The sequence below is a fragment of the Chthonomonas calidirosea T49 genome, from assembly GCF_000427095.1.
Classification (GTDB): domain Bacteria; phylum Armatimonadota; class Chthonomonadetes; order Chthonomonadales; family Chthonomonadaceae; genus Chthonomonas; species Chthonomonas calidirosea.
The window spans coordinates 1689630-1799116 of record NC_021487.1 but is presented as its reverse complement, the minus strand read 5'-3'; the positions used below and the strand labels follow the sequence as shown (position 1 = coordinate 1799116).

The 109487-nt window shown below is 56.1% G+C and carries 95 protein-coding genes and 1 pseudogene; 49 read left to right on the top strand and 47 right to left on the bottom strand.

Translation table 11 applies throughout. From position 1 onward, the window contains the following. Nucleotides 1-1044 precede the first annotated feature (1044 nt). From CCALI_RS15110 to CCALI_RS07485, 7 genes and pseudogenes are all read left to right on the top strand, one after another. Complete coding sequence (locus tag CCALI_RS15110; protein ID WP_231730025.1) at nt 1045-2349, top strand: TlpA disulfide reductase family protein; 1305 nt, start codon at nt 1045-1047, stop codon at nt 2347-2349. 450 nt (nt 2350-2799) lie between these two features. Next, a complete protein-coding gene (locus CCALI_RS16350) occupies nt 2800-3105 on the top strand; it encodes a hypothetical protein (protein WP_016482878.1) in 306 nt (101 codons plus the stop codon). Between the two features lie 94 nt (nt 3106-3199). Then, nucleotides 3200-3724 (top strand): annotated as a pseudogene (locus tag CCALI_RS16935) (ankyrin repeat domain-containing protein). A gap of 81 nt (nt 3725-3805) precedes the next feature. After that, the gene (locus tag CCALI_RS07505) at nt 3806-4258 is read left to right on the top strand and encodes a DUF6968 family protein (RefSeq protein ID WP_016482876.1); all 453 of its coding nucleotides are present in this window, start codon (nt 3806-3808) and stop codon (nt 4256-4258) included. Nucleotides 4259-4887: 629 nt separating this feature from the next. Further along, nucleotides 4888-6183 (top strand): choice-of-anchor tandem repeat GloVer-containing protein, encoded by a 1296-nt coding sequence (locus tag CCALI_RS07500; RefSeq protein WP_016482875.1) that lies wholly within the window; start codon nt 4888-4890, stop codon nt 6181-6183. Between the two features lie 644 nt (nt 6184-6827). After that, nucleotides 6828-6968 carry a hypothetical protein gene (locus tag CCALI_RS16080; RefSeq protein WP_016482874.1) on the top strand — a complete coding sequence of 47 codons (141 nt, stop codon included), beginning with the start codon at nt 6828-6830 and terminating at the stop codon, nt 6966-6968. A 532-nt stretch (nt 6969-7500) separates the two neighbouring features. Further along, a complete protein-coding gene (locus CCALI_RS07485) occupies nt 7501-8121 on the top strand; it encodes a superoxide dismutase (RefSeq protein ID WP_016482872.1) in 621 nt (206 codons plus the stop codon). Between the two features lie 58 nt (nt 8122-8179). On the opposite strand, the gene CCALI_RS07480 is transcribed toward CCALI_RS07485, so the two are convergent. Both CCALI_RS07480 and CCALI_RS07475 read right to left on the bottom strand, forming a co-directional pair. Next, nucleotides 8180-8782, bottom strand: a complete 603-nt coding sequence (locus CCALI_RS07480; protein ID WP_016482871.1) for a peptidylprolyl isomerase — start codon at nt 8780-8782, stop codon at nt 8180-8182. A gap of 19 nt (nt 8783-8801) precedes the next feature. Next, nucleotides 8802-9503 (bottom strand): peptidylprolyl isomerase, encoded by a 702-nt coding sequence (locus CCALI_RS07475; RefSeq protein ID WP_016482870.1) that lies wholly within the window; start codon nt 9501-9503, stop codon nt 8802-8804. 136 nt (nt 9504-9639) lie between these two features. Here CCALI_RS07475 and CCALI_RS07470 point away from each other — a divergent pair, with 136 nt between their 5' ends. From CCALI_RS07470 to CCALI_RS16075, 3 genes are all read left to right on the top strand, one after another. Further along, nucleotides 9640-10521 (top strand): PHP domain-containing protein, encoded by an 882-nt coding sequence (locus CCALI_RS07470; protein ID WP_172636639.1) that lies wholly within the window; start codon nt 9640-9642, stop codon nt 10519-10521. An 888-nt stretch (nt 10522-11409) separates the two neighbouring features. Next, nucleotides 11410-12042 carry a hypothetical protein gene (locus CCALI_RS07460; RefSeq protein ID WP_016482867.1) on the top strand — a complete coding sequence of 211 codons (633 nt, stop codon included), beginning with the start codon at nt 11410-11412 and terminating at the stop codon, nt 12040-12042. Between the two features lie 463 nt (nt 12043-12505). After that, on the top strand, nt 12506-12688 hold the full coding sequence (locus CCALI_RS16075; protein ID WP_155850505.1) for a hypothetical protein: 183 nt from the start codon (nt 12506-12508) through the stop codon (nt 12686-12688). Nucleotides 12689-13212: 524 nt separating this feature from the next. Here CCALI_RS16075 and CCALI_RS07455 read toward each other — a convergent pair. After that, nucleotides 13213-14253: a nucleotidyltransferase family protein gene (locus tag CCALI_RS07455; RefSeq protein WP_016482865.1), complete on the bottom strand. Its 1041-nt coding sequence runs from the start codon at nt 14251-14253 to the stop codon at nt 13213-13215. Nucleotides 14254-14426: 173 nt separating this feature from the next. Here CCALI_RS07455 and CCALI_RS07450 point away from each other — a divergent pair, with 173 nt between their 5' ends. From CCALI_RS07450 to CCALI_RS16070, 3 genes are all read left to right on the top strand, one after another. Then, nucleotides 14427-15479 carry an NAD(P)/FAD-dependent oxidoreductase gene (locus CCALI_RS07450; protein ID WP_016482864.1) on the top strand — a complete coding sequence of 351 codons (1053 nt, stop codon included), beginning with the start codon at nt 14427-14429 and terminating at the stop codon, nt 15477-15479. 6 nt (nt 15480-15485) lie between these two features. Then, nucleotides 15486-15956, top strand: a complete 471-nt coding sequence (gene dtd, locus CCALI_RS07445) for a D-aminoacyl-tRNA deacylase (protein ID WP_016482863.1) — start codon at nt 15486-15488, stop codon at nt 15954-15956. Nucleotides 15957-16071: 115 nt separating this feature from the next. Further along, nucleotides 16072-16227 (top strand): hypothetical protein, encoded by a 156-nt coding sequence (locus CCALI_RS16070; protein ID WP_155850504.1) that lies wholly within the window; start codon nt 16072-16074, stop codon nt 16225-16227. 4 nt (nt 16228-16231) lie between these two features. Here CCALI_RS16070 and CCALI_RS07440 read toward each other — a convergent pair whose 3' ends face one another. The 5 genes from CCALI_RS07440 to CCALI_RS07420 form a co-directional block, all read right to left on the bottom strand. Further along, a complete protein-coding gene (locus CCALI_RS07440; protein WP_016482862.1) occupies nt 16232-17419 on the bottom strand; it encodes a phosphoglycerate kinase in 1188 nt (395 codons plus the stop codon). Between the two features lie 8 nt (nt 17420-17427). Further along, nucleotides 17428-18441 carry a type I glyceraldehyde-3-phosphate dehydrogenase gene (gap, locus tag CCALI_RS07435; RefSeq protein ID WP_016482861.1) on the bottom strand — a complete coding sequence of 338 codons (1014 nt, stop codon included), beginning with the start codon at nt 18439-18441 and terminating at the stop codon, nt 17428-17430. Nucleotides 18442-18672: 231 nt separating this feature from the next. Next, nucleotides 18673-19911: an ABC transporter permease gene (locus tag CCALI_RS07430; RefSeq protein ID WP_016482860.1), complete on the bottom strand. Its 1239-nt coding sequence runs from the start codon at nt 19909-19911 to the stop codon at nt 18673-18675. Between the two features lie 26 nt (nt 19912-19937). Beyond that, a complete protein-coding gene (locus tag CCALI_RS07425; RefSeq protein WP_016482859.1) occupies nt 19938-21665 on the bottom strand; it encodes an efflux RND transporter periplasmic adaptor subunit in 1728 nt (575 codons plus the stop codon). A gap of 12 nt (nt 21666-21677) precedes the next feature. Beyond that, a complete protein-coding gene (locus CCALI_RS07420) occupies nt 21678-24965 on the bottom strand; it encodes a glycoside hydrolase 5 family protein (RefSeq protein WP_016482858.1) in 3288 nt (1095 codons plus the stop codon). Nucleotides 24966-25163: 198 nt separating this feature from the next. On the opposite strand from CCALI_RS07420, the gene CCALI_RS07415 reads away from it, so the two are divergent. Then, the gene (locus tag CCALI_RS07415; RefSeq protein ID WP_081648320.1) at nt 25164-27320 is read left to right on the top strand and encodes a methyl-accepting chemotaxis protein; all 2157 of its coding nucleotides are present in this window, start codon (nt 25164-25166) and stop codon (nt 27318-27320) included. 326 nt (nt 27321-27646) lie between these two features. Next, nucleotides 27647-28471: an MBL fold metallo-hydrolase gene (locus CCALI_RS07410; protein WP_016482856.1), complete on the top strand. Its 825-nt coding sequence runs from the start codon at nt 27647-27649 to the stop codon at nt 28469-28471. Here CCALI_RS07410 and CCALI_RS07405 read toward each other — a convergent pair. From CCALI_RS07405 to CCALI_RS07380, 6 genes are all read right to left on the bottom strand, one after another. Next, nucleotides 28455-29270: an MraY family glycosyltransferase gene (locus tag CCALI_RS07405; protein WP_016482855.1), complete on the bottom strand. Its 816-nt coding sequence runs from the start codon at nt 29268-29270 to the stop codon at nt 28455-28457. The two genes, CCALI_RS07410 and CCALI_RS07405, sit on opposite strands and share 17 nt — an antisense overlap. 1 nt (nt 29271) lies before the next feature. Next, nucleotides 29272-29979, bottom strand: a complete 708-nt coding sequence (locus tag CCALI_RS07400) for a glycosyltransferase family 2 protein (protein ID WP_016482854.1) — start codon at nt 29977-29979, stop codon at nt 29272-29274. A 1-nt stretch (nt 29980) separates the two neighbouring features. Next, nucleotides 29981-30850 carry a copper transporter gene (locus CCALI_RS07395; protein ID WP_016482853.1) on the bottom strand — a complete coding sequence of 290 codons (870 nt, stop codon included), beginning with the start codon at nt 30848-30850 and terminating at the stop codon, nt 29981-29983. Nucleotides 30851-30864: 14 nt separating this feature from the next. Further along, nucleotides 30865-32064, bottom strand: coding sequence for a putative cytokinetic ring protein SteA (gene steA / locus CCALI_RS07390; RefSeq protein ID WP_016482852.1), 1200 nt, complete (start codon nt 32062-32064; stop codon nt 30865-30867). Nucleotides 32065-32177: 113 nt separating this feature from the next. Beyond that, nucleotides 32178-34061: an excinuclease ABC subunit UvrC gene (gene uvrC / locus CCALI_RS07385; protein WP_016482851.1), complete on the bottom strand. Its 1884-nt coding sequence runs from the start codon at nt 34059-34061 to the stop codon at nt 32178-32180. Nucleotides 34062-34160: 99 nt separating this feature from the next. Further along, nucleotides 34161-35333 (bottom strand): citrate/2-methylcitrate synthase, encoded by a 1173-nt coding sequence (locus CCALI_RS07380; RefSeq protein ID WP_016482850.1) that lies wholly within the window; start codon nt 35331-35333, stop codon nt 34161-34163. Nucleotides 35334-35579: 246 nt separating this feature from the next. Between CCALI_RS07380 and cdaA the strand changes: the two genes are divergently transcribed. The 11 genes from cdaA to CCALI_RS07320 all read left to right on the top strand — a co-directional run bounded on the left by cdaA (nt 35580) and on the right by CCALI_RS07320 (nt 52744). Next, entirely contained in the window at nt 35580-36395 is an 816-nt protein-coding gene (gene cdaA / locus CCALI_RS07375; RefSeq protein ID WP_016482849.1) for a diadenylate cyclase CdaA, read from the top strand. Further along, nucleotides 36392-37477 carry a CdaR family protein gene (locus tag CCALI_RS07370; RefSeq protein WP_016482848.1) on the top strand — a complete coding sequence of 362 codons (1086 nt, stop codon included), beginning with the start codon at nt 36392-36394 and terminating at the stop codon, nt 37475-37477. The genes cdaA and CCALI_RS07370 overlap by 4 nt, the downstream gene beginning before the upstream one ends. A gap of 129 nt (nt 37478-37606) precedes the next feature. Continuing rightward, nucleotides 37607-38560, top strand: a complete 954-nt coding sequence (locus CCALI_RS07365) for a hypothetical protein (RefSeq protein WP_016482847.1) — start codon at nt 37607-37609, stop codon at nt 38558-38560. Next, complete coding sequence (locus tag CCALI_RS07360) at nt 38557-39390, top strand: DUF4129 domain-containing protein (RefSeq protein ID WP_016482846.1); 834 nt, start codon at nt 38557-38559, stop codon at nt 39388-39390. Before CCALI_RS07365 ends, CCALI_RS07360 begins: the two co-directional genes overlap by 4 nt. Further along, complete coding sequence (locus CCALI_RS07355) at nt 39383-40603, top strand: DUF4350 domain-containing protein (protein WP_044948995.1); 1221 nt, start codon at nt 39383-39385, stop codon at nt 40601-40603. The genes CCALI_RS07360 and CCALI_RS07355 overlap by 8 nt, the downstream gene beginning before the upstream one ends. A gap of 31 nt (nt 40604-40634) precedes the next feature. Next, nucleotides 40635-41627, top strand: a complete 993-nt coding sequence (locus CCALI_RS07350) for an AAA family ATPase (protein WP_044950036.1) — start codon at nt 40635-40637, stop codon at nt 41625-41627. A gap of 11 nt (nt 41628-41638) precedes the next feature. Beyond that, nucleotides 41639-42739, top strand: coding sequence for a glycosyltransferase family 4 protein (locus tag CCALI_RS07345; RefSeq protein WP_016482843.1), 1101 nt, complete (start codon nt 41639-41641; stop codon nt 42737-42739). Between the two features lie 130 nt (nt 42740-42869). Beyond that, complete coding sequence (locus CCALI_RS07340; protein ID WP_016482842.1) at nt 42870-44051, top strand: CsgG/HfaB family protein; 1182 nt, start codon at nt 42870-42872, stop codon at nt 44049-44051. Between the two features lie 26 nt (nt 44052-44077). Then, nucleotides 44078-47278, top strand: coding sequence for a hypothetical protein (locus tag CCALI_RS07335; protein WP_016482841.1), 3201 nt, complete (start codon nt 44078-44080; stop codon nt 47276-47278). A gap of 39 nt (nt 47279-47317) precedes the next feature. After that, nucleotides 47318-50839, top strand: coding sequence for a fibronectin type III domain-containing protein (locus tag CCALI_RS07330; RefSeq protein WP_016482840.1), 3522 nt, complete (start codon nt 47318-47320; stop codon nt 50837-50839). Nucleotides 50840-51001: 162 nt separating this feature from the next. Further along, on the top strand, nt 51002-52744 hold the full coding sequence (locus CCALI_RS07320) for a WD40 repeat domain-containing protein (protein ID WP_016482839.1): 1743 nt from the start codon (nt 51002-51004) through the stop codon (nt 52742-52744). A 56-nt stretch (nt 52745-52800) separates the two neighbouring features. Here the strand turns inward: CCALI_RS07320 and CCALI_RS07315 are convergent, their stop codons facing one another. The 5 genes from CCALI_RS07315 to CCALI_RS07295 all read right to left on the bottom strand — a co-directional run bounded on the left by CCALI_RS07315 (nt 52801) and on the right by CCALI_RS07295 (nt 57507). Further along, the gene (locus tag CCALI_RS07315; protein ID WP_016482838.1) at nt 52801-53307 is read right to left on the bottom strand and encodes a hypothetical protein; all 507 of its coding nucleotides are present in this window, start codon (nt 53305-53307) and stop codon (nt 52801-52803) included. Nucleotides 53308-53392: 85 nt separating this feature from the next. Next, nucleotides 53393-54547 (bottom strand): hypothetical protein, encoded by a 1155-nt coding sequence (locus tag CCALI_RS07310; RefSeq protein WP_016482837.1) that lies wholly within the window; start codon nt 54545-54547, stop codon nt 53393-53395. A 14-nt stretch (nt 54548-54561) separates the two neighbouring features. Continuing rightward, complete coding sequence (locus tag CCALI_RS07305) at nt 54562-55224, bottom strand: hypothetical protein (protein WP_016482836.1); 663 nt, start codon at nt 55222-55224, stop codon at nt 54562-54564. Then, on the bottom strand, nt 55221-57080 hold the full coding sequence (locus CCALI_RS07300; RefSeq protein ID WP_016482835.1) for a glutamate mutase L: 1860 nt from the start codon (nt 57078-57080) through the stop codon (nt 55221-55223). The genes CCALI_RS07305 and CCALI_RS07300 overlap by 4 nt, the downstream gene beginning before the upstream one ends. Before the next feature lie 25 nt (nt 57081-57105). Continuing rightward, the gene (locus CCALI_RS07295; RefSeq protein ID WP_016482834.1) at nt 57106-57507 is read right to left on the bottom strand and encodes a response regulator; all 402 of its coding nucleotides are present in this window, start codon (nt 57505-57507) and stop codon (nt 57106-57108) included. Between the two features lie 331 nt (nt 57508-57838). Between CCALI_RS07295 and CCALI_RS15730 the strand changes: the two genes are divergently transcribed. Continuing rightward, on the top strand, nt 57839-58378 hold the full coding sequence (locus tag CCALI_RS15730; RefSeq protein ID WP_016482833.1) for a GerMN domain-containing protein: 540 nt from the start codon (nt 57839-57841) through the stop codon (nt 58376-58378). After that, on the top strand, nt 58375-59205 hold the full coding sequence (murI, locus tag CCALI_RS07285) for a glutamate racemase (RefSeq protein WP_016482832.1): 831 nt from the start codon (nt 58375-58377) through the stop codon (nt 59203-59205). The genes CCALI_RS15730 and murI overlap by 4 nt, the downstream gene beginning before the upstream one ends. 19 nt (nt 59206-59224) lie before the next feature. Here the strand turns inward: murI and CCALI_RS15105 are convergent, their stop codons facing one another. From CCALI_RS15105 to mfd, 3 genes are all read right to left on the bottom strand, one after another. Next, nucleotides 59225-61327, bottom strand: a complete 2103-nt coding sequence (locus CCALI_RS15105; RefSeq protein WP_016482831.1) for an AAA family ATPase — start codon at nt 61325-61327, stop codon at nt 59225-59227. Between the two features lie 92 nt (nt 61328-61419). Beyond that, nucleotides 61420-61776: a TRCF domain-containing protein gene (locus CCALI_RS16930; RefSeq protein WP_425481271.1), complete on the bottom strand. Its 357-nt coding sequence runs from the start codon at nt 61774-61776 to the stop codon at nt 61420-61422. Continuing rightward, nucleotides 61752-64982 (bottom strand): transcription-repair coupling factor, encoded by a 3231-nt coding sequence (gene mfd / locus CCALI_RS07275; protein WP_052572356.1) that lies wholly within the window; start codon nt 64980-64982, stop codon nt 61752-61754. Before mfd ends, CCALI_RS16930 begins: the two co-directional genes overlap by 25 nt. Before the next feature lie 10 nt (nt 64983-64992). Here mfd and CCALI_RS16065 point away from each other — a divergent pair, with 10 nt between their 5' ends. The 3 genes from CCALI_RS16065 (at nt 64993) to CCALI_RS07265 (ending at nt 67451) form a co-directional block, all read left to right on the top strand. Further along, complete coding sequence (locus CCALI_RS16065; protein WP_155850503.1) at nt 64993-65208, top strand: hypothetical protein; 216 nt, start codon at nt 64993-64995, stop codon at nt 65206-65208. A 734-nt stretch (nt 65209-65942) separates the two neighbouring features. Then, entirely contained in the window at nt 65943-66437 is a 495-nt protein-coding gene (locus CCALI_RS07270; protein WP_044948987.1) for a hypothetical protein, read from the top strand. Between the two features lie 108 nt (nt 66438-66545). Further along, nucleotides 66546-67451 (top strand): phytanoyl-CoA dioxygenase family protein, encoded by a 906-nt coding sequence (locus tag CCALI_RS07265; RefSeq protein ID WP_016482826.1) that lies wholly within the window; start codon nt 66546-66548, stop codon nt 67449-67451. Nucleotides 67452-67522: 71 nt separating this feature from the next. On the opposite strand, the gene CCALI_RS07260 is transcribed toward CCALI_RS07265, so the two are convergent. The 9 genes from CCALI_RS07260 to CCALI_RS07230 form a co-directional block, all read right to left on the bottom strand. Next, nucleotides 67523-67789: a hypothetical protein gene (locus CCALI_RS07260; protein WP_016482825.1), complete on the bottom strand. Its 267-nt coding sequence runs from the start codon at nt 67787-67789 to the stop codon at nt 67523-67525. A 69-nt stretch (nt 67790-67858) separates the two neighbouring features. Then, complete coding sequence (locus CCALI_RS16060; RefSeq protein ID WP_016482824.1) at nt 67859-68029, bottom strand: hypothetical protein; 171 nt, start codon at nt 68027-68029, stop codon at nt 67859-67861. Continuing rightward, nucleotides 68026-68850, bottom strand: coding sequence for a rod shape-determining protein MreC (gene mreC, locus CCALI_RS07255; protein ID WP_016482823.1), 825 nt, complete (start codon nt 68848-68850; stop codon nt 68026-68028). The genes CCALI_RS16060 and mreC overlap by 4 nt, the downstream gene beginning before the upstream one ends. Nucleotides 68851-68880: 30 nt before the next feature. Further along, nucleotides 68881-69927, bottom strand: a complete 1047-nt coding sequence (locus tag CCALI_RS07250) for a rod shape-determining protein (RefSeq protein ID WP_016482822.1) — start codon at nt 69925-69927, stop codon at nt 68881-68883. 113 nt (nt 69928-70040) lie between these two features. After that, complete coding sequence (locus CCALI_RS07245; protein ID WP_172636638.1) at nt 70041-70913, bottom strand: DUF58 domain-containing protein; 873 nt, start codon at nt 70911-70913, stop codon at nt 70041-70043. After that, nucleotides 70882-71433 (bottom strand): hypothetical protein, encoded by a 552-nt coding sequence (locus CCALI_RS16340; RefSeq protein ID WP_172636637.1) that lies wholly within the window; start codon nt 71431-71433, stop codon nt 70882-70884. Before CCALI_RS16340 ends, CCALI_RS07245 begins: the two co-directional genes overlap by 32 nt. 240 nt (nt 71434-71673) lie before the next feature. Further along, nucleotides 71674-71901: a S4 domain-containing protein YaaA gene (yaaA, locus tag CCALI_RS07240; protein ID WP_016482820.1), complete on the bottom strand. Its 228-nt coding sequence runs from the start codon at nt 71899-71901 to the stop codon at nt 71674-71676. Beyond that, entirely contained in the window at nt 71898-72737 is an 840-nt protein-coding gene (locus CCALI_RS07235) for a glycoside hydrolase family 16 protein (protein WP_016482819.1), read from the bottom strand. The genes yaaA and CCALI_RS07235 overlap by 4 nt, the downstream gene beginning before the upstream one ends. Before the next feature lie 116 nt (nt 72738-72853). Next, on the bottom strand, nt 72854-74176 hold the full coding sequence (locus CCALI_RS07230) for a glycoside hydrolase family 27 protein (protein WP_016482818.1): 1323 nt from the start codon (nt 74174-74176) through the stop codon (nt 72854-72856). 232 nt (nt 74177-74408) lie between these two features. On the opposite strand from CCALI_RS07230, the gene CCALI_RS07225 reads away from it, so the two are divergent. Continuing rightward, complete coding sequence (locus tag CCALI_RS07225) at nt 74409-74747, top strand: hypothetical protein (RefSeq protein ID WP_156412979.1); 339 nt, start codon at nt 74409-74411, stop codon at nt 74745-74747. Between the two features lie 25 nt (nt 74748-74772). After that, nucleotides 74773-75267: a phosphohistidine phosphatase SixA gene (sixA, locus tag CCALI_RS07220; RefSeq protein ID WP_016482816.1), complete on the top strand. Its 495-nt coding sequence runs from the start codon at nt 74773-74775 to the stop codon at nt 75265-75267. Between the two features lie 9 nt (nt 75268-75276). Here sixA and CCALI_RS07215 read toward each other — a convergent pair whose 3' ends face one another. From CCALI_RS07215 to CCALI_RS07185, 7 genes are all read right to left on the bottom strand, one after another. Beyond that, nucleotides 75277-76044: an ABC transporter ATP-binding protein gene (locus CCALI_RS07215; RefSeq protein WP_016482815.1), complete on the bottom strand. Its 768-nt coding sequence runs from the start codon at nt 76042-76044 to the stop codon at nt 75277-75279. Between the two features lie 15 nt (nt 76045-76059). After that, nucleotides 76060-76656: a hypothetical protein gene (locus tag CCALI_RS16055; protein ID WP_016482814.1), complete on the bottom strand. Its 597-nt coding sequence runs from the start codon at nt 76654-76656 to the stop codon at nt 76060-76062. A 27-nt stretch (nt 76657-76683) separates the two neighbouring features. Further along, entirely contained in the window at nt 76684-77904 is a 1221-nt protein-coding gene (locus tag CCALI_RS07205) for an ABC transporter permease (RefSeq protein WP_016482813.1), read from the bottom strand. A gap of 27 nt (nt 77905-77931) precedes the next feature. Further along, nucleotides 77932-79695, bottom strand: a complete 1764-nt coding sequence (locus tag CCALI_RS07200) for an efflux RND transporter periplasmic adaptor subunit (RefSeq protein ID WP_016482812.1) — start codon at nt 79693-79695, stop codon at nt 77932-77934. Between the two features lie 2 nt (nt 79696-79697). Continuing rightward, nucleotides 79698-81344 carry a TolC family protein gene (locus tag CCALI_RS07195; protein WP_044948985.1) on the bottom strand — a complete coding sequence of 549 codons (1647 nt, stop codon included), beginning with the start codon at nt 81342-81344 and terminating at the stop codon, nt 79698-79700. 6 nt (nt 81345-81350) lie between these two features. Beyond that, nucleotides 81351-81947 (bottom strand): MarR family winged helix-turn-helix transcriptional regulator, encoded by a 597-nt coding sequence (locus tag CCALI_RS07190; RefSeq protein WP_016482810.1) that lies wholly within the window; start codon nt 81945-81947, stop codon nt 81351-81353. 204 nt (nt 81948-82151) lie between these two features. After that, a complete protein-coding gene (locus CCALI_RS07185; RefSeq protein WP_016482809.1) occupies nt 82152-83753 on the bottom strand; it encodes a YifB family Mg chelatase-like AAA ATPase in 1602 nt (533 codons plus the stop codon). Between the two features lie 124 nt (nt 83754-83877). On the opposite strand from CCALI_RS07185, the gene CCALI_RS15095 reads away from it, so the two are divergent. From CCALI_RS15095 to CCALI_RS07150, 6 genes are all read left to right on the top strand, one after another. Then, entirely contained in the window at nt 83878-84570 is a 693-nt protein-coding gene (locus CCALI_RS15095; RefSeq protein ID WP_016482808.1) for a glycerophosphodiester phosphodiesterase, read from the top strand. Between the two features lie 401 nt (nt 84571-84971). Beyond that, complete coding sequence (locus tag CCALI_RS15090; protein ID WP_016482807.1) at nt 84972-85826, top strand: DUF1559 family PulG-like putative transporter; 855 nt, start codon at nt 84972-84974, stop codon at nt 85824-85826. Between the two features lie 125 nt (nt 85827-85951). After that, complete coding sequence (locus tag CCALI_RS07165) at nt 85952-86164, top strand: hypothetical protein (RefSeq protein ID WP_016482806.1); 213 nt, start codon at nt 85952-85954, stop codon at nt 86162-86164. Between the two features lie 48 nt (nt 86165-86212). Continuing rightward, a complete protein-coding gene (locus CCALI_RS07160; protein WP_016482805.1) occupies nt 86213-87529 on the top strand; it encodes a tetratricopeptide repeat protein in 1317 nt (438 codons plus the stop codon). Between the two features lie 4 nt (nt 87530-87533). Then, entirely contained in the window at nt 87534-88850 is a 1317-nt protein-coding gene (locus CCALI_RS07155) for a tetratricopeptide repeat protein (RefSeq protein ID WP_016482804.1), read from the top strand. A gap of 105 nt (nt 88851-88955) precedes the next feature. Then, nucleotides 88956-90242: a tetratricopeptide repeat protein gene (locus tag CCALI_RS07150; protein WP_016482803.1), complete on the top strand. Its 1287-nt coding sequence runs from the start codon at nt 88956-88958 to the stop codon at nt 90240-90242. Between the two features lie 63 nt (nt 90243-90305). Here the strand turns inward: CCALI_RS07150 and CCALI_RS07145 are convergent, their stop codons facing one another. The 4 genes from CCALI_RS07145 to CCALI_RS16335 all read right to left on the bottom strand — a co-directional run bounded on the left by CCALI_RS07145 (nt 90306) and on the right by CCALI_RS16335 (nt 94604). Further along, nucleotides 90306-91130 carry a type II secretion system protein gene (locus CCALI_RS07145; RefSeq protein ID WP_016482802.1) on the bottom strand — a complete coding sequence of 275 codons (825 nt, stop codon included), beginning with the start codon at nt 91128-91130 and terminating at the stop codon, nt 90306-90308. A 70-nt stretch (nt 91131-91200) separates the two neighbouring features. Beyond that, nucleotides 91201-91437 carry an archaellin/type IV pilin N-terminal domain-containing protein gene (locus CCALI_RS07140; protein ID WP_016482801.1) on the bottom strand — a complete coding sequence of 79 codons (237 nt, stop codon included), beginning with the start codon at nt 91435-91437 and terminating at the stop codon, nt 91201-91203. 216 nt (nt 91438-91653) lie between these two features. Continuing rightward, nucleotides 91654-94119 (bottom strand): transglycosylase domain-containing protein, encoded by a 2466-nt coding sequence (locus CCALI_RS07135; RefSeq protein ID WP_155850499.1) that lies wholly within the window; start codon nt 94117-94119, stop codon nt 91654-91656. A gap of 89 nt (nt 94120-94208) precedes the next feature. Further along, the gene (locus CCALI_RS16335) at nt 94209-94604 is read right to left on the bottom strand and encodes a response regulator (RefSeq protein ID WP_044948979.1); all 396 of its coding nucleotides are present in this window, start codon (nt 94602-94604) and stop codon (nt 94209-94211) included. A gap of 543 nt (nt 94605-95147) precedes the next feature. Between CCALI_RS16335 and CCALI_RS07125 the strand changes: the two genes are divergently transcribed. Genes CCALI_RS07125 through CCALI_RS07115 form a run of 3 tightly spaced genes read left to right on the top strand, consistent with a single transcriptional unit; the run spans nt 95148 to nt 98732 of the window. Then, entirely contained in the window at nt 95148-96569 is a 1422-nt protein-coding gene (locus tag CCALI_RS07125) for a CsgG/HfaB family protein (RefSeq protein WP_016482799.1), read from the top strand. Nucleotides 96570-96577: 8 nt separating this feature from the next. Next, nucleotides 96578-97882 (top strand): hypothetical protein, encoded by a 1305-nt coding sequence (locus CCALI_RS07120; protein WP_016482798.1) that lies wholly within the window; start codon nt 96578-96580, stop codon nt 97880-97882. After that, entirely contained in the window at nt 97791-98732 is a 942-nt protein-coding gene (locus CCALI_RS07115; protein WP_044948976.1) for a hypothetical protein, read from the top strand. Before CCALI_RS07120 ends, CCALI_RS07115 begins: the two co-directional genes overlap by 92 nt. A 151-nt stretch (nt 98733-98883) precedes the next feature. Here the strand turns inward: CCALI_RS07115 and CCALI_RS07110 are convergent, their stop codons facing one another. Then, complete coding sequence (locus CCALI_RS07110; protein WP_016482796.1) at nt 98884-99921, bottom strand: zinc-dependent alcohol dehydrogenase; 1038 nt, start codon at nt 99919-99921, stop codon at nt 98884-98886. 2 nt (nt 99922-99923) lie between these two features. Next, nucleotides 99924-100685, bottom strand: coding sequence for an RNA polymerase sigma factor (locus tag CCALI_RS07105; RefSeq protein ID WP_016482795.1), 762 nt, complete (start codon nt 100683-100685; stop codon nt 99924-99926). Between the two features lie 183 nt (nt 100686-100868). Here CCALI_RS07105 and CCALI_RS07100 point away from each other — a divergent pair, with 183 nt between their 5' ends. From CCALI_RS07100 to CCALI_RS07085, 5 genes are all read left to right on the top strand, one after another. Further along, nucleotides 100869-101654, top strand: coding sequence for an enoyl-CoA hydratase-related protein (locus tag CCALI_RS07100; protein WP_172636636.1), 786 nt, complete (start codon nt 100869-100871; stop codon nt 101652-101654). Next, nucleotides 101651-103156: an acetyl-CoA carboxylase biotin carboxylase subunit gene (locus CCALI_RS07095; protein ID WP_052572354.1), complete on the top strand. Its 1506-nt coding sequence runs from the start codon at nt 101651-101653 to the stop codon at nt 103154-103156. The genes CCALI_RS07100 and CCALI_RS07095 overlap by 4 nt, the downstream gene beginning before the upstream one ends. 9 nt (nt 103157-103165) lie before the next feature. Further along, nucleotides 103166-103750: an acyl-CoA carboxylase biotin carboxyl carrier protein subunit gene (locus tag CCALI_RS16465; RefSeq protein WP_052572353.1), complete on the top strand. Its 585-nt coding sequence runs from the start codon at nt 103166-103168 to the stop codon at nt 103748-103750. Continuing rightward, on the top strand, nt 103747-104226 hold the full coding sequence (locus CCALI_RS07090) for a hypothetical protein (RefSeq protein ID WP_016482793.1): 480 nt from the start codon (nt 103747-103749) through the stop codon (nt 104224-104226). The genes CCALI_RS16465 and CCALI_RS07090 overlap by 4 nt, the downstream gene beginning before the upstream one ends. Nucleotides 104227-104317: 91 nt before the next feature. Then, complete coding sequence (locus CCALI_RS07085; RefSeq protein WP_016482792.1) at nt 104318-105265, top strand: hydroxymethylglutaryl-CoA lyase; 948 nt, start codon at nt 104318-104320, stop codon at nt 105263-105265. Nucleotides 105266-105344: 79 nt separating this feature from the next. On the opposite strand, the gene CCALI_RS07080 is transcribed toward CCALI_RS07085, so the two are convergent. Both CCALI_RS07080 and ychF read right to left on the bottom strand, forming a co-directional pair. Continuing rightward, nucleotides 105345-105953, bottom strand: coding sequence for an ANTAR domain-containing response regulator (locus tag CCALI_RS07080; RefSeq protein WP_016482791.1), 609 nt, complete (start codon nt 105951-105953; stop codon nt 105345-105347). Between the two features lie 78 nt (nt 105954-106031). Next, nucleotides 106032-107126 carry a redox-regulated ATPase YchF gene (ychF, locus tag CCALI_RS07075; RefSeq protein ID WP_016482790.1) on the bottom strand — a complete coding sequence of 365 codons (1095 nt, stop codon included), beginning with the start codon at nt 107124-107126 and terminating at the stop codon, nt 106032-106034. Nucleotides 107127-107431: 305 nt separating this feature from the next. Here ychF and CCALI_RS07070 point away from each other — a divergent pair, with 305 nt between their 5' ends. Together CCALI_RS07070 and CCALI_RS07065 are read left to right on the top strand one after the other, a co-directional pair. Then, complete coding sequence (locus CCALI_RS07070; RefSeq protein ID WP_016482789.1) at nt 107432-108217, top strand: hypothetical protein; 786 nt, start codon at nt 107432-107434, stop codon at nt 108215-108217. A 79-nt stretch (nt 108218-108296) separates the two neighbouring features. Further along, a complete protein-coding gene (locus tag CCALI_RS07065; RefSeq protein ID WP_016482788.1) occupies nt 108297-108584 on the top strand; it encodes a glutaredoxin family protein in 288 nt (95 codons plus the stop codon). A gap of 41 nt (nt 108585-108625) precedes the next feature. Here the strand turns inward: CCALI_RS07065 and CCALI_RS07060 are convergent, their stop codons facing one another. Then, nucleotides 108626-108901 (bottom strand): large ribosomal subunit protein bL28, encoded by a 276-nt coding sequence (locus CCALI_RS07060; protein ID WP_016482787.1) that lies wholly within the window; start codon nt 108899-108901, stop codon nt 108626-108628. Between the last annotated feature and the right edge of the window lie 586 nt (nt 108902-109487).

The following is a 109487-nucleotide window of genomic DNA, read 5'->3' as shown; positions in this document are numbered from 1 at the left end:
AGATCAGACAGGAAGGACGCCGTTAGAGGCAGCGGAGGCAATGCATGATCCAGAGATATTGTCGGCCTTAAGGTCAAAAGGAAAGGTAAAAAAAGAAGCGAAAAGAGGTACAAATAAAGGAAGGGACAGGAAAAGTCAGTAACTCTTTTTTCCTACAGCCAGGGAAGCCTTTCCTATATCCCCTATTTAGGCAAGACTGCTGCAGGGTTGGAGGAGGTGATCCGCCTTCTCCAACCTTGCCAATTCTCACGAACACCATGGAGAGAAAACGTGACCGAGGAAACAACCCCTGAGAAGATCGCCTCAATGGACTTCGTTCTTCGCGCGAAGAGGGGACGCGAAAAGATCCCCGTGACGTTGTGTTTAGGAAAGCCCTATAAAGATGAAAAGTCGGGCTGGTGGGAATGCCCGTGTTGGATAGAGCCAGTATGGCCACCGCGCCAAACTCGAGTGAGAATGGGAGAAAATGCTATCGAAGCAGTTCAGGATGCACTTAAACTTCTAGGTGTACTGATATGCTCTAGCTGCCGGCTTTACAAAGTAAAGCTAACGAAGTCGGACGCCGCTACGCTCTATTATCAGTATCCAAATCCACCATCAGGAGGGGGTAACAACGGCAGCGGTGGTAGTGGGGGTTGCCCACCGGGTACTTGTGCTTTCAAATGCCCAGGGGCAACAAGCTCCGGCTGTGCTACAAGTGGTTCAACTGTTACATGTCCGGATGGCACAAAAATTACTGTTGTTTGTTCCTAGCTAGGCAAAGATAAAGGGAGAAGGCTCTATCTCAGCATAGGGCCTTCTGCCTCCTTTTATTTTATTCAAAGTTTATTGAAATGGAGGAAAGAGATGAACACTTTATGGCTACGTATGTGGAAGCCGATACTTCTGGTATCGTTAGGGCTTGTGTGGGTATCGGATATGAGGATTCCTTCCTCTGGGGGATGTCCTGCGGGTACCTGTCCCTACAGATGTCCTGGAGCCAAGCAATACGGTTGTGCCACCCCTAACTCCGTCGTTTCCTGTCCCGATGGTACCCAAATTGTGATGCCTTCTAACTGTTGTTCTCAACAAATAACTAACGCTGCAAGGACAAACAAAGCCGTTTCTACGCTTTCTGCAGAAGCAATGAATGTATTGAAAGACCTCCAAGCAACCTATCAAAAGGTGATGGCACTGAAAGTGTTCGAAAAAGTTCAGGGGACTTATCAGGAAGTATTCACAACAAGTAAGATAGAGTTGCTCTATCGCACCCCTGTCTATTTTGTGATAAAACAGGAGGTGACTAGCGCAGGATTATCTGAGCTTCCGTATCCTAAGAGATTGTTATGGGTTTGTGATGGAACGAGCCTTTATGCCACTCGTTCTGATTACCCGAAGGTTTACTTGGAAAAGCCATTATCAAAAGATGAAAAAACGCGCTTTGCTTTGACAGACATCATGGATTCTGAAGACCTATTAGTAGAGCTATTAGCCGGCAAATTGACTTCTGAACAAAATATTCAAAAGGTTCTAGTTGCCATGGGAGAATGGGAACAAGGGGCAGCTCCTAATCCATCCGCGTGGCGTGTCTCGTCCCTCCAAGTAAAACCACAGTCGAACACCCATCTTCTTACCATCGAAGCTCAGATCAGTGGGTCTCCCTCCTACGGTACCTCCACACTAAGTATTTGGGTTAAACAGCTAGGGCAGGGCTTGTATCAGCTGATGGGGTATAGAGTGCGTGTGTGGAATGGCAGTCTAGTACGGACGGTGAACTATGAGAGCACACTTTATTGGCAAGCTTCAAGTTTACCCTTATCCCTCTTTCATTATGCTATTCCTCAGGGGGCCATCAGGAAAGTGCTGCCAGCGGAGGCGAGTGGAGGAGATGTAAGTACCGTACTAGTTTATACACTACCGCAACTTATGTTGTTGCACGTAGGTCAAAGACCCTTACCTCTAGCCGCATCTCAATATCCTAGCGGGACGGCTTTAAGCTGGGAGAAGTTTCAAGGCAAGGTGGTTTTGCTCGATTTCTGGGCGCCATGGTGTGCCCCGTGCGTTGCCGAGTTGCCTCACTTACGGGCTCTGTATACGAAATACCGACGTCAGGGTTTTGTCATCATTGGGGACTGTCTTTTAGGAGGCGTCACAGAAACCGAGTTAAAAAGTTTTCTACAGAAGTATGGGGTGAGCTGGCCTATCAGCTTGGATAAGGGCACAGCGGGAGGACTAGCGGCGCGGTTTCATGTAGAAGCCATTCCCTCTAATGTGCTCGTTGGGCGAGATGGTCGTGTTCTCGCGGTAAATGTTCATGGTACAGCGTTGGATAAAGCCTTAAGTTCCGCCTTGTCAGATGGGCGGGGATGATCAGAGCCGGGGTGCAGCTCCCTCTTCGCCGTCATCCTACAGCCTATCGCGAGGAGAAACTTCCTTATAAGGGGAGAATGCGGCCATGAGGCTGCAAGCAGTGAGAGACCAGCGAGCGCTACCAACTACAGAAAGCTTTTACAAACATGCCTCGGAAGTCCCGACGATTGGCGGTTCTCTTAGGTGCCCGCCTCTGCAGCTGGGCTCTTGTGGGGGCAGGAAATCTTCCACGTTGGTGGCCGGCAAGCGCTTCTAATCTAGCAATGCAGACGGCAGGAATCTCTCGGTCTGTAGCAGGGAATCCCGCTAGAGCCCAAGAGGTGGCACAGCTTATCCAGCACGTATTAATCGCCACATGGGGGAGAGGTGGGGGAAGAGCCTGGTTTTTCAGCCACGGTCACCGAGCAGGATAGACGTGCTGACAGAGCGGGTAAAGTCTACGGAGCGTTCATGAAGCTTTTGCCTCTAGGTTTACCTGCACTCTTCCTGATCCACCGTGGGAGTGAGGAGGGCGACACACCGAACCTGACTGAGATCGGCTTTGGTTGGGACGCAAAAAGCGGGAAGGTTCATCCTGGATTGCTGTTTCTGGAAGGTCAGAACGAGGGAGGGTATAGCCTAGAGGTAGGAGGTGGGAAAATGCATGGGGTCAGGTTGCCGTCTTCGAGGTCATTGCCTTTAGGAGCAGTCGAGGCGATGAGAGAGGAGCTGCCGAAGCAGTTGTTGGCAACACGTGGAGAGGACGAACCGAAATAGACCCAGCGGGCGGATGAGTAGGGAGGAGAGAAGAGTTATCGGCCTTGAGTGGGTATAGCTTCGGGGTGAGCATGTATACGAGCGGTAGCTTTTTTTGGAAGGTCAGAACGAGGGAGGGCTGCGTACTGTAGAGCTGTTATTAAAGTACGGAGCGGATGTAAACCAAAGTGATAACACAGAAAGCATAATATTATTTAATCCTTCGGGAAAGGTGTTAGTGAAGGCGCAGGACACGCGGGGAGGGAATACACTCTACTCACCAGTACAATATGATAATGTGCCTTTGTGTTGTTTGCTGTTAGGGGCGGGAGATGATCCGATCCTTGAGAGGGGACCATTTGGAGAGTGTCCACTAACCATAGCGGTGGGTACACCCTCTGCTCCCCTATGTCGTCTGTTGGTTCANNCGGGAGCCGACCCAAATCNTAGAGATCAGACANGAANGACNCCGTTAGAGGCAGCGGAGGCANNGCANGATCCAGAGATNTNGTCAGCNNTAAGGTCGAAAGGAAAGGTAAAAAAAGAAGNGAAAAGAGGTACAAATAAANGAAGGNNCNGAAANNGNCANNAACTCTTTTTTCCTACAGACAGGGAAGCCTTTCCTATATCCCTTATTTAGGCAAGCCTAGTGCAGGGTTGGAGGAGGTTCTCCTCCTTCTCCAACCTTGCCAATTCCACATGAACACCATGGAGAGAAAACGTGACCGAGGAGACAACTCCTGAGAAGATCGCCTCAATGGACTTCGTTCTTCGAGCAAAGAGGGGACGCGAAAAGATCCCCGTGACGTTGTGTTTAGGAAAGCCTTATAAAGATGAAAAGTCGGGCTGGTGGGAATGCCCGTATTGGATAGAGCCAGTATGGCCACCGCGCCAAACTCGAGTGGGAATAGGAGAAAATGCTATCGAGGCAATTCAGCATGCACTTTACCCTCTAGGTCTACTGATATGCTCTAGCTGCCGGCTTTACAAAGTAAAGCTAACGAAGTCGGATGCCGCTACGCTCTATTATCAGTTTCCTGAGGCATTCGAGAGCATATTTCCTGAGGAAGCTGCCGAGATAAAGGAGCGTCAAGCAGAGATAGAGAGAAAGAGTGAAGAGCGGGAGCGGCACAAAGCGATGAGGCGGGGTTCTCTTTCAGAGCCACTCTGTTGAGCGGTGGGTTCTCGAGGCCGTGTGCCATAGGTTTGCGGGGCTGTTATGGTGGGGGTAGAGGATAAAGGATATCCTCAGGTAGGGGTTGATAGGCGACAGCGGGGATGATGCCTCCTGCTCGTTGGGGGAGAGCGGTGCCTACCTTCTCTGTGTGGGGTAGCCCTTGTTGTGGGATGCAGGGTGCCCTTTGGCCTGCCCGCTGTATGCCAACCAGGCGCTGCCTCTGTCGGAAGGACAGTGTGTAGGAGGATCGCCGCCTAAACAACCGGCACCCCCTTTAGTGTGCCAAATAATTCAGTTAGGTAACTGCCAGTTAACAGGTTGGAAACCAGGAATTCCACTAGTGAAGGATAAATGTCAAAAGTTAGCAAGTAGCTTGAGTAGGGTTACGTTGGATGGGTGTGCCGGCTGTCAAAAAACCTACTGTGTTACCTACACACTTGCTAAGTATACATTTACAGTTTCGGTAGCGCATCCGATTCAGGCAAGTTGCACAATAACTTGTGCTCCTGCGACGATAACACAATGTAGCTGCGCTCAATCAGGGGGGGAAGAAGAAGGGGATATCTTAGGAATAAGATATCCCCCCTCCTAAATGCTTAACTACTCTAGAGAGGAGGTAAACCAAAGTGCTATCAAAGATCGTTAAAGTGTTGGGTCTTCTCTCACTAACCAGTATTATCTGTCTCTTATGCGGATGTGAAGTAACCCTTTACAAAGACAGTAAGGGCATCTACGGCGTTGACCCAATGACCATGACGCTTTTTGAGATAGATGCAAAGAACCAATTTCGCGTAGTGCATCAGTTTACCCAAGGCGAAGGCAAACCTCTTGCCGTGCTTAGGACTGACACCTCAACGTTTTATGGGATATGTCAGCACCAAAAGAGATTTATCTTGTTTCGATATCGTCAGGGAAAGCTGTCCTATCTTCAAAGCTTCCCCAGTATGTCTTCAGAAGGGTTTTACCCATTTAAACTAGTCCTAACACCTGACCATCGAATTTTATACATTATCGTGCCGCAGCGAGGAGCCCATAATACGTTTGTGCTTGACGCATGTACCATACGAGGGCAATGTAGAGTTTTGCACCATTTTGGACGGGTTCAACCTTCTGATCTGCTATTAGGCCACGATGGTAGCCTGTATGGCACGGCCTATGACGTATCCCAAACGCAAGAACCAGCTGGTGGGCTTCTATTCCAGTATAACCAAAACACAGGGTTTCGGATACTCCACCGATTTAAGGCGGTAGAGGGTTGGGGACCTGGTAATTTAATCCTCGGAGCAGACGGTTCTATCTACGGTGTTACAGATCAAAAGGGGAGATATGGAGATGGAACGTTATTTAGGTATGACCCTCGGTCAAGACGTTTTAGAGTGTTGTATGCGTTCTTGAAAGATGATGGAGCGGTTTTTCTGTATGCTGCTAGTAGATACAGCCTTTATGGCGGAAGTATGGGAGGGGTTCAAGGGAACGGCTACTTATTTAGTTATGATCTCAAACAAGACAAAATGCGCATTTTGCACCGCTTTACTTCTGGCGAGGGTGGGATAGATACCGTAGTGCTTGGTGGTGATGGTAATTTATATGGGACAACCGATTATGGAGGGAAGTATAAAGAAGGTGTTCTTTTTCAATTCAATGTAGCCCGCCACCGTTATCGTGTGTTGCATGTTTTTAATCCATCCGAGGGAAAGGGCATAAAAGACACGCTGATCTGGTCAAACGCTAGACTTTATGGTACTGTCGATAACTCGGAAGAAGGGGATGAATGGTTGTACACCTTGGATATAAGGCCACGTGTGATACGTTTTCTACACCATTTTTCGACGAACTCAGGGAATACAGCAAGCAAGGATATAACGGTCGGAAGGGCTTTCGAACAGGTTCTGCTGCCTTGCAGGAACACCATACCTGCCTAGCAAATAAAAAATAAAGACTGGGACTATAGGTTGGGCCTATGCATAGATTTTGCAGCCTCAAGCTATGCCCTATGCAAACAAGACTGCAAAGATATATACTATCCTGCTTCAGCTCCACTGCCAGTTCCGCGTCCACAACCGGTACCCGTACCGCCTGGCCGCTACGCTTAGTTCCGCTCCTCAACAGAGCACTGAGATGGTAAAGTACAGGAGGAGACGAACTCCTCTTGTACTTTAAGGAAGATAGCCGATGAGAATGAACCGCAAACTTTTATGAGATGGCATTATTTGGGTTGCTGCCTGCAACGGCGAAGAATGTGAAGGAAAAGCTTCTTCGGAAACCACTGCTTCTTGTTCGAAGAGCGAGCCGATGGGAAGTGGGCTAGCTTTATCCTTGCCGAGGATGGCTATAAAGGAGAGTGCAAGTTGGGAAGGTTTCATTCCCTAAAAGAAGCCGTCTCCGAGTGCATGAACGGGAGCTCCCTTCTTGCGACCAGTCGCAAGCTCACAACGATAGAGTCTGTTTCCGACATCCTGAGGCGCTCAGCGAGGAGTTGGGGCCGCCCTTGCTCACTCCAGCAGACGAAGAGGAACTGGAAAAAGCGATTGCTCAGCGCGAAAAAGACAAGAGAGGAGAATGAAAAGTGGACCCCAAAAGAAAAAACGTTCGCGTAGAGGCTGGCCTAGATTTTTTGGACTTCGATTTCGTGCAGAGAGATGGAAAATGGAAAATCCTTGCAAACGGATTGAACGTCTCTAACGGGTTCGAGACCTTCAAAGACTAAGAAGAGAGGTAGGGAGATGCTCTTCAAGAGGCTTAACTACTTCTTAAGACTACTATTGTTCAGTTTATTGATTGGCCTACATGGTAGTAGTCTCTTCCGTCTTGTAAAACGCACCTGGGGCGGCCACACACTACCTAAAAAGCTGGTGAAGATGTGGTACCGCAACATCAGGGGGTCTGTGTTCTGCAGCTCACTGGTCGCGTTGTGTATGGATGGTATGTTCTGCTCTTTCTGCTATCTGGGTTATTAGCAACCGTTTTTGTAGTGCGAGATCATCTGCGAAAATGAGGGGGCGGCAGCAGCGGGTTGGTTGCAGTTGATGGCGTTGAGGTCGGTTGCCGTGAGCTAAGGAAAGCTGTCCTGCCGATCGGCTTACGCCATCGGCGAAATCGGTTGCAGCCCACTTGTCTAGGACATGCCTGCGTCAGACCGCCGAAGGCGCAACGGCACCGCAACTATTTTTTCCATCATACAGTAAACTTAATAGGGGTGCACAACCACGCCCACAATCCACAGAAAGGAGCAGAAGGCCATGCCTGAATTTACCCTGCCACCTCTTCCCTATCCCTACAACGCGCTAGAGCCCTACATTGACGCCCAAACGATGCAGATACACTATGAGAAGCATCATGGAGGCTATGTGGCCAATCTCAACGCGGCTTTGAAGGACTATCCGAGTTTTTTCGAGAAGACCCCTGAAGAGATCATCTCCAATCTCGACGCGGTGCCCGAAGCGGTACGCACGGCCGTGCGCAACAACGGCGGCGGGCATGTGAACCACACGATGTTTTGGGAGATCATGAAGCCGGGCGGCAGCAAGGAGCCAACGGGGGCACTCGCCGAGGCCATTCGCTCGACTTTTGGCAGCTTCGATGCCCTAAAGCAACAGATCAACGATGCCGGCTTAAAACGCTTCGGCAGCGGCTGGGCCTGGTTGGTCCTCGACTCGTCCGGTAAGCTCTCCGTGATCTCCACACCCAACCAGGACAATCCCCTGATGGAGGGCAAAAAGCCTATTCTCGGCGTGGACGTTTGGGAGCACGCCTACTATCTGAAGTACCAAAACCGACGCGCCGACTATCTCAACGCCTGGTGGAACGTTGTGAACTGGGACGAGGTGGCCAAACGCTACGAGGCGGCTTTGAAAGGCTAGCCTTGCCTAATCTATCGGCAAACGCAGGGCGTCGCGTAGACGCCCTGCATCTTTTTGGCTACTTCTTATTCGGCAGGCGCGTTTTCGGCTTGGTTTTATGCGGCTTCTCCTGAGGCAAAATCTCCGCGGAGAGAAGCGTATCCCCTATCTGCAGGTGCTCCACCACGTTCATACCGCGCACCACTTTGCCGAACACACAGTACTTGCCGTCGAGGAAGTTGTTGTTGCTGAGATTGAAGTAGAACTGGCTATCGCCGCTGTTGGGGTCTTGTGTGCGGGCAAGCCCAACGGTGCCTTTATTGTTGGGCAAGCCGGCCTCGAGAGGAACGGTGGTGCCAGAGCCATGGGTACCTATGGCATGGGTGGCAAACTGGCTAGGAGGCAGCCCTTTGGTTTCCGGATCGCCCAACTGCACCACAAAGCCCGGCTCGACGCGGTGGACTTTGATGCCGTTGTAAAACTTTTTGCGCACCAGCTCCAAAATATGGGCGACCGTTTTCGGTGCCTGTTTCGGAAAAAGCTCAATGACCACGGTGCCTTTGTTCGCAAAATGCAAGGCCACTTCGGGGTCGGCCGCAAAGGCTGGCGTGGGGCATCGAAAACTTAGGGCTAAGAACAGGGTCGCGGCTCCTATGGCCTTTTGGACAAGCAAGCGGTTCACCAGAAAACCTCCTATAAAATTAGTGGATGACGATGCTTTGGATGCGGTCGCCCTGCTGGATTTTCTTCACCTGATCCATTCCCTGAACGACCCGCCCAAACACGCAGTAGTCGCCGTCCAACTGTTTATTATCCACGAGATTGATGAAAAACTGGCTGTCGCCCGTATCGGTGCGAGGGGCGCTTAACGCCAAGGCTATAGTACCGGGTAGATTTGTCAGATCGTTCCCCTCAAAGGGGACCGTCTGCCCCGATCCACCGGCGCCTAAGAGATACTTCATAGCCACCTGTTGATCGGTTAGGCCGCGCAGTTTTCTGCCGTCAATCTTTTTGGAGGCCGGATCGCCCGCCTGAGCCACAAAGTTGGGGATGACTCGATGAAAGAGGATTCCGTTGTAGAACCCCTCCTTGCAGAGCTTTACGAAATGGGCCACGGTTTTGGGAGCTGCTTTCGGATAAAGCTCTATCTCGATAGGCGCCAGGCCTTCTACCTGCAGCGTGGCGTGAATGGCGGTGGGCTCGTATTTGCTAAAGAGCTGCTCCTGCTGCGCAATGGGCAACTTGGAGCTTTGTGCCGAGGGGGCGGGAGGCGTTAGTTGGGTAGTATCGGGCTGGTCTTCGGGTGGCAGGTCGCCTCCTGGGTGCACTCGCGAGCTATAGGCGGCCAGGCCTAAGGCAAACACTACTAGCAGAATCAGCACAAGGATCGGTCGGTTGCGCATAGAGCGATCTCCTTCAAAAATTCTGTTGAATAAGGGCTTTGTTCAGGAGATGGCTTTGCTAAGCCATAATGTATACGGAGAATGGATCGGCTCTAAGTGCCCGATGCAACGCGATAGAGAGAGGAACGAGAAACAGGTGAGAGAGAGGCGCTTTCAAGGCGGGATCGATCTGCATGCCCATACAACGGCTTCCGACGGCGATCGGTCGCCAACGGAGCTGGTTCAATTGGCCAAAGAGTTGGGTTTGGCGGCCGTCGCGGTGACCGATCACGACACGGTAGAGGGAGTGGAAGAGGCGCTGGAGGCAGGCCAAAGATATGGTATTGAGGTTATCCCCGGCATTGAGATAAGTGCTGTGATAGATAAAGGGCAGTGCCACCTGCTAGGCTATTTTATAGACCCCGCCAGTGCCCAACTGCGAGAGCGACTGGGCGTGCTGCGAGCTGCGCGCGATGCCCGTAACCGCGCGCTTGTGGAGCGGTTGAACCAGATGGGCATTCCCATTACGCTGCAGGCTGTGGCTCAGGAAGCCCAGGGCGAGCTGTTGGCGCGTCCTCACTTCGCGAAGGTCATGGTAAAACTTGGGGTGGTGTCCAGCGTACAAGAGGCCTTTGATCGCTATTTGGCCGATGGGGTGTTGCCGGGCATCTCCAAAGAGAAGCTTCCTCCTGAAGAGGCCATCGCCCTCATTCACCAGGCTGGAGGGGTGGCCGTGCTGGCGCATCCCAACCATTTGAGGCGCAGCCCCGAAGCCATAGAAGCGCAGATCCGATGTTATCAGGCGATGGGTTTAGACGGAATCGAGGCGCGTTATAGCGCCCACACACCGGAAGATACGGCGCGCTATTTGGCGCTTGCCGAGCGGTTAGGGTTGCTCACCACGGGCGGCTCGGATTTTCACGGGTACTCGGTGAAGCCGCAGGTTCATCTCGGCCATGTGGAGGGCGATCGCCCTGCCCCCTATGCCCTGCTGGAGCCTCTTCGTCTTTGCGCAGAGCAGCACCAGACCGCGTGCTAGCAGGTTTTCCTATCGCTCGGCCTATCATGGGTAACGACGGGCGTGCCCCACTAACTTGTGCTCCTGCATCCGTAAATCGGTTCTAGAACCGATTCCCTGTCTATCTGTCGTCGCTACAGCCTCTCACCCCTCCCCCTCCGGGCGGAGGGAAGAGCGATAAGTTTATTGGCGGTTTCCTTTGTTTAGCTTCCTGCGGAAACGAAACGCAATAGCCCCCTTTCTCCCGAATCGGGAGAGAGGACAAACAAGGGTACCGTACCATTGGCTCGGTGGATCAATAGCGGGGGTCTCCACCATCTGATCTCGTCTTCCACTCACGTCATTTAAAAAATCTCTGACAAAAAATCTTTTCTATTTTGCCCAAAAAAACCCTTGACAACTTCGCATCCTGTGTGTTATACTTACTTTGTAAGTGAGCTGCTTCTATATCACTCACTTCCCTTACAAACCTATAACGCTTTCCCTGTGGCCATTCTGAGGCTCCTGAGAAGACCCCTCTGACCTCTAGCCCCTTTTGAGAGGCCTCCCCAGCCCTCTTGGCATAGACCCTTTCAAGGCTTCCTGAAAAAGGAGAGCTCAAACAATGGCTAACCACAACAAACGCAACAAGAAGCTGCAACAGGGAGAAGGGAGTGTCCCCCCCCCGTAGGTGGTAACCCACCGCAACCTTCTGCTCGTTTGCGCGGCATCGCACGCCGCCAGTTCCTCACCTCCGCCCTCGCTAGCCTCGCTGTGATGCGGATGGAACCCCAGACCTGTGTAAGACCCCTCTGTCTCCTTCACCACCACGCAAATTATTAGATAGGCAGGCAATGTGCTCTCAATGGAGAGGGGGATTTGCACCTCTCTCCTGAATTATCAAAAGAACCTGAAAGGAGAAAACAAAAAATGATACGCTTGCAAAGAATAGGCAGCCGGTTTGGCGTGCTTGGCTTTTTCCTACGACGTACTGGGTTGCTATTGGGAATGGGGATAGGGGGGCTGCTCGGTGGTCTCATCCCCTTCACGTTCACGGCGCACGGCGCCCCCATTGATACCGCAGAAACCGCCCCTCATCTGAAAGTGCGTTCGTTGGAAGTCGTAGATAATCAGGGCAGACCGGTGGCGTACCTGACATCGATGGGGGGTGCAGTAGGGTCGTTTCCGATCTTTACATTGTCGAGTTGGAAAGGTAAAAACCAGGCTCAGGTGAGTTTTGGGTTTATGTCCCAGTGGCCCATACCGCCCTCTTTGGAAGACAAGAAGCTTCCGCCAATTGGTCCTGCCCTCGTACTTTTCCAACATGGAAGTGGCGCAGGCGACAAACCAAGTGCAATTGCGCTCGGCTTTGGACCGTACTCCAAAACCGGTAAGGTCCATCCTCTATTGGTATTTCTGGACGGACAGAGTGGGAAAAGTTACCGCCTAGGGATAGAAAATGGGAGAGTGCATGTGGTAACGTCATCGTCTTTTTTATCCCCTGAAGGTCTCGGGGTTATTGATAGTTTTATGCAGGAGATAGGAGGAGAGGACCCTAAGTAGGCCAAGCAGGAGGTTGGGTAGGAATGAGGAGAAGGGCGCCCAGCCCCCAGAAAATCGCAAGATTTTCTGGGGGCTCCGGTATCGGCCTTGAGAGGGAGGGCGTTGGCCTTGAGAGGGGTTTGGATTTCGGGGGCCTCCGGTAGCCTGCCCTGTGTATGCCAACAGGGCACTATGGCTTTCGACGCCTTGCGGAGGAGAACTACCGCGAAAACAGTCGTCCAAACCGCCTCGGAAGCCAAAACCTCATCCACTAAATACAGTTCCAGTGTATCCCGGATATCCTTGTACATGGTCTCAAAGGTTGGGCTGCATATGGGCTTGTTTGAGAGTACTATGTCTGTATGCTGGGTGTTACTACCGACTTTCTGACAACAAAGTGGAATGTGTCTGTTGGTGTTTGTGGTGGTGGTAGAAATAATTGGAGGAAACTAACCATGTCGCGCGTATCTAAAAAACGTGTAATATGCGACTTTTGTGGGGCAACATCGCCTGGCTTGGCAAAGTTTTTCGTAGGCCTGTCCAAAATCTTGTGGAGGCTGCTTACGTCGCATGGCCGGTGGCAGCAGGCGGTGTCTGCCAATGGTGGCTTCTTGCGGATAGTCGTTATACTTTCCCGCGCACCCCTTCCTGCCGTGCATATTTGTGAAACTTGCCTGAGCTCCTTTCACACCAGCCCAGAAGGCCAAGCACCTTCCCTAACCCCGTTTACCTGCAGCGTTTGCCATCGGCAGCGGGAGGGGGTCGGCTTTGCGGGTTTGCATGGGACGGTCATTTGTTGGGAGTGTGTGGAGAGGTTGGCAAGCAACCTTTTCAAGGAATAGACCTTAGAAACGAGGCGCTTGACTGCGCGGTATCTGTGGCATCATATGAGGTTGAAAGCTCAAACAACTCGACCTCATAGTGCCGATCTGGACAATGGGTCACATTACCAACGAGCAGTTACAGGGCGTTTGTGAGGCTGTGCGGAGCGGTGTAGGCCTCGGTAGGTGTCGTAGTGGCAAGTAGGGGCTGGGGAAGACGCTGCCCGAGAAGCTGACAAAGAAGGGCTTTAGCCCGCGGCAAGTCAGGGCGTAAGCACCTATGGAGGCCAGGCCGCGCCGCTTTTACGTAAAAGCGGCGCGGCTGGAAATGAGCGTTGTCTTACAACAAGTTAGAGCACTTCAAAGGCACTTACAGGTGAAGACGGGTTCCTCGCCCTAACACCGATTCGGAGGCGATGACGGGTGTGGGACCTCCTGCCCGCCCTTCTAGAACCACCTCTTCTTGAAGCGTTGTACCCTCGTCTACAATAACGTTGCTAAGGCGCACATGCTCGCCCACGGTCACGTTATCCATGAGGATGCAGTTTTCCAGGCGTGTCTGGCCTGCGATACGGCAATTTCGCCCGATGGCCGTCATGCCGTTGATCCAGCTGCTTGGCGCTATGGTGGTGCCTTCGCCCACGGCGAGACCGGGAACGGCAGTTTTTACCTGGCCTGAAAGAATCGCTTGGGTTGCCATAAGAAGCTGTTCCGCTCGCCCTACGTCGAGCCAGAACCCCCCAGGGGCGATCCCGTAGATAGGGGCTTCCTCCGCGAGGAGACGTGGGAAGATATCGCGTTCGATGGAGCAGGGCTTGCCCAACTCGATTCGCGCTAAAAACTCCGGTTCGAGGATGTAGAATCCGGCATTGATGAGGTCTTTACCGGAAGGGGTTAGGTCGGGGTCGAGGGTTACAGCGCGTTTGGCCTCCTCGCTGGGCTCGCGCCACTCCAGCACACGGCCCTTCTCGTCTAAAAGGAGCACGCCAAAGGGGTGGGGGCTGGGCACCTCGTGAAGGGTGATGGTTGCGATGGCCTGTCGCTGCTGATGGAACGCGATGATCTTACTGAGGTCGAAATCGGTGAGCACATCTCCGTTAAACACCACAACCGTCTCGTTTGGAAAGAACTGCGCGGCATTACGGATGGCGCCGCCGGTTCCCAAGGGAACCTCTTCGACCGCGTAGCGCATGCGGACTCCAAAACGGGAACCATCGCCAAAGTGCGCCTCGATCTGGTCGGCCATATAGTTGGTGGCGAACACAATGTCTTCAATGCCGTGTTGTCGCAGAAGCGCCACTTGATACTCTAGAAAGGGCCTGTTCGCCACCGGGGTAAGCGGTTTGGGGCGGCGATAGGTTAACGGGCGCAGGCGGGTGCCAAGTCCTCCTGCAATGATGATGCCTTTCAACGGTTTCTCCTCCTCGAACGTAGTAGGTAGTGTGCTCGCGAAGCACGTGCAGCTATTTTACTCAAAGATAGGCCAAACCTGCTCGGAAATATGATACAATAACTGGGTGCATCGTATGCAATTAGAAGCAACCGACTTCGTGCGAGGGATACTTAAAGGAGAAATTGTAGAAATTGACCGCAGTGAGTGAGCCTAAAATCGCACCGCTAGAGGACGCGGTAGAGAGAGACCTTTACGATGTGACGATCATCGGCGGCGGCCCCGTCGGGCTGTTTGGGGCTTTTTACGCGGGTATGCGCCAGATGCGCACCAAGATCATTGATAGCCTTCCGGAGTTGGGAGGGCAGCTCATGGCGCTCTATCCGGAAAAGTACGTCTACGACATGCCGGGCTTTCCGAAGGTGTTGGCGCGCGATTTGGCGCTGAACATGATCGAGCAGGGGCTACGCTTTAACCCCACCGTCTGCCTCTCAGAGATGGCGCTTAAGATGGAGCATGCGCCCGACGGCACCATCGTGATTACCACGCAGAAAGCCACCCACCACACGCGAACGCTTATCATTGCTACCGGCGCGGGCGCCTTCTCCCCCAAAAAGCTCGATGCACCTGGCGTCGCCGAGTTCGAGGGGCGCGGTGTGTTCTACTTTGTGCGTAACAAAGCGCAGTTTGCGGGCAAGCGCATTCTCATCGTCGGCGGGGGCGATTCGGCACTTGACTGGGCGATGAACTTAGAGCCTATCGCCGAGAGCATCACATTGATTCATCGGCGTGATAAGTTCCGCTGCCATGAGGAGAGCCTCGACTGGTTGATGAACCGCTCTCAGGTAACGACCTATCTCTGGCATGAGTTGGGGCGTGTGGAGGGGAACGGCTGTGTCGAGCGCGCCGTCATCTTCGACAACCGCACCAAGGAAGAGAAGGTGCTGGAAGTGGACGCGATTCTCCTCAACATAGGCTTCTCCGCCGATCTAGGGCCTATTAAGGAGTGGGGCGTGCGACTCGAAGGCAATAGCATACCCGTAAACCGGTTGATGCAGGCGGAAGACAGGAACGGCAACATCATGCAGGGCGTCTATGCGGCCGGAGATATCTCCACCTATGAGGGCAAGATCAAGCTCATCGCGACCGGCGTAGGGGAGATATGTACGGCCGTCTGCCATGCCAAAACGCAGATAGACCCCACCGCGAAGCTGTTCCCCGGCCATAGCAGCAACCTTTCGCTTTAGGCGTCCATGCGGGCTGTGGTTCAACGGGTCTCTCAGGCCTGTGTGCGTGTTGTAGAGGAGGGGCAGGGGGCGCGAGAGGTGGCGAGCATCGGGCGTGGCTTTCTCGTGCTTTTGGGCGTTCACAGCGCGGATACAGAGAGAGAGGCTCGAGTGTTGGCAGAGAAGATCGCTGGGCTGCGCGTTATGGAGGACGCCGACGGCAAGATGAACCTCGCTTTGGCCGATGTGGGGGGCAGTGTGCTGCTCATTTCCAATTTTACCCTCTACGGGGACTGCCGAAAGGGACGACGCCCCAGTTTTTCTGCAGCTGCCCCGCCCATACAGGCCGAGCGGCTTTATCGGCTTTTTGGAGAGGCTTTGGCCGCGCAAAATATCCCCGTTGCATGGGGGATATTCGGTGCCCACATGGAGGTGGAGCTGGTAAATGACGGGCCGGTGACTTTCGTGGTGGAAGCGCTGAATGGAGACATCGTTTAACGTCCTCTCCCTGCTCGCCAATTCGCGATAGCTCTCTCGACTTTATGAGGGCGAGGCGCGCCACCAGCTTTCGCATCCCCGCAGACCGGAAAGATGCCTGTACAGGAGGGGGTAGGTGGCAGAGGCGCTTATTCGGCCGGATGGCAGAGAGGGGCTTGTGTCGCAAATTTTCGAGAGAAAAGACCTGAAAACGAATCGTAGGGCCAACTCGCTTGGTCGGCCCTACGGGTTTGGGATGCGAGCTCTCTTTCTTCTCCTCGATGGGTGGTAGCTCCCTATTTATCCTGAAGCGCCACCACGCCGGGCAGTGGGCGCCCTTCGAGGAACTCGAGAGAGGCGCCTCCGCCGGTGGAGATATGGGTCATTTTGTCGGCGAAGCCGAGCTGTTGCACGGCCGCTGCCGAGTCACCTCCGCCGATGATGGTCGTGGCACCGGACTCGGCGAGCGCTTTGGCCACGGCGCGTGTTCCCTCGGCAAACTTCGCGAACTCAAAAATGCCCATGGGGCCGTTCCAAAAAACGGTGCCGGCGCCCTGTACCGCGTTTGAGAAGACCTCGATGGTTTTTGGGCCTATGTCGGCCCCCTCCCAATCGGAAGGGATGTGCTCGACATCCACAACCTGCGTTTGGCAGGCCTCCTCTCCGGTTTCAAAAGGGTTGGCGTTGGTTACAACCACATCCACCGGCAAAAGCAGTTTCGAGCCGGCCTTCTCTAAAACCTCTTGGCAGAAGGCGAGGTTCTGTTCATCGAGGAGCGAACGTCCCACCTCCAGCCCTTTGGCCTTGAGGAAGGTGTAGGCCATTCCTCCTCCGATGATCAGGGTATCCACCTTGTCGAGCAGGGAGCGGATGACTCCGATCTTGTCTTTCACCTTCGCTCCACCCAGAATGGCCACAAAGGGACGCTTGGGGTTGGCGAGCGCGTCGCCGAGATAGTCCAGCTCTTTTTCCATCAGGAAACCGGCCACTGCCGGCAGGTACTGCGCCACCCCTGCCGTAGAGGCGTGAGCGCGATGCGCGGTGCCGAAGGCGTCGTTGACGTAGAGATCGGCCAACTGCGCCAGTTGCTTGGCAAATTCTGGGTCGTTGGCCTCTTCCTCTGGGTGAAAGCGGACGTTTTCTAACAGCACCACATCGCCGGGTTGCATGGCGTTGACGTGGGCTTCTATCTCCGGACCGACGCAATCCGGTAGAAGGGGCACCTTGTGCCCCAGCAGCTCGGAGAGACGTTGAGCTACCGGGGCGAGGGTGTATTTGGGGGTAACGCCTTTGGGTCTGCCCAGGTGGGAAACCAGGATCACTTTCGCACCGGCATCTTTCAGATAACGAATCGTGGGCAGCGCTGCGATGATACGTGTGTCGTCGGTAATAGCGCCTGTCTCATCTTGCGGCACATTAAAATCAACGCGTGTGAGGACGCGCTTACCATTTACATCCACATCACGAATCGTCTTCTTGTTCATCGTCGTGTTTAAAGCCCTCGCTGTGCTAGGTAGTGAACGAGGTCGCCGACGCGACAGGAGTATCCCCACTCGTTATCGTACCAGGCGAGCACCTTCACCATGTTGCCGCCCACCACAATGGTGTCTAAGGCGGAGTAGATGGAGGAGTGCGGATTGCCTTTGAGGTCGGAGGAGACGAGCGGCTCTTCGGTGTACTGCAAGATGCCTTTCATGGGGCCTTCGGCATACTCTTTGGCGACGGCGTTGACCTCCTCTTTGGTCACATCCCGCCCGAGAAGGGCGGTGAAGTCCACGATGGAGACGGTTGCCGTGGGCACACGGAAGGCCATGCCATGGAAGCGGCCTTTCAGCTCCGGAATGACCAGGCCCACCGCGCGCGCCGCGCCGGTTTCAGAGGGCACAATGTTTTCTGCCGCGGCCCGAGCGTCTCGCAGGTCTTTCGCCGCGGTGTCTTGCAAGCGCTGTGAGTTGGTGTAGGAGTGAACGGTGGTCAATAATCCTTTCTCGATGCCGAAGCGATCGTAGAGAAACTTCGCCACAGGGGCGAGGCCGTTGGTGGTACAAGAGGCGTTGGAGATGACGTGATGGCGTGCCGGGTCGTACATCGTTTCGTTGACGCCTAAGACAATCGTTAGGTCTTCATTTTTAGCGGGCGCGGAGATCACCACCTTTTTGACCCCATGTTCCCGATGGGCTACCGCCTTGGTCGCATCGGTAAACAGCCCAGTGGATTCGATGACGATCTCCGCGCCGACCTCATCCCAACGGATATCGGCGGGGTTGCGTTCGGCAAACACGCGAATCTTTTTACCGTTCACGATGAAAGCATCCTCTTTTGCTTCCACGTGACCTTTAAAAACCCCATAGTTGGTGTCGTACTTAAACAGGTGCGCGTTCGTTGCGGTGTCGGTGAGGTCGTTTACAGCAACGACCTCAATGGTGTCGGGATGGCGTTCGAGAATGGTACGGAGTGTGATGCGCCCGATGCGGCCGAAACCGTTGATGCCTACGCGTACTGGCATGATGGTATCCTCCTAAAAATCAGCTTTCAAAATTCCCACGGTGCACGCGGTACCTCTTTTAATACTACCCGAAAAGTGGTCACGGTTGCTTGTGTTGGGAATAGAAGCAAAATTTGCGAATGCAGTGCATATATAGTGAGGGATTGGAGGGGTTGCTCTGTGCCGATATGGTGGCCCTATGTTTGTCGCGGGCATGGCCGCGGAGGGAAAGGTTTTGGGCGACTGTTGAGGCTACTCGTAGCGCAGCGCTTGGATGGGATCGAGCTTTGAGGCGCGTATGGCGGGATAGAGACCGAAAAACACCCCCACTCCCGCGGAGAAGACAAAGGCGCCGACTACCGCCCAGAGCGGTACGTAGATCGCCAAGCCCTTGTGGCCGTTGTTGTTCAGCGCCTTGATGAAGGTGGAGATGTAGCCGATCGCATAGGAGAGCGCCGAGCCGATGCCGACGCCGGTAAGCCCTCCGATGCCCGATAGGGTGGCCGATTCGATGAGAAATTGAATGAGGATATCCTTTTGTTTCGCTCCGACCGCCTTGCGGAGGCCGATCTCACGTGTTCTTTCTGTCACCGAAACGAGCATGATGTTCATGATGCCGATGCCCCCTACAAGCAGTGCAAGGGCTGCGATAGAGCCGAGCACGAGGGTGAAGGCGGCAAAGACGGTGGTAATGCTCTGCAGAACCGAGTCTAAGCTATCCACCTTAATGCCAGGGACGTCGGCATAGCGGCGCATAAGGCAGCGCCAAATCTGGTCTTTCGCCGGCTCCATCTTCTGGAGGCTTACCGGTTGGGCGTAGATAATCCCAACGAGATCGGTGCCTACCATGCGCTGCTGTACGGTTGAAAGGGGCGCATAGACGAGGGTGTCCTGATCGCCCATAAAGGAGCGACCCTTGGGTTTCGCCACTCCCACCACGGTAAATGGGATGTTGTTGAGGTCTATTTCGGCTCCGATAGGGTTTTGTTTGCCGAAAAGCTCTGTGGCCACCTTCGAACCGATGACACAGACTTTGGCCCACTGTTGCAGATCAAGCTCGGTAATGAAGCGACCCGAGGCGAGGGGAACGTCGAGAAGGGCGGAATAGTCTGGCATAACCCCATAGATCTGCACGTCGAGATGCTTTCCGTTGTGCACCGCGGTGCTGTTGGGCAGAGGCAGTTGGGGCGATACGCGTGTGATGAGGTTACAGCGTTGAAGGATGTCCTCCACATCGCGCATTTTGAAGCCATCAATATGGCGGACGGCTCGATTATGCGTTTTGTTATCGGGCTCGTAGATCACCATGATTAAGTTGGAGCCCATCTTCTCAAACTCGGCGGCAACGCGGCGCGACATGCCTTGGAGGATGGCCACCATCATGATCACGGCGCTGACGCCGATGATGATGCCTAGCATGGTAAGCCCTGAGCGCAGTTTATTCATGCGCAGGTTGTTAAGGGCGGTGATAAGGCAGTGCCAAAAGGTCATAGGCGCGATGAACTCTCCAACGTGCTTTACTCCTCATGTATGTCGAATTTCTGACGTGGCGGGCCGGTATAGGGAGCAGGCATAAGCACCTCACCCTCCTTTAGGCCGGAGAGCACCTCGGCGTAGTTATCGTCTTGAATGCCGATCTGGATGGTGCGCATCTGGGTTACCGGTTTTGGATGATCGGCCGAGGCGGGTACGAGCACCACCTTTACCTGGGGATGCGAGCCGGTTCCGTAGAGGCAGTCTACCGGTACCCTCAGCACGTTATGCCGTGCGGCCACGATGATGGTGCAGTGGGCACTCATGCCGGGGCGAAGGCGCGGGTCGGCATGGTCAATGCGTATCTCCACGGGGAACCGGATCACGGTATTTTGAGGTGTTGCGGTTCCGTTGGAGGCGGCCGCCGCGGTGTAGGAGGAGGCGGCGGGGGCGACTTTGCTGACGCGCCCCCAAAACACCACGCCGGGAGAGGCGCTTGTGGTGACTTGAGTTGGCATGCCCACGCGAATCTTGTTGATATCTACCTCATTCACCTCGATCTTTACCAACATGGTGCCGAGGTCGGCCACCTGATAGATGGGAGAGCCAGAGGTGAAGGAGCTGATAGCGGAGGTGATGAGGTCGCCGGGCTCGACATAGCGCTTGGTGATCACGCCGGTCATGGGAGAGTAGATCGTGGTGTCGTGGAGCTGCACGAGGGCCGCGTTCAGCTGGTTGCGAATCTGTTGGGCATCGGCGGCGGCTGCGAGCACGTCGTCACGGCGCATTTTATTTTGGATGAGGTTGCTACGCGCTTGTGCTAGTTGGGCAAGAGCCTGCTGATAGGCCGCTTTGGCGCTCGCCAGTTCGTCTTGCGAGGCGATGGGCTGCGGGTTCAGTTGGGCCTGGCGCAAAGCAGCTTCTGCTTGGGCGACTTGAGCTTGGGCGGCGGCCACTTGGCTTCGTGCGCTCTGTTCCTCGATGGCATTGGCCTCCTCAATGCGGTCGAGTTTCTCCTTCGCCTCCTGCTCTTGCGCTTTGGCGACGAGGTAGGTCTCGTCCGCCGCATCCACAGCGGACTGCGATACAAAGCCTTTTTGGAGCAGCTGTTTTTGCCGTTGCAGGTTTAAAGCCGCGTTCTGCTCCTGCGCGAGCGCTTGCTGATAGGCCGAGCGTGCGGAGGCAACCGCGTTGGGGTGGGTTGTTTTGACCATCAGCTCTAGGGCTTGCTGCTGCGCTTTTAGGTTGGCTTTTGCGGCTTCCAATGCGGCTTTCGCGTTTTGAATAGCCTGTATGTTCAGCTGGGGCTGGGCGGTGGCCTGCAGCTCGGCCTCATCGAGGCGCGCTTTGGCTTGGGCAAGGTTCTGTTGGTACTGTGCGATGGTGGCGCTCGTCTGTTGGTCTTGAAGCAACGCGGCTTTACGTGCCGACGCCAGGCGGGCCTCCGCCGCGTCGAGCTGCGCCTCCAACGCTTTTACCTGGTTGATCACGTCTATGGGGTCTATGGTGGCAAGAATCTGACCCTGATGTACGGTCTGCCCTTCATGGACGTAGAGTCGAAGAATACGACCGGCCACTTTCGACTTGACGTCTACTTTGCTCAGCGGCTCGATGGTGCCATCTTCTATCACTTTGACAACCACATCGCCGCGCGTCACCTTTTCCGTTTCGTCGGATTTTTGAGCGGGTTTGGCGAGGATATGGGCGACCCACATGCCCATAACCGCGGCGCAGAGCAGAAGGAACGAGCAACCGATAGCGAGTTTTTTCATAGGCTTTCCAACTTATGATGATGCGTTACCGATGGTCAGCGTAATGGCCTGGCCAAAGGGAATGCGATTGGGCGCATCGGAGCGGTCTTGTAACACGAGACGAAGCGTGATGGATGCCGGCGGGTGAGGAGAGAGGAGAGGCTCTATCTGCTTGGCATCTATCTGCAGTTGGCCGTAGCGTGGCACGTCTTCTGTAAGGGGGAGAATGCCGAGCAAGCGACCTTGGCTCATGACCATCAGTCCAACGCGGCCCGCTCCGGCGGCCAACCACTTTGCCTCACCGGTGTTGGTGAGAAGAAACCGTTGCGGGAATCCTTTGGCATCGGTGCCGATAGGCAGTATCTCCCCATTGACAAACTGCAGCGGCTCCATCCCTTTGAGAGGCAGATCGCCGACAGCGGTTAACGGCACGGTTGCGGTGGTGGTGTTGGTGCCGCGCGTGCGCACGCCCGGCATCTCTCCCTGCTCACGCAGTTGGGCATAGAGAGGAAGGAAATGGGCATAAAGCCCGGCGTAGCCCTGAGCATCCTTATCGCGGTCAATCTCCAACCACGTTGTGGGCTTGGGGTCTATTACGGCTTTCGGTAGCTCCGCTATGGCGAGTTGGGAGAGCCTTAAGGCAGCGGGGCGCGGGGTTCCATCGGGCGAGATGATCCCGAAGTCGCTATTTTCGTCAATACGCAGCCCGCCGGGGAACCACCAGGCGGCGGTCCCGTTGGAGCCGGTATCGAGGATGAGGCGACACATCTTATCGTAATAGCTCCTCTGCTCTTCAAGGTGTTGTGGATTGGCTGGGAGCACGGAGCGACCGAATTCCGCCCAGAACACCGGCTTCCCGTTTCCCGCCCAACGCGCGTAGGCAGCGGTAAAGCCGCCTCCACGGAAGGTGGGCCAATCCCCATCAAGGGCATATCCCTCCGGTGAAATGAAATCGAGATGCGCAGCCCCAGAGACGAGGTCAAACGGCGCGACCCCGGCCACGTAGGGGCTGCCGTTGCCGCCATACCCGCTCCGTGCACCGATAAGCGGGCCGTAAGGCCTTAAAAACTGCACCACTTTTGCGTAGCCTCGACTGATAAGATCGTCTAGAAAACGCCGATAGGCGGCAACGAAAATGCGCCACGGGCCATCTTGACTGAGCTGCTGGTCGGATGGGCCGGTGACGTTGCCCTCTGCATCGCGTGGCGCCTTCATGCCCCACATCTCTTCTGCATGCGTAAGGCTGCCATACTGCTCCTTAATCCATTGCTGCCACTGCGGGTCCCAGGCCTTGCGTTGGTTGTAGTCGCCCATATGGGGTTCCCAAGCCACATCGAAGGCAAAAACCGTGTCGTTGCCCCGCAGGTTGGCCGCATCGAGTAGTTTCTTAAGCGCTTCCGGGTCAAAATAGAGCGGATGTGCATACGCGAGAAATACGTTGGCTTTGATGCCCAGGTTTCGGCATCTTATCAGGAAGTCGTTGAGGGCGGGCGCTTCATCGGGACGAGTATACTGCACACTGACGACATTAAACCCTAGACGGTGGCAGATGTCGAGGTCCTGTTGAACAAGAACGGGGTCGTACTCATCGGGGGAGAGCCAGCCATGTTGATAGCGGTCAACGCGTTGACCGGCGATCCAGCTCGGCCAGAAGTTTACGCCTACCGGGCGCCACGGCTTTCCATCCAGGACGAACTCACCCCCCTCCACGCGCACGAAATGGGAGAGAGAGGCGGTGCGGGTTTTCATGGGCAACACGCGGAACGGCTCCTGTAGGCGATCCAAGATCCCGGAGGCCGGCCGGTCGGTTTGCAGCGTGATGGTGACTCGGTATTCGCCGGCCGGAAGATCGGTGAGGGTGTAGGTTGGCGACAACGTTTGTTGATAGGGTTCTAATGAAACCGTTGTCATAAAATCTCTCACGATGGGCGGAGATATCGAATGGGATAGGCTCTCGACATGCCACCTCAAGCGGAGCGTTTGGGGTTGGGCGGAGTTACTGATAAGCTTCGCCCCGATGACCACAGGGGTTTGGAAGGGATACGAGGCCTCATCTACCCCTCCATAGGCAATATAGGCCGGTTGAAGGAGTCGCAGTACCATATCGCGCAGCGCTTCTTGGGAAGGCAAGCTTTGGTGTGGAGCGAGGGCGATACCGCCCCAGCAGGTGCCCATGTAGGGACCCTGTAGAGGAACGAAGAGCCAGCGGCTATTATCTAGCTCCTCGTTTGGGTTGGTGATTCCTGCCGGCAAAACGAGGCGTCCTGGGCGTCCTTGATCGGCCAACCCGAGGCCGCGCTCACGAATGACAGGGCGCCATTCTCCTTGAGAGGTCTCATAGCCCCGATAGTCTGGGCAAAGGGTGGGGAGATCGGGCGGTGCCGTTTCTACGGCATAGGGCGAAGCTCCGACTTCCAGATCGGCGATCCAAAACTGGTGGTTGCCGGCCGGCATAGGCGCGTGGGAGTTGGCCAGCCCGATGCGCCAGAGCATCGCGTTCTGTGGGTGAAACAGATCGCCATGCCCTCCACGCCCTTGGCCTCCTTCCCAAAACCGAAATGCGGATGGAAGCAGCACGTAACGTTGCCAGTGGGTGGTAAGGGGAACCGCTGTGATCCAGCGCGAGCCGTCACGCTCTACCCACTCCATGACGAGAGCGTTGGTGTTGGGCGCTCCCTTCGCCCAGAAAAGGGTGAGGTTCTCTCCGGGTTTGAAGGGAGATGTGGCAAATGCGGGTGCCGTAAGGTTAGCCCAATTGCAATAGTTTTCAAATTGGAAAAGGAGCGCCGTGCCATGCGGCGAAGGCTCCTTTACGACGGTGACTTGTGTATTTGGTGAATCGGCGGCGCGGTTCCAAGAGGATGGGTCGGCATTTTGGAAATCGAAGATAGGATGCCCCTGTGTGTTCTGCAGGAGTTCATGGCGGAGAGACCAGCGCCCATTTTTCAGAAAGACCTCGTGGATAAAGGCGGGGCCCCCGATGCAGAGAAGGCGTCCATGATGTTGGAGAAATTGAAGTAGGTTCGTCTCGGCATTTCCTGGAAGATAGGCGGCGTTGGGCAGGATCAGTAGATCGAACTTCTCAGCGTTAAACTGCGTTGGGTCTGCAAGATTCTGAGGGGGCAGAATCGTGGCTGGCAAGTGCGCTTTTTGCAGCGCCGCGAGAAGCTCGTTAGCGCGTGTTGGGGCTACCAACGGCGGCATTCCGCCCAGCACCGCAATACGCTGTTGCGATACAGGGTCTGACGAAAGGGAAGCCTTGGTGGAGTGGGCCATCGCCCCCAGCAAGGCAAGATAGAAAAGAGTTGTTTTTGTGGACATCCACTAGTCTCCGAGAGCTTTTTTTCTACTCTTTTTTGACGCAAGGCCTCCTTATCCCTGCAGGGGTCTAGAGCCTTGAAGTTTGAGAGAAGGGGGGATCGTTATTCCCCCTAAAGAAAATGCGCGTTTTTGCGAAAATCTCTACATCCAACCGACGAGGGCTTTCCCTGGTCAAGATAAAACTCACTACCTAGGGAGATGAGAATGCGCTGGTTTTTTGATTTACGAACATCCTATAAAATGGCCATTGGCTTTGGGGTGTGTATCCTCTCGATGATAGGCCTGGGCGCTCTGGGCCTATCACGCCTTAACGCGCTGGTACAGATGAACCATCGTTTCTACCAGGATGAAATGCTACTAAATGATGGCGTGAAAGTGCGCGGAAACATGCTACGTTTTCAGCGTGATGAGAAGAATCTGATATTGGCACACAACTCCTCCGATATCTCGCGCTATTCACAGGAGATGCAGGGACACGCAACGGCGTTTCAAGAGGCGCTCGCTCAATGGAAAAAGGAGGCAACTCGCGACGCCGATCGCACCGCGATCCAAAAAATAGAGAGCGATTGGGGAGCTTTCCTTCCCATTGATCAGCAGGTTCGTGCGCTTGCGCGTCAGAATCGGGACCAACAAGCCCAGAAACTCTCGGAAGGAAGTGGGAGATACTTCCTCCAAGATATCGAAAACACGCTGGATGACTACATTCATAATGCCCAGCAGCGCGGCAAACAGATGCATGAGACCGCTTTAGCGCTCTCGGCTGCCTCTCGCTGGCAGTTTATCGGGTTTATGATCGCTGCAGCCCTCTTGAGTTTGGTCCTAGCATGGCTCACGACCTCCTCGATCACGAAGCCGTTAGCACAGGTTTCCGATAAGATGCGATGGCTTCAGGAACATGGTATCTCAGAGTTAGAGGATGCTATTCATTGTATGGCGGAAGGCAATTTGACGGCCAGGATGGAAGTAGATATGGATGCTTTGGACATTCATCGAAAAGATGAAATTGGACTCATGGCCGCTACTTTCAACGAGATGCTGTCGAAGACGAAGAGTATGATACAAGCGTACGAAGTGGCTCGGCAAGGACTGGTTGAGCTGATCGGAAAGGTTACCGAGAGCGCTGCGGCTGTTGCGGCGATGAGCCGTCAGCTGAACGTCTCTGCGGAGCAGACGGCGCAGGCGGCCAACGAGATCGCGGGTTCCGTTCAGGAGGTAGCGCAGGCGGCAAGCCAATCGGCCACAACAAGTCAAGAGATCGCTCGCGCCAGCGACCAACAGGCTCGTGCGGCCACCGAAGCGGCGGCCGCTGTGGAGACATTGCAAACGGCCATCGCCCATATTCGTCAGACGCTTGCCGAGCAACAGCAAGCCGCAGCTATCGCCAATAAGGGGATGCAGGAGGCCAGCCAGATCGTCTCTCAGGTGAGCCGTTCGATCGAGGAGATCGCGGAGCGTGCCCAGAAGTCGGCGCAAGATGCTCATGGCGGCTCCAAAGCGGTGAAGGAGACGATAGACGGCATGGGGCGCATTCGGCAGCAGGTGGAGGAGGCTGTCGAGAAGGTTAAACATCTTGGTAGAATGGGACAGGAGATAGGCACGATCATTCAGACCATCAATGAGATCGCCGAACAGACCAATCTGCTTGCCCTCAACGCTGCCATCGAGGCGGCACGTGCTGGAGAGCATGGACGTGGCTTTGCGGTGGTGGCCGATGAAGTCCGTAAGCTGGCGGAGCGCTCCTCTCAAGCGACAGGTCAAATTAGCACGCTCATCAGCGAGGTACAGCAAGGCGTGCAGCAGACCGTGACGGCCATGGACGCTAGCAGTCGTGAGGTGGCTTTAGGCACAACACAAAGCGAACAGGCCGGCACCGCGCTCATACAGATCCTCTCTTCGGTAGAGCAGGTTACCACCAACATCGAGAGCATCGCCGCACTTGCCGAACAGATGTCAGAGAGCGTCCTAGAAGTTCAAAAGACGGTGGAGCAGGTTGCGGCAAACGCAGCCGAGGATATGCGGTTGGTAGAGAACATGGGTCAGTCGGCCGACAAGGTTTCTGAAGCGGTAGCCAGCGTTGCTGCGATCTGCGAGGAGACGGCGGCAGGGGCGGAGGAGATGAGCGCTGCTGCTGAGGAGGTGGCGGCTTCGACGCAAAACGTTTCTGCCTCGGTGGAGGAGCAAGCGGCCGGTATGCAAGAGGTGAACGCAACGGCCACGGAGCTAGGAAATATGGCTCACGAATTGGAGGATCTTACCAGCCGGTTTAAGTTGGAAGAGGATTCGGCAGAGGCCTCGAAAACGAGAAAAGCTTCTAGTGAGGCGAAGCCGTTAAAGACGTTACGCAAAGCGGCGTGACGCTGTTTGCGAGAAACCCCTCCAGAACACACGACCTAGCTTGATGCGGCACGGAGGCCGCACATTCTTTCCCCAGACACGGATGTCTGGGGTCTTTTTTGGGATGCTCTAGGGTCCTGCGACTTCAATGAGGGCTATTCACCCGTCTCCTCTCTTCAAAAGAGAGAGGAGATCAACTATCGGCTGTATTCCGCTGTGGCATCGAAATTTTTGTTGGAGGAGGTAAGCTTCTAGAGGAAATTCCTATGGTTACAAAGTAAATATAATTGTCTGTATATTGCCGCCTTTAGGTGGCGATACGAAATCTGCTTTAGGAGTTGTTTACGATGCGTGTAGAGCTGTTGGGGACGGCGGCTGCGGAAGGGTGGCCTGGCCTCTTTTGCGATTGCGGTGTGTGCGCCCATGCCCGCGTGCACAAAGGGAAAGACGTGCGCACGCGCTCTTCCTTGCTCATAGATAGGTGCCTTAAAATAGATTTTCCACCCGATACCTTCTACCATACGATAGCCTATAACATCGAGCTACGTACATTGCAAGCGCTGCTGTTTACGCACGCTCACGATGACCATTTCTGCCCGACAGAGTTGCAATATAGTGGCGTGCATTTCGTTTCCAAGCTGCTTGAACGCCCTTTACCGGTCTATGGACCGCCAGAAGTTATCGAGACCTTACGGCCTATGCAGCAGAAGTCGGCGCTTCCCCTTGAGCTGCACACGCTCTGTGTTTGGAAAACGGAGACGATCGCAGGCTATGAGGTTACCCCGATTAGAGCTCATCACGATCCGACCATCACCTGTTTCAACTATGTGTTGCGAGATGCGCGGGGCACTACCCTCCTTTATGCCAGCGATACCGGGTGGTACGATGAAGAGACGTGGAGCTTCTTGTTAAACTACAAACTGGATGCCGTTATTGCGGAGTGCACCAAAGGCCCTATTGAGGGAGATTATGGGGGACATATGTCCATTTCCGATGTGGTGAAAATGAAGCAATGGCTTCTAGAGAACGGAATAATTCGTCCAGATACCCCCATTGTGGCCACTCATTTCTCCCATAATGGAGGCTTCACCCATGCCCAGCTTGAGGCGGCTTTAGGGAAGGCGCAGATCGTAGCGGCCTACGATGGGTACGTGCTCAGCGTAGGCCAGTGAGGCGGTCGAGGAAACGCAGAACGCGATTTTCTTCGATCAGTTTCGAGAGGGAGACGCGCTCGGTGAGCGCATGAAAGGTGCAAAGCAGAAGCAGTGTTCCAACGAGCCCACTTAATGGGAGGGTTGCTGCACAGGCGAACCCTGCGGCCGCTCCGAGGAGGTTGCTACCCACATCGCCGAGCATCGCTCGGCCTCGGGCATCGTAAGGCCATAGAGAAGCCGCGCCGAGCATAAGGAAGAGCAGGGGATGATGGAGGGGACGGGGGGTTAGCAGGAGAAGAGGAAGGGCAATGACCAGAAAGACGGCAATGGCGCGGCCAGGGCGCAGATCGAGCAGATTGATGGCATTGGCAAAAAGCGCGATGACAAGTCCTCCGAAAACAACTCTTAGCCAATGTGGTGCGAAGTTCTGGTAGCTGAACCCCAAGGCGAACAGGCCGCCTCCCACAGCTTTCAGGAGGCCAGTGGTGAGTTTTCCGTCTTGAAAAAGCGCTCGTAAATGCCCTCTGAGCCCTCTAAAGTGGGGAGTCCCCCACAGATCATCTACAAGGCCGAGCAGTCCAAAGACGGCACAGAGCAGTTCCCACCGAAACAACGATGGCTGCTGCTGCGGCCAAAACTTGGCGAGCAGGCTAAAGAGCAGAGTCGTTTGAAGGAGAACGATGACGCCGAAGCTTTGCGGAATGGCCACGCCTCGAAAGTTGGTCTGCAGGTGCCCCCAGCGTCGTAAGCACTTTTCGCCCAGCCACGGCAGAATCAGGTAGCTGATCAGACAGGCACCTAGAAGGGTGGTGTTCATCTTAGGGAGCCCCTTGTTTGCGCGTTGCGGCTTCTGGGCGATGGTGAGGGGTAAGCCAAAGCCGCAGAAGGATACGGGCGACAGCGTAGAACTGCATCGCTCGATGCAGCACATCGGCGGGTCGTCGGCCGGTAACGCGGTGGTGCAGGGGCAGCTCCATCTCCACGAGGCGCGCTCCGAGCCGCAGGGCGCGCACGGTAAGCCCAACTTCGGCTCCCCAGCCGGTTTCAAAACCGCCGATCTGCTCTAAAAGTTCTCTCTTCAGCGCCCTCTGCCCCGAGAGAGGCGCCTGAAACGTGTGCCCGGTAAGTTTGCGAATACCCCATCGCGCCAGGCGGACGACGAGGCCGAACCCCCCTCCGTTAAGGGTTTTAGGGAAGATGGCAATAGACATATCGGCTTCCCCTCTGCACACCGGCTCTACCAGCGCGGTTGCTGCAGCGGCCGTCTCCTCCAGATCGGCATCTAACAACAGCAAGATATCTCCGGTGGCCAGCCGCAAACCGGCTTGCAGGGCGGCCCCCTTGCCCCGATGAGGGCATCGTAAGACGAGATCAGCACCGGCCTCTTCGGCGCGTTGGGCCGTGGCATCTTGGGAGCCGTCATCTATCACCAGGCATTGCGCTTCGGGCAAGGTGCGCTTTACAGCGAGGACGGTTTGCCCTATACGTGTCGCTTCATTGTAGGCTGGAATGAGAACGGAGAGCATTTTACGAGGAGCTTGGCGTAGGGATAAGGTCTTTGGCGGTAGGTTTCACACCGAAGTCGCCGCTCACTCCTCCCTGCAGGGCCAGAACGAGGCTATAGAGGCCGATGCTATCGTCCACATCATCAATGGTTGGAACCTGCAGTCCGAGCGTGTGGTAGACGGGCACGTCGGAGACGGAGGCGTTTTGCGGTTCGCACATCACCACCGTAGCGCCCAGATGCTGAAGAGCGGCAATGAGCGGAGCGTCCACATTGGTGACACGGGAGGTGGCGTCGGCATGGCTGCCGGCAAGCAGCACAAAACGACGACAGACAGGCTGTAGAGGATAGCTAGAGTGGAAGCTGATGAGGCCCGCGTCTTGCAAAGGGCCGAGAAGCGGATCGCTAGGATTTTCTCCCTTAACCAGCGTGGTGGCCAGGAGGTTCAACAGTTTGACGCGGGAGGTAGGGAGGTTCGGATGATCGGAGTGCAGTTCGGAGAGCTTTTGATCTAAGAGACTTCCATCATCCGACAGGATATGCTGAAGGGTGATGACGTTCACCACCTCACCGCCAGCCTGACTCACCACGGTTTGGATGGCGGGGATGGGGTCGGAGTAGTCACCCACCTGTATCAGGGTCACGTCTTGGCCTTGAAGGTCTTTCTGAACGAGGGAGGGCATCACCTTGTCCAAAAATTTTTGGTAGTTGGCCACCTGTTGGCGCTTAGCGGCAAGGTCTTGTTGCACGGTGATATTGAGGTTATGCAGAGCACCGCTGAAAGTGCGAACAAGACGTGGGGAGACCGTGAGGCTGCCCACGACAAGCCCCACGGTGAGCGCGAGGAAGATTGCCGAGATGGTAATAACGTGATATTTAAATCCGGGTCCCACCTTATGTTCCTTGTTTAGCGAAAGTGATAGTGCCAAAGTAGGGCGAGGAAACGCAGCAGGGCCTTGCCGGCGCCAGAGATGAAGAGCATGGCGAGGATGGGGGTAGATGCTGCAAGGAGGATGAGGGCGAAGGCTCGGAACAGTTGATGCGGTTGCGTTTCCAGAAGGCGCCCTATTCCTTTGGCATCCACAAGTTTGGAACCGATGCGAAGGCGGGTGAGGAAGGTGCTGGACATGCCGCGCCGCCCTTTATCGAGAAACTCTTCTAAGGAGAAGTGGGTTCCGACGGCTACAATGAGACGGGCACCAAGCTCATCGGCCAGCAGCATGGCGGCATCCTCACTCGTGCCCGCCATATGAAAGACATGGGCCTGTAGACCCAGTTTTTTGATTCTCTCCAGCCCTGGCGCGCCGCGGCCATCTTCCCTTGCATAGCCATGCACCACCAGTTCTGCCCCGCATTTAAGTGCCTCATCGCTTACGCTATCCATATCGCCCAGAATGACATCGGGGCGAAGGTGAACCTCCAAAAGCGCATCGGCGCCGCCGTCTACGGCCAGCAGCACCGGTCGGGCATCATGGAGGTAACCGCGTTCCAACAAAAGCGCCAAATCCTGTTTGTAGCCCTCACCCCGCACCACGATGAGCACGTGACGATCGGCAAAGCGGGTTTTTAGGGGAGGCACTTCGATGGGAGCGGCCAGCAGTCCCTTCTCGCGCTCGATGTAGGCCAATGTGTTTTTGGCAAAAAGTGTTAGCTCCCGATCGAGATTAGCGCGAGCGGCCTCCATCTGTTGTTCTACGAGTTCAAGCGTGAGACGTTTCCCTTGCAGGCAGAGGCCGCTCTGAAATCGCAGGCTATCGCCCATTAGCGTGGCTTGGCTTCCGTCTGGTGCGAGCAGAAAAGCCTCTTCACCCACCGAGTCGAGGAGAGGGATGCCGGCTTGCATAAGGATGAGGGGGCCTCGGTTTGGGTAGCGTCCAGAGATAGAGGCAGCGGCGTTGACAACGGCGGAGACGCGCTTTTCCACGAGAGCACGCGCCGCTACGGCATCCAAGTCTTGATGAGCGATAAAAGCGATATCACCAGGGCGTAGCCGAGGAATAAGGTTCTTTGTGCGCCGATCCTTTAAAACCCGCGCATAGGCTAAAGAGGGCTTTTCATCAAAAGCTTTACTTTGATCGGTTATCTGCGCGTTGCGAATGGTATCCATCCCTTCTTATAGGGGACGACTTTTAGACGATCGGTTTATAAGGGTTCACGCTTCTTAAATCGAGCTACTTACACGCATTATGTGCTCTAAGGCGCTACATTGTCAAATTTAATTTAATCGGTTGTTTCTGCAGGGATGCCGTTTACTTCGTCAACGAAGCCGTTTGGATGAAGGGTTTCATAGAGTTGTGTGGCCAGCTTGAGGGTCATACCGGGCACAGCGGCCAGCTCCTCGATGGTGGCGGCGCGTATTTTGGCAAGGCCGCCAAAATGGAGTTGGAGGGCGCGTCGGCGCTTAGGGCCGATGCCGGGTATCTCTTCTAAAATCGAGTGGGTTTGGGCGCGTTGGCGCACCTTAGCACCGAAGGTATTTGCAAAGCGATGCGCTTCATCGCGGATGCGCTGCACTAGGTAGAGCGCCTGACTATTGCGTGGCAGGATAACGGGGTCTGGCTCGCCTGGTAGATAGAGGTGTTCGAACTGTTTGGCCAGGCCAGCGAGGGGAAGATGGAGATTCACCTCTTCCATGGCGGCCTCGGCTGCGGAGACCTGTCCACGCCCACCATCCACGATGATGAGGGAGGGTAGTCGAGTGAACTTAGGGTTGCCCTGCTTGGCCTCTTTCAGGCGGCGCGCGATCACCTCATGTATCGAGGCATAGTCGTTTGGCTTGCCATCGCTGCGTTTGATCTTGAATCGGCGATACTCTTGCGGCATCATCTCGCCCTTTTCGCACACGACCATAGAGGCGACCTGATGTTGCCCCTGCGTGTTGGAGATATCATAGCACTCAATGCGTTGAGGGGGCTCTGCCAGGCCTAGCGCTTCAGCCAGCTCTTTGAGAGCTTGCTCGGTGTTATCGAGGCGTGCACGCATCTCGGCTTTGATCTGTTCGAGGGCGTGCAGGGCATTTTCGGTGGCCATTTCTACTAGGCGTTTACGCTCGCCCCGCACCGGCACATGGATCTCCACCTTCTTGCCTCGCTTCTGGCGCAGCCATTGCCGTACGATCTCCATCTCATCAATGTCGCAGGGCAGAAGGATCTCTTGAGGGATAGAGGCGGCGTCTTGATAGTACTGCTTTAGGAACTCGCGAACCACATCGCTGAGGCTCTCCTCCTCGGTGCCTTCCACCAGAAAATGGTTTTGTCCGATGAGCTTGCCCCCCCGAATAAAGAACATCTGCACGCAGGCCTCTTTCAGGCCGGTATTATCCTCCACCACCGCGATGACATCTTGGTCTATTCTTTCGGTGGTGAGGACTTTTTGACGTTGGAGCGTTTCCTCCACGGCCTGCCACTGGTCGCGCAGGCGTGCGGCGCGTTCAAATTCTAGATTTTCGGCGGCCTCCTCCATCTGTTGTTTCAGCCGTTGAACGATGTGCTCTTGGCGCCCTTCGAGGAAGTCTATCACCTCTTTCACGGCGGTTAGGTAGGCATTTTTATCTGCGAGGCCGGCGCAGGGCGCCATACATTGCCCTAAATGATAGTAGAGGCAGGGCTTCCGCACAGGGCTACCGTCGAAGGGTTTGCCGCAGGAGATAAGCGGGAAGATGCGGTTGATGAGCTCCATGGTGGTGCGAACGGCGCGCGAGTTGGGATAGGGGCCGAAGTAACGGTTTTTATCTTGACGAACGCGGCGTGTGAGGATGAGGCGCGGAAACGGCTCGGATGTGGTTAAGCAGAGGTAAGGATACTGCTTATCGTCGCGAAGGCGTACATTGAAGGGTGGGCGATGTTTTTTGATGAGGGAGCATTCGAGCACTAGGGCCTCCAGCTCACTATCGCAGACAATGACCTCCAAATCGGCAATTTTGCTGACAAGCCGACGTACTTTAGGGGTTAAGTTAGCCCCCTTTTGAAAGTAGGAGCGCACCCGGTTGCGCAGGTTGATGGCTTTCCCCACATAAAGAATCTCCCCTTGTTCCCCTTTGTAGAGGTAGCAACCGGGGCGAGCGGGCAGCGTTTTCAGTTTTTCCTCAACGGCGGGCGTGGGCACCTGTCTCTCCTAGTAGGTCTTCAAATGGCAAGATTTGACATCGCATTTGTCTAAGAGACTCTACGCACGGTGGCTGTGTCGGTTTCGATTGGGGAGGGATTAGTGAATTCCGTTTTCGCGTTGTGCGATGGGTATGTAGGGTAGGTTATGGGGGCCGACGTACTCGGCTCGCGGTCGAATGAGCTTTTGATGTTGGATCTGTTCCATCATATGGGCGCACCATCCTGCGGTACGGCTAATGGCGAAGAGAGGGGTGTAGAGATGGACGGGGAAACCCATCACATAGTAGCAGGAGGCGGAGAAGCAGTCCACATTGGCATAGATAGGCTGTTTGCCGGCGGCGAGGCGTTCTGGAGTGTTGCTGAGCTCTTCAACGAGTTTTTCAATAGCGGTGGTCATTTCGAACCATTTTAGGTTGTTGTGCAGCTCGCCGAGTTTACGGCTCATTTCGCGAAGATGTTGAGCGCGCGGGTCGGGCGCACGATAGACGGCATGCCCGAAACCGGGAATAGGGATGCGTTTCTCACCGGTGAGTCGGGGCCGGATATAGGCGTCCACCTGCGAGATGTCGCCGATCTCTAGGAGCATGCGCATGGTCTCTTCCGCTGCGGCACCATGTTTGGGGCCGGAGAGCGTGCCAATGCCCGACACGATGCCCGCGTAGATATCGGCTCCGGTGGCAACGGTGACCCGCGTGGCGAACGTGGAGGCGTTGATCTCATGGTCGGCATGGAGGATAAAATCTATGTCGAGGGTACGGGTGTAGAGCGGGTCGGCCTCTTCTCCACGCAGCATGTAGAGGAAATTACCGGCGATGCCCAGTTCGGGGCGCGGTTTTATGGGTTCCAAGCCTTGACGTAGTCTTTCAAAGGCCGCCACGAGCACGGGCATAGCGGCTTGTAATCGAATAGATTTTCTTAAGTTAGCTTCAGGGGTATGGATTCCGTTATCCGCGTCGAACATGCCGAGGGCGGAAACGGCCGTGCGCAGCGCATCCATTGGCGGAGCCGATTTCGGAAAGAGTTTCAGAAGGGGAAAGACGTTTTCCGCAAAGGCCATCTCCTGTTGCAGTTGGGCTTTAAATCGCTCTAGTTGGGCGAGCGTTGGGAGCCTACCATGCCACAACAGATAGACCACTTCCTCGAAGCTGGAGTGGTCTGCCAAATCGTGGATATTATATCCTCGGTAAAAGAGCTGGCCGGATGGGAGCACTTCGCAAATGGTAGAGGTTCCAATAACAACATCGCGTAGGCCTTCGGCAACGGCGGTCATAACGGTTCTCCTCGGTAGATGCGTGGTATGAGCGTTGGCGCACGGTATTCTACCTTTTTCTTTCGAGAAGCCGCAACGGCGATTCGTCCTCTCGCTAGGGTATAATAGGGCTAACTTGTCAGCAAACCTCATGCCATCCTGGGTCGCAGCTGTTTGAGTGACGAGGAACACAACTTCTTTTGAGAGGGGTTATTATCTCTATTTGCTGATAGGGCAACGCCCAACATGTTGGGGAGTAAGAACTGAATGACACCGGCACAAGCGCTCCATGCGGTTAGCACGCATATCACCTGGTATGGTGCGCTTGATATTTTGCTTGTGGCCTACCTCATCTATCGGCTCCTTCTGTTGGTACGCGGCACGCGGGCTTGGCAGATTTTGGGAGGGTTGTTTACGTTGGCGGCCGCTCTCTATCTCAGCTCCCTGCTTCATTTCGATACGCTCAATTGGCTGCTGCGTCAGGTGCTGCCTCTCGGCCCGGTGGCCTTGGTCATCCTCTTTTATCCGGAGCTACGCCATGCGCTCGAGGAGTTTGGCCCTCGCTTTTGGAGCCAAGGTTTAACGCTTCTACCTCGTGAAGACCTCAGCGCGGTGATTGATGCCGTTGCTATGGCCACCTATCATCTCTCTGCAAACCGTACGGGGGCTCTCATCGTATTCGAGCGCCAGACCGGTCTGGATGAGATCATTACGACCGGTGTGCCGATAGATGCGGTGGTGACCGATCAGCTTTTGGAAACCCTCTTTTATAAAGGGACCCCTCTGCACGATGGGGCGGTGGTGATTCGTCGAGGTCGGATCGCCGCTGCCGGATGTGTGTTACCCCTCACCGATCGACCGCGCGTGGAGGCGGCGGTTCACACACGCCATAAGGCCGCGATGGGGATGGCGGAGAACAGCGATGCGCTGATTGTGGTTGTCTCTGAAGAGACGGGAACCATTTCGCTAGCTGTGGGCGATAAGTTCATTCGAGGGCTGAATCGAGAGACGTTGCGCGAGCGTCTTACGCGTCAGTTGCAACCGCCAGAGCGTCTTTTTGGAAATAGACGGGCCGTAAAATGAGACTTTTTACTCGTCAACCTAATGCGCCGAGCGGGGTTCCGGCTCTATTGGGGCGGCTGCAGAGTAATATTGGGCTGAAACTTATCTCGTTGTTTCTCTCGCTTCTGCTCTACTTCTACGTGCAGGCCGAGCACAATATGAACCCTCAGATCACGGTGCCGCTTAGGGCGACTGTGCAGGTTCACAACGTTCCAAGCGACGTGATCTGCGATGCGACCACGTTACACCCGCTTGTGCATGTTACAGGGCCTCGCATTCTGGTGGAAAACATGCGCGATGGGGACGTGGTTGCCGATGTGGATTTGGCCGGTCAGGGCAGCAACACGCATGTGGCCATCGTGCCGGCGCGTTACACCATTCCGACGCTGAAGCCAGATGTGATGGATCAGATTCACATTGAGGGGCCGGTAACGCTGCACATTCAGCTTTATGCCCGCATCACGCGCGTGCTTCCGATACGTGTGGTGCTTCCGCCACCTCCTTTGGGCTACGCTTACCAGAACTTACAGGTGGTGCCGGCACATGCCGAGGTAAGCGGCCGCGAAGACTACGTAGATGCTGTAGCCCGCCTAAACGTCTACCCTACGCTTCTAGCGGAGGGGGTTGTTCGCGGCGATTTTGCGGTTCAAGCGGTGAATAAGCAGGGGGTTACGATTCCGAATGTGACGGTCTCCCCTCCAACCGCGCACGTAACGGCCTATCTGGTTTCCGAGCCCTCTTTTCAGATCGCCGTAGTCAGTCCACAAGTTGCCTCGCTGCCGATGCCGCCTTATCGGGTCACGCGCATTGAGGCGCTGCCAAGCCAGGTGGAGCTTAAAGGCTTACCTACCATTTTAGGTCGGCTGTCTGTTGTGAGCACTGAGCCGATCGAGCTACAGTCGCTCACCGCCGATGCCACGTTGGAGGCAAATTTGGAGCTTCCAGATGGCGTGAAGGCCTACAACCTTCAGGGACAGCCGCTTTCGCGCGTAAAGATCTACGTTTCCATTGTTAAGGAGGCCGTTCCAACGCCCTCACGCCCCTCATCGAGCGCGCCGAGTTCGGGTGAGACTTCACCGCCTCCGAAGACCGATGGCGGGTAGCGTTTTGGGGTTTAAAGAAGGATAAAGCTGCTTTGTAGAGAATTAAACGCTATGGCCATTCAGCGATCGGTGCAGAACCCGTTGGAATCATCGAAGGGTCGGAGGTCAGCATCTGTAAAGGAGCCGGCTATGGAGGTAACCCCGATGCCTCTCATGGCTATTCTCGATAGCTCCTTCGACCTTCTGCGTAACGAGTACCGTCCCCTATTATTGCTCTCGGCGCTCTTCTATCTTCCGGCGCATGTGCTTTGTTATGCGCTTGAGGCGATTTGGATGCATCCCGATTTGCAGGTACAGGATCTTACGAGTGATGTTCTGTTGAGACTCGTGGGCAAGTTTCTTCTCATCGGGTTGCCCAGCAGGGCGGTGCCAGGGGCGCTCTCCTTGTGTGTGTTATTGGTGGCATCAGGGCCTTTGTGCCTCTACATTCTCTCGTTGTTGCTGGGTGAGAGCCCGCCCTCTTTTTGGCAAGCCGTACGGCAGGGGATTGGTCCTGCTTTTCGGCTTATCCCATTGGCGCTTATCGTGATAGCGGTCTTTCTGGGTGGGCTTTTTTTCATGCAGCTTCTGTTCTTGGTGATAGTATCGGTGGTTATTTGGGCAGCGCATTACTTGTTTGCAAGCGATGTGACGACGGTCGTTACAATAGTGCTTTCCTTCGTGGATCTATTTGTGAGCTTGTTGATGGCCGTAGGCATTGTAACGCGCTATTTTCTATTTGCGTGCCCTCTGATCGTCTATGAAAAGCTGCCGGTGGGGGCTGTATGGGAGCGTAATGCAACGCTTCTTTCGCGCTCCCAAGCGCTTAAGCTCTGGATCAGCATAACGTTGCTGCTGCCTGTGTTGCTCTGTTTGCAGGTGGCGGCGCTTTCACCGCTGAACTATGTGTTTGAGTACTTCTCATTTCCCCCATTGCTGTCGGATCCATTGCAGTCGCTTATCTCCTTTTGCGTAACGCTTATCCTATTTCTCTACATTCTCATTGTTGTTGTAAGGATCTATGTGGACTGTCGGGTTCGGCGTGAAGCCCTAGATATACGTCTTTTGGCACAGCGCCTGTACCCTAAGGAGGAGCCTTCATGAAACGGCTCGGCTCTCAGCGGCAACCTCATGACAAGGGAGCGGCTTCAAACCCCTTTTTCTCAGGGGCGCTGCTGGTTTTCGGCGCTCTGTGCGGTGTCACCTGTTTTGCACAGACCCCCGATCCCAACCAGGTTCACATGGCTTTAAAGGAGATTCTTTCGCGGCCCGAGTTTCGGCCCGCCCCATCTTCCTCTGAGAACCCCATTCTGAAGGACATTAAAAACTACCTTCACCACCTTTTTAGCGCTTTAGGGCGGTTTTGGCATTGGCTCGTGCGGCACTTTAACTTAGGAAACATAGGGGTGTCGTCTGTTCCAAGGCCTATGGTTTACGGGTTGATTGTTGGGTTGGTGTTGTTAGGCGGGTGGCTATTATGGCGATTGGTGAAAAGCACGGTGTGGTCGCGCCTTGCTAAGCAGAAGGAGAAGCCCTCTTTTAGTGTAACGACCGAGCCCGATCGGGCGGAGGTGCGGCCTGAGGCGGAGGCTCTGTTGCAGCAGGCATATCGGTTTGCGGCTGCCGGTGACTATCGGCAGGCTTTTCGGGCGCTCTTTTTAGCGATACTGTGTCGGCTCGATCAGGCCCAGATCATCGAATACGCGCGAGACCGCACGAACGTCGAGTATTTAAGGGCGTTAAAGGCTAGACGCTTAGACGGGTTTTACGAGATTATGGCTCCGCTGGCACGAGATTTCGACAAGTTTTGGTATGGCCGATTTGCCGCCGAAGAGGGGGACTATCGGCGCGGTTTGAGCGCATATGAGAAGATCGTGGGCTTGTTAGGTGGTGCCTCCATGCGTGGGGGGCAGGGGGGTACGGGCAGTGCGTAGCTCTCGGGTCTCCTATGAGCTGTTGCTGGGGCTGTTGTTCATAGGAATGTGTTTAGCGCTCATCTACTTTAACTGGGAAGGCAGTCACGTCCTGCCCTCTGATATTCCCACCTCTCTCAGTGCTCGGCCGATCGGGCTCAAGGCGCTTTATCTGCTGTACGACAGGCTGGGTTTCTCTGTGGAGCGGCTGGCTGGGCCGTGGAATCGCCTTGACCGGCGGGCAGCGTTGCTGATTGTGCAGGAGCCTTATGCGGTTTCGCGGCTGCCCTCTGTGGCGGAGATAGAGGCGCTGAAGCGTTGGGTAGAGAACGGCGGCACGCTCTTTTATGCATCGGGTTTGCCGGCGCGCGGCTATGACACAAGAGACCCTCTCAGTGGCGACATCGCCGATGTGGCTGCCAAGAATGTGCCTTCTGTCGCACGGGTGGTGCCCACTTTGGTGGCCGATCCGCTGTTGCGCCATGTACATGCGATCGCGGTGCGCTCCCCCATTCGTCTGCAGTTTCGGCGAGGGGCGCCGTATCGTGTGCTTTTCCAGGATGCTCAGGGGGTAGTGGCCGTAGAGAAATGGGTGGGGAAAGGACGGTTGATCGTTGTTGCGGACGATCTGCTGTTGAACAACCAGGGGATTGCTCTCCAAGACAATGCCGTTTTTATGGCCAATTTGGCGGCGCTAGCGGTTGGTGGGAGCGATCGATGGATACTGTTCGATGAATATCATCACGGTTATGGGTTTGCCAGCACCCCTGAGGCTGTTCAAAATGAAGACGTTTGGCAAGCACTGCCCGTGTCGGTAAAGACGGTCTTGCTCTATCTTGTTGCTTTTGGGCTTGTGATCATTTATAATGAAAACCGTCGGCGCGGACCTCTTCGCTCGCTGTTCGTCGCGCGGCCTACGGCAGGAGGCGACTATGTGGTCGCTCTAGGGCGGCTATTGCAACGTGCTGGCGCCACCGACCTCGCTCTGCAACAACTTTATAAGGCCTTCCTTCAGGCTTTGGCGGTTACAGTGAGCGTTGACGAAAAGACACCACGTTCGGTGCTGCTTGAGAGGGTGGCGCAGGATGGGGTTAGCGACGTAGGAGGGTTGGGCTCTTTGTTGGAGCGCTGTGAGCAGGTGCTGGAAAGGGGGCGCCCTTCCCTGGAAGAGCTTAAGGAGCTAGTGCGCGCACTAGATGATTGGAGGAGGAGGCTTCATCTTGTCGGATTTTGAAAACGTTTCTCCTGTAGGCGTACCGCCGGCCATGTCGGCTCCGCCGGTTTTGCCTAGCGATTCGGTGGGAGCGGCAGGCCATGTACAGCAGACGGCGGAGCGCATATCACGGGAGATGCAGAAGGCGATTGTGGGGCAGCATGAGCTGATAGAGATGCTGATCGTGGCCCTTCTAACAGGTGGGCACGTTTTGTTGGAAGGGGTTCCGGGAACGGCTAAGACGCTTGCCATACGCACGCTTGCCTGTATTCTCAACGTTTCGTTCGCTCGCATTCAGTTTACACCCGATCTCATGCCCTCCGACATTTTAGGCACCAACGTTTTCGATCCTCGCAGCGGGCAGTTCAATCTAAAAAAAGGCCCTATTTTTGCCGGCCTCGTGTTAGCGGATGAGATCAACCGCACCCCTCCTAAAACGCAGTCAGCGTTGCTAGAGGCGATGGAGGAGCGGCGTGTGACGATAGACGGGGTTTCCTACGAGCTGCCTTTTCCATTTCTGGTGTGCGCCACCCAAAACCCTATTGAGTTCGAGGGCACCTATCCGCTGCCGGAGGCCCAGCTCGACCGGTTTATGTTGATGGTGAAGATAGGGTATCCGAGCCTGGAAGAGGAGGAGGAGATACTAGCGAGGGTCTTGGAGGGCTTTCGCGCGCAGGACCTTAAGACGGCCAACATCACCCCTATTTTGACTGCTGAGGAGTTACGGCAGTTGAGGGCAGAAGTGGAGCGAGTTCGCGTGGAACCGGCGGTGAGGCGGTATGTGGTGCAGGTGGCGCGTGCAACCCGTGACAATCGGCATACGCTGTTAGGGGCCAGCCCGCGTGCCGTTATCACTCTTTTGACGGTGGCTAGGGCGCTGGCCGCCATACGCGGGCGGGATTTCGCGACGCCGGACGATGTGAAGGATGCGGCTTTCCCCGTTTTACGGCATCGTCTTATCGTGCGCCCCGAATCGGAGTTGGAAGGTTTTACGGCCGATCGGGTTTTGGAGGCCGCCCTACAGGCGGTAGAGGTTCCACGCTGAGGGCGCGTGCCATGCCCACACGCATCGCGCTGGTTACGCGTCCGGCGGTGGGAGGCATTCGCCGTCATCTACACACACTGATTTCCGGTTTGCAGCAAGCGGGCTGGGAGCCGTTGCTGTTAGCGCCTCCCGATTTTATGGTGGAAGGTCTCTCTGTGCCACAGTACCCCATGGCGTTCAGTGTACGTCAAAGCCCGCCAGCGCACATCCGAACCGTGTTCCAGCTTACCCGATGGTTGCAGATGCAGGCGCCACACATCGTTCATGCGCATGGGCTATGGGCGGCTCTGTTAACGGCACCAGCCACGTGGCGCGCCCAACTCCCCTTCGTGTTTACCTTGCATAACCTAATACCTCGATTGAGCGCGCCCCAGCGGCTCTTTTTCCAGTGGGCTGCCAAGCGTGCAAGCCGCATCATCGCCGTGTCGGAGGCTGTGGCACGCACCGCGGAGGCAGTCGGCATTCCCTCCCAATGGATTGAGGTGATCCCAAACGGAATTGACCCTACGCCGTTTTTACAGCTGCCCTCCCGTAAGGAGGCGAGAGCGCAGCTGAGCCTGCCGTTGGATCGTCCTGTTGTTGCATCCGTCGGGCGGCTTTCGCAGGAGAAAGGGTTTGACGTTCTCCTGGTCGCGGCCCAGCGGCTTGCCAATCAACCCGTGCCACCCCTGGTGGTCATTGCCGGCGATGGCCCGGAGCGAGCATCGTTGGCTCAACAGGCCTCCTCTTTGAAGCATGTGAGGTTACTGGGGCCGCTGCCGTCGGTGGAACCCCTTTATGCGGCGGCCGATCTCGTGGTGATCCCTTCGCGCGAGGAGGGGCAAGGAATTGTAGCCATAGAGGCCATGTTTGCCAGAAAAGCGATTGTGGCGACCGCTGTTGGAGGGTTGATGGAGACGTTGGATGGAGGTCGCTGTGGCCGATTAGTTCCACCGGGAGATGCGGTTGCTTTAGCGGAGGCCATCGGGGAGTTGTTGGCCGATCCCGCAGGGCGGGAGCACGCGATTGAAGCCGCATTTCGAAGGGCGACGGCTCTTTACACGGCGGATCGAATGGTTGCTCGCCACTTAGCGTTGTATCAAGAGTTGCTGCCAAAAAAAATTTTTTGCTAAACACCCCAAAACCCCACTTTTTTGACGTTTTTTTGACGATCGGTTGTTAAAATGGACGTGTAAGGCCGCGGAAACGGGCCTGAACCAACCCAACAAGCTATTCAGAACCCTTGGAGGTCAGGTAGCGAAGATGAACAGAAAAAGCGCTCTATTGGGGCTATTGCTCTGCGTGTTCGTAAGCTGCTGTTGGCCGAGTTGTGCGGCCCAGGGAACCGATGATTCGGGCAAGCCTGCGGGGCAAGAGAGCACGCAGGGGCAAAATACGGACAACAAGCAGGAGGCCTCTTCGGCAAAAAAGCTGCAAAAAGAGAATCGTGCGCTCATGGAAGCGTTACGGAAGCTTCCTCCCTATTATGGGCCTCGGAAGCGCATTGGCGTGATGAATATGGATGTCAAGGTAACAGCCACCTCGTACACCGCTCCCACCTCGAATGGAGGCAGCGTTACCACCACAAGCGTGCAGATACCGCCTCCCACCGATTTTGGCACGGGGCTAACGGAGATGCTGACCACGGCGCTTATCGACAGCAAGCGCTTTGTGGTGTTAGAGCGCAGCGCCTTACAAGACATCCAGTCTGAGCAGCAGCTGGGGGCGAGCGGAGGGGTAAACCCCAACTCAGCGCCCAAAACCGGTCAGCTTTTAGGAGCACAGGCTCTGATACGTGGAGCCGTCACCGAGTACTCCTTCGAGGAGTCGAGCGTGGGGGCGGGAGGGGTTTTAGGGAGAGCACTTGGGCTCTCCACAGGGCATTCCACCGCCATGGTGGGCATTGACGTGCGTCTGTACGATGTGGCTACCGGGGAGGTGATCGATTCGGTTCATGCCGTAGGACGTGCTACTGCCAGCGGCACCGCCATCTCTTATAACAAAGGAGATGTAGGCCTCACCATGGAAGCCGTCAGCAACACCCCTCTTGGAGAGGCCGTGCGGCGTGCCATCGCCCAAGCCGTGCTGTTTATCTGCAATCGCATGCAGGCAGTGCCGTGGGAAGGGCGCATCGCCGATATCGAGATGGGCGACAACAACTCCCAAGACCTCTATCTAAATGCGGGAAGCGACGCGGGCCTACAGGTAGGCGACAAGCTCGACATTTTGCACCCCGGACATGCCGTCGTAGACCCCGATACGCAGACGGTGATCGGGCGCACGAAGGATGTGGAGGCTGGGCAAGCGCACATTGTGGAGGTGCGCGACCATATCGCGATCTTGGCGGCGGATAGCGGCAGCGGATTTCAGGTCGGGGACGTGGTTCACTTTATTTCCCACGCGGACGGTTCGTCCGCAGAGGGTAGTTCAACTCAATCAAAATAGTAACCCTTTCACAGGAGAGGATGGACATGCGCAAACAAAAAATAATCCTCCATACCATAGGCTGGCAGGGAAGCATAGCACTCGCCTCGCTCCTGCTCCTTTGCCAGCTTGCCTGGGGAGCGCCAGAGACTACTCTGGCCGCTCCCCCTCAACAGCTCGTCTTTTTAGGGGTTCATGGCAATTCCGACCCCGTGTCGGTGGTGATGAATAACATCACCTATACGTCCCAAGCGCCGGACAACCTGGCGGGCACGGGATCCGTGGTGATTCGCGTGGGAAGCACCACCTTGCCACCGATACCCAACGTTCCTTTCAGCCACGTTTCGGTAGATAGCTCTGGGCGCGCCAACGGCCTCACCTATGTGTTCAACAATGAGCAGGATGTTCCCAATATCTTTGGCAGTGGGGTTGGGCTTTCGATTGGGATTGGAACGAAGCTAGCCTTTGTCCTGCAACCAACGCCCAGCTTGCAGCTAAGCGGTGGGGCTTTTGCCGCCATTCTGCCGTTTCGGGATAGCAACGGCAATGCGCCCAAACTGCAGTTGCAGAGCACGGTGAGTTTGTCGGAAAATGGCGAGATCACGATAGATGCGCAGAATGCTTCCTTGACGAAGGACACATCGGCCGGGGGCATTAAACTTCCCGGTTGTACTGTACAAGCCTCTCCGATGAATCTGCACTATCATCACTACGCGTCGGGCAGCAACAAGCCAGATGAGTTCACATTAACCATTCCCTCTGCGACCATCGCGGTGAACCTGCCCGATATCGTCACGCAAGACGAGGCCCCCCTCACGCTCGATGCCCAAAACGTCAGCATAGACCAGGACGGTTTGGTGAGCTTTAACGCCTCGCTCAACAATGCCAACATCTACATTCCCTTAGCACAGCCGATGGGGTTTGGGCTTACTGTTACGTCGGCCCAGTTCAGTATGAAGAATAGTCAGCCGCAAACCGTGAGCCTCACTTGCGATATCACCTTGCCGCCCAGCCTATCGACCACAAACAACACTTCGGCCACCATCCCAAACGTCAAACTGTCCTACAACTTCGCTAACGCCATGCTGCCAGAAGATCGGGCAGTGGCTCTAAACAGACATATCGGCACCTCTAACTGCGGTGTGGGCGGGGATAATCTGTTTGCGAGCGTCCAACTACCGCAGGAGATCGATCTCACTTGGAACGGCCTGGGGCTCACCCTTCCGACAGGAAGCACCGTAGTTGTGGATTTTTCCTCCACAAAAGGCGACCCTGCAGAGAAAGATCCGGCTACTGGGCAGCCCCTTCCTGCCAGTTGGCGCGGCATCTTTATTCAACAGGCGACCCTCACGCTGCCAAGCGCCTTTCAGAATAATGGCCAGCCCGCCAAGGTGCAGGTGCAGAACTTCTACATAGACCAAAATGGGGTTAGTGGCGCTGTAAGCCTCAATAACGTGAACGTTGATAAGGTGGGCTCAGTGAATATCACCCTCAATGACCTTGCGTTCGATATAGGCCACAACCGGATCCAAGACTGTCGGTTCGATGGGAATATGAAACTGCCTAGCCTTGGGGGAAATCTGGGCCTGTCGGGTTCCTTTTCGAACACCGGCGACGTTAGCTTGGCCATAGAAGCCGATCAAACGATCCAGTCCCAAGACTTCCCTTGTTCTCTTCACATCTCACAGGGCAAGGTCGAAAAGCAACCAAATGACAAATGGATTTTTGCGCTAACCGGTCAAATACAGTTTAACGGCAATGCTAGCGTGCTTAGCAATGCGACGCTCGACCTCACAGACCTTGAAGTTGGCAGCGATGGCCACTTCCAACTGGGCGGCGCTTGGCTCAACCTGAACAACCCTTACGACATCAGCCTGGGCCCCGCAGAGCTCGAGATACGTCAATTGGGTTTTGGAACGGATCAACAGAAAGGGATGTGGATTGGACTTACCGGCAACGTGAAGCTTTCTGGTGATCTGCCCATCTCTGTTCAGGGCAACTTCGACGGAATCAAGTTTTACCAACATGGGCCACCTAGCCTGGGCTCCATCGCTGTGGACTGCGAGATCCAACATCTAGTCCATGTTAGCGGCCAGGTGGATTTTCATAAACCCGATCCGCCGCATGGCTACAACGATAGCTATCTCGACGGCCAGGTTTCTCTAACCCTGGAATGTCTGGGCTCCGGAACGGGCTTTCAAGCGGAATTTCTCGTCGCTAAGCATGCCTGGTTTGTGGGAGCTGGTATTCAACTGCCTCAGCCCATTCCCCTGGGCAGTTCTGGGTTGGGCCTTGGGGGATTTATGGGAGCGATTGGTCACAACGTAAAATCTGCCAACGGGGTGACAAGCGGCATTCCCAAGGTTGACCAGCTTGTACCTCTATCTGATCAAGAGATTGCCAACGGACAAACTAGCTGGATATTCTGCGCCGGTATCCGCTTGGAAACAATGGATCAGAACACCTTTTGGGGCGACTTTACCCTCACAGTTTCCACAAATCCGCTCGTTATCGATCTGCACGGCAACGGCTACCTGCTGGATCCTGTTGATAATAATCATATACCCGCCGATCCATCTAAGCACGATAGGGTGCTGATTGGGGATATCTATATAAATCCCTCTGCTGCGACCTTCCAGGCCTCTTTGGCCGCCGATATCAACATCCCATCACGTGATCATAAGATCATTCATGCGGGTGGGCAGATTGTGCTGCATATTGACCCGAATACCCAATACCTGCACTTAGGAGGGCCAATCCACGCGGATGTGGGTCAGTATCAATTGCAGATAGACAATCCCATCGAGATTGATCTCCTGAATTTTGCATCGGTGAAAGCGGCTGTTGATATAGACCACACCAATGACAGCTTCTCCTTTGCCGCAGCGCTAGATGTTGAAGCGGGATTTCACTCAAGCGGCAGCGTAGGTTGGGGCATTACGCTCGACTACGATGTGAGCGCTAGTGCCTATTTCAAAGCCTATGTCAGCATAGGCTACAACAACGGGTTAACTTTCGGAGGGTTCGTAGCCGCAGGCGCCAGCGCTTCGATTGAGCTCTCTGCCCATATCGTTTTCGCAACCGTGAGTGCAGGCCTTTCGGCCTACCTGAACGGAGCTCTTGGCATACAGTACCAAAATGATCAGCTAACGGCTTCGGGAGATCTCAACGCAGGTGTGAGCGTTGATCTTCCCGGGGTTGGCACCGTGGGGGGCAACCTAGATGTAGGCTACACCTTCACGTTCTAGCTATGGCGCTTAAATCCATCAAGAGAAGGAGGAACAAAAATGAGAAAACCTTTACATGCCCATACCATGCTCGCTCTATTCGCTTTTGTGGGACTTGCCGGTTGGCAGGTTCGTGCAGATACCGTGTCGCTAATGGCGGCCACGGCCAACCCCAACACCAAGCCGGAAGTGCGCCTTCGATGGGTTACCATTGATAGCTGGTTGGCACCGGGTGGCTATAACCTTTATCGCATTGTGAACGGGCAACGAACCAAAGTTAACACGCAGCCGATCACAACGAAGCCTGGTACCCTTAAGCCTGAGATAGTGACGGTCTTACGGAGGCCGGTGCAAGTTGCTGGCGGTCTGCCACAGGCGGGCTTTTTCCAGAAAGCCCTTCCACGGGATACCACGCATGTCAGCCGTGAGGCTTTCAAGGCCTACGGCACCGTGCTAAAGCAGCAGAGCGCGCTCACGGCACCACAGCTATGGAAGCTGCATCAGGGCAAAACGCCGATCATTGCTGTGCCGCAAGCGCTGCAACGCTACCATACTCTCATGTTTCGGAAAGGGAACGGGCAGCTCAACCCGCAGCCGTTGCCTCCAGGAAGAAAACTAACCCCTGAAGAGGAGACCATACGGCGGCGTCAGCAGCTTCAACTTGCCGCGCTCGTCAATCCATCGCTTGCCGATGCGCTCGGGATGTCTTACACCGATCAAAACGTGCAGAACGGGCAGCAGATCACCTACGCGCTGCGCGCTATAGATGATAAGGGCACTGAAAGTCCTAACGATGTTGCCACCGTGACCATTACGGTGGGCAAGGATCCTCAACCTCCAGCCCCTGACGTGGAGGCGCCCATTCAAACCGGCGTTCACTCCGTGGCGTTTCACTGGACGGACCCGCCAGTGAACGTTATGAAGACCTTGGTGACGGGCGCCTACGTTGTGTGGCGTATCGACAAAGCGCATCCGCAAGGAGTCAAAATTAACGACCATCCGATCATGGTGAGCTATCAGAACGCCAATGGTTCGCGAACTCCCTCGCTCATCACTTTCACGGACGACAATGCCCCTATCGAGCCGCTTACCTATAAGATCACCTTGACGGACGCCTTTGGTCGGGTAAGCCAACCCACCACGGTACAGATGAATATGGAGGACTGGCGCACTCCGTCCCCGGTTACCGGCGCGCAAGCGTCTCTAATTGCCGAAGGACGAATAACAACTCCGATTGGACAAATAGTAGTGTCACTTGAAAAACCAGTAGTAGTGGTACTTTGGAACAGGTCCCCAAATGACGCGGTGGGTTCCCCCGTTTATCGCATCTTTCGCATAGACACCGAGCAGCCAAATGCACCTCCGCAGCTGCTTACGCCTCAGCCTATTCAAGGTCAGCCGTATGGGCAGGACAGTGCTCCTCCCGCTCGGGTCATAGAGCTCTTAGCTGGAGCGAAGCTCCAAAAGTTCCACGCCAACCTCCAAAATGGCCAGCAGAAACTGGCGCCAAAAATCATGATGCAGATCGGTCATGCGGCACCGGGGCAGAAAGGCTTTGTTCTATCTGGCCTTGAGACGTGGAAAGAGTTAGCGGCAGCAGGGGTAGATACCGCGAGCATTCAAAGCGTGGCTCAGAAGGTTGTTCTTACTTTTACCGATACTACCATTGTTCCAGATCACTACTACCGCTACCTAGTGACCGCCGATTACCCGGCAAACCTACGCGATTCCACGCCTGCTGCCACCAACGTGGTGGCGGTTCCCCTCGGGGTCGCGCCGCCCGGCCCGGCCAACCTAAAGGCGTCTTTCACCAAGAGCGCTCAAACGGCGGAGATGCAACAGCGTTCTCGGTATCTGTGCGATCCCAGGGCTCTGGGGCTGGCGCCTCCGAACTTTCGCATCAATCGTACCAATGCCAATAAACGAACAGGAGTGCCATCAACTCTGCTGGCGATTCAGTCTAAGCAGGTTGTCGGGTTAACAACACCCCATTCTACCATAATAAACCTCCAAGATTTCTCGGACGCTCTGCCCGCCGATATCGGTGGCAGTGTTACCCTAACCTGGTCGGCGGTCAACACCACCAAGGGCATGCGCTATCGCATCTACCGTGCCAGCCTCACCGGCTACTTCCCGCCCAACACACAGGCTGCGGCTCCGGCCGGCCCGCCACCGCCCCCTGGCTCGCAAAGTATCACTTTTAAAGGTGGGCTCGCACCTCTGCAACGTCCATTGCCTCTCACAAAGGCACAGGCTCAGAATCGCAAGCCGTTTCTGTATGTTCGGTCAAACAGTAACATTTTTGGTGCCAACGGGCAGATAATCGCTAAGTACGTGCCGATTGTATCGATATCAGCCCCGTTAGATTGGAAGCTGCTTGGCGAGACCGACCAGACTCAGTTTACCGACCCAATGCCCCGAAGCCGTGCTACTTACTACGCCTATCGAGTGGAAGCTGTGACCCGATGGGGCATTGCAAGCGCCCAACCTACCGTGATTCAATTTCGTGTGCCCTCCACACAGCCTCCTAGCACCCCCGTTCTGCAAAAAGTGGTGGCCAATGAAGAGGGCAAGGTGACCCTAGCCGTGGTGCCTAACCCACCCAACGAAGAGGTGGTGAAGTTCTTGGTCTACCGCCAGGCGGTTCCCTCAACCGTAACCGTCAACCTGGGGACACTCAAAAATTTGGGCGAGGTGTTCCATCATGCAGGCCTTGTGGCCCCGGCCACTAGTTCCAGCCAATCGCGTCCTACCACAGGGTCAGTGGCACCTGCAAAACCCTTCATCACCGTGAAGCCTTTCATAACGACCACGCCGGCAGCCTCTACTCCAACCACCTCCGCGGCAACCCACATCCAAAACCTTAACGTTAAGCTTCAGCAAGTGCATGCTGCGTCTGTGTTCGCCGGTAAAAACCTTATAGCGAACGATCAGAAGGCACAAGTCGCTTTCGCGGCGTCCAGTCGTTTCGGAGTAAGGCAACAGCAGTCACCCGCGCTTGCGCTTAGCCAACTCTTCAAAGGTGAGGTCGCAGAGGGTGGGGTCTCAAAGATAGTTAACATAGATCCCGCTCTGCTTGGGTTTTTCGATCTCAAGAACTACACACAGATCGGTGAAGTAGATGTGCCATCTGGCACTACCGAACCCGTGGAATTTGTAGATACGAGCGCCGAGCCCGAGGTGACCTATGAATACACGGTGGTTGCCGTGGATCAAGACGATAACCGTTCCTTTCCCGCGCATCCGATGGATGGGTCGGCCTTCAAGGTAAAGGCCGATCCTCCTCAGAATGTTTCGGTGAGCTACGACGCCGCGCAGCGTGCAGCCAGGCTTAGTTGGACAGCACCTGCCAGCGGTGCAGGAGGCTATGTGGTATATCGTGCCATTCAGCCGACCAATAACGCGCTACCTAACTACATCCAACTGGCCGTATTGCCTGGTAACGGCGGAACTCCACCTACGAGCTTCACCGATTACAATGTCCGCTCTGGCCCTACCTACCTCTACATTGTGCGCGCCATTGACAAGAGCGGAAATATCTCGGCACCTCCTCAACAACCGGTTAGTTTCAAGGTGCCGTAGTGCGAACCGTTTGCTACAACCCCCGAAGGGGGGTTGTAGCAAAAACGCTAGATGGGCCTTTTGCAGCAGTGCGGTCTGGCGTCTCTCGGTGGAGAGAGGGGTGAAGATCTGAAGAGTGCAATGCAGTTCACGTTCGGGTCGAAACATAGAAAGGAGAAAGCTATGCGCTTTCAAACAGTTTGCTATCGCGTGACCCTCACCGGTCTCGCGGTCATTACCAGCTCCCTGCTGCTTTGGGGATGCGGTGGAGGTGGTGGGGGCAGCCTTGGCGGCCCCACTCCGGGCGGTGTTACCCAGACCATCACTTCGGCTGGGGGAAGCATGAACGTCACTCAAGGAAAAGCCACCTATACGTTTAACTTCCCTCCTGGGGCGGTTTCAGGACCAACGCAGGTCACGATTACGCCGTTGGATGCCAACTCCATCCCTTCGTTTACCAAAGCGGCCGGACTAAGTCGTTTCACGCCCAATGCGGGCAACCAGTATGTGGGGGCTTTCAAGCTAGCCGTTGGTACCGCCGGTTTCACTCAGTTCGCTCAGCCGGTATCCATTGGTGCCACGGGCCTATCCGGCTTTCCAGCAGGCACTTCGCTGAACTTGGCGACGTTCCAAAGCAGTGGTGGCAGCAACGGCCAGTGGGTAGACATAGGAACCTTCCTTGTGGGCACTAATGGGGGCCTTACCCAGCAGCCACCCTCGGCTGCTTTACCGGGCGTAACGTTGCCGAGCACGCTGCTCATCTATAAACCTGCTCCGGGGACGAGCACTGCCTACGCCAACTACGGAGTGGCGATCCTTGCAGATGAGCAGGGAGGAAAAAAGGGATTGCAAATCGTGCAGTTCATTCAGAACAACGCTTACCTCACCAGCCCGGTGGTCACCAATTTACCGGTAGCCAACGCCTATGACCTGGACGGACAGGCATTAACGCCGGACGGTTCGCAAGGTGTACTGGTGGATGGAGGCAACACGGTTCGCTTCTTCTCCGGCGTTCAGTTGGGCAACCCAACCGTGTCGTCGAACACGTTAGACATTTCCAATTATGGTGGCGACGGAGATTCCATCGCGATCATGCCCAACGGAGATACGGCTGTTGTATCGGGCGACTCGTCCTCGCAGCTGCTCGTGGTATCCGGCATTGTTTCAGGCAACCCGGTGACAGCAGGCACCATTCCCATTCCCAGTAATCGGGATGGCGTTGTTATCTCGAACGACGGCAAAGTGCTGCTGGCGCGTGGTGGCACCGGCCTTACGGTGTTCTCGATTGCACCGGCAAGTGGGGGTGGCTATACCTTTACACAGACCGCCGATTTAGCGGCACTGGGCGCTCAGGGCATGGAGGATGGCCGAGATGGTATGGCGATCAGCCCTGTGGATTCAAGCCGGGCGGTTGTTATCGGGAATAGTAATAGCCAATTCACTGCGAGCCTTATCGTTGGTCTGCCGAACAGCCCGTCGGTACGTTCGGTTCACCTAAATGCTCCAGCTTCGATGTCGCTGACAAGTCGTCGTGTGGTTCGGCCTGAACGACACGGCTCTCGGCTAGCATTGAGCGGTGTATCGGCGCTTCATGCGGTGGCCATTTCGCCGGACGGCAAGCTGGCCGTGGTGGGTGCGGATGTAGGGCTGATTCTGCTTTCCGGCGTGGATACCGGCAATTTAGCGCAGGTAGGCAGCATCTACAGTCCCAGCTTCACCGTGGGAGGCCAGTCTTACAATCTTGGCAGTATAACCACATTGGGCTTTACCTTGGACGGGAAATATGTGGTGGTGGGCGCTCAACAACCTTCGGCTCAAAATGGGACGGTGTTGTTGATCCCTGTCTCAGCCTCGGGGTTTGGAACGCCGTTTGCCCAGGTGAACGGGGTATCTATTCCGGCCAACGACCAGATCCTTATCCACTAGACTGGATAGGAAAAGCAAACGTGGGCCCAAGGAGATATCTCCTTGGGCCTTTTTGGTTACTCGTCCAAAATGGTTTCTGTCTCGCCGCTAACCCACGTTAGCTCAGCATGTAGGAGGGTGCCCTCCAACAAAAAGTGGAACGCCTGAAGGCCTGTTAGCTCATGGGGGGAGCCATCTGGACGCAGGCCAAGACCCACCCAAAGCCCATCGAAGGTATTTGGAAAGGGGCAGCTGATTTGGATGCGCCTTGTTTCGACAAGAATCTCCACAGTGCCCGGAAAGAGCGCTATGGTCTGTGTGTTTTTGCCACCGCTAATGCTTGGCACGTAGTAAGAGAGCGACGCATGGATAGTCCCTTCGGAGTCCGCGTTAGGGCCTTGAAGAAGGATCGTCATGCTTTCAACATCGGGTTGTGCTATCTCACGCCCATTAAGGAAGAGATAGAGAGAGAGCGGGTCTTTTTGGGTGACGACGAGCAGCGTGAGCCCACCGCCTTGAATGCGGGCGAGATCAGAGGCGCGTGGTTGCGGCACGCTGCTGTTAGGATGAGGTGTGTTGTTCATAGAATCGTTCCTTTATGGCAAGTAGAAATTGTGAGGGAAGAGGTAGTTACACCGTCTTGTTGTGGGCATAGCGCAGCGAGCCTCCTTAAACAACTTCGATGATCTCGACGTTGGCACGAGGGACGGTGACAACACGGCCGTCGGCCAGTTTCGCGCGCAATACACGCACCACGGCGCCCGATTCAACGGGTTCGGGGGCTGTGGGCAACTCGGCGACCTCACCGATCGCCCCGAAGTAAGGCGCGCGTATCAGGCGAATGGGTGTGCCAACGGCAAGCGCTTGAGTAGGTTGGGTATCGGCCTCTGGAGAGCTGTCTTCATGGGAGCCTAGCGGTACAATGACTTCTGGGCGAAGTACCCCTGCCCTTATTTGGGTGGCGCCGTTGATGGAGGCTTGTTGACCCTCCAGATGGCAGAACAGGCGGAAGGTACGCTCGGCCATAGGGATGGGGCCGAAACCTTCCGTGAGAATAAGTGTGAAGGGGATGGGCTCTTGACCGGTGATGGCGACGCCGATGTCGTAGTTGGGGTCGTTGAGCGTATCGGCCAGGAAGGCGATGAGGTCGGTATCTACAATGCCTCCGCAGACGATGCCAGCAACACCCATCTCGGCGGCTTTGCGCAAGGCTTCGGGCGTAACAAGGCTGCCGCCCACCACAACGCCGCCTTGATGCTTTTCATGGATGTGGTGCTCGGTGAGGGGACTATCGGGTCCGCTAGTTACCACATGAAGGGTGCCTAAACGCTCGCCTCCAACCCCAAAGATACCCTGTACGAGCGCCCCGGTACAATGAATCACCACCCCCTCTTGCGGAAGCACCCGCAGAACATGCCCACGCACATAGGCACGTTGCTCTACCGGCAGCGGAGGGGGACGAATGCCGATATTGCCTGTGGTCGGTGAGATAAGCTCTAGGGTGCCGCTGAGAGGGGAGTAGAACCGGCTGCGGAAAAAGCGCCCAAAAAGGCCGCGCGTTTCGGCTAAAAGGTCTCCTTTCTGGACTTGGTCGCCCTGCTTCATTTTGAGAACGGTTGGCAACGCCGAGGGCTCTATACCGAGCTGGGCGGCAAGGCGAATGGTCTGCATGGGGCTTGGCAACTCGGCGCGGGCTACCACCGTGTCCGGCCATACCGCGTCGCCTTCCTTTACCAGCACTCTTCCCTTCACCGGTAGGCGTCTCTCCTTTTCGATGTGGGTATAGGAAGAGACTTTAAGGCCGGGGGTGTAGGCGGTACTCATGGGCAAGTCCTCCGCTATTGTGGACGCATATCGCGTCGGGTGACAACATCAATGCGTCCGCTGAGGTAGAGGATAACGGTTTTGGCGTTCTCCGGATCGCCGGTATTGTGAGGAAACGAGAGCGCCTTATACAGAATAGCTTGGTCGTTGACGTTGTTGATGGGCGGAATGCTTACCGTGGCGTTGGGAGGGGCATTAGGCTTTTCGATAAGCAGCACGGTTCTATCAGGGTCTATGGAAGGCTGGGCGTCGGCATTGGATTTTTGGGTGAAGGAGCCGCTGGGCTCGAAATTGTACTCCGAGGCGTAGGTGTTAAAGGCATAGCCGACCTCGCCGTTGTCGGCAGGCCCATGCAAGAAAGCTTCGCGCCCACCTGGGCGGCTGCTAGAGGCCGAGAGATAGCCGAGGATGGCATCGGTCCAGTGATCTGCTTTGGGAAGCTTCCCATCAAAATCTTTGCTATATAAGAGCATGGCGCTATAGAGGGTATGCAGGTTCTCTTGGGCGATGACGATATCGCGTTGGGCTTTAAAGCTCATGAAGCCACGATAGCCGCCCCAAAGCACGCCGACGATAACGATGAGAGCGACGACAAGCGTGATGTAGTTCAACTCTCTTTGCCCCAAACGCAGCGTTGCTTTCCGTTCGGGGCGTGCAGGTGTTGGTGTTCCGTTCATGATACGTTGGTCTCTACCACGGTTCGGTTTTGTTGCGGCAGGGGTATATTCAGTGCGCGATACCATTGCTGCAGGCAGTGGAGGCGCGCCTCTGGGTCGGCTGGCAGTTGCAATGGCCGCCCGCGCGCGTCCACGATCAGGCCTACCACCCCGCCTTTCACGACGCGTCGCACGGCGCGCCCACGTCCGGCGCCTAAATCGAAGGCACGCGAGGGGGTCACCGTTATCTCTTGTTCCATCGGCTCGCCGGCCGCGTTAAGTCCTAGCGAATAGAGCCGAAGCGCTCCAAACGGCACCGTATCTTTCCAGCCTTCCCCCTCAACGGTAACGCAGGGCTCTCCCTCTCTGCTTACGCCGATCGGCGCAATGCATGTTCCCAGATAGACGAGGCAGTCACGTTGGAACACGTGGGTTGCGGCCTCCGGATGGAGGGTAGAGAGCACGCCGAGTTGAGGCATCATGAAGATGGAGTCGACGGTGAGCAGCGTAAAGCCTTCCGGTTGGAAGGCATCCAGCATCATAAGGGCGGCTTGAGCGCGAAGGGGTGCATGGGAGAGCACACCCCCTGAACCCACGATCATATCTAGATCGAGGCTGTTGATGAAGCTTTTGGAGGTTTTTTGCTCGAAGATCTGGCCAACGTTTTTGGCCTGAGCGACGCCGAACAGGTCTCTGGCCAGCGATTTGTGATGCTCGAAGGCGAGGGCGAGCGCTTCACGACAGACGGCCTGTTCCAGCAAGAGGTCGGTGAGAAGCTGTGGGATGGTGGTGGGGCGGATCATCTTGTTCCGCAGCTGATTACGAACTTCGGAGGGCTCGACAGGGAAGGGGAGCCAGCGGCAGATGCGGGCGATTTTCGCCTCCGCGAGGACGTTGCAGATGGAGTAGGACATGCCCAAGTTGGCGGAGACGGTGCGGGTAAAGTGACCATCAAAAACGGAAAAGACGTCGGTGGTAGCGCCTCCGATGTCCACGCCGAGGAGGTTGATGCCCTGCTGTTCGGCGATGGTCTGCATAATTTTACCGACGGCGTTGGGGGTAGACATGATGTCGGCGCTGGTCCAGTTCAGCAGCTTGCTGTAGCCTGGAGCTTGTTGCATGACGTGTTGTAGAAAGACCTCATGAATGGCCTCGCGTGCTGGCCCGAGGTTTTCTCGTTCTAGGCTAGGGCGGAGGTTAGGAACTTGGCGGAGGTCGAAATGTCCATTCAGAATCTCGGCCACCTGGGGGTAGGCGTCGGGATTGCCGGCATAGATGACGGGCAGTTTGGTGTTGTGGCCGAGACGGGGGCGCGGGTCGGCGGCAAGCAGCATCTCGGCCATTTCCACGAGGTGGATAACGGTACCGCCATCGGTGCCTCCGGCCATGAGGAGGATATCGGGTCGAAGCTGGCGCAGACGTTCCACGCGCTCAAAGTCTTTACGGCCGTCGTCGGTAGCGAGCACATCAATGACAATGGCTCCGGCGCCAAGGGCGGCGCGCTGGGCGCTTTCCGCGCTCATTCGCTTTACCACGCCGATCACGGTCATCTGCAGCCCTCCGCCGGCGCTGGAAGTCGAAAGATAGAGGTCTACCCCCGATCCATCCTCTTGTTGCGGTGTCAGCGGTTCCCCGCCATCGTCGAGGAGACGGCGCCCGCACAGCTCCTCTACCTCGCGGATGGCGTTGGTAACGCCGATGGTCACGTCGTCGAACGGCGCTTCGACGGTGGTGGGCGCCTCACCGCGGCAGATGAGGCGGTAGGCGCCATCCGGCTGTTTCTCAATGAGAATGGCTTTTGTGGTAGTACTGCCGCAATCGGTAGCGAGAATAGAGCGAACTCGGTTGGGGTCTATGAGCATTTTGGCGGTGGACATAGGCAATTTTAGCACACGGCAGGCTCTATTTAGCGTTTTTTAGGGCGGCTCGCTTTGGAAAGAGGCCCGCGAGGATCTGCGGTAGGCGCTCTTGCAGTGCTGAGTTGGCCACGAGCTTATCGCAGCCGGCGATCTGCGCTTTCGGGCGCATCTCGCTAAGACGGGTATGAGAGACGAAGCCAAGCACTTTGATAGAGGGATGAAGGCTTTTGGCGCGTTCGGTGATGACCAGAGGCTGCAGTCCCTCAATATTAAAGTTGATCAGAACCAACGTAGGCGTTAGATGATGCAGACGCGCCAAGGCCTCATCTTGGGTGCGGGCGGTGATGACCGACCAACCCAAGCTTTTCAGTGCGGATTCTAGTCGAGATGAGGAGAGCAGATCGGGATTGACGATCAGCACCGTAGGCGTGCTCGACGGGTTCATAGCGTTTTCTCTGTTTCCCTTCCTTAAATCCGTTTATTCCTCTTTGGGCACCTATTTCCCTTCTTTTGTATTCCTGTTTACGTTATTTTGGGTTTCAAGGTATACCGCTGGACTTGGTTTGAGAACGGCGAGCGGGCTTGCCTCCCCGCTCTTCGTCTCCCTTTGTGGAGGGGACACCGTTTCGTGTAGAGATGAGGTTGTGCGTGTACCCAAAAGGGCGTCCGATTGACAATAAGGCGGAGCGCACAGTATACTGCCTGCGGTTTAAGAGACGGGGAAGCGAACCCGCCTCGCGTACGCTGCGAGCCGACATTGGCCGAGATAGTTCACTATGAAGAGCATAGATAGAAATCGCTTTTTGCTTTATGGGTTTACAACCGTTTTGTTGTCCGTGTGGCTCACGGGATGCAACAAACCGTCGTCTACGAGCCCTTCTGGGCCTACCAACACCGTACCGCCCGCGCCTGTGACGTCGCCGCCGGTTACCCAGCCACCAAGCACGGTTAGTGAAACCCCTGTTACGGATGCGATCAACCGCTTATTGAAGGAGCAGGCAACGACGTCCTACCCGGTGTTGCCGCGGGGCACGAAACTGTTGGGGGCGCGGGTAAAGGATGGCGTGGCCTATTTGGATTTTAACAGCGCCTTTAATCAGCTGGCCAATATGGGCGACACAACCGAATCGGAGGCCCAAAAGGCGCTTCGTCGCGCCTTACAGGGTATTCCGGGCGTAAGGATGATGGCCGTTACGGTGGAGGGGAAACCTTTTCAAAGTCAAATGACGGACTGGACAACGCCTTTTCCCGTTGCGGATCTGCCCTCTCAGCCAGACAGCCAGAAAACCTCAGAGCGCAACGAGGTTGCCCCGTGAGCGTTCCGTTCCTCGGCGTGTTCGATTCGGGTGTTGGAGGGTTGACGGTGGTACATGCCCTTCGCAAGGTGGCCCCGCGTATGCCGATCTGGTATGTTGCGGATCAGGCGCATGTGCCTTATGGTGGGCGTCCCTTAGAGGAGGTGCGCGCGTTTGCCTGCGGCATCAGCGAGGCGCTGTTAGCCAAAAGAGATGGCGTTAGCGAGTGTGTGGGTGTGGTGATGGCGTGCAACATCTCTTCGGCCGTCGCTTTGCCGGTCGTTCAGGCAAAATACCCTCATGTGCCCGTTTTGGGGATGGTTGAGCCGGGGGTGCGAGCGGCCGTAAAGCGTACGCGGAACGGCCGTATTGGGGTGCTTGCCACAGAAGGGACGGTTCAGAGCGGTGCCTACCGCCAGACGCTAGGCCGAGTCGCGCCCGATGTGGAGGTGTACGAGGTCGCTTGTCCCGCCTTTGTTCCCCTTGTGGAGGCCGGTGCGGAGGGGAGCGAGGCGGCACGGGAGGCCGCTTGTCGCTACTTGCATGAATTGGAATCTCGCGATGTAGATACGGTGATATTGGGTTGTACGCACTATCCTTTTCTGCTTCCTCTCTTAAGGCGCCTCAGCCCGCAGTTTGTGTATGTAGATCCGGCCGAACCCACCGCGGAGATGGTTGGCGAAAAGTTGTCTTCTCTTAAGACGCCTGACGTGCCGCGCCATCAGCTTTTCACCACGGGCGACGTGGGAGTGTTTCATGCGCAACTGGAGCGTCTCTTCCCCGATCTGCTGTTGGTTTCCGAAGTGAAACCGGCCTGGTGGGATGACGGGCAACTTCTATTGGGTTAAACCAACGGCTTTTTTGTCTCTACGCGATGCGCGCCCGGAGGGTGTTGTCGTATTGGAAGATAGTGACGGTGAGGGGAGTCATTTCGCCGGGCACATCGGGTAGGTAGGGCTCTAGAATCGCGCCTAACTGCTCGTCTATTTCACGCTCCCAGTCGCGCGGGTGCGCGGCATGTTGCTGGCGTTGCAGCAGCCACTCCAGCGCCGTGGCGTCCCAGTTCAACTCGATGCCCTGCGCGTGATAGCGTTGGATAAGCGTTTGCAGGCAGGGAGTGGCAAGGAGGGCTTCGCATTGTGCGGGCGAGGGCGCCCTTAGACACACCTCATCCATCTGCTCCACGAGATCGGGTTCAAGCACCGTTTCGGCCAGCTCTCGCGGGTCTGGTGTCGGTTTCGTATGACCTCCGACCAATCCCATCTTACGAATCTGTTCCGGGTTTATATCGGCGGAGAGCAGCGTAATGGTATCGCTAAGGAAGATGCGTTTGCCGCACGAGTCGGTGAGAAGGCCGGTGGCGATGGCTTGAGCTAGCAGGCTACGAAGGCTTTTGTGGCAGGATTCGATGTTGCGGCAGAGGAACACGCAGCTTCCAAGCTGGGCGATTTGATGGATGGGCAGACGGCTTTCGTAGCCCACGTAGCCTGGGGGCGAGCCGATGAACTGGGAGATGTCGTGCGCCTCACGCATACCAGCAAGGTCAATATCTACGAGGCGGGCGGCATCGCCGTAGACGGCTTCGGCGATGGCCTCTGCCAGCGGGCGCGCCAGGTAGCTCATCTCTCCTATGAGCAAGAGGGTCGCATTGGGGCGTTCGGGGTGGGTGTCGAGGCCGCGCAGGCTGACACTGAGACGATGCACAAGCGCTTCGGCATCGCTAGGTAGCATCAAAGAGCGTTCCTGCAAAACCTGTTTCAGGCGTGCAATGCGTTCGGCGGGCGTCAGCAACACGCCCGTCATACGGCGGGTTATCTCGGCTACGTCGCTTTCGCGGACCTCGGTTTGCCCTTTTGCCAGGGCATGGGCGACGCACTGTTCCAGCAGGTCCACGCCTTTATCGGGAAAGCAGCGGTTGCGGAGGCAGGTATGGGCCACCTCTAAGATCTGCTGGAGCACTCCATCGCTAACGCTGACGCCGCGCAGCCGCTGAAGCTCGTCGCGGAGGGCTTTTAGGATGGCACTTGTTTGGGCGAGCGTTGGCTCTTGAATGCGGATGGGTTGGAAACGCCGTTCGAGGGCGGGGTCGGCTTCGATGAAGCGGCGGTATTCATCGTCGGTGGTAGCGGCGATACAGGCGATCTCACCACTGGCCAGTGCCGGTTTTAGGAGGTTGGCGAGGTCGCTGCCTCCTCCGGCGGCGCGCATAATGGTATGCATCTCATCAATAAAAAGCAGCACGCCGGTGCGACGGGCTTCGGCGAGGAGGGCTTGCACGCGCTCCTCAAACTCGCCGTGCACATGGGTGCCTGCGAGGAGGGAGGCCGGTTCGATGGCCCAAAGATGGGCGTTTTGGAGAAGGGGTGGCACGTCGCCGCGCGCGATATATTGGGCTAAGCCCTCCACGATGGCCGTTTTCCCAACACCTGCTGGCCCGATGAGAGCTGGGTTGCGTTTGGTGCGACGGCAGAGGGTCTCTATAACCATCTGTATCTCCTCTTCACGCCCCACGACGGCAGAGAGGCGACCTTCGCGAGCGGCGCGCGTTAAATCTCTTCCATAGCGGTCCAGGAGGGGACAGAAGGGCTGCTCTTCAGGGGTGTTTTTCAGCAGAGGAACCGGCTCTTCCAAAGCATAGCCTGCGCGGGTAAGGATGACTGCGCAGAGATCGCGCACTTCGATTTGGGCTCTGTTTCCTGCTTGTGCAATGCGCCCCGCCTCGGCAATCACCTCCTCTTCCGGAAGCTGCGGCTCGCGTTGGCCTTGCTGCAGACGACGTTGAAGCAAGGGAAGGAGCATCTCGGGATGAATGTCTTTGGCCATCTGTTCTACCAAGCCGCGATGTTGGCCGAGAAGTACCAGCAGCCAATGAGCCAGCGTGAGGGGCTGGCCTGGTGATTGCAGCGCTCGAACGGCCGCTAAGAGACGACGGCTTTCGGCCGATAGGGGTAGGGAGCCATGTGCTTCCATAGGGGCGATCGCTCTCTCCTTGATATTTTGAAACAGATCATACCCCGTTCAGTGCTTTTAGGGGCCAAGAAAACGTTGGTGTTATGGGCGACCTATCTCTGGGTGGGCAAGGAGGCCATTTCGGGCTTTTTGCCGTAAGCCAGCGCTTTATCCAGAACCTCGATCATCTCTTCCACCTGCTCGCGCACTTTATGGCTGGTAAGAGGCAGGATAACCCCTTCCGACGTGAAACGATGGCCTTTAAAGGCGTGGTTCAGCAACCGAATGGCTTCGGGGGTGAGGCGAACATGCGGGGCGAATCGAATGGTGAGGCCGCTTCGATCCCCTTTAATGCTTGCGATGCCGATCTCTTTACAGCGAAGGCGGATACGCAGGATGGCCAGCGCCTCCCAGACGGGCCGCGGTGGATCGCCAAATCGATCTTCTAGTTCGGCCTGAAGGTTTTCGATGCTTTGAGGGTGCGGGCGCCGCTGAGGTGCTTGTAGAAGTAGATACGTTCCGCCTCGCCGGGGATATAGCTTTCGGGGATGTAGGCGGTGACGGGCAGATCGACGGCGGGAAGCATGTCCTCTATGGGCTCTTCGCCGCGCAGCTCCTGCACGGCTTGGGAAAGAAGTTGGCAATAGAGGTCGAACCCCACACTCAGCATGGCACCGCTCTGCTCGGCCCCCAAGAGATTCCCTGCCCCGCGAATTTCCAGATCGCGCAGGGCGACTTTGTAGCCGCTGCCCAGAGCGCAAAACTCACGAATGGCCGCAAGCCGCTGCTCGGCATCCTCGCGCAACACCTTGTTGGGGCGGTAGAGCAGATAGGCATAGGCTTGACGGTTGGAGCGTCCTACGCGACCGCGCAACTGATAGAGCTGTGCGAGCCCCATGTGGTCAGCATTATCAATAAGGATGGTGTTGCAGTTGGGGATATCGAGGCCGTTTTCAATGATGGTGGTACACAGCAGCACATCCGCCTTATGATGGTAAAAATCAAACATAACCTGTTCAAGCTCCTCTTCCGACATCTGCCCATGCCCCACCTCGATGCGCATATCGGGGATGAGCTTTTTCAGGTGCTGCGCCACATGGTAGATCGATTCGACGCGGTTATGGACAAAGTAGACCTGCCCATCGCGCTCCAACTCTCGCAGAATGGCATCACGAACTAGCTCATCATCATACTCACGCACATAGGTAATAACGGGCATACGTCCTTCGGGTGGGTCTTCGATGAGGCTCATGTCGCGCAGTCCGGAGAGGGCCATCGAGAGGGTGCGCGGGATGGGGGTGGCCGTAAGGGTCAGCACATCCACCGAGGTGCGGAGTTTTTTGAGGCGCTCTTTCTGGGCTACCCCGAATCGCTGCTCTTCGTCTATGATAAGCAGTCCGAGGTCTTTGAACTCCACGTCTTTGCTGAGGAGACGATGGGTGGCCACGACGATATCCACGCTGCCCGTTCGCAGGCCTTCCACCGTTTTGCGCTGCTCAGCGCGAGTACGGAAGCGCGAGAGCAGTTCGATGGTGATGGGGTAGGCGGCGAGGCGTTCCGAGAAGGTGGCGTGGTGCTGAGCGGCAAGCACGGTGGTAGGGCAGAGAATAGCCACCTGTTTACCGGCAGATACCACTTTAAAGGCGGCACGGATGGCAACCTCGGTTTTACCGAAGCCCACATCGCCGCAGATGAGGCGATCCATGGGGCGTTCGCGTTCGAGGTCGGCTTTTACCTCTTGAATGGCCTGTAGTTGCCCAGGGGTCTCTTCGTAGGGGAAGGCTTCCTCCATTTCGATCTGCCACGGGGTGTCGGGGCCGAAGGGAGGGCGTGTGGCGGCCTCGCGGGCAGCATAGAGGCGCAGCAGCTCTGCCGCCATCTGCTTAGCCTGTTCGCGCACTTTGCGCTTGGTGCGCTGCCAGTCGCCTCCGCCAATGCGGTTGATCTGAGGGGGAGCCCCATCGGCTCCTATATAGCGCTGGATGCGGTCAATCTGATCGGCGGGCACATAGAGCTTATCTCCGCCGGCATATTCGATGAAGAGGAAATCGCGTTCGGTGCCATCAATTTGGCGACGGACGAGGCCCCGATAGATGCCGATGCCGTGATGGATGTGAACCACGTAGTCGTTTTCGCGCAGATCGAGCAGGGAGCTGATGGCCACACCCCCGGCCACCTTGCGATGGGAGCGAACGGGTCGAGCGGCGCCGAACAGCTCCGCATCGGTCAGCACATAGAGCTTAAGATCGGTGAATTTGAAGCCGGCGCGAAGGCGTCCCTCCTGCACATAGAGGCCGGGGTTGTGCGGAGTCTGTTCTTTGGGTTGCACTGGCAGATGCAGTTCGGCGCATATCTCGCGCACGCGCTGCGGTTGGTCGGAGGCGATGACCACACGACATTCATTTGTCAGCCAGGTGCCTATCTCATCTGCAAGCAGGGAGAGCCGGCCGCGGTAGCTTTCCATGGCGGCCGAATGCACCTGAAGAAAGCAGAGGGGAGTAAACGGCTCGACATGGCGTGCAAGCAGGGTCAGCAGCAGGAGGCGATGCTGTTGAAGTCGCGCGTATCCTTCCTCTAGGGGCAGGATGGGAGGTTCCAGGTCGAGAAGCTCTCCACGTTCATAGTGGCGTTCGCGAGCGGAGCGCAGATCGGCATCATGCCGCAGCCAGTGCTCTTGCACCTGGTGTGGTTCATCGAGCACGACCATTCCATCGGGTGGCAGATGGTCGAGAGCGCAGATAGTTTCTGGGACGATATAGGTAATGTAGCGCTCCAAGCTGTTAAATCCAGTACCTTGTTCGAGGGCGACTAGATCGGCCTCCACCAGTTCGGTAAGACGCTCGGCAGCTTTGGTAGCCTCTCGTGTTTTTTGCGCGAGCAGTTCGGCGCGGCGGGTTTCAAGCCTCGTTTTTATGCGATGAAGGGCTTCGACGATCCGCTGCGGTTCGAGGACGGCCTCACGGGCGGGGGCGATCTCTGCCCAGGCCTCTCGGCGGATGGAGCGCTGTGTGGTTACATCGAAAGCGCGGATCGAATCGATGGTATCGCCGAAGAGCTCGATTCGTATTGGCGCCTCAGCGGTGGAGGGATAGATGTCGAGGATGCCGCCCCGGCGGCTAAACTCTCCGGGTTGGGTAACGGTGAGGGTAGGGAGATAGCCGAGCTTCACAAGTCGGTGTAGGATGGTGTCGAGGTCTACCTCAGTTTCGGCCTCTAGGCGAAGGCTTTCCTGTTGAAGGTAGGCGGGTGGGATGGTTCGGCGCAGTATAGCCTCGATAACACCGATAACCACGCATGGCCGGTTTTGCCCTAGGAGCTTTAGGGCGCTCAGGCGTTCTCCGATAAGATGGTGGTCAACCACATCGTCGGGGGTAAAGAGGCTTGGCGAGGCCGGTAAAACGGCCACGCTTTCACTGGGAAGGCCGAAATGAAGAAGGTCATCGGCAAGCCGTTGGGCTTGTTCTTGCTGGTAGGTTATAAGGAGGATAGGCCGTTGGAGAGCGGTAGTAAGGTGTGCCAGCAAGAAGCCCTTGGCGGTGCCAGCCAGGCCTTCTATTTGCGCGATGGTGGGCGATGGCGAGTCGCGCAGGGCACTGACCAGCGTATCGAGGCCTGTAAGTTGATCGGCTAGCGATAGAAGCTCTTTAAGGCTCATGGTTATTGGGTTACGCAGCACAAAACGGCGAATGCCGAAATCAGCGGCCTTCGCCTTCTTTCTTCCGATAGAGGTACGCGTATGGCATAATGCGATGCTATTTTACCGTTCCCTGCCGCTTTTTGGCAAATCGGCATCCTGCATCCGTTGGAGCCTCGATGGTGGTCATCCGGTAGCAGAGGGGCAGAGCGCCTGTTGCCAGCAGGTTTCTAGCGGGACGACCTGTTGCAGAGCGACTCGACACTAACAAATCCCGTCGGGCATGTACGAGGGGAGATAAGTTCGTCGCTATAAAATTTGCCAACGATGTGCGGAATATTGTCCCTAAAAAGGGTATTGCATTTCGCATGTCCCTGCTGTCAACTTATGTGTAGAGGTATGAAAGCAATGGAATCTTTGTCGGAATACCTCTGTACCGGCATGGTGTGCACGAAGACTATGTGTAACGGGACTCCAAAAAACTGCGTGCGTGCACTCAACTGGGGGCTCGAAGCTTTTGAAAAGCTAACATACTGGCCCCATTTTCAGTGCGAACCTGGAGGTGTTCCGAATGCCTACTGCAGCAACTTTTACACAACAAAGTGTAGTATCGTTGAGATCTGGCCTACTGGCACCAATTGCGCCGGTCCACCGGTAAGCTCAACGACAAACTATACGCAAATCTGTGGCTTGTGATCGAGAGATAGGCAGGGCTTAAGATGCGAACTGGATATTTGAATTTGGTGTTATTAGGTCTAGGGGCTTTACTGCTCCTAGACCCCTCCTGCTCTTTCGGGCAAGAAGCACAAAAGTCTTTTGGGGAAGCCCTCAGTAAGCACCGTTCTGGGCGTTCATGAGAGAGTGCCTGATCGCTTGAAATCAGGCAGAATTAGCTATCGGATAGTAACAACCTACTGAGATACTCGTTTACACCCCAAACTCGCTGGGCAAGGGGACGTACCTGTCTGGAGGGCAGCAGTATCAACTTGGAAACGTGAGGTTTTGCCCTATGTGAAGAACCTCGATGTGTTCCGCTGCCCATCGAACGGCGACGCATGGAGCACCAACGGATATGCGAGTGTGCCAGGAGATGAGACAAACCTGCTCTATCCGAAGGCGCAGTGGCTTGCCATCTCTTATGGCTACAACAGAAGCTTCTTTAATGAGGGGGTGCCGCCATGTTGGTATGGCCAGCCAATGGCCCGACCGCGCTATGAAGCTGAGATCAGCGATGCTTCTAGCCTTGTTTTGCTTCTGGAAACGCGCTGGAGCTTCCCCGATCTCGGCGATTGGTTCATCCCGCTTCGCGGCCCCGATAGCGATTCCCAAGGCCCGTTCCAAAGCTATAATGGTGCTTGCAATTGGCTGTTTGCCGATCTGCATGCAAAACACCTAAAGCCCGATGCTATCTGTCGGATGAACGGTTGGTCGGAAAACTATCCCGACTTTACCAATGGCTGTGCACTGCTTGATCAGGAAGCACCCGCGTACAAATAGCACCTGCTAGTCCACTGTCTTTCAGCAGGCTTCTCTCGGAAATCGCAGTATAATGTAAGAACGGCAGCGCATACTGCCATTTATATTCCTTTGTGAGAGGAGGCCGAAATGGCACGCACGGTGATCTCGGATGAGGAAGCTCGCTTCTTTCACGAAAACGGCTATCTCATTTTGCGTAATGTCCTTGCGCCCACAGAGCTCGCTCGGGTTCAAGCGGCGATGGACGACCTTACGCGCTATGGAAGTGAAACCGTTCGCAACCACCCCGATTTCATGTATGGGCGTGGACATAAAACCGGTCAACCGGTGTTGCAACGGATCGAGTATGTGATTGACAAGAAGGACGAGATGAAGGTGTTGCTTGGTCATCCGTTCATTCTGAACACGGTGGAGAAGCTGATGGGGCCCGATCTCATTCCCACGTGGGATTCGATGGTGCTTAAGCTGCCAGGAGAAGGCATTGTGATACCATGGCATCGAGATGCGGGCACCGAACATGTAGGGGATACCCCCATCTTTAATGTAGATTTTTATCTCGATCCGGCCGACCACGATACCTGTGTTTGGGTGATTCCAGGGAGTCATCTTTGGAGCCAGGAACAGGCCAAAGCGTGGTTACAAGCGCATGCAAAAGACCACACCCGTGCCGATTTTGAGGCCTCGGGGGCTGTTCCCGCCCTCATGTCGCCTGGAGACGTGCTTTTGCACAATATCTTGGTGATTCACGGTTCACCGGAGAACGCATCGGAAAAGCTGCGCCGTGTCGTGTACTATGAGTTTCGAACGGCTCATGTAGAGGCGGAGTTGGGGCCGCATACACCCGAATATATTCTTCACAAGCAGAGGGTGCTGTTGGCGTGCTTAGAGCGTCGTCGCCGTGCGGACTACATTCCTGCCGACGAGGTTCCCTATGTCTACCACCCACCGGCCCCATGGAATCAGGTGAAGCTGGCCCCGGGCGAGGAGTTGCCCACCTATCGTTATCCACATGGTGAGTTTTGGCGGGCGGCCTAGTTTGAGCATCGGTTTTTGCGAATAGGGAATGGTTTTTACTGCTATTCCCTACTTTCTATCTCCTACTCCCGTTAGGCAATGGCGTGCGTATTTTGGTGGGCGCCGAGGAGCCAACGTAGGAGGGGGTAGAGCGGGATGGCGAGAACCATGTTGTAGAGGGTGGTTTTGCCGGTAACCAAAAGCCAATGGAGGAGAATCGGCGGCGGAGCGGCCACCAGATAGATCAGCGCGGCTACCAAGGTGCCGGCAGCGGCGAAGAAGGGGGCTAGAAAGGTGCTGCCGCGAAAGACTCGCTCGCCTAGCCATCCGATGCCAAAGCCAACCAACGTGCTGCCCATGATAAGGCCCCCGAGCCCTCCGCCGATGAGAGGAGAGATAGAGGCAAACAGAAAGCCGTTAAATAAACCCTAACACGGCCCCTCGTTTGCGGTGCAAAAGGTGGCCCCAACGTGGTGAGCAGAAGCGGCGAGTTGGGGAGTGGCGTCCTCAATAGCGATGCGGCCTGCCCATGCAAACTGAAAGATGGCCGCCATAAGCGGGAGGACGATGAACAACAGGAGGCGTTTGCCGAAGCTCATCGCAGCACGTAGACCTCTTCGAGCCGATTGAAGTCTACAGCAGGTTTCACAAGGGCTTGTTTGCTGGTATGGCCTTGATCGACTTGTACGCTCACCACGGTGCCGATGGGAATGCCTGGAGGAAAAACGCCGTAGCCGGCAGTTACAATTTTATCGCCGGGGCAAATATCGGCATCGCCGGCCAGGTCTATGAGGGGAATGAGGGGCGAATAGTCGCCACGGCAGAGGCCGACGGCTCGCGAGGAAGCCCGCTGTACGCGCGCGCCCACCATGCCATTGCGATCAGTGAGGAGCACAACGGTTGCGGTGTTGGGGGTCACTTCGCTGACTTGGCCTACGAGACCGTCGCGAGTGACAACAACGCTATGCACATGTACCCCGTCGTTGCTTCCGCGCGAGATAACGATGGTATTAAAATTCGGATCGGGACGTAGGGCGATCACCCAGGCAGCGAGGGGAGGTTTAGGGAGCGTGCGTACGAAGCCGAGGTCTTGTCGCAGCTGCACATTTTCGGCTGCGGCCTCTTGAAGGCTCGCGTTTTCGGCCTTCAGACGCTCCACTTCGGCACGCAAACGGCGATTTTCGCGTTCGAGGGCGCTACCCCGAAGAACCCAGCCGAAATTGCGACCACACCATCGCGAAAACCGGTTTAACGTGCTGGCCGGGTAGGCCAGAGCGGTGCGAGTCCAGGTGGTAACTGGGTCGGGACGTCCATGGGCAACAAGGCGATTATGCCATGCGCCGGCTAGGGTACCGAGCAGTAGAAGCAGCAGCAGCGCCTTATAACGGAGGTGTCCGTGTGGGCGTTCCGGCGGCAGCATGGTGGTAACCCCTAAGAGTGCCGGCTGGGACTAGCGTCCACCACGGAGGGCGCGACGCATGGCGGGGTTAGCATCCAGCTCTTCCAGAAAGCGGCCAGCGCCCAACACCACACAGCAGAGCGGGTCTGGAGTGACATGGACGGGCATACAGGTTTCACGAGTCAGCAGTTTATCCAGCCCTTCCAGAAGGGCACCGCCTCCGGCAAGAGTAATGCCCTGCTCATAGATATCGGCAGCGAGCTCTGGTGGGGTGCTTTCCAGCGTCATTTTTACGGCTTCGACGATGGTGTGAACCGGCTCTTGAATGGCCTCACGGATTTCGCAACTTGTTAGCAGGGCGCTGCGCGGCAGTCCGGAGAGCAGGTCTCGACCACGCACTTCGTACTGTTTATCGGGGCCGGATGGATAGGCGGAGCCGATGGCGATCTTCACCTCTTCGGCCATGCGGTCTCCGATGGAGAGGTTATAGGTGCGCCGCACATAGTTGACGATGGCCTCATCTATCTCATCACCGGCCACGCGCACCGAGCGACTCACCACGATATCGCCAAGAGAGATGACAGCCACTTCGGTGGTGCCGCCGCCGATGTCCACAATCATCGAACCGGTGGCCTCAGAGACGGGCAGGCCAGCGCCGATGGCGGCAGCCATCGGTTCCTCGATGGTATAGGCTTCACGCGCCCCTGCTTTTCTCGTGGCCTCGATGACCGCACGCTCTTCGACCTCGGTGACGCCAGAGGGAACCCCAATGACCACCCGCGGCGGTAAAAGGGCGTTTCGACGATAGACCTTTTGAATGAAATAGCGGATCATCGCCTCGGTCTGCTCGAAATCGGAGATCACTCCGTCGCGCAGTGGGCGAATAGCGGTAATGCTGCTCGGCGTTCGACCTAACATCCGTTTGGCCTCTTCGCCGACGGCGATAGGTTTTCCGGTATCGGTGGCGATGGCCACCACAGAGGGCTCACGCAAGAGGATGCCTTTCCCCCGCACATGCACCAGTGTGTTGGCGGTTCCCAGGTCGATCCCCATATCGCGAGAGAAGCGCCCTAGCGTCTCGCGCAGTAAAGTCAGCACAGCTCTACGTCTCCCCAGGCTCGGCTCGCAATCTCCTACATTATGACACAAACCACGAAAATTAGAAAATAGGATTTTTACGCCAGGTTTGCAAAATTTGCATTACCTGCTTTTTAGAGCAACATACGCTCTTTGATCTCCAAATAGCGGTTCACCAACTCGACCGAGAGTTTCTCTGCAGAAGAATCTACCACTAAAACCCCTTTTTGCGCCAATAGGCGCAGCGCTTGATCGCGTTGTTGGAGGGTTTCGAGGGCGGCGACCTTTTGAAAGATCGCCTCAGCGGTCTCTGGCGGCTGCTCGCGGGCGCGCACCCAGGAGGTGTTAAGTAGCGTGACGGCGACGGGCAGGTGGCGCGGCTGTTGGGCCGCGAGAGTGGCGATGAGGCTACGAGCTGAGACGGGGTCCCACAGGTCGGTAAAGCAGATCAGCAGAGAACGGCGTGGCCAGCGCTCTTCTAAAAAATGGAAGGCGGTTCGGTAATCCGGCTCTTCAAGGTCTGCGTAAAGGTTGTGAAGGGCTTCGAGAACGGCGTAGCTCTGTTGACGGCCACGACGTGGGGGGAGGAAGGTATAGATACGGTTGGAGAAGGCAAGCAGCCCCACCCTATCGTCGAAGAAGGAGGCCACGTGGGCCAGAAGGAGGGCGGCTTGAATGGCATAGTCTATTTTGGCACGGCCTTCGAGTTCTCCCCACATGGTGCGCCCTACATCCAACATCATTAGGATGTTTTGGGATCGTTCCAGCTCATACTGGCGGGTCACGAGATGCCCCTTACGTGCGGTGGCTTTCCAATCTATATGGCGAATCTCATCGTCGGGCACATAGTCGCGCAAGCTTTCAAATTCGCTGCCGATGCCATGGCGATGGGCGCGTCGCACCCCTATCTGCTGAAGCTGGCGGCGTTGGGCTGCCAGGTTAAAACGGGTTAGCTCGCGCAGACCCGGATAGACCTTAACGACCTGGACAGCCGGTATGGAGAGCACTCGCCCGACGAGCCCCAGCGGGCCGTAAAGCCGCACGGTGATGTTGGCAAAGGCGTAGTCGCCACGGCGGTTGGGATGAAGGCGATAGGTTACCGTTTGCCGGTTCGAGGCTGGAACATGGAGGGTGAAGGGGAGATGGGGCAGGTCGTTTTGAAACGCCTCCGGTGGGGAATCGAGCAGTTCGATGTGGAGCGGGGGTGTCGAGGGCTAGTCGTTCGTCTACTTCGCGGTAGACATCGAAGGCGAAGGTCGAGGGCAGGAGAGCCCAGTCGAGCAGGGCAAGCGCCACCAGTCCTATGGCCCAATCGATGCCAGCCCAGCGCAGTCCAGGTAGGAGACCGCTGGCGAGGAAGAAACCGGTTCCCAAAAAGAAGAGGAGGAGCCAACGCCGTTGAAAGATCATAACACGTGCGCGCGGAGGAAACGCGCCCCCTTCGTTGTTAAGTGGCTGACGCCTATCAAGAGCACGGTACACTTTAGCACATTCTGCAACCGAAGCGCAACGCACCGTCCAACTCAAACTGCAACCCGCACCCACACCGGCTGATGCGCTCAGGAGCATCCTTGAAACGGCCAATGCCGCCTGGCGTGCGCAAAAAGGGGCGCAACGCCTTGCGCCCCTACATTTGCATCGTTTGGTTCGATGGCGAAATAGGCTCGCGGCTGGCCTATTGCCAGCAAGGCCGCTGTAAGACGGCCATAGGATCGGCGGTAGGTTCGTCTGTCGCGCGATCAAGGCCGTCGTGAGGCGCACGGCCGTTTAGGGATGTTCTCCTTTGGTTATTTGATAACTCCTGCCATCGAACGTCACCGTATCTCCAGGGTAGAGTTTGCGTCCCCGTCGGTTTTCCGGCTCACCGTTTACGTAGACGGTGGTGGTGGTCAGGAAGGCACGTACAGCTCCTCCGGTAGGGATGGCTCCTATCAGCTTCAGCAGTTGCCCCAAGGTGATATATTCTTCTCGCAGGGGCACGAGGGTTTTATTCATCCCTTTTGATAGACGCGTACGTACTTCACGTACATGATGGCAGGGAAGTGGGTGGTGTTGTCGGGCATGCCCGGCCAATAGCCGCCCACGGCGAGATTCACCAGCAGATACATGGGGACATGGGGAATATGGCGCGTTGTGCGAAATCGAGGAGTTCCATCCACGTACCAAGTGAGGGCTGTGGGCGTCCACTGCACTGCGAACGTGTGATAGCCAGCGGAGAAATCGGGGCCTACAAAGCTCCCACTATCGCCCACGTGGCTGGGATCCTCACCCACATAGTGGTTCGTCATATAGACCTTGTTGGGCTGATGGCCTAAAATCTCAAAGACATCTATTTCGGGCGGCCAGCTTTTATCGGTGGGCAACAGCCAAAAAGCAGGCCAGAGGCCTTTCCCCTTTGGAACTTTGACGCGGATCTCGAACCATCCGTACTGCTGTGCGAACTTACCGTAGGTGGTAACGATGCCGGAGGTGTAGGGCATGCCGCCCATGGAGCGCCGTTCCGCGATGAGTTCGAGGTGGCCATTGCGCACGCGATAGCCGTCGGGGGCATAGTACTCTTGTTCCCCGTTGCTATGGGTGCGCACGCCATCGGGGTAGGAGTCGATCCATTTAGAGGTATCGAGATGGTTCCCTTTGAACTCGTCGTCGAAGGTGAGGTGATAGCCAAGTGTTCGCGGGTCGGATACATGGGGAAGGTCAGCGAGGTCGGCGTGATCGTTATGGTTCACACCCGGCTCGGTTCGCGGGAAAGCTCGGACAGCGCCGAGGCCGAGAACGGCGAAGAAGAGCACGAGGAGACCGGAAATGATTTTTGCAACCGTGCGCCACATGGCATGAGCTCCTAGTAAGTTTGTTCGAGTGTTCCATTTTAGTATAGCACAAAATGGGGGTGTGGTTTTCATCAGCAGACTCCGCCCTATGCGAGGCGGATGGGTAGGGTCTGCACTTAATTTTGTTGCGGGATCAGACGCACAAGGCAGCAAGCATGGGGTGCGAGAAGCTGTGTGAAGCGATCGTTGTAGATGCCGAGATCCCGATGGCTCCAGAGATCGTGTGCTTTTACTGGGCCGGTAAGGCCGAGCTCCCACCAGGTAACGGTAACTGGAACGGTGGCCTGATCGTCGAGGTTAAAAAGGGCGACAACGAGGCTGCCATCTGCGTTTTGTACCGCCCATACTTGTTGGGAGCCGAAACGTACGGGATGGGCAGGGCGGCCGGCCTGGTCTACGGCGATGACCTCGGTGTTAGTGAGCAGGCGAAGACCGTAGGAGTCGAGGTGGGTGAGGTCGTCACCGGGGTAGAGTGGGGAGCACTCGATGGCCCAGAGAGTCATCATCGTTTGGCGCTCCGCGTCGGTAAGGCCATCGAGGGCACCGTTACCAATATCCAGCGAGTCGAAGTCGTTCCAGCCCTTGCCGGGGCCGGCATTTTGGTACCACCGTGCAGCCGCCTCGAAACGCACTTTTACCTGAGGCCAGCTCGTCAGCGTGGGGCCGTAGCGGTCTATATCGTCGGTGATGCGCCATCCGTTCGCGTAGCGTTGCCAAAAGTCGGCATAGTGGGGATCGAGGTTCCAGGATAGCTCGAGCCAGATGGGGCGCCCGGTATGGGCAAGGGCTTGGGCCCAAGCGGCCACTTCCGCGCGATTATCTATGGAGAGGTCGTTATGGTCGGAGCCTGGGGTTACGCCGTCGAGCTTAAGGAGGTCTACCCCCCAGTTAGCGAACTCCTGAGCGATCGAGGCGATGTAGGCTTTGGCCGCCGGTTTTGAGAAGTCTATTTTGTAGGTGCCGTTGACCCAACCGTTGCCTGGGGTGGGCGGTTGCACAAGAATGTCGCGTAGGTGAGCGGAGGTACCAAGTATTTGAGGGTTCGCTTGATAGAGATCGCCCCAGATGCCGACGGTGTAGTAGATGCCGAGTTTTTGGCCGTAGCGGTGTACATAGCGCGCGATAGCTGCAATGCCTTCAGGAAACTTTTTACGGTCGGGCAGGGGACGACCGAAAGCATCGTAGCCTCCTTTCCAGCCCGAATCGAGGTTGATGTAGAGATAGCCGTAGGGCTGTAACAGGCGGTGCATGGCGTCAGCCTGCTCTTTAACGTGTTCGGCGGTGAGCCAATCCTCCCCGTTATAGCTTGGGGAGCGCACGGCTTCGAGGCTCCAGCTGCTCCAGCCCATGAAGGGTTTCGGAGCTTTTGCAGCTTTTTGAAAGACTTGGGGTTGCACGAACAGGAACAAAAAGAGAACGCTTTGTAGTGCTCTTTTCATCGTCGAGACCTATTGAGAGTTAAAAAGAGATTCTTTTCTGGGACAGCGTTCTCCTGCAGGACAGAGAGGAGGCGTGTTGCACTGTGTGTCTTCCTGGCAACTTTAGAGGCCGTGGCATGGTATAATTCAAGTAGAAGGTTCGCTATAGAAAGCCTTCGTAGCGGTAGCGCCCCTGCTCCGCTTGAAGTCGTTTGCGCGGGTTCGCGAGTCTTTCGGAGCCACGGGCAACGACATGGAGGAACAGAAACCGATGATGCGCGGATTGAGGTGTCGGTGTGGTCAGCGCATATATCAGCGCGATGTGGTGCGACAAGGCTACTTGATGCGGCAGTTCGGTCCCACCTACGTCTATATCCGCTATCGCTGCTCGCGCTGTAAGCGTTTGGGAGAACACTTCATCCGACAAGAGGAGTGGGAGGCCGACCTCCTGAGCGACATCTCGGTAGAGCTTAGTGAGGCCGAAAAAACGCGCTTTGCCCGTATGGGGGCTATCACTTTAGACGAGATGCGTGAGTTTCGTCGGAAGCTGGAACGCCTCCAAAATATTCCCAATCCTCTACGAGAAGAGTAGCCTCTTCTCCTCTCCGAGGTGACCGATGCGACTCTATTTCCTTCGTCATGGACTTGCAGAAGATCCACGTCCTCACCTGAAGGATGCCGAGCGCCATCTCACCTCGGAGGGTATTGCGGAGATGAAGCGTGTTGCCCTCGGCATCAAAGCGCTCGATCTCTCGTTCGACGTCCTTCTTACAAGCCCCTATGCGCGCGCCTTAGAGACCGCCGAGATTTTGGCGGACGTTCTCCATTGGCCGAAAGAGCGCTTCGTGGTCGAGGCGCGCCTCCAACCCGGCCTATTTGATCCTCCAACGTTGCAGACCCTTGTGCAGGAGCGAAGGCCTCAGGAGGGACTGCTGTTGGTGGGGCATGAACCCACGTTGAGCGGAAATATCGCCTGGCTTTGCGGCGGCAACGTAAAGATGAAAAAGGCCGGGCTTGCTTGCGTAGAGGTGTTTGATCTCCAGCCCCGCAGTGGCCTTCTTCTTTGGCTGCTTACGCCCAAGCAGCTGTGTCTTATCGCCAAAGCGGTCTAGAGACCAATCCTAAGTGGTTTCAGAAAGCAGCTCGGTATCTTCTTCCTCAAGCGGCCCGCCGAGCCTTTCCAGCTCTACCTCAGCGATCCGGCGATTGAGAACCGGTTCATCCGCGACCACCTTACCATCACGAAATCGAATGATGCGCTCGGCATGTTCGGCGATGTCGGGTTCGTGGGTTACAAGCACCACCGTTTTGCCTTCCCTATGCAGGCGTTGGAAGATGGCCATAATCTCTTCGCTCGTTCGCGAGTCGAGGTTGCCGGTAGGCTCATCTCCGAAGAGGATGGGCGGGTCGTTTACGAGCGCACGGGCGATGGCAACGCGCTGTTGTTGGCCGCCGGACAGCTCGTTGGGTTTGTGGTGAAGGCGTTCGCCCAGCCCAACGATTTCCAAGGCGCGAATGGCCATTTGACGGCGGTTGCGCGCGTTGCTATAGAGCATTGGCAGCTCCACGTTTTCCAGGGCGGTTGTGCGCGCCAGCAGATTGAAGGTTTGGAAGACGAAACCAATTTTGCGGTTGCGAATTTCGGCAAGTTGGTTGTCGTTAAGTTTGGCGACTTCGATGCCATCCAGCTTATAGGAGCCACGAGTGGGCGTGTCGAGGCAGCCCACGATGTTCATGAAGGTGGATTTTCCGGAGCCGGAAGGGCCCATGATGGCCACGAACTCGCCTCTTCGGATGGAGACGGAGACGCCGCGCAGGGCGTGCACCTCCGTCTTGCCCATCCGGTAGATTTTATGAACGTTTGTGACCTCAATGATCACATCGGACATGGGGTCAACTACCTTTCAGCGTTTTGCCTGAGTTTGCAGGGTCGCGATGAACGCATCAAGCCCCCGCTTGGCCCTATCGCGCATGGGCGGGAAGGGCAGTGTGTCGGGGTTCAGTGGATTAAAGCCACCTGAAGGCGGATCGGGGAAGTTGAAGCCTCCACCCGGCGGCCCTCCGCCTGGTCGGCCTCCTGGTGGAGGGCCACCTCCTGGCCCACCGGGGCGGCGCTGCCAAGGCGGAGCGAGCGTCGTCATCTTTTGGATTTGGCGCACGGTGAGAAGGCTGCCGATCTGTTTCAACACGTTATGCGCCTGCTCCTCCGACATCGTGGGTTTATGGCGCCATGCTTTCAAAATGGCCACGAGTTTGGCGGACTGCTGCTTGTTAAGCGCATAACCGGGTTGTTGGTTCAGCATTTCGAGCTGGTAAAGTTCTTGGCCGAGCTGGCTAGCGTTTTTATGTTGTTTTTGCCAAGCTTGCCATTTTCGTATTTTGGCCATGATTTCTGGCGGAGGGCCGCCTTGACCACCAGGCCCTTGGGCCTTTGCAGCGGCGCCGTAGAGCGATACGGCAAGAAGCGCTGCACCCATTGCTAGCAGTTGTTTGGTGTTCATAACCATCTCCTTGTAACGATTTTAGCACTACTCGTAGCGAAGGGCGTCTATTGGGTTTAGCTTCGAGGCCTTCATGGCGGGATAGAACCCAAAGAAGATACCGACCAGGAAGGAGAAGCCGAACGCGAGAAACAGGGGCGGCACGGTAAGTGCCGTTTCCCATTGGGGTTTGAGATAGGGGAGCGCGTACAGGGTAAAGAGCACCCCCATGATAACTCCGATAATGCCTCCTGTTAGCGAGATAAAGACGGCTTCAAGCAGAAACTGCAGAAGGATATTGCGTCGTTTGGCACCGATGGCTTTTCGCACGCCGATCTCGCGGGTGCGTTCGGTTACCGATACCAGCATGATGTTCATGATGCCGATCCCTCCTACGATGAGGGCTACGGCGGCAAGATAGCTAATAAGCTGCTGAAAATCTTCGGCCTGGTCACGACTGTTTTGTGCGGCGACCCCAGCGTTGAAGATGATAAAATCGTTGGGTTTGGAATCGGGGATATTGTGGCGTTTGCGCAGCACTTCGGTTATCTCGTCTTGGGCGCGCTGCATCACCTCCTCGCTACGCCCTTCCACCGACATACTGGAGAGGAGGTTTTCTCCTCCGAAAAGTCGTTGTAGGCCGGTACGAATAGGCACATACACGCGGTCATCCTCGTTCACAAAGCCTCCCCCTCCTCGTTCTGCAAACACGCCTACGACCTTAAAATTTTGCCCGTTGATATAGATGTTCCTCCCGACTGCGGGGGCATTGTTGAGGAAGAGGGTGGTATAGACCGTCCAACCGAGCACACAGACGGGGCGACGGGAGGTATCTTCGGAGCGGGTGAAGAAGCGGCCGGCAGCGAGGTCGAATCGGCGAATCTGCATGAAGTCGGGACCGCAACCGAACACGGTGGTGTTGGTATTCTGATCGCCGTATTTTACTTGCTCGAATTTCTGTTGTTCCGGCGATACGGCCACCACGTCGGGGCAGCCGCGCAGAAGGAAGGGGACGTCGTCAATTTTGAGGGTAGAGGCGGAGCCGAAGGCGAAGGAGACGCCGTTGCGGCTCTGGCGACCGGGCAGCACGGTGAGGGTGGTGGTGCCGAGGCGTTGGAAGCGGCGTAGGGCGGCGTCGCGAGAACCTTGTCCCAAGGCGACAGCCACGATGACCGCGGCCACCCCGAAGATGACGCCAAGCATGGTGAGGAGGGAGCGCAGTTTGTTGGTTGCAACCCCACGGATAGCGGCGATAAAGGCGGCTTTCATGATTTTTTTCCTCCCTTCTCTACGGCTCTAGCGGCGCCCTGGGCCTGGCCCACCGCCGCCAAACCCACCGCTGGTAGAGGCCGTGGCGCTGTTGATCGGCTGGATGGTTTGTGTGACCACTTTTTCACCGACTTTGAGCCCTTCGGTGATCTCGGTGGTGTCGTCGCCTTGCAAGCCGATCTGCACGGGTCTGCGTTCGATATGGCAGCCTTCCAGTACGGAGGGATCGGGCGAGCCTCCTGGATCGGGCGGGGCCTGGTGTCCCCCTGTTGCCACAAGAACATAGTAGCTTCCATCGTTAGCCGTTTGCAAGGCCTCATTGGGAATACAGGTCACGTCGTCCTTCTCATCCACAATAAACTCACACGTGGCGTTCATGCCGGGGCGTAGGAGACGATAGGCCACGTTGCTATTATCTACCTCTACGCGGACATGGAGGGTGGTAACGTTTTGGTTCACAACCTCCTGCGGCTCAATGCGGATAACTTTGCCGTCGAAGGGAATAGAGGGATAGGCGTCAAAGGTGACCTCCACTTTCTGCCCCATTTGGATATTGGCCACATCGGTCTCATCCACGCTGGTATCTACGTACATACGGGAGATATCGCCGAGTTGCACAATGCTGGTGCCGGAGGAGTTAAACGACATGCCGGAGGTAATGAAGGTTCCCTGTTCGACATACTTTTGAAGGATCACACCATCCATTGGGGCGGTAATGCGGGTATCGTTCAGCTGCACCTTCGCGTCGGCATAGGCTGCATTCGATTTAATGACAGCAGCTTTGGCCTCTTCGATCTGCTTGGCGCGGATGATGTTATTGATCAATTGGGCCTGAGCGTCCTGGAGTTTCACCTGTGCCTGTTTCACCGTGGCAAGGGCCTGTTGCGCATTAGCTTTGGCCGCGAGGGCGGCCAATTGCTTCGTTTGTACTTGGGAGGCCTGGGCGAGGGCTGTATCAAGAGCCGCTTTGGCCTGAGCCACTTGAGCCTCTTGCGCCTTCAAGTCCTGGTCGAGCTCTTTATCGAGGGTATCCACTTTGGCTTGGGCTTGAAGCACAGTTGCGGCGGCCACATCACGTGCGGCTTGGGCTTGGTCTACCTCTGATTGAGCAACAAATCCTTTGGCCAGCAGCGCTTTTTGTCGCGTTAGTTGGGCTTCGGCGTTGATAAGGTTGGCTTTAGCCTGTTGCAGATCGGCTTGGGCTTGAGCGCGCTCTTGGGGAATGGTGGCGTTTTTCATTTGGTCGAGCTTGGCCTGTTGCGCGGCGAGGGTAGCTCGAGCGCTGGCGATGTTGGCATCGGAGAGCGCTTTCGCGTTGTCGGCATCGGTTTGGGCGGACTGATAGTTGGCCTGAGCGGCAGCTGCCTGCGCTTGAGCCGCTTTTAAGTTGGCTTTGGCGGTATCAATTCCGATCTGTCCTTCTTTTAGTTGCAGTTGAAGATCTTTCTGGCTTTCTACCACGCGCGCCCGGTTGGCATCAATATCCGCTTTGGCCGAGTAGTAGGTAAGCAGCGTATCCGAAGGGTCAATGAGAGCAACCACTTGTCCTTTTTTAACAACCGTGCCATCGTCTACAGGGAGGCTAATGATGCGCCCGCCGGCGCGGCTTTTAATATCTACGGTTGTCCAAGGGGTGAGCACGCCAGTGGCAGAGACGGTTTTGCGCACCATATCTTGGGTTACGGCAGCGACACGATAGTGAACTTGACCTCCTTTTTCTCCCAAACCGAGGAGATTACACCCGGTAAGGAAGAGCCAAGGAACGAGCAGGTGGACATATCTCTTTTTCATTTTTAGGGTCTCCGTGCGTCTAGCAGAGGATCGCGTAGAAGCGAGGCGGCTTGCTGCTTATCGGTGGCCTCCGACGGCGTTGCATTGGCGGAGAACTGTTTTTGCACGGCGGCAGGAACGTCTGGGTGCCATTCGGGGTCGTTCATTCCGATGTCGCGCAGCAGCCGTGCGTTGGCGATGTAGTAGCTGTAGAGGGCGTTTACCTGTTGCTGTTGAGCGGTTACGAGCTGCAGTTGGGCGTTGATCACGTCAAGCACGTTGATAAGCCCGTTTTGCTGTTTAGCGAGGGCGGCATCGTAGTTGGTTTGGCCGGCCTGTACGGCGGCATCCGCGGCGACCACCTGTTGTCGAGCCACCTCACGGTTGCGGTAGTCTTGTTCGATGTTAAGACGTATGTTCTGTTCAATCAGGTCGAGCTGGCGTTCGAGCTGGGTAAGCAGCGCCTCGTTTTCGCGCACTTTTGAGCGGGAAAGCCCCGCATCGAAGAGAGGATAGGAGAGGGAGACAGAGAAGACGCGCTCTTCCCCGGAAACGGGATCGAACTGATATCCCTCGGTGACGGAGGCGTTGACGTTGATGCCCGCTTGGAGGCGTGCGATGCGGAGGAGATCGGTCTGGGCATCTATGGCGGCCTGCTGTTGCTTGATGTCGAGACGGTTTTGGTAGGCAAGCTGAGTATAGTAGTCAACGGAGTGGGGATCGGGTGTGGGGTCAGGTTGCGGAAGGGATTGATCGGCAAGAACGAGCGGTTGGGAGGTAACCACACCCATCGCATTTTTCAATTGGGCCTCATCGTCGTAGACGACGGCTTGCGCTTGTAGAAGGGACACCTTCGCGTTGGCAAGATTGGACTGTGCTTGGAGGGTATCGGCTGGGGCAGCATTGCCCACGCGCACCTGTTCCTGAATGGATTCGAGAGTGGTTTGAGCGAGCTGGACGTTGGTCTGTTGCACTTTCACGAGAGCGCGATCGCGCAGGAGCGCATAGTAGCTTTGGGTAACGTTCAGGATGACATCTTGGCGGGTATTGCCGAGGTTATATTCATCGGCGAACAGGGTATTGCGGGCCTGTTGGACGGTGGCCTCACGAATTCCCCCATCCCAGATCAGCTGTTTTGCGACGATGGCCTCTGTACGTGTTTCACTTGAGAACGAGTGGCTTGTGGGGCCTCCTGCTCCGAAGGCACTGCTTTCGATGGGAGTGAGATTCGTCTGATATTGAAAGCTCGGCGTAATTTGTGGGAAGTAGGAAGAGCGTGCAGCCACCACTTGAGCGCGGCTTGAGTCGCGTTGAGCGGCGGCGATGGCGATGGTATTCTGGCGTTGGAGAGCGATTTGAATGGCCCTATCGAGGGTAAGCGGTTGGGAGAGATCGAGGCTAGGTTGGGCTCCGATGGTTGGGTTTGGAGGTATGCCGTAGCGTTTTTCTGCGGGAGTTTGAATAGATTGGGAATTATTCGTAGGGTTTGTTTGACCTGCAGCCACGCATGTTGCCAAGCTGAGAGAGGAGGCGAAGAGAGCCGGTAGCAGCGTATAGCGGCAGATGGAAGCGTACATTGCGGTATCCTGTTCCTTTCCGTCGGCATAGATTTTTGGAAAAACGAGAACGCTATCGTTATATGGACGACCGAGCGAGGCGAAAGTATTCACAAGTTTTTAGGATTCCCTAATATTTCCGCGAATGCGTCGCGCCATGAGGTCTACCATGGGTTGAGCGATCGGATCGGAGGTTTCGGGGGGTTGAGCGAGGCTCTCCTCACGCCATGTAAGAGGAGAGCGCCCTTGCTCGATGCGAAACTGTTCGGCCACTCGGCCTAAGATTTCGAGGCCTTCCATCACCTTAGGGCGATCCTCTTCTCCTAGTCGATTCCATATCTCTTGCAGGGTAGCGTGCACTTGTGCCATCGATTCTTCGAGGAGACGGTGCCCTTGTTCACTCAGAGAAAGCCGCACGAGCCGTCGGTCTTTGCTGTCGTGGAAGCGCAGAATAAGGCCACGGCGGATCAGGCGTTCGGCAAGTTGGGTAACGGTGGACTGAGAGACCTCCAGTTTTTCACTGAACTCCTTCATGGTTGCTTGCGGCATATGGTAGACCATCCAGAGGAGGCGCATTTGAGCCATGGGGAGAGCGTCCATCTCCGGTTGAGGCGGTTGAGCAAACAGGGTGGCTCTTACCACGCGGATGAGGGCACGTTCAAGGGGCAGGTCGGTATGTTCACAGCACCTCGTTTTTGCGTTGTTAGTTTTTTTCATGGCCTTTGCTTGGGATATAGAGATATTTTACTTTTGCAAAGGGATGCTGTCAAGATGCATCCGTTCTTCTTTTCCATACGCTTTTTTGAAAAGCGCGGTTACACAACCATCGTTTTTGAGATTTCGAGAAGGCCGGTTTGTGCCTCTTCGCGAGCGCCCTTACGTCAGATTTCCGGAGACTTTTCCGGTTTTTGGGGACAGGGACTAGCCGCTCCAAAATTTTCGGTCGAGGCTGCGATACTGGATAGCTTCGGCCACGTGGGCGGTCTGGACCTCTTCGGAGCCACAGAGATCGGCGATGGTGCGCGCCACTTTCAGCAGGCGGTCGTAGGCACGGGCGGAGAGGCCGAGTTGTTGGATGGCGGCGCGTAGAAGCGTTTTCACCTCCGGTCGGAGGGGGCAGTAGGCGCGTAGCTCTCGCGGCCCCATTTGGGCGTTGCAGTAGATACGTCGGGTAGGAGGTTCGGGGGGCGTTGCTTTCTCACCGGAGGGGGGTTTTGCGTTTTGCGGTAGAGGTTGGGCAAAGCGTTGAGACTGGATGCGGCGAGCGCGACACACGCGCTCGCGGATGGCTTCCGAGGTCTCGCCGGTGTGGGCGGTAAGCAGCTCCTCTTCGGAGAGGCGGGGCACCTCTACATGGAGGTCAATACGATCCAACAGGGGGCCGGAGACCCTTTTCAGGTACTTTTGCACGCTGCTAGGTTGGCAGGTACATTGGCGAAAGATATCGCCGAAGTAGCCGCAGGGACAGGGGTTCATGGCGGCAACGAGGGTGAAATCGGCGGGATAGGCGTAGGAGGCGTTCACGCGGGAGATCTGCACAACGCCATCTTCGAGAGGCTGACGCAGCACCTCAAGCGCATCGCGTGCAAATTCGGGCAGCTCGTCGAGGAAGAGGACCCCGTGGTGTGCAAGGCTTACCTCGCCTGGGCGGGGGATGGTGCCGCCGCCCACGAGGGCAGCGGTCGAGACCGTGTGGTGGGGCGATCGAAAGGGGCGTGTGTTGATGAGCGCCAACTCGGCGGTGAGGAGGCCAGCCACGGAGTAGAGTTTGGTGACTTCGAGGGCCTCGTCCACGGAGAGCGGGGGCAAAATGGAGGGAAGACGGCGCGCCATCATGGTTTTGCCGCTGCCGGGAGGGCCGATAAGCAGAACGTTGTGTCCGCCGGCCGCGGCGACTTCAAGAGCGCGTTTGACATGACCATGGCCTTTGACATCGGCGAAGTCGTGGATGAATTGGGGCGTATCGGGATGGAGGAGCGTGGGGTCGTAGGGCATAGGGGCGGCCCGCTCGGGCATAGTGAGGGCAAGGGCCATTTCATGAAGGCTGCCGATAGGATAGACGGCGATATCGGCCACGACGGCGGCCTCACGGGCGTTCTCTTTGGGCACGTAGAAACGCTTTCGACCGTGGGCTCTGGCCCCGATGGCGATCGGAAGCACCCCACTTACAGGGCGTACGTTGCCATCGAGGGAGAGCTCCCCCACGATTTGAGCGCCCTCAATGTGGTCTGCTGGGAGCTGCCCTGTGGCGACGAGAAGTCCGACAGCAATAGGTAGGTCGAAGCTGGGCCCGGTTTTGCGAATGTCGGCAGGGGCAAGGTTAATGGTGACGCGTTTGTCGTAGGGAAACTGAAAACCGGAGTTTTTTAGCGCCGTGCGCACCCGCTCTTTACTCTCATTGACGGCGGTATCCGGCAGACCGACGATGGTGGTGGAGGGCATTCCGGGGCTGACGTCTACCTCAACGTAGATCTCATGGGCATCGATTCCGAGGATGGTGCTAGAGAGCACGCGAGCCAACATGTTGGGCAGCTCCTTCTATACAAAAAATTGCATCTCTATTCTCCTTTGCCCCTATTGAATCCTGCTAGGAAAGGGGAATGGCGGGGTAAAAAGTAGGTGAAATTTAGAAGGAGGGTGTAACCCTGTGGGATGTATCGGAGTGGGGCATCGTGGTTTCCCTTATGCTTTTCCAGCAAACACCTTGCGCAGTTTCCAGGAGGCGGCGAAGTTAGGCTGTCGGATGGTGGAGTGCGACGTGCGTCAGGCGGCGGATGGTACTCTGGTACTAGCGCACGATCCGGAGGTAAGGGATGTGCGCGGGCATGTTTATAAGATCGCCGAGCAGACGGCGGGGGCGCTTGCCAAGATAGATTTAGGGGCGGGCGAGGGGGTACCACGCCTAGAGGAGTTGGTTGCATGGGCGCGAGGCCGCGTGGCGGTAATGGCCGACATGAAGTGTGAGGGGGGCGATATAGAGGAGAAGGTGGTCGTTGCGCTGTCGCCGCTCGGCTCGGAAGAGAAGATCGTGGCGGGTGCTGGAACGGCAAGTCGCGCTCGTTTTCGCCAACTCGATCCCACCTTACCGCTTTCGTTGACCCTCAGCCGTCGTGAGGAGACCCTTTTACAGGCGAAAGCCTTTTCAGAGTGGATTGCGGAATTAGATACGCCCATCGTCACCTGGGAGTTTCCGTTACTGACGCCGGAGCGCATCGAGGTATTGCGGGCATATGGGAAGCGCATCTACGTTTGGACGGTAGATGAGGAGGCTTTGATGGGGCATTTTTATGCGCTTGTGGATGGGATCATCACGAATCGAGCGGATAGATTAAAAACATGAGGCCTTCTTTAACGCTAGGGAAACGTCGCAAAACGGTTTCTTTCGACATCCTCTATTCCTGTGAGTTCCATTATGAAGACGACCGTATTATCAGGGAACATTTGGCAAAGAGAATAGGCGTGCATAGGGTCTAGAGACTATTTGCAAATTAGGGCTAGCGCCTATTCAAGAAAAAAATATCTCTTGACAAACGGCAGAGGCTATGTTATAAATAAAGTAACAAATGGGAATAGAAAGGAGGCAAATAACCAGAAAAACCTCTCAGTTATGGAGGGCCTATAGGACTTAGACTATCTGCAACATTCGAAAGGTATCGAAAAACATAAGCTCGTTTACACAAGGGCTTAGATTTCGAGCGAACTCCCCTAGAAAATATCAACAGGTAAAGGAGAAACAGCACTATGAAAAAAGCGTTTACACTAATTGAACTTCTCGTAGTTATCGCGATTATCGCGATACTTGCGGCGATCCTATTCCCGGTGTTCGCCCAGGCGCGAGAAAAGGCACGGCAGGCGAGCTGCACATCCAACCTTAAGCAGCTCAGTCTTGCGTTTATGATGTACACGCAGGACTATGATGAATTCTTCCCCTACTGGAGCTGGTGGTATTCTTCGACACAGGGTGGATGTCCGCGATCCGATAACCCCTCGGCGTGTGGCCACTTCGAATCGGTTTGGTTTAACTCCATCTATCCCTATATCAAAAATTCTCAGCTCTTTACGTGTCCAAGCACGAATGATCACTCTACAATTACCCAAAATGGGATATGGGCTTGGATAACAAGCGGTCAAACTCCCATTCAGGTGGGCATTACGCCTGCCATGGCCAACGCCACCATTAGCTATGCGATGAGTGAGCCGCTAGAGGATGGCAATGTATGCAATCAGGGGACTAGCGGCTGCTCACAGGCCGCCTTGCCAAAACCGGCGCAGACCCTGCTGGTGGCTGATTGTATCATCGGCTTAACGACAGGATGGACACCATCTTCGGATCCCAACGATCCAACTCACCACTACATCATCTCTCGTGTCGCCTATCCGAATGCTCCTGCCGACTGTTGGAGCAATACGGCCACGTGTGGTGCGGCTCAAGACGATATTGGTGATTATCGCCCAGATATCTCCCAATATGCGAGCCTGTTCGATCAGCAAGCGCGCCATTCTGAGGGAGATGTCATCGGATTCGCCGATGGCCATGTAAAATGGATGCGTGCTCGCCAGATCACTTTCGATCTGTTTAACGGTGGGCTACAGTAGATAGACGAGTGCCTCCAAGTGTATAACGCCGTAGTCCGGATAGGTTCCGAACCTATTCCTCCTTGGAGGCACTTTCCTTGGCAATAAGGGGTGTTTCGGGACGCTCTAATGAAGGAGTTTAAGCTATGAAGCAGAACGTTTCGCCGGGTGTTGCCATTGCCATTATCGTGATAGCGATCATCCTCGCCATTTTCTTCGGTTATCGCTATATTTCCGGTGGCCCTAATGCGGATGTGACCCAGGAGAATTTAAAGCACTGGCAACAGCTTCGACAGCATCCACCGACCCAAACCGCTCAGCCCGGTCGGCCTGGAACTGGAACAAGTGCTGGACGATAGCTCTTCGCGTTTGACTTGAGCATGCCGATCCGTCTAAGGCACTCTATTATGAAGAAGCCGATGGGAGTGTTAATCATCACTCTTCCCGCTCTATTTTCCTCAGGATGCACTCCTATCGGCCTCTCCTCTAAACATGCATCTTCTCCAGAGGTAGCACGTATTTCGTCAAAGGAGCTCCAAACTTTTAAACCCCCTCTGCCGGTTCGTACCCCTGAAGCTCCTGCTCCACCGACGCTACAAGACTTCCACAAGGCCTACCAGCAGCTACAGCAACACCCTAAAGACCCCACGGCGCTTATGCGTTATGGAGAGATGGCGCTCGCAGTAGGGAAAGTTGCTGAGGGAGTTCGTGCACTTCTCAAGGCCGCCCGCGTAGCTCCTCATGCACAGGCGCCTTTCGTTTTGCTCGCTAGGCTCTATCAGGATGCCGGATATACCGACCTGGAGATAGAGGCATTACGTCACCTCGTGAGCTTAAAGGCTAAAGACCCCAATGTTTATCTCCGGCTGATGGAAATCTACCTAGAGCTTCATTGGCTTGAGTTGATTCCACCGATTCTGCAAACCGTCAAGAGGCTGACGCCCCATAATCCCAATGTCTCTTTTTTGGAGGCACGTTACCTTTTTGAAACCGGTCATACCCAAAAGGCTATTCGAATTCTGCAACATCTGTTCGCTCAGCATCCTCAAGATGAGGACATCGCTTTTTACCTAACTTCCTATCTTACCGCTGCGGAACAGCTTCCCGAAGCAGAACAGACCATTCGTGTTGCCCTTCAGCACAGCCCAACGAGCGCACGTCTTCAATTACTCTTGGCCTACACCTTAGAGCGCATTGGAGACCCGAAATCTTTTCCGGAGGCGCTTGCGCTGTCGAAAAATGCCCTTCAAACCGTCTTAGCCCAGAAGCGCTCTGATCTTGTGGCTGAGGCCTACTATCGTGAGGGGAAAGCCTATCTATTGATGGGACAAACGCAGGATGCCTTAACGGCTTTTCAACAGTCCTACCAGACGAATCCAGCGTTCGAGGATGTGGCTTTTCAGTTAGGACGTTTGAAGGTGCGTGAGGGCGATAGGGCGGGAGGGACGAAGTTGATTCACTTCTATGAGACCATCAAGAATAACTCGATAAGCTACGGGACTGCACGTGATCTTGTCAATAGCCATTTTGCCGATCCCGTGTCGCATCTGCGGATGGCGAAGTGGTACATGCGGCTCGGCATCTACAACGATGCGGTTGTAGAATACAAAGAGGCTTTGCGCTTGCGCCCAAGCGATAAGAGAGCCCTTGAGGGACTGAAAGGGGCACTGCTGGCCATGGGAAGGCGCACGGAGGCGCATCAGATCGCTTTGCGGGGAGGATAGATAGGTGAAACGATCGAAGATTAGAGTGGAAACAGAGGAACACAAAAGGATAGTAGAGCAGAAAAGACTCCGATTCTTATTGGGGCTATTGGCATTTGTCATTCTATTGGGCATTGTAAGCCTCCCGTGGCAGATTCGCATTCGCCGCCATCTCGCGCTTTTGCACCAACAAGAGTTGCAACGGCAGGCGCTGCAGCGCGCTCAGGAGCAGATGAATTTAGCCCTTCAACAGGCAGCGCAGGAGGTACAGCTACATCCGAACGACCCTGCAGCCCACGCTCGCTACGCCGCTTTACTGGAGCAGCAGGGCCGCTTTTCAGAGGCCGAAGAGCAGTGGCAAAAGGCGGTGCTGCTTGACCCTAAAGACACCAACCTGCACGTGGCCTACGCTGCTTGTCTGGATGGAAACGGGAAAGAGGATGTGGCCATGCTCGAGTATGAACGCGCCCTGCGTCTCGACCCCAACAACTTGCGCGCAGCCCTTGGGTTGGCGCTCCGCTACATCACGCTCGGATGGAACCAAAATGCATTGGCGCTGTTGAAGCGTCAATTGAAGGCCCATGGGGATTCCTCCAAACTACATGAAACGCTCGCGATGGCCTATTTTCAGTTGACTCGCTTGAGCGAGGCGGAAAGAGAGCTGTTAAAGGCGCAACAGCTCGATCCGCACGACCCTTCCATTTTTGGCCCATTGGCGGAGGTCTATTGGACTGCCAACAACCCCCAAAAAGCTCTTGTAACCCTCGATCAGGCCATTGCACAGGTGTCCGATCCAACCCCGCTTCTTTTAGAGCGCGCTAAAATCTACAATACCATTGGCCAACCGGATAAGGCTCTGCTGGATGCGGAAACGGTGTTACGCCAAGACCCGCATAATTTAGAGGCGCTCTTCCAGAAAGGGAGAGCGCTGCAGTTTAAGGGGGATTTGCGGGGTGCGATACGCGCTTGGCAGCTCGTCTACGATAGCGCACCAGACATGGACAACGTAGGGTTATTGTTAGGGCGCGCTCTCATCGCATTAGGTAGGCGGGCTGCTGGTAGGGAGTTAGTTCAAGAAAGTTTGCAAAGGATGCGCGATGCTGACGAGTGGCAATCTTTAGGCCGCCAGATTATGAACGCACCCAATTCTGTGCCTCTCCATCTCCGTTTGGCGCAATACTATCTTCGCATCGGCAATCTGCCTCGCGCCATCATCGAGTTTCGAGCGGTTTGTCAGCTCGACCCCCACAATGCTGCCGGAAGAGAGGGGCTAAAGATAGCCCTCCAAAAGGCTGGCCGCCCCTTAACGGAGCTGTCTTTAGCAACAACTCCAAGCCATTAAAGTGTCTCTGCCGAGCTACGCTTCTCATGCTAAAACTGCTTTTTGGCTCCTCCTCATTCCCTAGCAGGAAAGATGTCAGTTTCTAGAGAAGATCCTTCAAAATCTATGAAGAGTGCACCCGACAAAAAGCGTCTACGGCTTCTACTGATTCTACTTGTCTTAGTGGCTTTTGGAGGCCTTATCACGCTGCCTTGGCAGATACGCATTCGGCAGCAGATCGCCCAGTTGCAACGACAAGAAAAACAGTGGCAAGCGATGCAGGTGGCGCACCAAAGAGCAACCGAAACCCTGCAGCAGGCAGCGCTGGCCGTAAACCTCCGCCCCAACGATCCAAAAACGCATGCGTTCTATGCCGACCTCTTACAACAACAGAACCGCTTTGCCGAAGCCGATACACAATGGCAGTTAGCCGTGCAGTTAGACTCACGAAACGCCGGCCTTCATGCTGCTTATGCCGACTGCCTAACGAAAGATAGGAAAGAGGATATGGCCCTGCTCGAATACGAGCGTGCTCTGGCGCTTGACCCCAACAATCTTCAAGCGATCCTTGGGCTTAGCTGGCTCTATCTGAAGCTAGGATGGAATCAGGACGCCATCTCTCTGCTAAAACATGCTTTAAAAGCACATTCTAACGTGGCACAACTGCATGTGGCTCTCGCTATCGCCTACTCCCAATCGCTAAGCCTTATCAAAGCCGAAAAAGAGCTGTTGTTTGCACGCCAACTCGCTCCAACCGACCCTACCGTACTCGGCTCGCTAGCCGAGGTCTACTCCCTTTCCGATAAGCCGAGTAAGGCGCTTACAGCACTTAACGAAGCGATCGCGCATGCCTCGAATCCCGATCCCCTATTGGTGCAACGCGCGAAGCTTTACAACACCTTGGGGCAACCAGATAGGGCGCTGCAAGATACGGATGCGGTGCTTCATCAGGAGCCGTATAACTTAGAAGCGCTTTTTGAGAAGGGAAAAGCGCTGCAAACCAAGGGGGATCTGAAGGGCGCGGTTCAGGCCTGGCAACCCGTTTATGAGCGCGCACCGAATTTGGAGAATGTGGGTCTGCTGCTTGGGCGAGCCTATGTCGCGTTGGGACAACGAGCGGCCGGTTTGGCGCTTATCCGCAAAAGCCTGCAGGCTCGTCATCAAGCTGCTGTTGGCCAAGCATTAAGTATGCAGCTTCTGAATAACGCGCATTCGGTGCCGATCCATCTTAAATTAGCTCAGTTCTACCTTAAAACAGGTAACTTGCCTCGTGCCATCATTGAGTTTAGCGAAGTGTGTCGGCTCGATCCTCATAATAGGGTTGCCATGGCAGAACTAAAGAACGCCCTACACCGAGCCGGTCGCCCTATAACGGAATGGTCGTTACCAACAACAGCGACGCCTAAGAAATGAAAGTGGCCTAAAGGCATGCGCCTTTAGGCCACAAGTTTTAGCCTCGCTTGGGTTTCTCTGTTTTTACTGTGGCAGCGTGCCGGTCGTTAGATTAACCCAGGTGAGATTCGTCCATCGCATGTATTTCGCATGTCCATCCACGAAGCTCACGTTCTCGCCCCCATGATGGCGGGTGAGGTTGTCGAGGAACGACTGGCTATACTTTGAGAGGAAATAGGAAGCCGGTTGGCTCCCCTGCCAAATAAGACAGCATCCTTGATTGGAGAAAGCGATGCGAGCCGAGATGTTGTTGGCATTTTGCGCATTGGGCTGTTGCCACACCCATATGTCGGCCAGTTGCGAGCCGCAGTCGGCGAAGAGCGCCCAGTTGGCAGGAGTAGGCACGCCGGCTAGCGTATTGGTTGGCCAGCCTCCATCGAGCGATTCGTCAATTGCGTAGGAGACATATTTCGGGTTACAGCCATCCCAAAAGTTGCAGGCTTTCCCGGTTGCTGGGTTAATGGGGGCGAACATATCGTCCTTACCACCATCATCGCTGCAGGTTGCCCAGGCGTCGTTCCATCGAAGGGCATCGTCGGGGCATTGGTAGACCCCGGTGTTCTTCACATAGGGGTAGATCGCCATCGTCCAGAAAGCGGCGGAGTCGCGAGGAGCGCCGTTATTTCCTCCATTGCAGAAGAAAGGCCAGTTCCATGAAGGAAAGCGCTCGTCGTAGTCCTGCGTGTACATCTGGGCGCCAAGGCTAAGCTGTTTGATGTTTGAGAGGCACATACTGGTACGGGCCTGTTCGCGTGCCTGTGCGAACACGGGGAACAGGATAGCTGCAAGAATCGCTATAATGGCGATAACTACAAGCAGCTCAATCAATGTAAAACCGCGAGATCTCATAACGAATCCTCCTGTTTTTTTAGTGTTATTTTGTGATGAAAAAGACTGCCTGCGATAAGGCAGTAAGTGGTTAGTGTTGCGGTGCTCCCGCCGGTTGGTGGCCAGCGTAGGGATTTTGTGCGCCACCGCCAGAACCAGGAGCCCCATTGCCGAACATCTTTTTGAGTTGCTGCGCCATTTCAGGGGTCATCCCAGAGTGGGCTGGTGGACCGGAATAGCGATAGATCAGCGCTCCGGCAATGACAATGATAACGAGGATAATGATGGCGGCAACTACGGGCGAAACCGATTTTTCTTTCAGGTTCAATTCTCCTCACCTCCGTCACGTAACGTTTCGACAGGACAGCAGTAAATTCTATTCTCGTCTATTATCGTTTATCTCTTTTTTATTATAACACAGGGCCATGAGTGTGTCAACAGAAAACACACAAATTGGCAAAAGAAGCTGACAGCGCATGCAGACTCTTTTTGGAGATCAGCTTGTAAGAGGAGGCCTCTTCTTCTCCCATTTTAAGGGAGAGCTTCAGCCAGCGCCAGGAGGTGGTTTATGAAGGGGGCAGGTTTTAAGTTTGCGGGCCTGGGAGGCCGGCATCTGCACGGTAATGGTTGCGGGACACCAGATAGTGGCCTTTTCATGCGAGTCGACACAAATGGTGACGGTTACCATGGGGTCGGACTTATGTTTGGGCGGTGTGGGGGGCGCGGCGATGTGGTTGGGAGCCAAGTGAGATGGGGTGGGTGCGTTGGTCGCAGGGGGTGTAGACACGTTTTGAGGGGAGGGGAGGAGATCGTTTGAATTGGGGGTAGACGGATTTGTGGGCGTTGGAGGTATCGGACTACCTGTATTGTTAAGCGAAGTTCCGCCGGACTGGGAGTTAGAAGGCAGAGGGGATGAAGGCGCGCTCGGAGTTGGGGCGGCGGTGGTGGGAGAGGCCGACGATGTGGAGTTGTTCGAAGGGGTGGAGGGCTGCTGAAGCTGAGCCGGTTGGGTTTGGGGGGCCGGTTTGGGGGACGCGGGTTTAGGTTGTGGAGCTGGCGGAGCGGGGTTAAGCGCTGCAAGATATTTTTGCTCGATGGGCACGGCTTTGATCATGAAGTCGTGCCAGATGGGGGCACACACAACACCGCCTTGGCCGTTACTCATGGGCAGATAGCGCCCATGGTGCACTCTACCGCACCAGATAACGGTTGTTAGCTCCGGCGTGTAGCCAGCGAACCAGGCATCGCGGAAATCAGAGGTGGTGCCCGTTTTCCCATGGGCATTGGGCACGATGCCGTTGCTATCATCGCCGCGAGCGGCCACACCCGTTCCTTCGGTTACCACCGCCTCAAAGGCTTCATTAAGTTGATCGATGGTGGATTTGCGCAGGAGCCCGTCCTGTTCTTGAGGGAAATGTTCTTCTACAATGTTCCCTTCCGCATCGGTTACACGCAGTAAGGCCATCGGTTTGCGCAGAATGCCGTTGTTGGCGACCACCGAGTAGGCCACACAAAGATCGAGAGGATGGACGGCGGAGGCACCGATGGCAGAGGGATAGTAGGGGGCGATAGGGGTGGTAATGCCCATGCGGTGGGCGTAGGCGATGACCGTTTTTATGCCCACGAGCTCGGCCACCTGCACGGCAATGGTATTTACCGAGCGGGCAATGGCCTCTTTGCAGGTCATACTGCGGCCCGTATAGTTTTCGAAGTCGTGAACAAGCTTATGGCTGTTGGGATAGACGATGGGTTCATCGCGAAAAGTAGTATTAAGGTCTGCTTTGCCGGTATCGAAGGCGGCGGCGTAGTCGAACAGTTTGAACGTGGAGCCGGGCTGGCGGAGTCCTTGGGTGACGATGTTGAATTGGCTAGCCAGAAAACTACGGCCTCCTACCATGGCGCGAATAGCTCCATTGCTGTTATCGAGGCAGACGAGACAGCCCTGGTTGGCACCGGTATAGCTGGCGCGCTCAAGCCCTTGCTCCAACGCTTTTTCGGCCGCCTGTTGCATCTTCCAGTTAAGGGTAGTTTGAATTTTAAGTCCCGATTCCACGAAGTCGAGGCCATATCGGCGGATGAGGTCGTTAAGAACATACCAGACAAAATAGGGTGCTTTGAAGTTATAGCCCTTGCGCGTGCGGGGAGGTGTCGCAAAATGGAGCTGCTCCGATTTTGCGGCTTCGTACTGAGCGCGGTTGATGTAGCCGTAACGGAGCATAGCGTCGAGCACCTCATCTCTCCGTTCGATGGCGCGGTCAGGATGTGAGAAGGGCGAGTAGGCAGAGGGGAGTTGAGGCAGACCGGCGAGCAGAGCGGCTTGAGAGAGATCGAGATCGGCAGCCGACTTCCCAAAATAGGTGCGTGCAGCGGCTTCGACTCCATAGGCGCCGGCTCCGTAGTAGACGTTATTGAGGTAGAGATCGAGAATTTCATCTTTGCTATAGAGCTGTTCGACGCGCATTGCGATGAGGGCTTCACGAATTTTGCGCGCATAGCTTTTTTGGTGGTTAAGGCCGAAGATGCCGACATTGCGCACGAGCTGTTGGGTCAGGGTACTGGCGCCTTCACGGGTGGGGTTACCTCCGGTAAGGTCAATGTAGGCGGCGCGCAAGATGCCCTTGATATCTATACCGAAATGATGATAGAAGCGATGGTCTTCAATGGCGATAGTAGCATCTTTCAGAAAGGGGGAGATCTCGTTAAGGGGAACCGGTTTACGGTTGATCTGTTGCAGGGTGCCTAGGAGTACACCATCTTCCGACCAGATGGAGGTGGCGGCGGGGATGAGGGATTGGCTGGACAACAGATTAACGTTGGGTAGGTCACTTGAAAAGCGATAGAAGATCGCGAGCCCCACGATGAGCAGTGCGGCAACAACGAGCTCCCCCATAAGGAAGAGAAGAGCCAGAAGGTTTTTAATGCGCCCCCTTGGGCTGCGCCGCATGGCAGAGGAGACGCGTAAACTACCTTTTGTCTGCCCCGAAGCGGCTTTTGCTGCACGCTTAGTCATACAGACATTATTCGCGAAGGAGGCATAAACTGTCAAGAGATGCTAGTTATCGGTGTGTTTTCGTTCCTCCAAAATCCGCTCGATACGGCTTAGCAGTTGACGACTTCTATAGGGTTTTTGCAGTCTATCCACGACGTTGGGGGCAGCGATTGGGCCTTCGTCTCGAAGCCAAAGCCCTGTCCCTCAAGGTCGGTGCTTTCGCTCTCTATCCCTATTCCGCTCACGAGAATGATGGGCAGTTCAGGGCGTTCTATGAGAAGTCGCTGGGCCAACTCGAGCCCTGTCATATCCGGCATGGTGATGTCGGTAATTACGAGATCGATCGATTCCGTGGAGCATCGGATAAGATCGAGCGCTTCTTGGGCGCTTCTCACGGCAAGGACTCGATAGCCGTGCCGCGAGATAAGTTGCCGGAGGAGATCGGTTTGTTGTCGATCATCATCTACCACCAGCAACGTGCGTGATGCAAGCGGCGTCTCGGCCATCCTACTGCACCTCGCTTTCTTTACTACTTCTACGGCCACGTCACGGGGGCGCGGGTGGAGAATTAGGATGCAGAAAAGATATTGCCCAGAACCTGGCCTTTTGTTGACGATAAGACCCCTTTCCTTAGGGCATGACGGTTTTGCATCCACGGCTGCACACGAAGCACACAAATACATTCGGGGATCGGCCCCTCGATTCCTGCTTATAAACAGGTCGTTCGCATTGAATTTTGCAAAATAGCACATGATGTTTTGTTGAAAAGGAGATATAATAGCGCATAGGAAGAGACTAAAATTCGAATGAATCTGCTTGCGTGCTGAACGCCAGGATACTTTGTAGTGCGCCTGGTGCGCACTAGCCGAAAATTTCGATGCGTCGTGTCACTTGCTTGACCGCTGTTCGTTTCAGATAGAACAAGGACGGCCAAGCGCAGAATCCTAAAAGTTCACAGTGAAGGCGGGCTCTAGAGCGCTTTCTCTGGTTACTTTCGTGCAAGCAAGATGCTTGCGCTCCAAGAGCGCTTTCAGAAAGGAGAATCCAGCATGCCACGGTGGCCTATCTTCCCTTGCGGCATCGGCTTGGCGCTGCTTTGCGGGCTTTTCGCGGTCGCCCTCGCGAGCCCTCCTAATACGGTGGCGCCAACCCCTCGCGCCGATGCGTCCGAACTCATTATTGCCGTAGCCGACTTTTCCGGAAAAGACAAGGATTTCGGCCGCTTCTTGGCCGATACGCTACTGACCGATCTGGCCCAATCCCCCATTCTGCACATGGTGGAGCGGGACGAGATAAGCCGTGTGTTAACGGAGTTAAAACTGCAGGCGACCGGGCTGACCGAGCCGCAAGTTCAAAAGGTTGGGCGACTTGTTGGAGCAAACCATCTTATCGTCGGCAGCTACCTGCAGGTGGGCAATCGCCTCATTTTGAACGTGCGCCTGCTCAACGTGGACACGGGGCGCGTTAGCCCGGGCGGAGCCGCTAACGTGGCCGGCCCTGCAGACGATATTTTGGGGCTCGTGAACCGTTTGGCTCGTCTTTTACACCTGCGCCTTACGGGGAAAGATCTGCAGCTCGACTCCGACGCGGAGAATCGTTCTTTACAGCTACGCACCATATCCGATTCTCCTGCTATCGGATCGGACACAGCGATCGCGCAGGGATCTCTCAGTTCGCCATCGTCTCAGCCGTCTCCCTCCTCTGCAGTGGCGCAGCCTCCCGATGATCAGGTGGTGACCGAGGGGGAGCTGGTGCGCTATCTGCAGCGCTTTGGGAAAGTGTCTTTTACGATGACTCATCCGAACGCTGCGGTTTCGCGTCTTCGCACGCTTGTTGCCGTCGTGCGCGCCCTTATTCCTCCTGACCAGATATCGGACATGGGGCGTGAGGTCGCTCAGCTTGTGGATGGGGGCGCAATCCCCTATTGGGCACGCCCTTACGTGAATACGGCGCTGGCACAAGGGCTTTGGATGCCGAGCGAGCCGTTGCGCCCGCAAGACCCGGCCACGTGGCTTTTTGTGAGGACGATTGTGTCGCGGGCACCAGGAGCTCCTTCAGAGGCGGATTCGGAACCTATTGTGGCTGCCACCGTACCTTCTTCGGCTTTGAGAGCTTCTGCCGAGACGGCATCTCCCCAATACACCGGCTTGTTGGTAGACGCACGCAATATGCCGGTGCAACGGGACATGAGCTTGCGCATTTTGGATGAGGATGGGCGACTGGTCTATCCTCCGCCCGAACACATGCCCGACCCCGATTTTGTGGATGTGGAGGGGACGGCCTCTTACGCCCACACATCGGCCGAAACGCGTCGCGCCGGCGTGCACCCCATGCGGGTGGTTGCACTGCGGGTACAGGGGGATGACATTATTATCTCTCGCACCGATGCCGATCGTATTTTGGCCGAGGATCGGCGCGATCACTTCCTATGGAACTGGAACGTCTGCATCCTTGTGGATGCCGATAGGTAGAAGGGCCTATGCTCTGTCTATTTCCGATTTTCGTCGGTATGCACTTATGGCTTCAAGGAGAGACAGCGCCCGCAACGGTTCCGGCTCCGGGCGCTTCAAAACCGGCGTCTTCTCTGTCCACCACCAAGGAGGACGTCGGCCTTGTACATGTCATCGCATCCGGAATGGCACCTTTAGGGATAGATGGAGCTGCCGCCGAGGAGGAGGCCATTTGGGACGCCAAGCGCAATGCGGTGGAGATGGCAACGGGGGTCTTCATTCGGGCGCGTACTTTCGGGGAGAACTATCGCACTCTGCATGACGAGGTGGAGAATCAAACGGCAGGTTTCATCCGTTCGTGGCGTCTGGTTCCTGAATCGGTGCATGTGGAGTCGATCGCTCCTGGCCCGAACGGACGCCTCCTCTGTCTGCAGATCGAGGCCGATGTGGCAAAGCTTTCCACCATTCAATCGCTTGGCGATATTCGCGATGCCTACAACGACCTTGGCAACCCCCGTCTCTTGGTGAAGATCGCCTGCCCGACAGCGCCGGATTGTGCCCAAGTGGCTCAGCAAGAGCTGGAGCTGCGCCTGCGGTCGGCCGGCTACGATTTGGCGGAGACTTTGCCGGCCGATATCGTGTTGCGGGGCCAATTGCAGCTCGTTCCGGCCGTGCGGCTTGGCGATGCGCAAAGCCCCTATCATGTAGGCGATGTGGTGGCCGTCTATCAGGCGCATCTGACCCTTGAAGCCGTCTCTCCTTGGAGCCTGGAGACGCTGTTTGTGGCTCAGGCGGAAGCGAAGGGGGTTAGTTTTCAAAGCGATGCTCTGGCGGCCGAGCAGGCCGCTCAGAACGCGGTGGATACGTTGATGCAACAGAGCCGTACGCTGTTTACCCAGGAGATACCGGCGCGCTGGGCTAAAGAACGCATGGACGGCCATCCGGTAGCGCTGCGCGTCATCGGGTTGGCTGGGGCTAAGGAGAGCCGACTGTGCGAGGCCCTAGAGGGCATGCGTGGGTTCTGCGATATCCTTCGGCGGCAGCATCAAGCAGGCAGCTACGATATTATCTTTCGGTCATGTTTAGCTACTCAGGATGTGGCGTTGCGCCTCGGCCAGATTCCGGGGCTTCCGTTAAAACTTGTGTCTATGCAGGGGGCGTCTCTCGTCTATCAGGTCCCGCGCGAGGCGCCCTCTTCGGCAGTTCGGGGGCCTTATTCTTTAAGGAAAGGAGTGTCTTTTCATGCAAAGAGGACGTTGTCTGCTCTCTATTTTGCTCGCCGGCCTGCTCGTGGTGCCGGTGGGTCTTTACGCCGCCTCACGGCGCGCCGATGACGATATCGAACGTGTGGGGCCGCATGGCTCCATAGACTGGACGGAGAACACCATCTACGCCATTGGGCTCGGAGCGATTCCCAATAACGTCTCCAACGATGCCGTGGCCTATCTCAAGGCGCGCGACTACGCCATCCTTGACGCCATGCGTAACCTGCTGATGGCCATCCATCACGTGCACATAGACGCCGTGACCACCGGCCAGGAGTATATGGCGCGTGATGCCACCATTCGCGCAGAGGTGGAGGGGCTGCTACATCACCCTCGTTTCATTTCGGAACGGCGTATTCGTGAGGGACGCGATTCCATGGTAGAGGTGACCATGGCGGCGCCCCTCTACGGCAACGGGAGCGTAGCGGAAGCTTTTCGTTCAGCTTTGGTGCCCCAGCGTGAGGGGACATCCGATAACGGCGATAGGGGGACTCTGGGAACAGAGGCGGTGCCCGCTCCTAGTACCCCGTTGCCGAGTGTTCGGCCGCAAGTTGACGAAGATAGCACACCCTATACATCCGTTATTATTGATGCACGAGGCTATCGGGTGCAGCGAGATATGTCGCCGAAAATCTACGCCGCCGACGGCACGGAGGTCTGGGGAACGGTCTATGCAGACCCCAACTTCGTTATCGAGCACGGCATTGTGGTTTATGCCCATAGCATCGCGCAGGCACGTCAGCTGCCGGAGGCGGGTTCCCATCCGCTAATTCTTCGGGCGATCGGTGGATCGAACTCGCCGGTCCACGCCGACGTGGTGCTAAGTCAGGCCGACGCGGAGCGTCTGGCAAGGCTGAACGCGCGCGATGGCTTTCTGGATCGCTTTCATGTGATCTTTGTGGTAGACCCAATGGATTAAGAGATAGCGGATCGACTTCATTTGCTGAACAGCACATAGACGGACGGCGCCGCAGCCAGAGCAAGAGGCATTTCAGGGAATGTCGGCGGGCATTGCGGCGCCTTATGCTACTTCAATGCGCTATCGAGGATACTAGAAGACTATATGCTCCTCAAAATTGAATGCCGACTTTGATCGTCTGTTCCGGGTGGTGAAAGAGTTCGGCCAAGGTAGAAGGAGCATCGGCAAAGGAGAGAATGGGGTTTACGACGCCTGCACCGGAGAGGAGTTTTCGGCGAAATAGCTCTATCGTGGTTTCAAAAGCGCGTTGCGGAGTCCACAGAGGGTAAGAGCGATCGGGGTTGCCCCAACCCTCCCAAGCTTGGCTGCCAACGATAGTTGGACGATTGAGGTGAAACTCTTCGTCGAGGTGGAGGTCGGTCGCGTTCTGAGGGCCCCAGGGCACATGCACAACGGTTCCACATTGGCGGAGGCAGCGGATGGCCTCGTGAAGGGCTGAGGCGCTGCCAGAGGTTTCCACAGAGACATCGACACCGCAACCGTTTGTGGCCTGTTTAATCGCCAAGCCCACGTCGCAGACGGTGGGGTCGAAGGTGGCCTTAGCGCCATAAAGCTCGGCGCAGTCTCGCCGAATGGCGAGGGGATCTACGCCAAAAACGGCATGTGCTCCGGCAACTCTGGCTACCTGTACGGCCATCTGGCCGATGGCCCCTAAACCGAAGATAGCCACATCGTCGCCGACGCGGATGTTACCGTCGCGCACGGCCACGAAGGCTACATGCGCCGGATCGGTGCAGACGGCATCGCTTGGGCTGAGGGTACCGAGGGCATGCCAATGGGTTTCTTTGGCCTGATGGATTTCGCGTACGGGGCCGTATCCGAACACCTGGTCGCCAACCTTCCACCGTTCGACGTTGGCTCCCACCTCGATAACCGTTCCCACCACCATATTACCGATAGTGCGTTCGGTGGGCGGCGAAGTAGGTTCCTCTTTCGGTAGGAAGATGCGCAGCGTTTTGTCCCACCGCTTGCGGTCAAAAACGCTGCCGGTGATCGCCTTTAGTTCAGTTCCGTGTTTAGGGGCGGCGAAAGTAACCTGAATGCGCACCTCGTCGTTTTGAAGGGGGGGAAGGGTGTACTCGCGGAACCAAAAGGCTTCACCGGTTTTCGTAACAATCTCTTTGGGCATCGCTACCTCCTTGATGCTCGTTTGGACGGAATATTCTTCGTCTGCTGAACCGAGTCCTGCCTTTTCGTAGAGGAAGAGGGCTTGGCTTTTGCGGTAGGGCGTGAGGCTTTAGGGGAGGAATGGGGGGTATAAGCGGCGAGTTTTTCGCGTGCGAGGCGTGCGCCCACGGTTTCAGGGGCTTGGTAGATGGGGCGGTGAACCTCGGCATAGTAGACTTCGAGGATGGCGATCTGTTCCGTTTTTGCCGCACGGCTAAGTTTGCGCGTGGCGGCATCGAGGTGCTCCCACACGGTTTTGGGGTCAACCCGAAGGGTAGCGGCGATCTGGAACTGGCTTTGACCGTTAAGCCAAGCGCTGAGGCAAAAGTGTTGGCGTTGGGTGAGGGGCACCGTCTGAAGGAGGCGATAAAGCTCTTGACGATAGCGGAGAAGCAGTTCGGTAAGGGGTGGAGGGGCCGGACGCTGCTCGATGGTCTGTTCTTGCGCTTCCGTGAGCGTTTCGACGGGATGGAGAAAGCGCCGTCGAAGGTAACTGGCACAGGCGTAGTCCACAAACCGGCGAAGCCAAGCAAGGAATTCGGAGGGGGGTGGAATGACGTCGCGGTCGTCCCGCGCATTCCAAGCGGCGAGAAGCGCTTCTTGGACAACGTCTTCCGCGTCTTGTGTGCCGACGCGCCTGGCTGCATAGCGGCAGAGGGGGCGATAGAGCGGTTGAAGCGCACGGTCGAACGCTCCTTCAAACCGGTTGTGCAACGAGCGAGCCATCGTTATTCGTCCTCCATATAGTAGAATTTTGTCTCCTATTTTAGCAAAAAGATTCAAGGGCCGGGGTGATGGCGGTGGAAGCTTGAGGAGTGCAGGAGAAAAGCTGGTAAAGAGAGAACATAACAACAAAAATGGGGTGCACGATGAGATGTAGAAAGCGAAACAAGGGATATGAGAGCCTTTTTGCGGATAGAACAACGTGGGGCGCTTGCGACGGTTACGCTCAACCGTCCGAAGGTGCGTAACGCTTTAAACAGTGAGCTGAGCACGGCGCTGACGCGGACTTTTCATCGGTTGGCAGGCAAGGCGCGTGTGGTGGTGCTACGGGGCGAAGGCCCCGCGTTTTGTGCCGGGGCCGATATTGAGGAGATGCAGCGCCTTACGGAGGCCGATTTTGACACGCAACGGGCGCAGGCTATGGCGCTACAACAGATGTTTCAGGCGATCGGCAATTTCCCCGGAGTTACCATTGCGCGGGTGCATGGGGCGGCTATAGGGGGCGGGGCGGGGCTTGCGGCCGTATGCGATATTGCCATCGCTGCGGAGGAGGCGTTTTTTGCGTTTAGCGAGGTGCGCATCGGCCTGATACCGGCCACCATTGCGCCCTGGGTGGTTCAAAAGGTGGGGCTAGGCACGGCAAGAGCTCTGTTCGTGACCGGGGAGCGTATTACGGCAACGGAGGCTTTACGCATCGGTTTGGTACAGCAGGTCGCAATGCCAAACGCTCTCGATGAGGCCATAGAGCGTAAAGTCGAAGCCATTCTTCAGTGCGGGCCGGAGGCCATTGCGGCCGTGAAGCGACTGCTGTTGCATCTTCAAGGTTTTTCGCCGGCGACCTTCCCCATGGCGGAGACGGCCGACATAACGGTCTTCTATTTAATAGAGCGTCGTATGAGCGCCGAGGCTAGGGAGGGTTTTCGCGCATTTCTTGAGAAGCGGCGCCCCTCCTTCCACGAGACACTGCCGTGAATCGGGTGCTTGTAGCCAATCGAGGTGAGATCGCCGTGCGAATCTTGCGCACGTGCAAAGAGATAGGGTTTCACACCATCGCGGTCTATTCAGAGGCGGATCGGGATGCGATGCATGTGGCCTTGGCGGATGAGGCCTATCTTTTAGGGCCTGCGCCGGCCCGTGAAAGCTACCTGAACATAGAGCGCTTGCTTCAGGTAGCACGTCGTGCCCGTGCCGACGCGGTGCACCCCGGCTACGGGTTTCTCTCTGAGAACGCCGATTTTGCCGCGGCCTGTCGCGCGCAGGGGATCGTTTTTGTGGGACCCTCGCCCGAGACCATTGAGCAACTAGGGGACAAATGCGCTGCACGCGCCCTTGCGGAGCGGATAGGTGTGCCCACCGTGCCCGGGTATACAGGTGACGATAGGTCAGAGCGTCGGCTTGTGAGAGAGGCAAAGCGCATCGGCACCCCGCTCATCCTCAAAGCGGCCGGCGGTGGTGGTGGGCGTGGCATGCGGATCGTCTCCGACCTGGCGCAACTGCCGGAGGCGCTTGCGGCCGCACGCAGCGAGGCTCTGGCGGCTTTTGGGGACGATCGAATCTTCCTTGAACGCTACATTCCCCGCGCACGCCATGTGGAGGTTCAAATTTTAGGCGATTCGCAGGGCAACGTCATCCATCTATTTGAACGCGAGTGCTCGATTCAGCGCCGCTATCAAAAGATCGTGGAGGAAAGCCCTTCCTGTGGGGTCGGCCCCGCCTTGCGAAAGGGGTTAACCGAGGCGGCCGTGCGCATCGCCAAGGCAGCAAACTACGTGGGAGCGGGCACCGTGGAGTTTCTGGTAGAGGCGGATGCCCCGGAACCGCGGTTCTACTTTTTGGAGGTCAATACCCGTCTTCAGGTAGAGCATCCGGTGACGGAGGCGGTAACCGGCTTCGACCTGGTGCGGCTTCAGTTCCATGTGGCGCAGGGGCACCCTCTGCCTTATGCACAGGAGGAGATCGCCCTCATGGGACACGCCATAGAGGTGCGCCTCTGCGCGGAAGACCCGGAGAACCAGTTTCTTGCCTCGCCGGGGACGATGCAGTTCTGGCAAGCGCCCGAAGGGCCGGGGATACGTGTGGATACGGCCTTAGAGAGTGGAAGCTTCATCCCACCCTACTACGACCCCCTGTTGGCCAAGATCATCGCTTTCGGGAAAACGCGGTCGGAGGCTTTGGCCCGACTCGAGCGCGCTCTCATGGAGACGCATGGAGTGGGAATCAAGACGAACCAAGCCTATCTGCTCGACATTATCCGCCACCCTGCCTTTCGTGAGGGCGATCTGTCAACCCGTTTTCTTGAGGAGCATTTTGCCGGATGGAGGGCGTTTACAGAGCCTCCCGATGAGGTGCTGTTGGCCCTCGCTGCGGCGAGCGTTCAAGCCGAACCTTCGGCTGTTTTTCGCGGGGCCTCTCTCGCGGACTCTCAAAAGCCGTTGAACCCATGGTGCCTAGTGGGTCGTTGGCGAAACACATAAGGAAGATGTATGCGTTACCAGTATCGTTTAGAAGCGGACTCGGAGAGCCCAATAGGCTTTGAAATAGAGGGTGAGGGCGAAACTTATAAGGTTACGTTGCCGAATGGGCGAACCCATCGGGTTCGTGTGCGAAGTGCGAGAAGGGCTCCTTGGGTTGAGATAGCGCTCTGCGATGCCGAAGGGCAACCGGAGCGACTCCTGCGCGTACCGATTGTTGAGCTTAGGGCTGATACTGAGACCTCCAGAAAATCGTATGATTTTCTGGGGCAGGGCGTCCTGCCCCTCAATGGGCGTCTGGCGATATCTTGGCAAGGGCAGGTCTATCTCTTTACGCGTGTGGAGGAAGGCAGCGGTGAGCTGCAGACGCATGAGGACGCTGGGCTTATCCGGGCGCCGATGGTGGGCGTGGTCTCGGAGGTGTTAGTGAGCGAAGGGCAGTTGGTAGAGAAGGAACAGCCGCTATTGGTGCTTGAGGCCATGAAGGTGGTAATGCGGATGGCTGCGCCCTATGCTGGACAGGTGAAGCGGTTATGGGTACATGCCGGGCAGCTGGTATCGCATGGGGAGACGTTGGTGGAGTTAACCAAAGAATGAACGCTGCCTCTCGTGCTAGAAAAAAGCGGCTTCTGCCTAGCTACGTCATTTTCCTGTTTCTGTTTGTATTCGTCATTGGAGCGCTGCAGTTTTCCATTCAGGCGGTAGAAGTGCGAGCGCAACGTTTCCACCTGTTGTTAGCGCGGGGGGTGCAAACGATGGCCACCATTACCGCGAAGCGGGCGACGACGTCGGGCGACATGGTCTATTTTCGCTACACCGTATCGGATCGCACGTACACGGGTAGAAGCCCGGTGTCGCCCGAAACATTCGACACGCTGGTAGTTGGCCATGTCACACCGGTGCTCTACCTTCCTCAGTCGCCTGCTCAATGCGAGTTGGCGTTGTCGGATGTCCTTAGATGGTCTTCGGGGTTAGCCCACTATTGGCGCATTTTGCAGATCATCAACGGGGTCGCCTGTCTCCTTACGTTGTTGCGGATCGCGCAGCTTCGGAAACAGCTAAAGGCCGCATAGGGAAGGCAGACGAGCGGCGTGGTATCGGTTAGCAGCGGGGTTCTCGCTTAAGGGAGGCCCATGCAGATATTGGTGCAGAAAGTGAAAGAGAATGCAGGACAGCGATTTTGTAGAGCGAGTGCGCGCGGTGAGCGGGCATCTGGCGAAGGTACCGCGACGAGTTAGATTGGTGGAGGTCGGGCCGCGGGACGGCCTTCAGAACGAGTCGGTGGTTTTGCCCACGGAGGTGAAGGCGCGCTATATCTCTCTGCTTTCCGAGGCGGGGTTTAGCGAAATCGAGATCACCTCTTTTGTGAGCCCGAAGCGGGTGCCTGCGTTGGCGGATGCGGAGGCGCTCTGCGGACAGCTCCGTTTTTCTAGCGGGGTGCGTTACACGGGGCTGGTGCCCAATCGGCGCGGACTAGAAAGGGCGTTGGCGGCGGGGGTTCGATCGGTTGCGGTTTTGGCGGCGGCCAGCGAGACTTTTTCTCAGCGCAATATCGGCATGGGGGTAAGAGAGGCTCTTGAAGAGATTCGGGCGGTCTGTCGAGAGGCCCAGCAGGAAGGAGTGCGGGTGCGCGGCTACGTTTCTACGGCCTTTTACTGTCCCTATGAGGGGCGTATCTCCCCTCTGCAGGTACGTTCTGTGGTGGAGGCGTTGTTAGAGATTGGGGTAGCCGAAGTTTCGTTGGCCGATACCATCGGCCACGCCGTGCCGACGGACGTGGTGGAGTTGCTAGAGGTTCTCGCCCCCATTTTGCCATGGGAGCGCGTCGCATTGCATTTTCACGATACATGGGGTTTGGCCCTTGCAAACGTGTTAACGGGTTTAGAGCTAGGAATTGCCACATTCGATGCGGCCTCGGGTGGGGCGGGAGGTTGTCCCTTTGCTCCGGGGGCGGCGGGGAACGTGGCGACGGAGGATCTGCTAGTGCTTTTGCAGGGCATGGGCATAGAGACAGGCGTGGTTTTGGAGAAGGTGGTGGAGGCTTCTCGGTATTTGGAGAGCCATTTGGGCAAGTTACTGCCTGGGCGCTATCTTCGTGCTATAGGCAGTTAAGCTTGGTTAAAGGGAGGTTCACGGAGGGCAGGTTCGTTGGAGTAGACTGAGACAAAGGGCGACCGTCTAGGTCGCCCAACTAGCGTCGGCGCCCTCTTTTGGGAGATTCAGAGGTGGTTTCGTAGGCGAGGAGAACCGCTTCGGCCACCTCGCGCAGGGAGCGCCCGGAGGAGAGCGCAAGCGCCTGTAGGCGCCGCTCGGCCTCTCGTTCAGTCAGTTCATGCAGATACATCAGCGCGCGTTGCGCTTTGGCCATGAGCTCTACCAGTTCCCGTTCTTCGCGAGTACTTTCCAGAGCTCCCTCCAGTGCGAGCAGCTCGCGGTAACGTGCGATGGCGATGGTGATGGCCGGTTGGAGCTCCTGTTGGCGATAGGGCTTCACCAGGTAGGCCAAGACACCGGCCTTGCAGGCTCTCTCGATCATGGGGGCGTCGCTGTAGGCGGTGAGCATCAGCACGGGACAGATGCGTTCTTTGCTGAGCGTCTCTGCCACTTCGAGGCCACCGATTTTGGGCATCATGATGTCGAGGATGGTGAGGTCGGGGCGGAGGTTGCGCGCCAGGCGGCAAGCCTCTTCACCATCTTCCGCCTCCCCAACGACGCTGTGGCCGAGCTGCTGCAGCATCCGTTTCAAGTCAAGACGCTGCAGCGCGTCGTCCTCGGCAATGAGTATTTTTACGTCTTGCATGCTCTCTCCTAATACCAGCGTTGCGGGTGACGTATTCTTTACGGATAGAACCATCGCTTCGTTTAGCGTTAGGGCGTTTTACACTTTAAAGCGGATATGCACGATGTCGCCATCTTTCACGACGTACTCTTTGCCTTCGAGGCGCATCTTTCCGGCGGCTTTGGCCTCCTCCCAGCAGCCCCCTGCGGCCTGAAAATCGTCGAAGGCGATGACCTCGGCGCGGATGAAACCGCGGGCAAGGTCAGAGTGAATCTTTTCCGCGGCCCCCACAGCAGTCGTGCCTTGAGGGATGGTCCAGGCGCGCACCTCATCCTCACCTACCGTAAAAAAGCTAATGAGCCCCAGCGCTTCGTAGGCAGCGCGGATAAGGCGATTTCGAGCCGGTTCGGCGATGCCGAGGGCTTGCAGGAACTCTTGTTCTTCTTGGGGGGCCATTTGGGCGACCTCCATCTCGGCGCGAGCACATAGGGGAATCAGCGGCAGGTTCTGCTGCACGGCGAAGCGAGCAAGCGGTTCGGGCGCTGCTTGCCCTACCTGGTTTTCGCTGATATTGGCCACAAGTAGCAGCGGCTTGCCGGATACAAAGGCGTAGCTGCGCAGTGCACGCTCCTCTTCGGGTGTCAGCGGAAAGGTACGCACCGGTTGCATGGTTTCGAGGTGCGCTTTGAGGCGTTGGAGCACATCGTATTCAACCGCCTCGGCGGGGTTTTGGCGCTTTTGTTGACGCGCTTTTTCAAGTCGTTCGAGACGCCCCTCTATCACCATGAGATCGGCAAAGATCAGCTCCTCCTGCACCTGTTGGGCTTCACGCAGCGGGTTAATGCCGTTTTCTGGTGGGGGAACACGTTCGTCCTCAAAGGCGCGCACAACCAGCACCAGAGCGTCCATAAGGCGCACATGGGCGAAGAAGTCGGTTCCAAATTTGGTGGTCCGGCCTGCCGGCCCACCCGTTTCAATGCGCGGGCCGCCTTCGGTAAACTCGATGGTCGCCGGCGTCGCCTTTTTGGGACGACATTTTTCTACTGCATAGTCGAAGCGCGGATCGGGCACGGCGACCACGCCGACGTGAATCTGCTTGGGGTCGAACTGACTCAGGTTCACGTTGGAGCGCGTCAGGGCATTATAGAGACTTGTTTTACCTGTTTGAGGCAGGCCGATGATGCCAACTTTCATGGGATGGCGGCGCCGAACTCCTTAACGAAACGATTTCAGACGTATAGTCTACCCGATTTGAGGTCATCTCTAGAAAGAGCCCTCTTGACAACGCTTGGGAAAGACGCTATACTGTTCTTGATTGTTCTTTAATGGCTAGATATCGCCTTCTGCCGAATTTAGCCGAAGGCGATTTCGCAAATACATGAAACGCGGGCGAAGTTGTAACGTCCAATAAATAAGTTATCCGGTCGGTTCGCTGCTGTTGGAAGAGCCTGTAGGTTGTGGTCTCTTCCTCTGTGTCCTTCCAAGAAGGAGGAGAGAAGATGGCAAAACTCGTTTCCGAGCTGAAGGAGGAGGAGTACACCGCTGCGGTTGTCAGCGTTGTAAAGAGGGCTGTCGTCCTCGGTGTCTTGTTGATTATCGGGAGGATGATACGTGACGGGCTCCCGGTAAGCGAGCGTCGTACGGCGGACGAAGCGTTGCTGGCCTTACTGATCCTCGGCACGCTTGTGGTGTTAATTCCTGCACTCTATTTGCTACGATTGAGTCGTATTAAAGGTTCTCAGGTGGTCTGTCCTTACTGTGAGGAGGTCAACGTTCTTGTGGAGCCACCGATGGAGGATTTCATCTGCGAGCACTGCAAGCGGACGATCTACTATCAAGACGGGCATATGGTTCCCATCACCGTTGTGGCTTGTCCGAAATGCAATATAGACTACAAAGTAGCTTCTATTGTTGATCACTACATTTGTGATCGGTGTGGACTCTCTATTCAGGTGCATCCGAAGAAGGGCAAGGAGCCAGAGCCGTTGCCCGACTCGGTGTTGGTGCGGGTACAAAGTCCTGCTGTGCGTTTAGGGGCTTCAAACCAGACGGTATTAATGCGCTCCTATCCGCCCTCGGCCGAGCCGCAACTTATCGCCATTCTGCGGCGTGAGATGGGGGTGAATGACGAGCAGGCAAAGATGTTGTTACAGACCACATCCATCACCACGCCGCTCATTGTCGCCTTCGACATACCGGCGCTAGAGGCCGAGAGTCTGCGAAGGGAGCTGGAGAGCTTAGGGGCGCAGGTGACGGTGCGTGACGAGGCACCTTCTCATGTGTGAAGCCTAACATTTGAACACCGGGTGAGCGTATAAAAATAGGAAAAGGGTTTTGATTTAACGCCTTAGGTAGGGGATAGAATTGATTGTTGTCTACAGCACGGCGTGGTGCCCCGACTGCCTGCGCGCGCGCCAGGTGTTAAAAGAGGCAGAGGTTGACTTTGTGGAGATTGACATCGAGCGGACCCCGTGTGCGGAGGAAGCGATGCGCGCGGTGAACGGGAATGTGGGGAAAGTTCCTACCATTCTTATAGAAGCGATACCGGAGGAGCGCCTTGTGTTAGTGGAGCCTTCGGATAAGGAGCTGCGCGAGGTTTTGGCGGCATATAAGCGGCGGCGTGAGGAAGGAGAGCTTGGAGGCCGTTGTTAGCGAAAAGCCCCTACGTTGGTAGGAGCTCTTCGCCTATGGCTTTACTTTTTTGAGCGCGGACGCGCCTTTTTGATGATCTCTTCCGGTAAGGGCTTTACCCCGCTAAGGTAGTCCTGAAACTCGTGGCTAGTGAGCACGCTGGTGGTGACCTTCAAACGCACCTTCCCTTCGGGTGTTTGCACGGTGACGGTTTGCAGATTCGGCACGAAGGTATGGTTCTTTTTGGGCGCTCGCAGTTTCCACGCTCCGCTGTGGGGGTGTCGCTTGCGATGGCCTTTCATCGGCCCAACGCCCGACACCTGACATACGCGCGACATGAAATTTCTCCTAACCAGATAGCGTTGTTCTAAAGTGGCAGCAGTATACCGTAGCAAAGGCTACCGTGTCAAGAACGCCGATTCCCGGCCCTCTCCCAGGGGGAGAGATGGATGGGGGTATATGTAGGGGCGACCCCCCGTGGTCGCCCAATGGGATTTCCCACAATCGTCCCGTTTTAGGCAAATTGTGGGATACATGGGTAGGCATGGGATTCCAAATGGGCAGGCACAGGGGTAAAATGGGCAGGCACAGGGGCCTGCCCCTACNATTGGTGTATGGTGGTTCTGTGGGGGCGACCCCCTGCGGTCGCCAATTTCAGGCAGGCGCANGGATAGAATGGGCAGATATGGGGTTTCAACAGGCAGGTGTGGGGATAATGGGCAGGCACAGGGGTGAAACGGGCAGGCACAGGGGGCGAGACGGGCAGGCACAGGGGCCTGCCCCTACGATTGGCGTGTGGTGGTTCTGTAGGGGCGACCCCCCGTGGTCGCCCGATGATATTCCCCATGATCNGCCAATTTCACGCAGACGTGGGGCAAAAACGAGCAGGCACNGGGGCCTGCCCCGACAGGGTAACGGGACATC

Excerpts from the sequence above, each read along its gene's own strand:
- CCALI_RS15110 (WP_231730025.1), top strand. The coding sequence starts at position 1,045 with ATGCCTTCTAACTGTTGTTCTCAACAAATAACTAACGCTGCAAGGACA.
- CCALI_RS16350 (WP_016482878.1), top strand. The coding sequence starts at position 2,800 with ATGAAGCTTTTGCCTCTAGGTTTACCTGCACTCTTCCTGATCCACCGT.
- CCALI_RS07485 (WP_016482872.1), top strand. The coding sequence starts at position 7,501 with ATGCCTGAATTTACCCTGCCACCTCTTCCCTATCCCTACAACGCGCTA.
- CCALI_RS07475 (WP_016482870.1), bottom strand. The coding sequence starts at position 9,503 with ATGCGCAACCGACCGATCCTTGTGCTGATTCTGCTAGTAGTGTTTGCC.
- CCALI_RS07460 (WP_016482867.1), top strand. The coding sequence starts at position 11,410 with ATGATACGCTTGCAAAGAATAGGCAGCCGGTTTGGCGTGCTTGGCTTT.
- CCALI_RS16075 (WP_155850505.1), top strand. The coding sequence starts at position 12,506 with ATGCGACTTTTGTGGGGCAACATCGCCTGGCTTGGCAAAGTTTTTCGT.
- dtd (WP_016482863.1), top strand. The coding sequence starts at position 15,486 with ATGCGGGCTGTGGTTCAACGGGTCTCTCAGGCCTGTGTGCGTGTTGTA.
- CCALI_RS07440 (WP_016482862.1), bottom strand. The coding sequence starts at position 17,419 with ATGAACAAGAAGACGATTCGTGATGTGGATGTAAATGGTAAGCGCGTC.
- gap (WP_016482861.1), bottom strand. The coding sequence starts at position 18,441 with ATGCCAGTACGCGTAGGCATCAACGGTTTCGGCCGCATCGGGCGCATC.
- CCALI_RS07430 (WP_016482860.1), bottom strand. The coding sequence starts at position 19,911 with ATGACCTTTTGGCACTGCCTTATCACCGCCCTTAACAACCTGCGCATG.
- CCALI_RS07425 (WP_016482859.1), bottom strand. The coding sequence starts at position 21,665 with ATGAAAAAACTCGCTATCGGTTGCTCGTTCCTTCTGCTCTGCGCCGCG.
- CCALI_RS07420 (WP_016482858.1), bottom strand. The coding sequence starts at position 24,965 with ATGTCCACAAAAACAACTCTTTTCTATCTTGCCTTGCTGGGGGCGATG.
- CCALI_RS07415 (WP_081648320.1), top strand. The coding sequence starts at position 25,164 with ATGAGAATGCGCTGGTTTTTTGATTTACGAACATCCTATAAAATGGCC.
- CCALI_RS07410 (WP_016482856.1), top strand. The coding sequence starts at position 27,647 with ATGCGTGTAGAGCTGTTGGGGACGGCGGCTGCGGAAGGGTGGCCTGGC.
- CCALI_RS07405 (WP_016482855.1), bottom strand. The coding sequence starts at position 29,270 with ATGAACACCACCCTTCTAGGTGCCTGTCTGATCAGCTACCTGATTCTG.
- CCALI_RS07400 (WP_016482854.1), bottom strand. The coding sequence starts at position 29,979 with ATGCTCTCCGTTCTCATTCCAGCCTACAATGAAGCGACACGTATAGGG.
- steA (WP_016482852.1), bottom strand. The coding sequence starts at position 32,064 with ATGGATACCATTCGCAACGCGCAGATAACCGATCAAAGTAAAGCTTTT.
- CCALI_RS07380 (WP_016482850.1), bottom strand. The coding sequence starts at position 35,333 with ATGACCGCCGTTGCCGAAGGCCTACGCGATGTTGTTATTGGAACCTCT.
- cdaA (WP_016482849.1), top strand. The coding sequence starts at position 35,580 with ATGACACCGGCACAAGCGCTCCATGCGGTTAGCACGCATATCACCTGG.
- CCALI_RS07370 (WP_016482848.1), top strand. The coding sequence starts at position 36,392 with ATGAGACTTTTTACTCGTCAACCTAATGCGCCGAGCGGGGTTCCGGCT.
- CCALI_RS07365 (WP_016482847.1), top strand. The coding sequence starts at position 37,607 with ATGGAGGTAACCCCGATGCCTCTCATGGCTATTCTCGATAGCTCCTTC.
- CCALI_RS07360 (WP_016482846.1), top strand. The coding sequence starts at position 38,557 with ATGAAACGGCTCGGCTCTCAGCGGCAACCTCATGACAAGGGAGCGGCT.
- CCALI_RS07350 (WP_044950036.1), top strand. The coding sequence starts at position 40,635 with ATGTCGGCTCCGCCGGTTTTGCCTAGCGATTCGGTGGGAGCGGCAGGC.
- CCALI_RS07345 (WP_016482843.1), top strand. The coding sequence starts at position 41,639 with ATGCCCACACGCATCGCGCTGGTTACGCGTCCGGCGGTGGGAGGCATT.
- CCALI_RS07340 (WP_016482842.1), top strand. The coding sequence starts at position 42,870 with ATGAACAGAAAAAGCGCTCTATTGGGGCTATTGCTCTGCGTGTTCGTA.
- CCALI_RS07335 (WP_016482841.1), top strand. The coding sequence starts at position 44,078 with ATGCGCAAACAAAAAATAATCCTCCATACCATAGGCTGGCAGGGAAGC.
- CCALI_RS07330 (WP_016482840.1), top strand. The coding sequence starts at position 47,318 with ATGAGAAAACCTTTACATGCCCATACCATGCTCGCTCTATTCGCTTTT.
- CCALI_RS07320 (WP_016482839.1), top strand. The coding sequence starts at position 51,002 with ATGCGCTTTCAAACAGTTTGCTATCGCGTGACCCTCACCGGTCTCGCG.
- CCALI_RS07315 (WP_016482838.1), bottom strand. The coding sequence starts at position 53,307 with ATGAACAACACACCTCATCCTAACAGCAGCGTGCCGCAACCACGCGCC.
- CCALI_RS07310 (WP_016482837.1), bottom strand. The coding sequence starts at position 54,547 with ATGAGTACCGCCTACACCCCCGGCCTTAAAGTCTCTTCCTATACCCAC.
- CCALI_RS07305 (WP_016482836.1), bottom strand. The coding sequence starts at position 55,224 with ATGAACGGAACACCAACACCTGCACGCCCCGAACGGAAAGCAACGCTG.
- CCALI_RS07300 (WP_016482835.1), bottom strand. The coding sequence starts at position 57,080 with ATGTCCACCGCCAAAATGCTCATAGACCCCAACCGAGTTCGCTCTATT.
- CCALI_RS07295 (WP_016482834.1), bottom strand. The coding sequence starts at position 57,507 with ATGAACCCGTCGAGCACGCCTACGGTGCTGATCGTCAATCCCGATCTG.
- CCALI_RS15730 (WP_016482833.1), top strand. The coding sequence starts at position 57,839 with ATGAAGAGCATAGATAGAAATCGCTTTTTGCTTTATGGGTTTACAACC.
- CCALI_RS15105 (WP_016482831.1), bottom strand. The coding sequence starts at position 61,327 with ATGGAAGCACATGGCTCCCTACCCCTATCGGCCGAAAGCCGTCGTCTC.
- CCALI_RS16065 (WP_155850503.1), top strand. The coding sequence starts at position 64,993 with ATGCCGAAATCAGCGGCCTTCGCCTTCTTTCTTCCGATAGAGGTACGC.
- CCALI_RS07265 (WP_016482826.1), top strand. The coding sequence starts at position 66,546 with ATGGCACGCACGGTGATCTCGGATGAGGAAGCTCGCTTCTTTCACGAA.
- CCALI_RS07260 (WP_016482825.1), bottom strand. The coding sequence starts at position 67,789 with ATGGGCAGCACGTTGGTTGGCTTTGGCATCGGATGGCTAGGCGAGCGA.
- CCALI_RS16060 (WP_016482824.1), bottom strand. The coding sequence starts at position 68,029 with ATGAGCTTCGGCAAACGCCTCCTGTTGTTCATCGTCCTCCCGCTTATG.
- mreC (WP_016482823.1), bottom strand. The coding sequence starts at position 68,850 with ATGCTGCCGCCGGAACGCCCACACGGACACCTCCGTTATAAGGCGCTG.
- yaaA (WP_016482820.1), bottom strand. The coding sequence starts at position 71,901 with ATGAATAAAACCCTCGTGCCCCTGCGAGAAGAATATATCACCTTGGGG.
- CCALI_RS07235 (WP_016482819.1), bottom strand. The coding sequence starts at position 72,737 with ATGTGGCGCACGGTTGCAAAAATCATTTCCGGTCTCCTCGTGCTCTTC.
- CCALI_RS07230 (WP_016482818.1), bottom strand. The coding sequence starts at position 74,176 with ATGAAAAGAGCACTACAAAGCGTTCTCTTTTTGTTCCTGTTCGTGCAA.
- CCALI_RS07225 (WP_156412979.1), top strand. The coding sequence starts at position 74,409 with ATGGAGGAACAGAAACCGATGATGCGCGGATTGAGGTGTCGGTGTGGT.
- sixA (WP_016482816.1), top strand. The coding sequence starts at position 74,773 with ATGCGACTCTATTTCCTTCGTCATGGACTTGCAGAAGATCCACGTCCT.
- CCALI_RS07215 (WP_016482815.1), bottom strand. The coding sequence starts at position 76,044 with ATGTCCGATGTGATCATTGAGGTCACAAACGTTCATAAAATCTACCGG.
- CCALI_RS16055 (WP_016482814.1), bottom strand. The coding sequence starts at position 76,656 with ATGAACACCAAACAACTGCTAGCAATGGGTGCAGCGCTTCTTGCCGTA.
- CCALI_RS07205 (WP_016482813.1), bottom strand. The coding sequence starts at position 77,904 with ATGAAAGCCGCCTTTATCGCCGCTATCCGTGGGGTTGCAACCAACAAA.
- CCALI_RS07200 (WP_016482812.1), bottom strand. The coding sequence starts at position 79,695 with ATGAAAAAGAGATATGTCCACCTGCTCGTTCCTTGGCTCTTCCTTACC.
- CCALI_RS07190 (WP_016482810.1), bottom strand. The coding sequence starts at position 81,947 with ATGAAAAAAACTAACAACGCAAAAACGAGGTGCTGTGAACATACCGAC.
- CCALI_RS07185 (WP_016482809.1), bottom strand. The coding sequence starts at position 83,753 with ATGTTGGCTCGCGTGCTCTCTAGCACCATCCTCGGAATCGATGCCCAT.
- CCALI_RS15090 (WP_016482807.1), top strand. The coding sequence starts at position 84,972 with ATGAAAAAAGCGTTTACACTAATTGAACTTCTCGTAGTTATCGCGATT.
- CCALI_RS07165 (WP_016482806.1), top strand. The coding sequence starts at position 85,952 with ATGAAGCAGAACGTTTCGCCGGGTGTTGCCATTGCCATTATCGTGATA.
- CCALI_RS07160 (WP_016482805.1), top strand. The coding sequence starts at position 86,213 with ATGAAGAAGCCGATGGGAGTGTTAATCATCACTCTTCCCGCTCTATTT.
- CCALI_RS07150 (WP_016482803.1), top strand. The coding sequence starts at position 88,956 with ATGAAGAGTGCACCCGACAAAAAGCGTCTACGGCTTCTACTGATTCTA.
- CCALI_RS07145 (WP_016482802.1), bottom strand. The coding sequence starts at position 91,130 with ATGAGATCTCGCGGTTTTACATTGATTGAGCTGCTTGTAGTTATCGCC.
- CCALI_RS07135 (WP_155850499.1), bottom strand. The coding sequence starts at position 94,119 with ATGACTAAGCGTGCAGCAAAAGCCGCTTCGGGGCAGACAAAAGGTAGT.
- CCALI_RS16335 (WP_044948979.1), bottom strand. The coding sequence starts at position 94,604 with ATGGCCGAGACGCCGCTTGCATCACGCACGTTGCTGGTGGTAGATGAT.
- CCALI_RS07125 (WP_016482799.1), top strand. The coding sequence starts at position 95,148 with ATGCCACGGTGGCCTATCTTCCCTTGCGGCATCGGCTTGGCGCTGCTT.
- CCALI_RS07120 (WP_016482798.1), top strand. The coding sequence starts at position 96,578 with ATGCTCTGTCTATTTCCGATTTTCGTCGGTATGCACTTATGGCTTCAA.
- CCALI_RS07115 (WP_044948976.1), top strand. The coding sequence starts at position 97,791 with ATGCAAAGAGGACGTTGTCTGCTCTCTATTTTGCTCGCCGGCCTGCTC.
- CCALI_RS07110 (WP_016482796.1), bottom strand. The coding sequence starts at position 99,921 with ATGCCCAAAGAGATTGTTACGAAAACCGGTGAAGCCTTTTGGTTCCGC.
- CCALI_RS07105 (WP_016482795.1), bottom strand. The coding sequence starts at position 100,685 with ATGGCTCGCTCGTTGCACAACCGGTTTGAAGGAGCGTTCGACCGTGCG.
- CCALI_RS16465 (WP_052572353.1), top strand. The coding sequence starts at position 103,166 with ATGCGTTACCAGTATCGTTTAGAAGCGGACTCGGAGAGCCCAATAGGC.
- CCALI_RS07090 (WP_016482793.1), top strand. The coding sequence starts at position 103,747 with ATGAACGCTGCCTCTCGTGCTAGAAAAAAGCGGCTTCTGCCTAGCTAC.
- CCALI_RS07085 (WP_016482792.1), top strand. The coding sequence starts at position 104,318 with ATGCAGGACAGCGATTTTGTAGAGCGAGTGCGCGCGGTGAGCGGGCAT.
- CCALI_RS07080 (WP_016482791.1), bottom strand. The coding sequence starts at position 105,953 with ATGCAAGACGTAAAAATACTCATTGCCGAGGACGACGCGCTGCAGCGT.
- ychF (WP_016482790.1), bottom strand. The coding sequence starts at position 107,126 with ATGAAAGTTGGCATCATCGGCCTGCCTCAAACAGGTAAAACAAGTCTC.
- CCALI_RS07070 (WP_016482789.1), top strand. The coding sequence starts at position 107,432 with ATGGCAAAACTCGTTTCCGAGCTGAAGGAGGAGGAGTACACCGCTGCG.
- CCALI_RS07060 (WP_016482787.1), bottom strand. The coding sequence starts at position 108,901 with ATGTCGCGCGTATGTCAGGTGTCGGGCGTTGGGCCGATGAAAGGCCAT.